Source organism: Alteromonas sp. R7, assembly GCF_055755235.1.
Genome location: NZ_JBVTQX010000010.1, coordinates 115,344 through 200,828, shown reverse-complemented (window position 1 = coordinate 200,828; position 85,485 = coordinate 115,344). Strand labels below are relative to the sequence as shown.

83 protein-coding genes and 3 tRNA genes (1 of these 86 cut by a window edge) are annotated in these 85,485 nt (G+C 45.0%); 35 read left to right on the top strand and 51 right to left on the bottom strand.

Features of this window, described 5'->3' with window-relative positions; all coding sequences use genetic code 11:
* Positions 1-196: 196 nt before the first annotated feature.
* The 10 genes from AC0J2X_RS16395 (at position 197) to AC0J2X_RS16350 (ending at position 4,928) form a co-directional block, all read left to right on the top strand.
* The gene (locus AC0J2X_RS16395) at positions 197-901 is read left to right on the top strand and encodes a hypothetical protein (protein WP_472996214.1); all 705 of its coding nucleotides are present in this window, start codon (positions 197-199) and stop codon (positions 899-901) included.
* A gap of 483 nt (positions 902-1,384) precedes the next feature.
* A complete protein-coding gene (locus tag AC0J2X_RS16390; RefSeq protein ID WP_472996213.1) occupies positions 1,385-1,672 on the top strand; it encodes a hypothetical protein in 288 nt (95 codons plus the stop codon).
* Between the two features lie 152 nt (positions 1,673-1,824).
* Entirely contained in the window at positions 1,825-2,106 is a 282-nt protein-coding gene (locus AC0J2X_RS16385) for a hypothetical protein (protein ID WP_061439334.1), read from the top strand.
* A 66-nt stretch (positions 2,107-2,172) separates the two neighbouring features.
* Positions 2,173-2,451, top strand: a complete 279-nt coding sequence (locus AC0J2X_RS16380; protein WP_014948138.1) for a hypothetical protein — start codon at positions 2,173-2,175, stop codon at positions 2,449-2,451.
* Between the two features lie 128 nt (positions 2,452-2,579).
* Positions 2,580-2,846, top strand: a complete 267-nt coding sequence (locus AC0J2X_RS16375; protein WP_232375988.1) for a hypothetical protein — start codon at positions 2,580-2,582, stop codon at positions 2,844-2,846.
* A 71-nt stretch (positions 2,847-2,917) separates the two neighbouring features.
* Positions 2,918-3,169 carry a hypothetical protein gene (locus AC0J2X_RS16370; RefSeq protein WP_014948136.1) on the top strand — a complete coding sequence of 84 codons (252 nt, stop codon included), beginning with the start codon at positions 2,918-2,920 and terminating at the stop codon, positions 3,167-3,169.
* A gap of 100 nt (positions 3,170-3,269) precedes the next feature.
* On the top strand, positions 3,270-3,602 hold the full coding sequence (locus tag AC0J2X_RS16365) for a YnfA family protein (protein ID WP_252119685.1): 333 nt from the start codon (positions 3,270-3,272) through the stop codon (positions 3,600-3,602).
* A gap of 35 nt (positions 3,603-3,637) precedes the next feature.
* Positions 3,638-4,066: a GNAT family N-acetyltransferase gene (locus AC0J2X_RS16360; protein ID WP_061486917.1), complete on the top strand. Its 429-nt coding sequence runs from the start codon at positions 3,638-3,640 to the stop codon at positions 4,064-4,066.
* Positions 4,067-4,118: 52 nt separating this feature from the next.
* Positions 4,119-4,574, top strand: coding sequence for a GNAT family N-acetyltransferase (locus AC0J2X_RS16355; protein WP_014948133.1), 456 nt, complete (start codon positions 4,119-4,121; stop codon positions 4,572-4,574).
* A 24-nt stretch (positions 4,575-4,598) separates the two neighbouring features.
* Positions 4,599-4,928: a zinc ribbon domain-containing protein YjdM gene (locus tag AC0J2X_RS16350; protein WP_014948132.1), complete on the top strand. Its 330-nt coding sequence runs from the start codon at positions 4,599-4,601 to the stop codon at positions 4,926-4,928.
* Between the two features lie 88 nt (positions 4,929-5,016).
* Here the strand turns inward: AC0J2X_RS16350 and AC0J2X_RS16345 are convergent, their stop codons facing one another.
* Complete coding sequence (locus AC0J2X_RS16345; protein ID WP_014978205.1) at positions 5,017-5,874, bottom strand: LysR family transcriptional regulator; 858 nt, start codon at positions 5,872-5,874, stop codon at positions 5,017-5,019.
* A 171-nt stretch (positions 5,875-6,045) separates the two neighbouring features.
* Between AC0J2X_RS16345 and glyA the strand changes: the two genes are divergently transcribed.
* Complete coding sequence (gene glyA, locus AC0J2X_RS16340; protein ID WP_061439323.1) at positions 6,046-7,302, top strand: serine hydroxymethyltransferase; 1,257 nt, start codon at positions 6,046-6,048, stop codon at positions 7,300-7,302.
* A gap of 9 nt (positions 7,303-7,311) precedes the next feature.
* Here the strand turns inward: glyA and AC0J2X_RS16335 are convergent, their stop codons facing one another.
* From AC0J2X_RS16335 to AC0J2X_RS16315, 5 genes are all read right to left on the bottom strand, one after another.
* Positions 7,312-7,782 (bottom strand): hypothetical protein, encoded by a 471-nt coding sequence (locus tag AC0J2X_RS16335; protein WP_472996212.1) that lies wholly within the window; start codon positions 7,780-7,782, stop codon positions 7,312-7,314.
* Between the two features lie 147 nt (positions 7,783-7,929).
* The gene (locus tag AC0J2X_RS16330) at positions 7,930-9,201 is read right to left on the bottom strand and encodes an NRAMP family divalent metal transporter (protein ID WP_039225017.1); all 1,272 of its coding nucleotides are present in this window, start codon (positions 9,199-9,201) and stop codon (positions 7,930-7,932) included.
* Between the two features lie 142 nt (positions 9,202-9,343).
* Positions 9,344-10,681, bottom strand: a complete 1,338-nt coding sequence (locus AC0J2X_RS16325; protein ID WP_472996211.1) for an alginate export family protein — start codon at positions 10,679-10,681, stop codon at positions 9,344-9,346.
* 146 nt (positions 10,682-10,827) lie between these two features.
* Entirely contained in the window at positions 10,828-11,625 is a 798-nt protein-coding gene (locus AC0J2X_RS16320; protein WP_014975545.1) for a substrate-binding periplasmic protein, read from the bottom strand.
* A 19-nt stretch (positions 11,626-11,644) separates the two neighbouring features.
* The gene (locus AC0J2X_RS16315) at positions 11,645-12,763 is read right to left on the bottom strand and encodes a hypothetical protein (RefSeq protein ID WP_472996210.1); all 1,119 of its coding nucleotides are present in this window, start codon (positions 12,761-12,763) and stop codon (positions 11,645-11,647) included.
* Positions 12,764-13,020: 257 nt separating this feature from the next.
* Here AC0J2X_RS16315 and AC0J2X_RS16310 point away from each other — a divergent pair, with 257 nt between their 5' ends.
* The 4 genes from AC0J2X_RS16310 to AC0J2X_RS16295 all read left to right on the top strand — a co-directional run bounded on the left by AC0J2X_RS16310 (position 13,021) and on the right by AC0J2X_RS16295 (position 15,149).
* The gene (locus AC0J2X_RS16310) at positions 13,021-13,362 is read left to right on the top strand and encodes a Rho-binding antiterminator (RefSeq protein WP_278343511.1); all 342 of its coding nucleotides are present in this window, start codon (positions 13,021-13,023) and stop codon (positions 13,360-13,362) included.
* Between the two features lie 48 nt (positions 13,363-13,410).
* Positions 13,411-13,797: a VOC family protein gene (locus AC0J2X_RS16305; RefSeq protein ID WP_014948123.1), complete on the top strand. Its 387-nt coding sequence runs from the start codon at positions 13,411-13,413 to the stop codon at positions 13,795-13,797.
* Between the two features lie 92 nt (positions 13,798-13,889).
* Entirely contained in the window at positions 13,890-14,201 is a 312-nt protein-coding gene (locus AC0J2X_RS16300; protein WP_014948122.1) for a hypothetical protein, read from the top strand.
* A 222-nt stretch (positions 14,202-14,423) separates the two neighbouring features.
* Entirely contained in the window at positions 14,424-15,149 is a 726-nt protein-coding gene (locus tag AC0J2X_RS16295) for a YitT family protein (RefSeq protein ID WP_061439314.1), read from the top strand.
* A gap of 690 nt (positions 15,150-15,839) precedes the next feature.
* On the opposite strand, the gene alr is transcribed toward AC0J2X_RS16295, so the two are convergent.
* Positions 15,840-16,916, bottom strand: coding sequence for an alanine racemase (gene alr, locus AC0J2X_RS16290; protein WP_239241104.1), 1,077 nt, complete (start codon positions 16,914-16,916; stop codon positions 15,840-15,842).
* Positions 16,917-17,106: 190 nt separating this feature from the next.
* Here alr and murQ point away from each other — a divergent pair, with 190 nt between their 5' ends.
* Positions 17,107-18,120, top strand: a complete 1,014-nt coding sequence (murQ, locus tag AC0J2X_RS16285) for an N-acetylmuramic acid 6-phosphate etherase (protein ID WP_287498767.1) — start codon at positions 17,107-17,109, stop codon at positions 18,118-18,120.
* Positions 18,121-18,138: 18 nt separating this feature from the next.
* Positions 18,139-19,641: an exo-beta-N-acetylmuramidase NamZ family protein gene (locus AC0J2X_RS16280; protein WP_472996209.1), complete on the top strand. Its 1,503-nt coding sequence runs from the start codon at positions 18,139-18,141 to the stop codon at positions 19,639-19,641.
* A gap of 159 nt (positions 19,642-19,800) precedes the next feature.
* Here the strand turns inward: AC0J2X_RS16280 and AC0J2X_RS16275 are convergent, their stop codons facing one another.
* Positions 19,801-20,871, bottom strand: coding sequence for a mechanosensitive ion channel family protein (locus tag AC0J2X_RS16275; protein WP_014975538.1), 1,071 nt, complete (start codon positions 20,869-20,871; stop codon positions 19,801-19,803).
* A gap of 106 nt (positions 20,872-20,977) precedes the next feature.
* Complete coding sequence (locus tag AC0J2X_RS16270) at positions 20,978-22,951, bottom strand: glycoside hydrolase family 3 N-terminal domain-containing protein (protein ID WP_472996208.1); 1,974 nt, start codon at positions 22,949-22,951, stop codon at positions 20,978-20,980.
* Positions 22,952-23,147: 196 nt separating this feature from the next.
* Here AC0J2X_RS16270 and AC0J2X_RS16265 point away from each other — a divergent pair, with 196 nt between their 5' ends.
* The gene (locus AC0J2X_RS16265) at positions 23,148-24,524 is read left to right on the top strand and encodes a Na+/H+ antiporter NhaC family protein (RefSeq protein ID WP_472996207.1); all 1,377 of its coding nucleotides are present in this window, start codon (positions 23,148-23,150) and stop codon (positions 24,522-24,524) included.
* 76 nt (positions 24,525-24,600) lie between these two features.
* On the top strand, positions 24,601-26,319 hold the full coding sequence (ggt, locus tag AC0J2X_RS16260) for a gamma-glutamyltransferase (RefSeq protein WP_472996206.1): 1,719 nt from the start codon (positions 24,601-24,603) through the stop codon (positions 26,317-26,319).
* 156 nt (positions 26,320-26,475) lie between these two features.
* Here the strand turns inward: ggt and AC0J2X_RS16255 are convergent, their stop codons facing one another.
* Positions 26,476-26,946 (bottom strand): LabA-like NYN domain-containing protein, encoded by a 471-nt coding sequence (locus AC0J2X_RS16255; RefSeq protein WP_101566514.1) that lies wholly within the window; start codon positions 26,944-26,946, stop codon positions 26,476-26,478.
* A gap of 77 nt (positions 26,947-27,023) precedes the next feature.
* On the opposite strand from AC0J2X_RS16255, the gene AC0J2X_RS16250 reads away from it, so the two are divergent.
* A complete protein-coding gene (locus AC0J2X_RS16250; RefSeq protein ID WP_281716036.1) occupies positions 27,024-27,743 on the top strand; it encodes a PepSY domain-containing protein in 720 nt (239 codons plus the stop codon).
* A gap of 52 nt (positions 27,744-27,795) precedes the next feature.
* On the opposite strand, the gene AC0J2X_RS16245 is transcribed toward AC0J2X_RS16250, so the two are convergent.
* From AC0J2X_RS16245 to AC0J2X_RS16225, 5 genes are all read right to left on the bottom strand, one after another.
* Positions 27,796-28,212: a VOC family protein gene (locus AC0J2X_RS16245; RefSeq protein ID WP_061439302.1), complete on the bottom strand. Its 417-nt coding sequence runs from the start codon at positions 28,210-28,212 to the stop codon at positions 27,796-27,798.
* An 11-nt stretch (positions 28,213-28,223) separates the two neighbouring features.
* Positions 28,224-29,630 (bottom strand): aldehyde dehydrogenase family protein, encoded by a 1,407-nt coding sequence (locus AC0J2X_RS16240; protein ID WP_472996205.1) that lies wholly within the window; start codon positions 29,628-29,630, stop codon positions 28,224-28,226.
* Positions 29,631-29,945: 315 nt separating this feature from the next.
* Positions 29,946-31,244, bottom strand: coding sequence for an adenylosuccinate synthase (locus tag AC0J2X_RS16235; RefSeq protein WP_014948109.1), 1,299 nt, complete (start codon positions 31,242-31,244; stop codon positions 29,946-29,948).
* A gap of 504 nt (positions 31,245-31,748) precedes the next feature.
* Positions 31,749-31,931, bottom strand: coding sequence for a DUF2065 domain-containing protein (locus tag AC0J2X_RS16230; protein ID WP_014948108.1), 183 nt, complete (start codon positions 31,929-31,931; stop codon positions 31,749-31,751).
* A 56-nt stretch (positions 31,932-31,987) separates the two neighbouring features.
* Positions 31,988-33,166: an aminotransferase class V-fold PLP-dependent enzyme gene (locus AC0J2X_RS16225; protein ID WP_472996204.1), complete on the bottom strand. Its 1,179-nt coding sequence runs from the start codon at positions 33,164-33,166 to the stop codon at positions 31,988-31,990.
* 264 nt (positions 33,167-33,430) lie between these two features.
* Between AC0J2X_RS16225 and AC0J2X_RS16220 the strand changes: the two genes are divergently transcribed.
* Positions 33,431-33,859, top strand: coding sequence for a hypothetical protein (locus AC0J2X_RS16220; RefSeq protein ID WP_014948106.1), 429 nt, complete (start codon positions 33,431-33,433; stop codon positions 33,857-33,859).
* Between the two features lie 154 nt (positions 33,860-34,013).
* Here AC0J2X_RS16220 and trxA (AC0J2X_RS16215) read toward each other — a convergent pair whose 3' ends face one another.
* Positions 34,014-34,883: a thioredoxin gene (gene trxA / locus AC0J2X_RS16215; protein WP_014948105.1), complete on the bottom strand. Its 870-nt coding sequence runs from the start codon at positions 34,881-34,883 to the stop codon at positions 34,014-34,016.
* Between the two features lie 287 nt (positions 34,884-35,170).
* On the opposite strand from trxA (AC0J2X_RS16215), the gene AC0J2X_RS16210 reads away from it, so the two are divergent.
* Complete coding sequence (locus tag AC0J2X_RS16210) at positions 35,171-35,503, top strand: Mpo1-like protein (protein WP_472996203.1); 333 nt, start codon at positions 35,171-35,173, stop codon at positions 35,501-35,503.
* Between the two features lie 283 nt (positions 35,504-35,786).
* A complete protein-coding gene (locus tag AC0J2X_RS16205) occupies positions 35,787-37,895 on the top strand; it encodes a S9 family peptidase (RefSeq protein ID WP_472996202.1) in 2,109 nt (702 codons plus the stop codon).
* Positions 37,896-38,244: 349 nt separating this feature from the next.
* On the opposite strand, the gene AC0J2X_RS16200 is transcribed toward AC0J2X_RS16205, so the two are convergent.
* The 6 genes from AC0J2X_RS16200 to purE form a co-directional block, all read right to left on the bottom strand.
* On the bottom strand, positions 38,245-39,426 hold the full coding sequence (locus tag AC0J2X_RS16200; protein ID WP_472996201.1) for a PQQ-dependent sugar dehydrogenase: 1,182 nt from the start codon (positions 39,424-39,426) through the stop codon (positions 38,245-38,247).
* A 194-nt stretch (positions 39,427-39,620) separates the two neighbouring features.
* A complete protein-coding gene (locus AC0J2X_RS16195) occupies positions 39,621-40,094 on the bottom strand; it encodes a Dps family protein (RefSeq protein WP_334036855.1) in 474 nt (157 codons plus the stop codon).
* A 186-nt stretch (positions 40,095-40,280) separates the two neighbouring features.
* On the bottom strand, positions 40,281-40,826 hold the full coding sequence (locus tag AC0J2X_RS16190) for a copper chaperone PCu(A)C (RefSeq protein ID WP_472996200.1): 546 nt from the start codon (positions 40,824-40,826) through the stop codon (positions 40,281-40,283).
* 66 nt (positions 40,827-40,892) lie between these two features.
* A tRNA-Thr gene (locus AC0J2X_RS16185) sits at positions 40,893-40,968 on the bottom strand.
* A gap of 60 nt (positions 40,969-41,028) precedes the next feature.
* Positions 41,029-42,165 carry a 5-(carboxyamino)imidazole ribonucleotide synthase gene (locus AC0J2X_RS16180; RefSeq protein ID WP_334036858.1) on the bottom strand — a complete coding sequence of 379 codons (1,137 nt, stop codon included), beginning with the start codon at positions 42,163-42,165 and terminating at the stop codon, positions 41,029-41,031.
* On the bottom strand, positions 42,162-42,656 hold the full coding sequence (gene purE / locus AC0J2X_RS16175) for a 5-(carboxyamino)imidazole ribonucleotide mutase (RefSeq protein ID WP_014948098.1): 495 nt from the start codon (positions 42,654-42,656) through the stop codon (positions 42,162-42,164). Before purE ends, AC0J2X_RS16180 begins: the two co-directional genes overlap by 4 nt.
* 278 nt (positions 42,657-42,934) lie before the next feature.
* Here purE and nhaA point away from each other — a divergent pair, with 278 nt between their 5' ends.
* Positions 42,935-44,209: a Na+/H+ antiporter NhaA gene (gene nhaA, locus AC0J2X_RS16170; RefSeq protein ID WP_014948097.1), complete on the top strand. Its 1,275-nt coding sequence runs from the start codon at positions 42,935-42,937 to the stop codon at positions 44,207-44,209.
* Here nhaA and AC0J2X_RS16165 read toward each other — a convergent pair.
* From AC0J2X_RS16165 to trxA (AC0J2X_RS16150), 4 genes are all read right to left on the bottom strand, one after another.
* Positions 44,171-46,987 carry an ATP-binding protein gene (locus AC0J2X_RS16165; protein ID WP_472996199.1) on the bottom strand — a complete coding sequence of 939 codons (2,817 nt, stop codon included), beginning with the start codon at positions 46,985-46,987 and terminating at the stop codon, positions 44,171-44,173. The genes nhaA and AC0J2X_RS16165 overlap by 39 nt on opposite strands.
* Positions 46,988-47,009: 22 nt before the next feature.
* Complete coding sequence (locus tag AC0J2X_RS16160; RefSeq protein ID WP_472996198.1) at positions 47,010-48,308, bottom strand: amidohydrolase; 1,299 nt, start codon at positions 48,306-48,308, stop codon at positions 47,010-47,012.
* A 229-nt stretch (positions 48,309-48,537) separates the two neighbouring features.
* Positions 48,538-49,803, bottom strand: coding sequence for a transcription termination factor Rho (gene rho / locus AC0J2X_RS16155; RefSeq protein ID WP_014948094.1), 1,266 nt, complete (start codon positions 49,801-49,803; stop codon positions 48,538-48,540).
* A gap of 271 nt (positions 49,804-50,074) precedes the next feature.
* Entirely contained in the window at positions 50,075-50,401 is a 327-nt protein-coding gene (gene trxA / locus AC0J2X_RS16150; protein WP_012517074.1) for a thioredoxin TrxA, read from the bottom strand.
* Between the two features lie 100 nt (positions 50,402-50,501).
* Between trxA (AC0J2X_RS16150) and rhlB the strand changes: the two genes are divergently transcribed.
* Both rhlB and AC0J2X_RS16140 read left to right on the top strand, forming a co-directional pair.
* On the top strand, positions 50,502-51,794 hold the full coding sequence (gene rhlB / locus AC0J2X_RS16145) for an ATP-dependent RNA helicase RhlB (RefSeq protein ID WP_334036863.1): 1,293 nt from the start codon (positions 50,502-50,504) through the stop codon (positions 51,792-51,794).
* A 33-nt stretch (positions 51,795-51,827) separates the two neighbouring features.
* The gene (locus tag AC0J2X_RS16140) at positions 51,828-53,339 is read left to right on the top strand and encodes a Ppx/GppA phosphatase family protein (RefSeq protein WP_472996197.1); all 1,512 of its coding nucleotides are present in this window, start codon (positions 51,828-51,830) and stop codon (positions 53,337-53,339) included.
* A 112-nt stretch (positions 53,340-53,451) separates the two neighbouring features.
* Here AC0J2X_RS16140 and hemB read toward each other — a convergent pair whose 3' ends face one another.
* Genes hemB through tatA form a run of 7 tightly spaced genes read right to left on the bottom strand, consistent with a single transcriptional unit; the run spans position 53,452 to position 59,015 of the window.
* Positions 53,452-54,462 (bottom strand): porphobilinogen synthase, encoded by a 1,011-nt coding sequence (gene hemB / locus AC0J2X_RS16135; RefSeq protein WP_039225046.1) that lies wholly within the window; start codon positions 54,460-54,462, stop codon positions 53,452-53,454.
* Positions 54,459-56,357 (bottom strand): sensor domain-containing diguanylate cyclase, encoded by a 1,899-nt coding sequence (locus AC0J2X_RS16130; RefSeq protein ID WP_472996196.1) that lies wholly within the window; start codon positions 56,355-56,357, stop codon positions 54,459-54,461. Before AC0J2X_RS16130 ends, hemB begins: the two co-directional genes overlap by 4 nt.
* A gap of 12 nt (positions 56,358-56,369) precedes the next feature.
* Positions 56,370-57,146, bottom strand: a complete 777-nt coding sequence (locus AC0J2X_RS16125; protein WP_039225048.1) for a TatD family hydrolase — start codon at positions 57,144-57,146, stop codon at positions 56,370-56,372.
* A complete protein-coding gene (locus AC0J2X_RS16120; RefSeq protein WP_069943640.1) occupies positions 57,147-57,689 on the bottom strand; it encodes a hypothetical protein in 543 nt (180 codons plus the stop codon).
* Between the two features lie 25 nt (positions 57,690-57,714).
* Positions 57,715-58,470: a twin-arginine translocase subunit TatC gene (gene tatC / locus AC0J2X_RS16115; protein WP_014948088.1), complete on the bottom strand. Its 756-nt coding sequence runs from the start codon at positions 58,468-58,470 to the stop codon at positions 57,715-57,717.
* Positions 58,471-58,770 (bottom strand): Sec-independent protein translocase protein TatB, encoded by a 300-nt coding sequence (gene tatB / locus AC0J2X_RS16110; protein ID WP_014948087.1) that lies wholly within the window; start codon positions 58,768-58,770, stop codon positions 58,471-58,473.
* Positions 58,770-59,015, bottom strand: coding sequence for a Sec-independent protein translocase subunit TatA (tatA, locus tag AC0J2X_RS16105; RefSeq protein ID WP_230633705.1), 246 nt, complete (start codon positions 59,013-59,015; stop codon positions 58,770-58,772). Before tatA ends, tatB begins: the two co-directional genes overlap by 1 nt.
* Before the next feature lie 177 nt (positions 59,016-59,192).
* Between tatA and AC0J2X_RS16100 the strand changes: the two genes are divergently transcribed.
* Positions 59,193-60,254: a hypothetical protein gene (locus AC0J2X_RS16100; RefSeq protein WP_039225050.1), complete on the top strand. Its 1,062-nt coding sequence runs from the start codon at positions 59,193-59,195 to the stop codon at positions 60,252-60,254.
* A 70-nt stretch (positions 60,255-60,324) separates the two neighbouring features.
* Here the strand turns inward: AC0J2X_RS16100 and ilvN are convergent, their stop codons facing one another.
* From ilvN to orn, 8 genes are all read right to left on the bottom strand, one after another.
* Entirely contained in the window at positions 60,325-60,822 is a 498-nt protein-coding gene (gene ilvN, locus AC0J2X_RS16095; protein WP_014975513.1) for an acetolactate synthase small subunit, read from the bottom strand.
* Positions 60,822-62,540, bottom strand: a complete 1,719-nt coding sequence (locus AC0J2X_RS16090) for an acetolactate synthase 3 large subunit (RefSeq protein WP_014975512.1) — start codon at positions 62,538-62,540, stop codon at positions 60,822-60,824. Before AC0J2X_RS16090 ends, ilvN begins: the two co-directional genes overlap by 1 nt.
* A 273-nt stretch (positions 62,541-62,813) precedes the next feature.
* A complete protein-coding gene (locus AC0J2X_RS16085) occupies positions 62,814-63,191 on the bottom strand; it encodes a MaoP family protein (RefSeq protein WP_069943639.1) in 378 nt (125 codons plus the stop codon).
* A gap of 233 nt (positions 63,192-63,424) precedes the next feature.
* Complete coding sequence (locus AC0J2X_RS16080) at positions 63,425-63,886, bottom strand: hotdog fold domain-containing protein (RefSeq protein ID WP_014975511.1); 462 nt, start codon at positions 63,884-63,886, stop codon at positions 63,425-63,427.
* Between the two features lie 181 nt (positions 63,887-64,067).
* Positions 64,068-67,154 (bottom strand): TonB-dependent receptor domain-containing protein, encoded by a 3,087-nt coding sequence (locus tag AC0J2X_RS16075; RefSeq protein WP_020745270.1) that lies wholly within the window; start codon positions 67,152-67,154, stop codon positions 64,068-64,070.
* A gap of 791 nt (positions 67,155-67,945) precedes the next feature.
* Positions 67,946-68,021 (bottom strand) — tRNA-Gly (locus AC0J2X_RS16070).
* Between the two features lie 51 nt (positions 68,022-68,072).
* Positions 68,073-68,148, bottom strand: a tRNA-Gly gene (locus AC0J2X_RS16065).
* Positions 68,149-68,249: 101 nt separating this feature from the next.
* Positions 68,250-68,795, bottom strand: coding sequence for an oligoribonuclease (gene orn / locus AC0J2X_RS16060; RefSeq protein WP_014948078.1), 546 nt, complete (start codon positions 68,793-68,795; stop codon positions 68,250-68,252).
* Positions 68,796-68,881: 86 nt separating this feature from the next.
* Between orn and rsgA the strand changes: the two genes are divergently transcribed.
* The 4 genes from rsgA (at position 68,882) to AC0J2X_RS16040 (ending at position 72,725) form a co-directional block, all read left to right on the top strand.
* A complete protein-coding gene (rsgA, locus tag AC0J2X_RS16055; RefSeq protein WP_039225052.1) occupies positions 68,882-69,925 on the top strand; it encodes a small ribosomal subunit biogenesis GTPase RsgA in 1,044 nt (347 codons plus the stop codon).
* Between the two features lie 248 nt (positions 69,926-70,173).
* Positions 70,174-71,121, top strand: coding sequence for an archaetidylserine decarboxylase (asd, locus tag AC0J2X_RS16050; RefSeq protein ID WP_039231034.1), 948 nt, complete (start codon positions 70,174-70,176; stop codon positions 71,119-71,121).
* Positions 71,122-71,124: 3 nt separating this feature from the next.
* A complete protein-coding gene (locus tag AC0J2X_RS16045; RefSeq protein ID WP_472996195.1) occupies positions 71,125-72,000 on the top strand; it encodes a DMT family transporter in 876 nt (291 codons plus the stop codon).
* Positions 72,001-72,032: 32 nt separating this feature from the next.
* Positions 72,033-72,725, top strand: a complete 693-nt coding sequence (locus tag AC0J2X_RS16040; RefSeq protein ID WP_462586125.1) for a glycerophosphodiester phosphodiesterase — start codon at positions 72,033-72,035, stop codon at positions 72,723-72,725.
* 123 nt (positions 72,726-72,848) lie between these two features.
* Here the strand turns inward: AC0J2X_RS16040 and AC0J2X_RS16035 are convergent, their stop codons facing one another.
* From AC0J2X_RS16035 to AC0J2X_RS16025, 3 genes are all read right to left on the bottom strand, one after another.
* Complete coding sequence (locus AC0J2X_RS16035) at positions 72,849-73,277, bottom strand: MerC domain-containing protein (RefSeq protein WP_014948073.1); 429 nt, start codon at positions 73,275-73,277, stop codon at positions 72,849-72,851.
* Between the two features lie 156 nt (positions 73,278-73,433).
* Positions 73,434-74,324: a divergent polysaccharide deacetylase family protein gene (locus tag AC0J2X_RS16030; protein WP_472996215.1), complete on the bottom strand. Its 891-nt coding sequence runs from the start codon at positions 74,322-74,324 to the stop codon at positions 73,434-73,436.
* Positions 74,325-74,465: 141 nt separating this feature from the next.
* Positions 74,466-75,629, bottom strand: a complete 1,164-nt coding sequence (locus tag AC0J2X_RS16025) for a murein hydrolase activator EnvC family protein (RefSeq protein WP_239300298.1) — start codon at positions 75,627-75,629, stop codon at positions 74,466-74,468.
* Between the two features lie 253 nt (positions 75,630-75,882).
* Here AC0J2X_RS16025 and AC0J2X_RS16020 point away from each other — a divergent pair, with 253 nt between their 5' ends.
* The 4 genes from AC0J2X_RS16020 (at position 75,883) to gpsA (ending at position 78,195) form a co-directional block, all read left to right on the top strand.
* The gene (locus AC0J2X_RS16020) at positions 75,883-76,308 is read left to right on the top strand and encodes a rhodanese-like domain-containing protein (RefSeq protein WP_014948070.1); all 426 of its coding nucleotides are present in this window, start codon (positions 75,883-75,885) and stop codon (positions 76,306-76,308) included.
* Between the two features lie 12 nt (positions 76,309-76,320).
* On the top strand, positions 76,321-76,581 hold the full coding sequence (gene grxC / locus AC0J2X_RS16015) for a glutaredoxin 3 (protein WP_014948069.1): 261 nt from the start codon (positions 76,321-76,323) through the stop codon (positions 76,579-76,581).
* 62 nt (positions 76,582-76,643) lie between these two features.
* Positions 76,644-77,153 (top strand): protein-export chaperone SecB, encoded by a 510-nt coding sequence (gene secB, locus AC0J2X_RS16010; RefSeq protein ID WP_014948068.1) that lies wholly within the window; start codon positions 76,644-76,646, stop codon positions 77,151-77,153.
* A gap of 10 nt (positions 77,154-77,163) precedes the next feature.
* The gene (gpsA, locus tag AC0J2X_RS16005; protein ID WP_462586079.1) at positions 77,164-78,195 is read left to right on the top strand and encodes an NAD(P)H-dependent glycerol-3-phosphate dehydrogenase; all 1,032 of its coding nucleotides are present in this window, start codon (positions 77,164-77,166) and stop codon (positions 78,193-78,195) included.
* A gap of 90 nt (positions 78,196-78,285) precedes the next feature.
* On the opposite strand, the gene AC0J2X_RS16000 is transcribed toward gpsA, so the two are convergent.
* The 7 genes from AC0J2X_RS16000 to AC0J2X_RS15970 form a co-directional block, all read right to left on the bottom strand.
* Positions 78,286-78,678, bottom strand: coding sequence for a hypothetical protein (locus AC0J2X_RS16000; RefSeq protein ID WP_039231040.1), 393 nt, complete (start codon positions 78,676-78,678; stop codon positions 78,286-78,288).
* A gap of 159 nt (positions 78,679-78,837) precedes the next feature.
* The gene (locus AC0J2X_RS15995) at positions 78,838-80,247 is read right to left on the bottom strand and encodes a TolC family protein (protein ID WP_462586081.1); all 1,410 of its coding nucleotides are present in this window, start codon (positions 80,245-80,247) and stop codon (positions 78,838-78,840) included.
* Positions 80,248-80,251: 4 nt separating this feature from the next.
* Positions 80,252-82,222, bottom strand: coding sequence for a MacB family efflux pump subunit (locus AC0J2X_RS15990; protein ID WP_462586083.1), 1,971 nt, complete (start codon positions 82,220-82,222; stop codon positions 80,252-80,254).
* 1 nt (position 82,223) lies between these two features.
* The gene (locus AC0J2X_RS15985) at positions 82,224-83,402 is read right to left on the bottom strand and encodes an efflux RND transporter periplasmic adaptor subunit (protein WP_207198711.1); all 1,179 of its coding nucleotides are present in this window, start codon (positions 83,400-83,402) and stop codon (positions 82,224-82,226) included.
* A gap of 172 nt (positions 83,403-83,574) precedes the next feature.
* Positions 83,575-84,039 carry a tRNA (uridine(34)/cytosine(34)/5-carboxymethylaminomethyluridine(34)-2'-O)-methyltransferase TrmL gene (trmL, locus tag AC0J2X_RS15980; protein ID WP_069943632.1) on the bottom strand — a complete coding sequence of 155 codons (465 nt, stop codon included), beginning with the start codon at positions 84,037-84,039 and terminating at the stop codon, positions 83,575-83,577.
* A gap of 152 nt (positions 84,040-84,191) precedes the next feature.
* The gene (locus AC0J2X_RS15975; RefSeq protein WP_039231048.1) at positions 84,192-85,169 is read right to left on the bottom strand and encodes an alpha/beta fold hydrolase; all 978 of its coding nucleotides are present in this window, start codon (positions 85,167-85,169) and stop codon (positions 84,192-84,194) included.
* 64 nt (positions 85,170-85,233) lie between these two features.
* Positions 85,234-85,485 carry the 3' end of an ATP-binding protein gene (locus AC0J2X_RS15970; RefSeq protein WP_014948060.1) on the bottom strand. The gene runs 1,110 nt beyond the window's last position, so only the last 252 of its 1,362 coding nucleotides appear in the window; its start codon lies beyond the right edge, outside the window; the stop codon is at positions 85,234-85,236.

Sequence of the window (85,485 nt, the reverse complement as noted above, 5' to 3'; positions counted from 1 at the left end):
GTTTTCTCCCTTGGTTTGGTCGCCTATTAGGATAAACTCTGTTTATGCTGATAGGGAGGAGGCTCAATGATTATCAAACCGCTGTAGACGCAAGCGGGTTGGGACATATACTTGTAGGCTTCCCTCTCTGCGCTCAGTATTATAGCTTACGTCTATTTGCCCCTTAGTGGGGCTTTAAATGCCACAAGGAAGGTACATGTTTAAACTTTTTTGGTCTTTTATTTTAATTATTTCTCTTTCATGCGTGTCAGCACAAGGTAGTGAAACAACCGTCAATTTGAAGGAAAACACAGTAATTTATCACGGTAAATTATCGCCATCAGCAAATCAGAAACTTCTTTCATTTCTGGAAAATAGTGAAAATAAGGTTGAATGGCTGTCTATAACGTCCGAAGGCGGTGAAATCAATCATGGAATGGATCTTGGTGACATTGTTCATGACTATGATTTAAAGCTTGAGGTCAATGAGTATTGTCTCTCATCATGCGCCAACTACGTTTTTTCTGCAGCAAATCATCACAGGATTTCAAATCACGCAATTATTGGTTTCCACGGTGGTACAACCGGAATGGAGAAAGAAATAACATCGTTTATTGATGCTCTTCCAGAGGAAGAGCGGGAATTAACAAAGCAGAACTTAGAAAAATATATGAAGTCAGCTGTAATTCGTGAGCGAAACTTCTTCGAAAAAATTGGTGTGGACCAGCGAATAACAACACTAGGGCAATCTTCCGAATATAAAGAGTTCGCAGAGAAAGAAGACTTTATCGGCTGGTACTATTCACTCGAAGGGCTTGCTACGCTGGGCGTTTCTAACATTGATGTAGTAAACCCTCCTTGGTCATATCAACATTTGAGCGAAAAAACTAAGTTTTTCAAAGTCAGAGTAGGCGGCATTTAACATTGGGTTATGTCAGCCCATATGAATACGAAGCAAAATACGCTTAACATAGACGTCCACTTTTAATGGGGAAGACCAATGCTTTTCAGAAAGTTCATCAATAAGGAATGTTATGAATCTAAATGCAACATTTTGGGGGCAAGCACTCTTCATCCTCGCGTTAGTTGTAATTTTCTTTACCATCAAATTTGCTAAAGGAAAGGCTGACAATATCGGGTTGGTTGTCATTTACGCCGTCTTGCTCAACTTCTTGATCCCGCCTGTTGGGTGGTTTTATTGTTACCGATGGGCAAGTAAATAATTGCCTAGAACAAATATCATCCTCTTTGTAGCTAGTTTTTTACTAAAGTGAGGTGTGAAAGGTTTTAATTTGTACACATATAACAAGCCAATGAGCACGTTCGCTGCGACGTTAGCTACAGAACTTTGTAGATCAGTTAAGGTCGAAGTTTGGGACAGCAAAATACGTTAAAAGGAATTACCATGAACAAAAAAGCTTTTTTTATTGGCTCAGCCACTTTGCTATCTTCACTGTTAGCCTTTCAATCATTTAGTAACCCAGCTCCCTTAAATTCAGTCCAAAAATGCGCATCTCTACTCCCAAGCGGCTACAACTTTTCCATGACCATAAATGCTAAGATAGATACGAAAGCTGACAAACCAGTAGTGTCAGGCATTCTAGATTTAACAGACGGTACCGAAATACTCCCCCCTGAATTAAGTGCGAAAGTAGAGCCTTTCAAACAATGCGTAGTAAAGCTGATGAAATAGACAACACGGCTCAGGTAACCACAAGCCGTGTGCTTTCAAAATAGATGTCGGCCTTACTAATCAGCCAAGTTCGTCTCACGACTGTATCTTCCCTAGGGAAGACACAATGTTAAGTCGTTATTTACCTCTGGAAACTATCTAACGGGATATTTATGAAAAGCAAAGATGTAAAGGTAAAAGCCAGAATAGCCAAGTTATTGCTTTCATTTTGCTTTGTAGCCTGGGGAGTCACTTGGGTTTATGCATTTATTGCAGATGAATGGGGGTTAATCGCAGGATTTTTTAAAGGCTTAGTACTTGGTGGCTGTTTCGCTGTCATTCCTGCAGCACATGCGATTTATTCATTAACACAAACTAAGTTACCAACATTCAAAATAGTACTCGGTATATCACTAACTTGGTTGTTAATTGTATGCAGTTTATATTTGGTTTAACAGGCCGTAATCTACCAAGTTTCTTTCACAGGATTGTGAGTAGCCAAATCAATCTAAGAGGGATTTATGCAGACTGCGCTAATTATTGTAATTCCAGTAGTTGTTGTTTTGCTGATTATTGGAATTCTAAAGCTCAAACCGTTGTTCAGTTATATGGCAATTTTTGGCTTAGGAGTACTGTCTTCATTCGTAGTGGAGTTCTTTTTTTGCTCTGGCCTGCAAACACAGTGTGAAGCAGATGCGTTAAATATGGTGGGCTTTTTCTTCCATTCTTTTTATGTAATAGCAATTTGTTCAGTTTTTTACGCAATTATGCCTCACGCTTCAAAACAAAAATCGCAGTAAATGTCTTAACAAAATGACGATTAAGACTATAGTGTGTAATTCAGAAAACTTGATTCTATAGGCTGTAGTTCAAGTAAATAAAAAATAATTCGTTGAAATCAATGGATATAGAAACGAGTAGAGGTTAGATGTCTACATTCGGTGAGCTTGGTGCAGCCCTTGTAATTAAAAACCAAAAGATAAGGAGTTCTTTTAATATGAGTTTTTGGCAAATCATTATTTTTGTCGTGCTTTTCAGCCTTACACTTCTACCAGCGTTAATTGCCTTAACATCCAAAAAAGCTAAAGGCATACACAAGTTAGCATGGGGGGTCATTTCCCTTTTCTTTTCGTGGTTGGGGTTTTTAATCTATTACTTCTTTGCAATTAGAGGTATGAGCAAGCAAAGTACATAACGAATCGTTGTTACGCTACACTTTATTATGCCCTTTATTAGACGTTATACGGTGAGAGGAATTTAGATAACATGAAGATTAAATTGATAGTAATCTTGTCAATATGCGTAATCTCAACAGGGTGCGCTTCAACATCTGATAGGGCTGCAAGAGACTTTCTTGATGGGGCTAGTGCCAGTGCTGAAAAAAGACAGCGAGAAGAATCTACTAACCGATACAGCAAAAAGCGTGACCACAAAAACGATGCTATAGAAGATACGGTGTCTGGAGCACTTACCGCGCTTTTTAGAGGCTTGTTTAGCTCTGAAAGCGACGATAACTAGTGAAAGATAGTTTCCTAGCATGGCGTGCGAGTAGCGCTTTAATGCCCTTTTCAAAGGGCATTGTTTGCTCACCATCAGTATTTCAAAAGAGGTCTGCCCGTTGGAATTAAAAACCATTGGTTTGTTTGTTATTACTGCACTTGCTGAAATTGTTGGGTGCTATCTGCCCTACTTATGGTTGAAAGAAGATAAGTCCATATGGTTGTTAGTACCAGCGGCTATATCGCTCGCGCTTTTTGCTTGGCTGTTATCACTGCACCCGACTGCTGCCGGGCGCGTATACGCGGCTTACGGTGGTGTTTACATTTTCATGGCTATTATGTGGCTTTGGCTTGTTGATGGAGTGAAGCCAACGTTATGGGACTTGGTGGGCACCTTTGTCGCTATGATTGGTATGGCGATAATTATGTTTGCACCAAGAAGTCACGGATAAGAGTCTTGCTTGCAATAAATAACGAAGAAAACGCGATGAAGATTACCTTTATTCCAAGTACGAACCTACCAAGGGCTGCTGAGTTTACCTTTAATAACATGCGCGATTATTACGCTCAGTTTGCGCCTGATTGGGACGCCGAAAAAGTGCTTGGGGTTACCGCAGAGCTCATTAATTACGACATTCAAGTAGACAGCGAAACGGTGGGGGTTATGCGCCTTCAATACGACGGTAGAACCTGTATATTGCGCGACCTTCAGGTCATACCCAGCGCACAGAACAAAGGCATAGGCAGTGCTGCCATTGAAGAAGCAGAAAGGCTAGCGTTAGGGGCCAATACTAACTCGCTTGACTTACGAGTATTCAAAGTTAGCCCTGCAGTTTCGCTTTATAAAAAAGTGGGATTTGTCATAAAAAGTGAAGACGACCGCTTTTTTAACATGACTAAACCCTTAAGCACATAACAAACAGGCTTGTACCGCCGTCTATTCAGAATATACCTAAAGGCCAAAGCACATGAAGATTATTATTGATGATCTCACCGGAGGAGAAGTGCTAGCGCTTTTAGAAGAGCATTTGTCTGATATGTATGCTACATCGCCACCTGAGAGCGTACATGCATTAGATGTTGAAGCACTAAAAGCTTCGAACATTACTTTTTTTAGTGGCTGGAAGCAGCAACAGCTTGCGGGCTGCGTCGCTATTAAAACCCTTGATACACATAGCGCCGAGCTAAAATCTATGCGCACCGCCAAACCGTTCAGAGGTTGCGGTGTAGCGTCTCAGTTATTACTTTTTGCCCTAGAACATGCGAAAATGAAGGGGTTTAGTTCGGTAAGTTTAGAAACAGGAACGCAAGACTACTTTTTAGCGGCCAGAACCCTATACAAAAAGTTTGGTTTTGTTGATTGCGGTCCATTTGGCAGTTATTCAATCGATCCCAACAGCCACTTTATGACCCGAGCGCTTTAATTTAGTATTTTAAGAGAATTCCACATGTCGTTACCTCCTTGCCCGCATTGCCAATCAGAATATGTATACGAAGATCAGCCTCTACTTATTTGCCCCGAATGTGGACACGAGTGGAACCCGAACGAGGTAGAAGAGGAAGTCTCAGCAAAAGACTTCAACGGTACACCGTTAGTAGCCGGTGACAAGATTACGCTAGCAAAAGATTTGAAGGTAAAAGGCAGTTCGCTGGTACTTAAAATTGGAACGAAAGCCGTTATCCGTCACGTGAAAGATGCCAAAGACCATCAGCTAGATTGCAAAGTAGATGGCGCGGGTGAAATGATGCTAACTGCGCAGTTTGTTAAAAAGGCATAAGCGGCGTTTTATTGAAAAGCCTCATTTCCTTTTAGCGCGCTTACTTTTTTGTCAACTAGGCGCGCTAGCTATTCCAATTCATCCCTTCTTAAAAATTTGCGACTTCGTTGGTAATGGTTTCAGTAAGCAAGCTAATCGCTTTCGATGACACTTTCTGAGGGTTAACTAAACAAACACCCACATGCCCAAGCTCGGGTAAACTTTCTGAATTAGATAAAACGTGTAGACCAGGTGGCACTGAACTCTTTGCAAGAACGGTTATGCCCAGCCCTTCGTTAATCGCCGTTTGTATGCCATTTAAGTCAGCAATGGTATACACCACCTGCCACGGTTTTTTGATGGCCGATAAAAGATTGGTTGCTCGCTTGCGGTAAATACACGGCGACGGTGCAGCAATAATAGGCAGTTTAGCAGGCACGCTATTTACAAAGCGCTGACTCCCCACCCATACCAATTGATCTGAAATGATGTAGCCGTCTTGCTGAGGATCTGGTGTTTCTTGTAGCGAAAGAATTAAATCGAACTGACTTTTAAGCGGCTCACTAAGTAAGTCTTTACTTAGCGCACAATGCACCTCTAGCGATATTTCCGGATAGGTTTGCGTGAACCGTCGAATAATTTTAGGCATAAGCGTTGTACTAAATTCGCTGGGAATGCCTAACCGAATATTTCCCGTAACCTGCGGCTTGCCGAATTCGGCCATTGCCTGATCGTTAAGAGCCACTATCTTTTCACCATACGACAATAAGCGACTACCAGCGCCAGTCAGTGCCAAGCGGTTTTTGTCGCGGGAAAATAGCTTTTCCCCAATCATTTCTTCTAGTTTTTTTATCTGTAAGCTAATGGCAGGCTGTGTGCGCTGAAGCTGCTCCGCACATTGTGTGTAGCTACCCGTCTGTGCAATAAGTACGAACGAACGCAGAAAATCTATCGATAAGTTTTTCATTACTTTGCTTTACACCTCTCTATTAGCTTTGCCTGCTGTTTTGCCTTACTAGTGCCAAACTTGCTCACAAGTCCATTTAATAAAATTATAATGCCATATTTTTTATTAATTTTATTTATTCTTTTTACACTCCTAGTATCAGATACAAAATAATGACATTTAGGAGCCAGCATGAACCCACTTAACCAGCACCTTCACGAACAAGACCCAGATATCGCAGCATTTATTGCGCAAGAAAACGAACGCCAAGAACATCACATTGAACTGATTGCATCGGAGAACTACACCAGCAAAGCTGTTATGCAGGCGCAAGGCAGTCAGCTAACTAATAAGTATGCAGAAGGCTATCCGGGCAAGCGCTATTACGGTGGCTGCGAGGCGGTGGACAAAGTAGAACAGCTTGCTATCGACAGAGCTAAAGCATTGTTTGAAGCGGACTATGTGAATGTGCAGCCTCACTCTGGCTCTCAAGCGAATACTGCAGTTTATATGGCGCTATTAAACCCGGGCGATACCATTCTTGGGTTGAGCCTTGATCACGGTGGGCACCTCACACACGGTGCAAAGCCTAACTTCTCGGGAAAACTATACAACGCGATTCAGTATGGCTTGAACACAGAAACTGGTGAAATTGACTATGACCAAGTAGAAGCCCTGGCTCAAGAGCACAAACCAAAAATGATTGTAGCGGGCTTTTCTGCTTACTCTCGCGTGGTCGACTGGCAGAAGTTTAGAGACATCGCTGATAGCGTAGGCGCGTATTTACTCGTAGATATGGCACATGTTGCAGGCCTTGTTGCGGCCGGTGTTTATCCCTCGCCAATTAACGCGGCTCACGTGGTTACTACTACTACCCATAAAACACTACGTGGTCCTCGTGGCGGGCTTATTATGTGTAAGTCAAACCCCGAGCTTGAAAAGAAATTCAATTCATTAATTTTCCCTGGCATTCAGGGTGGCCCACTTATGCACGTTATTGCCGCAAAAGCGGTAGCGCTTAAAGAAGCCATGACAGCAGAGTTCCGCGCTTATCAAAAGCAGGTAGTCATTAATGCACAAGCTATGGCTGATGTGTTTATGAAGCGTGGCTTTGACGTAGTTTCTAATGGAACCGACAACCACATGTTCCTGCTAAGTCTTGTAAGCAAAGGAATGACGGGGAAAGAAGCCGACGCGATATTAAATAGCGTGAATATAACGGTAAATAAGAACACAGTACCTAACGATCCGCAGTCGCCATTCGTTACAAGTGGTATTCGAATTGGCACTCCTGCGGTCACTTCACGCAATTTTAGTGAAGAAGACTGTGCTCAATTAGCCCATTGGATTTGTGATGTGTTAACAGCGCCAGAAGACAATGCAGTAGTACAGCAAGTGATAGATAAAGTGGCAACGCTAACAGCGGCTCGCCCCGTTTATACTAAGTAAAACCTAGTACTATACCGAGCGAACTCGTGCGTTGCAGGTAGCCACCATTACCCGCCACACGAGTTTAGCTCGTTCATTAAACTGCACTATTCCCACTCCCCAAGCCTCTTCCATGGCGCGTTGCCACACGCTACACGTTTCAATGGTATCGCCGTACAAGGGGGCTAACGATAAGCTAATGCGTAGCGACTCCAACCATTCCCTAAATAGCGGGTCCTGATTACCTGTTTCACGCATTTGAGAAAGCTGTAGCGAAGCTTGTTGCTTAATACCTTGAAGCCTTTTGTAGATTTCGCGAGGGTCTTCTTGCTGCCCCAAAAGATGAAGTTCGCGCTCAATGTCGTAAGCATTGTGCCAGTGGATAGTTTGCTGCGGTTCTTTTGAACAGCCCCACATTGCCGCACTCACAAGCGAAAGCAGCATGATACGCTTACCCCATAATAAAAGGGTGGAAGGAAATAGTTTTTTGCCACGCACCAAGCTGCGAACTCCTCAAACGATGTCATCTACAGTATAGATGAGTATTGCGCTAGGGCTCGCATAAGTGCGCGTAATTAAACTAATTTACTAAGGCGAGACTTGCGAAGCACCTAAAGTGCTCTGCGCTCTCGTTACGGTAGGAAGCGACTAGCTAAACCACTTCCACCATATAAACACCATTAGAAACCCAAATAGATAGATTAGGCCTAAATAGCTAAGCAGCTTCACTACCACGTTTGGTGCCGCGTCTTGATGAAGCTTGGTTTGTGCCACAAGCTTATGGTTAAGCCAAGCAAACATTGGAGTAGTAACAAAGGCCAGCGTCATCGCAAAGCCTAACATTGCCAATAGCGCAGATTTAAAGAACAACACAATGATAAAACTCGCCACTGCCATGAACAGTAACACCGGCGTTACCAGCGTATTTCGTGCGTTTTTGTCTTTGTTAAAAAGAAGCGCTATTGCTTCAGCAACCACCCTCGCATAACCATCGTAAACGGTTAGCGCCGAACCAAATATGCACAAAAATGCAACCAGTGCGATAAGCCAATGCGCCCACTGTCCAATGGTTGATGAGTACATGCTAATTAGCTGATGGGAAAAGCCGATACCGCTGGTACTCAGCTCTGTACCGCTGCCATACAAAATTAATGCACCTAAGCCCAAAAACAATAATGCGAGTAGCACCGTCACTGCATAACCTAAATTAAAATCGAAAAGGGCCGACTTTGGCGTTACGGCTTGCCCTTTGCACTGGCGCTTTAACCAAAGTGAAGTAATGGACGATATTTCAATAGGTGCGGGCATCCACCCCATTGTGACGACTAAAAAGCCTAATGTAGCGAGCGTCCAAGGCGAAGGCGGCGCCACGGCAGGTGCTGGTGAAGCAGAATAATTGCTTAGTGCCACCACGAATACGGCGACAGTCGCCACCACAAGCACGCCCATTATGCCTTTGGCGATATTGTCCAATCCTTCAAAATGGCCAGCGAGTAGAATGATTAAAATAAGTGCCAAAACCACTGAAGCTGACAACGTTATGGCGATATCGAAAGGAATAAAATACGACAATAAGCTTGCAGCAAACAACAACAGCGCTGCAGCATTGACCACCGACGCAATGGTATTCAAACCCAAGGCAATGGCCAAATATCGTCGTCCCATTCCCAAGTACCCTTGCTGAAGGGTTTGTTTTGTACTGATGGTGTAGCTAACACCTGCTCTAAAGAATGGGTATTTGAGTAAGTTAACTACCAATATAAGCAGCGCTAACTGCCAACCAAACTTCGCCCCCGCTTGAGTTGATGCTACTAAGTGACTACCGCCTACCGCCGCTGTTGCCATAAGCACACCCGGGCCGAGTAATTTTAATAGTGCAATACAACGGGCAAAAAACGATGTTTCAGCTGAATACGACAAGGCAACCTCTAAATGGGCATTTCAAAATAGCCGTTAACCATATCAGTAATATAATAAACAGAAAAGAGAGTACACGCTCATCTGCAAGGCTTGTAGTGTAAGCAGCTGTACCCAGTTTACGCGGGCTATGTAGCCGGAGATTTTAAAAGGTATACAAAGCGCCAGTGAATAAAAAGGCGCTGTTGTCGCTGTAATCTCCACGCGCAAAACCTTCTCCTTTTTTGAGGTAGGCTCCACCTAGCACTAATCGCAACTCGGGTCGCACTTGATAACGCCAGCGAGCTTCCACTTGATGGCCAATGAAACTGTCCACGTCTTGAGGTGCTTTTTGGTACCACATGGCTTTGTAACCAAGCATAATATTGTGCGCTTTTGCTGGCTTAGACACGCTTCGAAGCCCCACTGCTTTTAGGTTTCTACGTGGCATAGCCTGATATACATCAGTAGGTCCGAAATCAAAACGTCGCACGCCGTATAAGGTATCAAAGTCAGAGATTGTGTCATCGCTTGTGTCGTTGTCGCCACTGATATAGTCGACTTCAGCTCTAAGAAAGGTGTTGTCTGTAATCTGTTTCCCAACATAACCAAACAGCATATATGCACGAACGTCTTTCTCGTCTGTATCGTTAGCAGTTGCGGTTTGATAAGAAGTTCCCGTTTGCCCCACCACCTCTATATTTGTTATCAGGCCATTATCGAAAGGCTGGGTAAAGTCCACACTCAATGTGTACAAATCACGGTTTTTGGTGGCAAGTGCTTCACTATCGTCTTCTTTTAACCAGTAGCTTTGCAGCTTGACGTTGTTGTCTTTTGACGCAGCGTACACACCAAAGAATTTTCGTTCGCTAAAGCTTTTGTCGAACGCGCGTTCGTTCCCGTCCAGACTTTCACTGTCAGTAGGAAAGCGAGATACCGGCAGCACGTACACCCCGTGTACTTGCCAATCTGCAACTCTTGCTTCCACCACTATTCCATCATAGCTATTGGTGGCATTGCGATAGGCTGTTTTGGCCAATAGCCTGCGACTGCCGTAGTCGAGCTCCATACGCCCTACTTTTATCGCAGACACTTCGTATAAGCCTGATTCTCGTTCAGGTTTGTAGGTGATAAAAAACTGTGTAGGCTCTAGTGTATTAACCTGATTGGCCGTTAGCGTTGGATCGTTTTCATCCAGAAACACTCGCGAGTCACGTATTTCAATCGTTGCCGCGAGGTTTTGATAACTCACCGTAGAATTCACGATAAAGCGTGTTGAAAGACGCTGATTACTTTGTTCTCGAGCAGCTGATGATGTTGGAAATATAGGGTTATTCAACGACTCGTAGCGCACTCTAAACGAGCCAGAGACATCAAAGGCTATTTCATCACTCGACGCGTTGGCTAACGGGCAAATAACAACGAGTATTAGCAGAAGGCATGTGCTCAACAGCGAGCGAAAACGACCACGCCCGTAAAGTCGCACAAATAAAGGGCTGCGCATTAGGAAATAACCATTACATCAGTATCATGTGCACTGAAGTATATAGATTATTTTTATTATCGCACTGCCCTTTTAGTTTAATTTATTATGCCTTTGGCGTTTAGCCAGCGGGGCTTATCTATAGCCCCTTAGGCCTGAAACGCCAGCTAACGTCTGTCAAAATTCACTTTTTTCTGCGGATGCTGATAGTAGCCTTCTTTTAGAAGGCGTTTAAAGCGGGTCAGTTTTCCGTCCAGCGTTAACTCTTCTAACCCTTTATTAAATAGCGACAGAATAAGCTGACTGTCACTTTCGCCTTTAGGCACTAACAGATGCGTGGTTACAGTTGAGATAAACGGCTTAATGGGCATCACATCTCTGCGGTCGCCACTATCGAAATCACGCTGAAGCAAGTACCATCCGGTTAACTCATCAATGGGAAAAACATCAATTTTACCGTCAATCAGCGCCTGTAAATTGTCTTTGTCTGTGGCACTTTCCACAACATTACTGCTGCTTTTAATGTAAGCGGCAAGTTCATCGTTGTATAAATACCCTTCCGTTACGCCCATCTTCAGGTCTTTTAAGTCGCTTAATTCAGCCCAAGTATCAGGGCCCTTTTCAGCATTAACATAAAACACCAAGCTTTCCGCACTAATAGGGTTACTGTGGAAAAACTCACTTTCCCGGGCGCGCACAAAATTGCCGTATGAGATGGCGTCGTATTCGCCTTTTAGCGTTGCTTCAAGCGCTTCTTCCCAGGGTAAAGATACAAACTCAACCACAACGCCCGTCTCTAAAAACGCATCAGCGATTATGTGATTGATATAACCGTCGTGCTGCATATCAGTTGACGTATAAGGGGCATACTCTGTGGTCGCTATTCGCAGTTTCATCCACGCATGGGCAAAACTTTGCATTGGAACTAGCGCTAGTATAAATGTCGCTATTAATAGTAATCGCATGTCAAAGTCCTGTTAGTGATTAGAAGTAAATACCAAGGTTTATGTTCAGGCGGTGGGTAGTTTCTTGTCTACCACCTAAGTCGAGTCCCACGCCCGGACCGCCTGAGAACCACATGCTTTTGCCTTGGATACTATCTACATATACAAACAATTTATCCCAGCCAAAGCTACAGCCGTTTATCCACTGCGACGAGTTTTTCCCTTCACTTCCTTCACCTTTTGCCACGCTGTACTCTGAGTAACAAGTAAGTGATTCTATGTGAGTAAACTTATAAGGCACAGAGTACACAAGGTTTGCTGAATAGGTTTTACCGTCGGCCGCGGCTAAGAACGGGAAGGTGAAAGAGGATAGCGCTATGCGATCGTCTGCTTGCCCTTCTGGTGCAGCCAAATCGTATTCATAATCGATATACTGCAGTTCGACTTTTAGGTCGCCTTGGGTATGGCGCATATGCACGGCATAGGCATTCATATCACCATCGTCCAGGGTATCCAGGTTTAAGATGTTGCCGTATTGGTAAGACACGCCAATATCGGTAGTGCCTCCGCGAATAAAGTTTGCTGTGTAGTTAGCACGTAAATTGTATTGGCCGTCTTCTTTATTTCGATATTCACCGTCATCCGCCACGTCGAACGAATAGCGCCCAAACTCAGCGGCATCGTTGTACTCGTCGTTCATAAAATAGGCGGCTTGAAAATCCCAGTTGCCCCAATCGTGGTTTATTTTCACCCCAGCATCGTAATCATCTTCGAAGCCAAGATAATAATTTACCGAGAACCAAAAGTTGTTACTGGCAAAGGGCTGCAAACCAAACGGGGTTTGGGTTATACCTGCGGTAATCTCGGTTTGCTCATCGAAATGATAAGTCAGGTCGGCGAACCTTACTGTGTCGAAGTCGGTGTTTTCGTACCATCGATATTCGGCTTTATAGCTAAATTGATCTGACTCACCCGACACGCCAAGTTTGAATGATTCAAATTCGAAACCATCTCTAAATTCGGGAATTTGCCAGTCTTGATGCCCGTAGTTAACCCTAACATGACCGCTTAAATTAAAGGGAAGTTCGTCGGCATTAGCGAAGCTTGAGGTGCACGAGGCTATTGAAACTAAAGAAAATGCGGATAGTAGCTTGTTCATTACTGTTCCTGTATTGAATTTTTGGCGGGAACCCTTTGCTAAAAAATGCCTCTAAGAAACATGAGGGGCGTTCAAGCGCTTAGGCGTATCGCGCACCAAAATAAATCCTTCAGTACTAACAATACTGAGCAAACCTTAAAAAAAGATCATTTGTTAAGGTCAGACTTCTGTGACGTGACTCAAGCAAATTAATCGCCCCCCGCGAGGCGGCGGCATTTAAACATTGGTCGTTTACTGTGGAAAGTGAAGTGCTATGTATGCGCGGTAGATGCGGAAAGTTTTGCTGTGAACGTCAGGTCTACTCTACTAATTGGTCGCCACTTGAACAGCAAATAGGGGAATATGTGAACATAGCGTGCCAGCTTTACGACTACATCGAAATTGCCTGCATGTATGGGCTTGAGGTGAGCGTAGTATTAAAAGACGGGAATACGGTAAGGGGTACAGCACTGACCACAGTTATCGATAAACGCAACGACGTGGCCACAGAGTGTATTCAAATGTCCATCGACAAAACCACGCAAAATATTGCGCTTAATGAAATCGCTCAACTTCATGCAATAACTGACAACCCGCATTTCAGCTCAGTCAGCTTTTAGGTAGTATGCGCAGCTAACTTAGCTTAACTTTCAAAGTGATCCTGATTTATGACGCAAAACCTCTCGGCCATTACTTTTTTTGTAGACGACTACGACAGTGCCGTTGAATACTTCACCACGGTTTTAAACTTTACCTTAACCGAAGACAAAGTAACCGGCGAAAACTCGCGTTTTGTTCTGGTAACCCCACCACACAGTGCTACGAGCTTGTTGTTGGCGCAAGCAAAAAATGACACAGAAATGGCACTCATTGGCAGCCAAGCCGCCGATAAAGTATTTTTAATTTTGAATACTGACGACTTCTGGCGCGACTTCAATGCCATGCAAAGCAAAGGGGTGGCATTTTTAGAAACCCCTCGGGAAGAAGTGTATGGTACGGTAGCCATCTTTAGAGATAAGTTTGGCAATAAGTGGGATTTGATCCAAACCACCTAATTGCACTTTATATAAGTGCGCCTTGTCGTTGCGATATTTTTTGCGGCAAGGTTTTAAATGAATAGTGTAAGGAAGTAGAGGAGAAGTAGCACGTGCAGGCCATGAAGCGTTCCATTATTGCTGATGTTGTTGCAATAGCGGCAATAGCACTGTTGATCACTACGACGTTTTATTGGATAGAAGCAAGGCGCGAAGTCATAATTCTCTGCGATAATTTTACGCCTGGCGTATCGAAAAAAAGTGTCGAACGCCAGCTAGATACTGCAAACTTATTGTTGTGGGATACAGAGTTTGTTGCAAATGGCAGCAAAATTGAAGCATATAGCCCTCTACACCTAGGCATTATGAAATGCAGCGTAGAATTTAATAAGCAAGATACCGTTGTATTCTCTATTGTTGAGTAATCAGACTCCCTAGCAGCTTCCTCTACTTTTTGCGTTTTATGTGAACCAGGTTGGTGCAACGTTTACATCGACGCAACACCCTATTCACCGGTGCGCTAAAAGTCGTAAAGGCAAACTTACCTTCCGCCATTTATCGCACCGAGTTAACTTTTCATCTCGCTGTAACCTACTGTGTTGTAAACGTATAATTACGCTGTGTCTTCTTAACGCAAACTTTTTCTTATGCAAAAAACAAAACACAGTGTCATCGAGGATGTTTTCGCCCTGATAAGCGCCGGCTTGTTTGTTGCTTTTGGCGTATATTTATTTCAGTCTCAAGACTTAATGGTAGGTGGCGCGGCAGGCTTAGCGCTATTAGGTACTTATGCCGTAGATATGGACTTCGGCTTGCTATTCTTTCTGATTAACTTACCGTTTTACACCCTAGCTTGGACGCAAATTAGCAAGCGTTTCACCATTAACACCTTCATATCCGTCACCACGGTTTCTGTACTAACCGAGCAAATTCCAGCGTTTGTGGATATTAGCCACGTAAACCCATTTTTTGCGGCGGTATTTGGCGGTATTTTAATTGGTGTAGGTATGCTGATGATGTTTCGTCATAGCTCAAGCCTTGGTGGCGTTGGTATTATGGCGTTCTATTTACAACAGCGTTTCAATATTAGAGCCGGTACATTCCAGCTAACCGTAGATAGCTGTATATTACTTAGTGCTCTGTTTTTCATCGCTTGGCCTTTAGTGCTGATTTCAATTTTAGCGGCATTTTGTTTGAATATGGTTATTTCGCTTAACCATAGACCAGAGCGTTACTTCCCAGTGCAAGGCGAATCTGAGTCAAAAAAGGCAAACGCTGAGTTAAACAATGCCGATACCAATCACTTGGAAAATCGTGCTGAAAACAGCCTAGAACAGTGCTTAGACAGCGAGCTTCGCGCACAAAACGGCTAAATTTACTCAGCCAGTCTTTGCCATTCGGTCATAAATTTTCGCTGTTACTCCCCTCAAAAAGAGACAGCAGCGATGATTAGGGCAACAAATAAAAAGCCCGGTTAGGCACAACCTAACCGGGCTTTCTTGTATCTTTTATTTGTATTCCTAGACGCCTACAACAAACCTATTGCTTCTTCTGAACGGGTCTTGACGGTCGACTTACTACTCCACGGTTCACTCTTGGACGAGAAAACGAAGTACGCATACAAACCTCACTTATGAGTTGTTGCTCAGCACAGTTGGAGGCGAAACATTCACCGCAATCCCGCGACCAAGCCGATACAGTATAGGCTCAAAATGGGGGTAAAAGTCTCATTCTTTTAATGAATAGTGCTTTATTAAATTATACCAATCCGCATAGATCATTGCCCACTCAGAAGGCACTGGCAAGTTTCCTAGCAAAGCGTGGGATTGCAGGAATGGCTGTTCCCTTTCAAATTCCCAGAATGCAGCTAGGAGGCTTGCCAGCGCCTTCCCAAAGGGCGAGTTTAAAATGTCCGTACTCTTTGTTGTGTCACCTTGATGTAGAACCACTATACCTGCGGTAACACGCCGCGATTACGAACATTTTAACTCTCGCTGAGAGGGCAATTATCTATGCGGACTGGTATTAAATAAAGATTGGCCAAATTGGCACTGCTTTGAAAGTTAAAGGTATTTTACAATGCGCGGCACCCGTTGAGAAACGCGGGTCATTAATTCGTAGTCGATAGTGTCAGCATTAGCCGCAACTTCCTGAATTGGTACATTCTGCCCCCAGAGCTCAACTTCATCGCCCACCGCGACGTTGTCGATATGAGTTACATCGATTGTGATCATGTCCATAGAAACGCGGCCAGCTAAATAGGCGCGTTTACCTCTAATCATTACCGGCGTACCGTTTTTGCAGTGTCTTGGATAGCCATCGGCATAACCAATGCCAACGGTTGCAATTTTGCTGGGCTTACTTGCTACCCAGGTTTGACCATAACCAATTCCCTCGCCTGCCGGTATGGTTCGTACCGCTAATACACTGGAGCGAAGTGTCATGGCAGGGTAGATTTCAATGTCGAGATTTTGTGAGGTAGAAACGGCACCGCCATAAACCCCCACACCTAAACGGTTCCAAGCATTTCGACTTGCAGGCCAGTTTACCGTGGCGGGAGAATTAGCCACGCTGGTTGGCAAGTCCAATTTACTCGCTACTTGTTTGAACGCATCGATTTGCGTGTTGGTAAAATTATTATCTACATCGTCAGCGCACGCAAAGTGCGTAGCAATAACCGTTTGCTCGCTAAGTAAATGATTGTACTTAGCAGCAATCCCTTCGATATCGAAAAGGGCAAAACCCAACCGGTGCATGCCGCTATCCACTTTAAGCCAAATATGCGGGCGCTGCTGTTCGGGGCAGCTTTCTAACCACGTAAGCTGTTCTTCGCAGTGCATAACTAATATACAGTTATGCTGAAATGCCATTTGGCACTCTTTTGCCTGATGTGCCCCTTCTAACACCACAATAGGCGCAGAAATTCCCGCGTCGCGAAGCGCAATGGCTTCTTCAATTATTGCTACGGCAAAACGCGAAGAAACATGCTGAAGAATGCGCGCAACATTTACTGCTCCATGACCATAAGCATCGGCCTTTACTACCGCCATAGACTGACTTGAGGGCGCTAAAGCAGCAAGGGCTTTAAAATTATGTAAAAGGGCATCAGCATGAATGATAGCTTGCGTTTGTCGGCTCACAGAAAAACACGTTCCTTAAATGTTTAATGAGAAAGAATATCGAAAGCCAAAGTGTACCACGAGAAACGTATTAGCTGCGCAGGATTAATAATGAAAAACGTATCATCTAACGCAAGGTTTCTTATGGCATAAAATACCGTTATGCTTTGCGCTAGCTCATTATCACAATTTCGTTGCCCCAAGGTTTTCAATGTCTTCGCACAATTCTTCTACTTCAGAATCATCCGCCAACGCCAGTATTAAAAATACAGTCAGTACTGACAATGAAGCGGCAGGTAATAAACCCACCGTTAACGAATTAGCCCAGTCACTGAATAAAATTGTGTCCGAAGGCAGAAACCCAGACACCCTCGATATAGACACACTAAGCACGGAAGGCATTCTTGCCCGCATTAACAACGAAGACGCGAAAGTGGCAAACGCAGTTACCTCGCAAATTCCGCAAATTGGAAAAGCGGTGGATGCTGCAACCACTAGCATTAGAAATGGTGGCAGGCTTGTTTATATAGGCGCGGGGACCAGCGGCAGGCTGGGCATACTTGATGCCGTAGAGTGCCGCCCAACGTTTAGCGTGCCTGATGAACTGGTTGTTGGCGTGATAGCTGGCGGTGAAAAAGCCATTCAGCACGCCGTAGAAGGTGCAGAAGATGACGTCGACGCGGGGCGTGCTGATCTTGTAGCGCTGTCCTTAAACCACAACGATACCGTTATTGGTATTTCGGCAAGCGGTCGTACACCCTATGTAAGTGGCGCACTGGAATATGCCCGTTCGCTTGGCTGCTTTACTGGCGCTATTGCATGTAGCCCTAACGCCGCTATTTTTACCCATGCTGATGTAGCTATATGCCCAGTTGTTGGTCCTGAGGCACTTACTGGCAGTACGCGCATGAAGTCGGGTACGGCGCAAAAGCTAATTCTTAATATGATTAGCACCAGCACAATGATTAAGCTGGGGAAAACCTATCAAAACTTAATGGTAGATGTGAATGCCACTAACGAAAAACTAAAAGCCCGTGCGCTTCGCATAGTTATGCAGGCTACGGACTGCAGTGAAAATGCTGCTTTAGCAGCGCTTAGTGCGTGTAACAACAAAGCTAAAGTTGCTATTTTAATGGTATTAACGGGGCAATCTGCCGAGCAGGCCGCCGCTCAATTAGATGCTAGCGGTGGGTATTTACGTTCCGCCGTGAATAAAAGCGAATAACCACGGTAGCCTAATGCTATGAAAGTTTTAACTTCGGTCACATTGAACAAGGTTTTTAGACGCCTAACGTCGAGCGCATTCATTGCAATACTATCTTCAGCACTAATTAGCTTATCGCTTAACGGCTGTGCACAGCAAAGCTTATCTACACATGTATATACAAGTGATACAGGTGGCAACGCGAAGCATCCTACACTAATAGAAAAGCAGCCTGTATCAAGCACTAAGCCGTTTACTGTAGGCGCTGAACGCTATTCGAAATACCTGCCCTTGCTAGCAGGTAAACGGGTTAGTTTGGTGGTAAACCAAAGCGCGTTGGTTTCGAGCCACAGCGCATTGCCTTCTAGCACGGTTGAGCCTGAAGAGCGCGAATCGAGCAACAGCTTGGCTGCACAAAAAAATAAGATAAAGACAAGCCAGCGCAATCAGCACCTGCTTGATGCCCTTCTTCAACGCAGTGTTAATGTTGTAAGTATTATGTCGCCGGAGCACGGATTTAGAGGAGACAAAGGCGCCGGCGAAAAAGTAGATAGCAATATTGATGCTAAAACCGGTATACCTATTCACTCCCTTTACGGCGCAACCAAAAAGCCTACCCCCGACATGTTGGATGGCATCGACGTGATTGTTTTCGATATTCAGGATGTAGGCGTACGCTTTTATACCTATTTAAGCACCTTGCACTATGTGTTGGAGGCGGCATTTGCGCGTAATATCGACGTTATCGTGTTAGATAGGCCAAATCCTAACGGCCGTTATGTTGACGGCCCAGTACTTCAATCTGAATTTTCGTCGTTCATTGGCATGCATCCTATTCCCGTCTTACACGGTATGACCTTGGGCGAACTTGCTCAAATGATTGTGGGGGAACAGTGGTTAGATATTGACGTGAGCAGTTATGACAACGCTAAGCTTACCGTTGTCCCAGTGCAGGATTATCAACGCACTGCACATTATTCATTGCCCGTAGCCCCTAGCCCTAATCTGCCAAACGATTTATCGATACTCCTTTATCCAACGCTGTGCTTTTTTGAGGGCACCGACGTGAGTATAGGTCGCGGCACTGACTTTCCCTTCCAACTTATTGGCCACCCGTTTGTTGAATTTGGTAAAACCGAGATACCGGTAAATGCAAATAGCGCAGCGCCCCACCCTAAACATGAAAATACTCTGCTAAGTGCACATGTCTTTTCTTATGCTGATCCAACGATCTTTGAAGGCTCTGACTCTAAGCAAACAACTCACAAGCGCTCACCAATTAGTGGCTTAGATATCGCTACATTGACAGATGCCTATTCTCGTTTTTCTGAATATAACAAGATGATCAGCGCCAGTAATGCCTCTGAAGAAACCTTCTTTACTCGCCCAGATTTCTTCGACAAATTAGCGGGCACTGATGCACTACGAATTCAAATTCAGACTGGCAAAACGCCTACAGAAATTCGCCAAAGTTGGCAGAAAGATTTAAATAAATTTAGAGAAATACGAAAGGCCTATTTGCTTTACGACGACACGGATTGATCGACAGATAAGCACCTTTAGCTTTGAGAATTTGAGGTATCATATCAAGGTAAATGTGGAGGAAGTGTTAGCGATACTAAACTTACCACATAATGCGTAAGTAAATACTCACACCCGCATAGCCCCAGATTTAATGGAAGCTAAAAAAGTTAGTAAAAACTAACCTTCTTCATTTTTTGTTTTTACCAAAGCTGCGAGCTGAGCTTCAGCGGTGGCTTTTTGATGTTTAAGCTCATCTCTGTTTTCGCCGTCACTCTCAGCGATTTTTGCATCAATATCGGCGATCGTCTGCATCAGCGTTTCTTTACTTTTTTCTTTTTGCTCGGCCTCTTCAGCTTTGTCAAAAATAACGTCTTCAGGAGATGCTTCTTCTTGTTTAGTGTGTCCAGGCGATTTAGCTATCATTTTCAAGCCGTCAGGTTGGGGGCGTTGATTCATAAAGCTAGGAGAAACAATTTCAATATCGGCATTATGCAAAGCGTCGAGTACGGCTTTGTGAAGTCTTGAACGCGCGCTCAGCAAACTCTTTACTTCGGTTAGTAGACCTGAAATGCGATAACTTACTGAAAAGTCGCCTAACCCAACTACTTGTACAAATGGCTCTAACAGCTGAGCATTTTCAGCTGCAACAAGTAAGTGCTTTTCAATAATGCTGTGATGAATATCGTAACCTAAGCTGATATCCACACTAACAATTGCGCCAGACGCTCTGGTCACAGAAACGGGCGAATTCACCATCAGCGTATTGGCAAAGGCAATAAGCTCTCTGCTCTCAGTCTGAATTTCCACATCGAGCAAGCCCATTTCGGTAACGCGACCGCTGTAGCCTTCTACCTTGATAAAGTCACCCACTTTAAACGGACGATTTACACGAAGTACGATCCCCGCCATCAAATTCCCTACCATGGTGGTAGAAGAAAAGGCAATCACACCTGATATAAGTACGCCGATAAGTGCAATAACCTGATTTCTAGTACTCTCACTTACAGGGAGCGTCATTGCAATTACAACAGCGCCAATGATAGTAAGTACCAACATTCCAACTTGGCGAGGTAACTTCTGCTCACTAGTAAGATGGCTCTGCTTGGCTAGCAGAAGGTAGTGCAGTGCGATGAGCGCACTTATTACCAATACAATAGCGACAAGAAGCGGAACAAAAGGGAACAACGCACTTAATACCGTATCGACTAATGAAGTTTGCGTAGCACCTGATGTATTTGTTGTATTCACGATAACTCCTTTTAAAATGGCTTTTGAAATGGCTTTTGGCTTGGCTCTTTGTTCGCACTTAAATGGGCAATATCTTTGGTCTTGGTCTCTGCTTTCGCGTGGCCACCTATTTCAACGAAACAGGTGAACGTCCCTCAGCGAGCGCGCTACCAAGTATTACATCAACCAAAGCATTAAGACTATAGCTCGTAACGTGCTGATTTTCTTTATCACTTTGCTGTGTAATGTTCACCGCATAACTAAATGTAGCAATAGCAACATCGGCTAGCTCTTTCACGTCATGCGCTTTATATGGCATGCGCAGTGGAGCAAAGACCACGGTTTTATTCTGTGCTTTCGCAGCAACCATTATTTTTTTGCTAAATGCCATCACCTCAGTCTCGCTTGCGCGTCGTTTCACATGCTCAGGTAAATCGACTCCTCCTAATTCATAGTTAGCATGTAGCGGACTAATATTACCAACCACCAGCACGTCAGCTTGTTTTAGTAGATTCATTGCTAATTGGGTTTTAGGTAACGCAGTTAACGGCAAACACGCAAACTCCAGAGTCTTATTGTTGAAGTTGGAACGTGCGCGTGTAAGCGCGGCTTCAAATGCTAAACATCTTGCTGCGTCTGGCATAAGCGCCAACCAGCGATTTGAAGTTATTGGCAACTCATCCTTCCCGAAGAGTACAGAAACTGACGATTCAGAAAGCGCTTTCTCAATTTGAATTCCTCTGTTTTTCAAACTGTTAGGGTTATTCATTGAAGCATTTTCTTTCGCTTCATTGAGCCACCATGACATGGGCTTGGAAATAAAATTTTGCAAAGCAAAGCGCTGTTTTGCCTTAATAATACGATTATGAGACGCTTTCAAGAAAGCGCTTTCCGACATTCGATTTGCTGCATTATCCACAAGTAACGCGAACTTTTTTATGTCGTCTTGGTTTCTTATGGTGAACGGCATAAGCGCAATATCAGCACCTGCGCTGAATGCACTGACTAATGCTTCTTCATGGGAGAAAAACTGAGTAATACCTGCCATGTCTAACGCGTCAGTAACGATAAGGCCTTGATATCCTAATTGGTTGCGAAGCAAATTGCTTAGTATCTTCTTCGACAAAGTAGCAGGAACTATTTGTGACTTACCATGCTTATCAATAATTGTCGTATCGTCTAAAGACGGGTACTGAATGTGTGCACTCATTACCATTGCAGGAGGCGTTGCACTATTAATGATATTCGCAAAAGGAAGGATGTCACCCGCCATAGCTTGCGCTTTGCTATGCGTTACTTGCGGCAATCCACTGTGGCTATCTACATGGGTATCACCATGGCCTGGAAAATGTTTGATAGCACTCATTACACCCGTACTTTGCATAGCACTGACAAATGTCTGCCCGAGTGCGGCTACCTGCTCTGGATTTTCCGAAAAGCTGCGTACGTTAATAACGGGGTTCTTCGGCTCGCTATTTACATCAACCGACGGCGCAAAATTGGTGTTTATTCCCAGCGGTAAAAGCGTTTGGCCAATATGCGATGCCACACTGTGCGCAAATGCGCTGCCTCGCTGATGAAAAGTGGCGCCAATGGCCATATTTCCCGCAAACGGCGAGAGCATGTCTGAAGGCAACCTTGCTACTCTGCCCCCTTCTTGATCGACAGCAATAAACAACGGCTGACGACCTGCCCTTACCATATGCTGCTGCATGGTGTAATTGAGCGAAATTAACTGCTCGGTATTTTGAATGTTCTCTGAAAACAAAATAACACCGCCGATGTTGTGCGTACTAAGCACATTTAAAAGTGACGGTGGAATTACGGTCATGGGCGTACGGCAGCGCGAAGACGGCGTATTGTCTTCACAGAAATAGCGAAAATCCAAAATGATTTTTTGCCCGAGCATGTTTTTTACAGCGCGAATTGTTTCGGTATTAGCGCTGGGCTTAGGATTATTCGAAGCGTTAGCACTTCCAGATTGAGCGGTTGCGCTAGCAGTAAACAGTGAAGCACTTAATAAAATGAGTATGCCTGACAAGATAGCGCTAAGGCCCATCAATGAAGTACGTTTTTTACAAATAACTTGCTGGAATAACAATGTTTATCTAATCCTTGGTAACACGAAGCACAATACGGTACGCTAGCATAAATGAGAGAAGCATGTTCGCCAACTTTGAACTGCAATCACACATTCTCTTACGCAAATAGACATACCTATAGGGCAAGTAGAGCGTAGTAACTTATCAAAGCTCAACAAGTCCTAGGCACACATAAATTTAAGTTTGGAAAGAAGTATGGATTGGATGTCAGTCATCCCCCCTCTTGTGGCTATTGCCGTCGTCTTTTGGAAAAAAGAAGTCATACTCGCATTAGCGCTGGCTGTTTTGTGCGCGGAAGCGTTAATTTTGATAAATGCTGATATCGCTAGCAGCTACATGGCGCCCATTAATGCCATAGAGCGCGTGGTTGATACCGCCGCGAGTCCGGGCAATACACGGGTACTTATTTTCTCTGTACTAGTGGGCGCGTTGCTCGCATTTATACGTTACTCTGGCGGAGTAACGGCAACGGTCAACTTTCTAGTAAACAAAGGGGTAGCGAAGAGTTGCAAACAAGTTGGCGGCTTGACCATGTTCACTGGCATCGCTGTATTCATAGAATCAAACTTAAGTGTGCTCACTGCCGGCATATTCGCCCGAGGTCTGTTTGACCGTTTCGGCATGAGCCGCGCGCGCTTAGCCTACGTCATCGACTCCACCAGCGCGCCCGTTTGTATTTTGATTTTATTGAACGGCTGGGGGGCATTTATACTCAGCCTGCTCGATGCATACGAGCTACCAGCTTCGTCAGCCTCAATTTTATGGGGCAGCGTATTTTTTAACTTTTACGCTATCTTCACCTTACTTATTGTGGCCTACACTATTTCCGCTGACAAAGTGCACGGCCCCATGGCTGAGGAAGAAAAAGCACTCACGTATGTAGAGGTTAACCAAACTACGGAATCTGCCACCAAGGCTCGTTTCATGTTGGTACCGCTAATAATAATGGTATTAAGCATGGTTGGCTTTATGTTCTGGACAGGTAAAGGCGTATTGTCTGAAGGCAGCGGGAGCAAATCTGTACTTTACGCTACGGCTCTTGCCACTGCCATTGCCTATGGTCTGCTCTTAATCCACAAACGTTTTACCCACAAGGAAGCGGTAGAAATTGGTTTTAAAGGGATGGGTGAACTACTTCCTCTAGTAACCATAGTGTTACTGTCGTTAACCTTAGGCAATAGCCTTAAGGTGCTTGGAACAGGCGTGTTTGTCGCGGGCATAGTGGGAGAGTATCTTCCTTTGGTGCTTATTGTTCCCATGCTATTTATTGCCGGAGCGATCATGTCGTTTACCACAGGCACGTCATGGGGCACATTCGCCATCCTAATTCCTATTGGTGTGCCGCTGATTCAAAGTTTAGGGTTACCCCCTTCACTGGTCATTGGCGCTATTTTGGGGGGCGGCATATTTGGTGATCACTGTTCACCTATTTCCGACACTACTGCCGTATCTTCGCTAGCAGCAGGTACTGACGTATTAACGCACGTTAAAACTCAGTTTCCCTACGCACTATTTGCGGGCGCACTTACGCTTATTGCCTATTTTGTAGCAAGCTTGGTCATGCTTGGTTAATGCCGTTGATTAAAGTTTGCTGGAAGTCAGTTGCTAATCGCAAAGGTTTAGCAATGTCTGTAACAAGGAGTTTGTAATGAAAAAGCGGATAGCTAACGTCGGGGTTATCTCGGTAATAGTGGCATTTATTTCAGTTGTGGCAGCGTGTTCCCATGCGCCAAATCCCCCTGTTGATAGTGCTAGCAACAATACAGTAGGGCTTAGCCAACAGGCCGTTGCCATGCCTGACAGCTACAGTGCCGATGCTGCAATGCAGGTACTCCAAGAAGGTGGTAACGCAATTGATGCTGCTATTACGGCACAGTTTGTCTTGGCTGTTACTCTACCTGAGGCGGGCAACGTAGGCGGTGGCGGCTTTATGACAATAAAGTTTGAAGATAACACCGACTTTTTAGATTACCGTGAAATGGCACCTGAAAATGCGCATCGCGATATGTATCTTGACGAGCAAGGTGACGTAAAACCGTACGAGTCTTTGTTTGGGGCTAAAGCGTCTGGCATTCCTGGTACCGTTGCTGGTATGTGGGCCGCGCATAAAAAATACGGAACACTGGATTGGGAGCGTCTACTCGCACCAGCCGTTGATTTGGCCGAGCAAGGTTTTGTGGTTCACGAGAAGCTGGCCAATAACATTGATCACTATATTGAGCGTACCAAAGAAGCAGCTATCAATAACAACTTTAGCGAGTATTTTGCACACGCTAAAGCAGGCACTACCTTCAAACAGCCAGAGCTAGCGAAAACGCTTAAAGCTATTCAGCAACAGGGAAAGGATGGCTTTTATAAAGGCGATGTAGCAAAGCATATTGTTGATTTTATGCAGCAAAACGGCGGCCTTATTACCTATGAAGACTTACTGGCTTACAAAGCAGTGTGGCGCAAACCTCTTCACCTAAACTGGCAAGGTTATGAGCTGGTGACCGCACCTCCTCCAAGCTCTGGTGGTGTTGCCGTTGCCCAGTGGATTGGCATGCTAGAAGCCTATGACGCAACGCACGATTTGCCAGCGCAAAACAGTACTGAATACATTCACGTTATGTCAGAAATTGGTAAGCGCGTGTTTGCCGATCGCGCTGAATACATGGGCGATCCTGATTTTGTTAGTGTTCCGGTAAAAGCGCTCACTGACGCTAACTATATTACTCAACGCGCAGCAGATATTCAGCCTACCAGTATTTCTGATACCCCAAGCGTTAAGCCTGGTTTAAAAGAAAGCGAAGATACAACACACTTCTCTATTATGGACAGATGGGGTAACGCTGTTGCTAATACAACGACCATCAACCTTACTTTTGGTAGTGGTGTTGTTGTGACTGGTGCTGGCTTTTTGTTGAATGATGAAATGGACGATTTTAGTGCTAAGCCTAGCGTGCCTAACTTCTTTGGCGCAGTGGGTGGTGAGGCGAATGCTATTGAACCTTACAAGCGCATGCTGTCTTCTATGACGCCAACACTGGTCACTAAAGACGACCAAGTGGTACTGGTAACAGGCTCTCCTGGCGGCACTACCATTATTTCGTCAGTAACTCAGTCGCTATTGAATGCCCTGCTTTACGATATGAGCGCTGAAGAAGCCGTGAACTCACCACGTTTTCATCACCAGCTATTGCCCAAAGACACCATTCGTATGCACGACGGGTTTACAGAGGCAACGGTAAATGAGCTTAAAGCAATGGGCTATACCATAGATAACCGTCGCTTTGGTGATGTACACTTAATTAAGCGTACTAAAGAGGGTGTAGAAGCCGCATCTGAAAAAAGCGGACGAGGTAAGAGCCTAGTACAACCATATTAGTACAGCCTTATTAACACAGTCGTATTTACACAGCCGTCTTAGTACAACCGTATTAGCACAGGGCTGTTAGCTCAGCCACATTAGCTGAGCTCCATTAGTGTAGCTTTGAGGGCTCAGCGTAATTAGTTCAGCCTTGAACAAAGTACAAGCTGAAAACTACAGCAACAGCGTGGCGTCGATAGGCACGTACTTAGACGCCTCTTTTTGAATACTTTCAGCCGTTAATGCAGGAACACCGTACACCGTTACGGTTTTCCCTTTTGCTTTAAGGGCGTTTACAAGAATATCGAAATCGCCGTCGCCCGACACCAAAATGATCTCATCAACATCGTCGGCGTGTTCAAGTGCATCTACTGTTATACCTACATCCCAATCACCTTTCGCCGAGCCGTCAGCACGTTGAATGAAAGGCTTTAACTTTACTTCAAATCCAATAGCACGAAGAATGTTTTGAAATTCACGCTGCTTGCTGTCCCCCCTGTCTATGGCGTATGCGAAAGCATGGGCTATATCCAAGTTGTAGGTAAGTTCACGCCAAAACTGGTTGTAATTAAAGTTGCGTTTGTACGCCTGACGGCAGGTGTAATACACATTTTGTACGTCTACCAGCACTAATGCTTTATTCAAAACCACTCTCTTCTTCGGTTTACTCGGTTATTGTTTTCTGATGTTATAGCCTTTTGATAATAAAACCAAAAAACCTGATGATGAAATTTATGCGCAAAGCGCACAACTACCTAGGCTTAATACTATTTGTACAAATAGGCCTATGGTTTTTAAGCGGCTTGGTTATGGCCTGGTTACCCATAGATGAAGTAAGAGGTAACCATTTAAGGAACAGGGTAACCACATCATGGCACAGCGCTTCCGTTACTCCTTCTGATATTTTGCGTAACCACAGCAGCACTGCGGTGCTATCACTCACCCATCGCATAAATGAAGTAGGCCTCGCAGAACCGGGCTCGCTCAATGCTATTCCTGTTTATCATGTCGTGGATGACAACATTGCCTATCGCTACAGCGCATTAACAGGTGAAGCTTTGCAAACCATGCAACAAAGCGCTATTCGTAAAGCAGCAAAAGGGCAATACGCAGGTACTGGCGATATTGGTGAGACCCAGCTATTAAGCGTGTTACCTCAAGAAGTGCAAAACCTGTCTGCGCCATTATGGCAGGTAAACTTCGATGACGACCTAAATTCGCGGTTTTATATCGACCCAAACACTGGCAGTGTTCTGCGCGTTCGTACCGACACATGGCGGCTGTTTGATTTTATGTGGATGTTGCACATAATGGATTACAAGGACAGAAGTAACTTTAACACGCCGTGGTTAATTGCTTTTTCGGGCAGCGCCTTTTTGTTCACCCTTACAGGTGTTGCGCTTTTATATAAGCGCTTCAAACCAAAAAAGAAGAAGCGCTAGCCTAGTATCAGGCAGCTCTTTGATGTACGGCAAAGAGCAACTGCCCCCATTATTATGAAGCGAAAAGCTGAGAAATATCGGCGAACGCTTTGAACTCTAAGGCGTTGCCGAAAGGGTCTTTGAAAAACATAGTGGCTTGTTCGCCCGGCTTTCCTTTAAAACGAATATAAGGTGCGATAACAAACTCGGTGTTGGCCGCTTCTAGTTTACTTGCCAGTGCTTGCCAATCGTCCATGGTTAGCACAACGCCAAAGTGCGGCACCGGCACAGCATGATCGTCTACCCCGTTATAGGCAGGCGGCGACGGCATAGCCTCTACACAATGGGTCACTAATTGATGGCCAAAGAAGTTCCAATCTATCCACTGGGTATCACTGCGGCCCTTTTCACAACCCAACAACTCACCGTAAAACGCTTCTGCGTCGGTTAAATTAGTGACCGGAATGGCAAGATGAAAAGGTTGAACCATGGAAACTCCTGTTATAAAAACTTCTTAAGCAACGACAGCTTAAACTTAGAAAACGGCGCATAACGGAAGAACACGTCAAGGGCGAATGAACGTTTCATTACCGTTTTAATATGGCTGAATGTATCAAAACCTGCTTGGCCATGATAGCTACCCATGCCGCTATTTCCTACGCCACCAAACGGTAACTCAGGGTTAGTCATAAACAGCATAGTGTCGTTAGTACACACACTGCCTGAACTGGTTTTGCTGATAATATTATCAAGCACATCATCCTTATCACTAAATGCATAAAGTGCGAGTGGCTTAGGCCTGCTGTTCACGAACTTAATGCCCGCCTCCATGTTGTCAACAGTGATAATAGGTAGAATAGGGCCGAAGATCTCTTCTTTCATTAGCGGGCTATCTAGCGATGGCTCCAGTACAAGGGTAGGCGCCATTGCTGGACGAGATTCATCTAGCTCGCCGCCATACACCACATTGACGTTTTCAAGGTAACTTTCAAGACGCTTTAAGTGACGATGATTAACGATATTGCCGTAATCTCGTGACGATAAAGGTGCTTTACCGTATTGCTTTTTCAGCTCTTTTTTAACCGCATCAATAAGCTTTTGCTCAAAGCCCTTTTCAACAATGACATAGTCAGGCGCAATACAAGTTTGGCCCGCATTCATCCATTTTCCCCACACCAATCGGCGTGCGGTTACAGAAAGATTTGTGTGTTTATCAACAAAGCACGGGCTCTTCCCGCCAAGCTCAAGGGTTACTGGCGTTAAGTGTTTGGCCGCGGCACTCATAACAATTTTCCCCACCACGTCACCACCGGTGTAGAAAATATGATCCCATTTACAGGCAAGTAGCGCCGTCGCTTCGTCTTTACCGCCTTCTACAACAGCCACACATGAGTTATCCATATATTGAGGGATAAGTTTAGCCATCAGTGAGGAGGTTTCTTCTGCCAATTCTGACGGTTTTAATACCGCGCAGTTACCCGCTGCGATGGCGGCAATGTATGGCGCAAGCAGTAATTGAAGCGGATAGTTCCACGCGCCAATGATAAGTACAGTGCCGAGAGGTTCAGGCTGCTGAAAACTCTTTCCTGGCCATGCCACCATGGGCGTTGATACTTTGCGTGGCTTTGCCCATTTATCCAAATGCTTAAGCGTGTGCTTTATATCGGAAAGCAGAAAGCCTTGTTCGGCCACCATGGCCTCTGTCTTACATTTACCCAAGTCATTTTTAAGCGCCTGCAAGATGTCGTGCTGATTGTCTTTCAGTAGTGTTTCTAACGCCTTTAACTGACTTTTACGCCACTCCAAGGACTGGGTTTTCCCTGTATCGAAACTGTCGTTAAGCTTGTGAACAACGTCAACGAAACACACGCCAGTTTCCACTGCGTGAAGAGAAGGTCTATTTGGCATAAGAAGGCTCCGATAGCATAACGCCCACCACAACAAATCTCAGGATCACGACAATATTGTTGTTGGGCAAAGCAGCGCAATAATTAACTGATACTATCTTATATTAATAGGGATGTTCGAAGACAACGCAACTAAATTGTTAATTAATGTTTAATGCGTTTGCGTTTTAGGCCCTAACCGTAGGACTTATAGGAATAAAATGCAGGTGCTAAAAAATGAAGCGTGATCAATGAAAATGAAAAAGAGGTAAAGTTTGTGTGCAACAAAAAAAGCCCAGTGAACACTGGGCTTTTAAACATATTTAATGTGAAACTATTACGCGTCGTATGGGCTGCGTAAAACGATAGTTTCGTTTCTGTCAGGGCCTGTCGAAACGATATCTACCGGCACACCTGTTAGCTCTTCAAGGCGCTTAATGTAGTTTTTCGCAGCTTGTGGAAGCGCTTCAAACTCAGTTACACCAAAGGTGTTATCTGTCCAACCCGGCATTTCTTCATAAACTGGCGTTACTTTCTCGTAACCGTCAGCCGCCATAGGTGGAACGTCTTTCACGTTGCCGTCTGCATCTTTGTAGCCTACACAAATTTGAAGGCTTTCAAGACCGTCTAGCACGTCAAGCTTGGTTAAACAGAAACCTGTAATAGAGTTAATTTGTACTGCGCGTTTCATCGCTACTGCATCGAACCAACCTGTACGGCGCTTACGGCCTGTAGTTGCGCCAAACTCGTGACCTTTAACACCTAAGTGTTGGCCTACTTCACATTCTAGTTCAGTAGGGAAAGGACCTGAGCCTACACGCGTAGTGTATGCTTTAACAATACCCAGTACGTAATCTAGCTTAAGTGGGCCAAAGCCAGCACCTGTTGCTACACCACCAACGGTAGTGTTTGACGACGTAACATAAGGATAAGTACCGTGATCGATGTCTAGAAGTGTACCTTGTGCACCTTCAAACATAATAGGCAAGCCAGCATTGTGTGCTTTGTCTAGTTCGTCAGTTACATCAACAACCATTGCTTTAAGAATGTCAGCAACTTCCATTGCACCTTTTAAGGTTTCGTCAAAGTCTACTGCTTCTTCGCCATAGTACTGAGTAAGCGTGAAGTTATGCACGTCTAGCACTTCTTTCAGCTTTGCTGCGAAGTCTTCTGCATTAAACAAGTCGCCAACGCGTAATCCACGACGGGCTACTTTATCTTCATACGCTGGACCGATACCACGACCAGTTGTACCAATTGCTTTTGCGCCGCGGGCTTTTTCGCGCGCTACGTCTAGTGCAATGTGATAAGGAAGAATAAGCGGACAAGCTTCACTAATCTTTAATCGCTCGCGCACTGGAACGCCACGCTCTTCAAGCATAGTCATTTCTTTCATCAGTGCGTCAGGGCTTAGCACAACACCGTTACCAATAATACAGGTAACATTATCGCGTAGGATGCCTGATGGGATTAAGTGAAGTACGGTTTTTTCACCGTCGATTACTAGAGTGTGACCTGCATTGTGTCCGCCTTGGTAACGAACAACATATTTTGCGCGATCAGTGAGTAGGTCTACGACCTTGCCTTTACCCTCGTCACCCCATTGAGTGCCGAGTACCACAACGTTCTTTGCCATGAATCATATGTGTAAGAAAATTAGGCGGGGATTCTACAAAATTCTAGGGCAAGGATCATCTCTTTTTCGAACAAAAATACGACTATTTTATTTTTATTTTTGAAATCACAAAGATGCCCCACTGCCGCTCGAGCCTTTTTGAAATAAGGCTTGGCTTCTTATTTTTCAGCACAAACATTCTAAGACGCTAATTTTTAAAGCTTTCTAAACATTACCTGGTAAAAAAGCTGAACAGACGGTCTATCGCAGTCTGCGCTACGCCCCATTTACATAACGTTTTGCTATTATTCGCGGGCATTGGATGCTTAAAAGCTAATGAGGTATTCAAAGGGCTGAAAATATACCTCTGAATGTTGAATACAGGTTTAAGAGCACACTTTTCAGTCAACGGTAAAGTCGCGCTCCTTTTCGTACTATGTATTATGGTAAAGCGTGTGGCAGTGTTTGATGAGGTCCGTTTTCACACCGCTTCGCGCCTCTTGATGCCGAGATCTGGGCGCTAACTCAACTGAAATAAAACAGCAATAGTGCGCCTATTATCACAAGGGTTCCGCCAATTTGACGCAGTTGATTACTAGGCTGTTGGCTTATCTGAAGTAAATAATTGCGCCATTTATTAGGAAAAAGAAGCGGCCCTATTCCTTCTATAATAAGTACCAACGCTAAAGCGGGTAGAAGCCACTCCATAAAACTATCCTTAAATAAGTGTGACGTTAATATTTACGTATGTTTAAAGCAACGACTTACGCTTTCTGATTCAGTGCGGTTAAATCAATGTACTCAGGGGTGTGGTACAGACCAAAACCAAACCGTAAGCGGTTTCCTCTAAAATCGGTAAGGATATGGTGCTCTTTAAGCGCTGAAGCAAGGGCTTTTGTTTCATCGGCACTATCTAATTCAAAGGTAAGGAAATGCCCTCGGTTTGCTTCATCACTTACTGCTAGATGTTTTTCGTTTAGCAAGGGATGGTTGCATGTAGCAAGTTTCTCTAGAAATGTGCGCTGCATGCCCATTATATATTCGTTAACTGTAGCGACATCAATGCCATTGTCGTCGAACATGCGAAGCACGGCTCTTAATCTGTAGAGCGCGGTAAAATCCATGGTCGCACCAGCAAAGCGCATTCCATCTAGACTATATTGAACGCTGTCTTTGCCGCCAACCTTGCGAGGCTTATCTAGCTCGCCAAACTCTGCAAACCAACCTGTATATGCGGGTCTTAGCTCACAGCCCACGGGTACGTGCGCAAAACATGCCCCCTCTCCTGCCTGAGCATATTTGTAACTACCGGCAAGATAAAAGGCTCGGTGGGCAATGTTCGCTATATCGGTAGGCTTTGCCATAAACCCGTGATAGCCATCAACCACAATAAGGGTATTGTCGTTAGTTACGCTATTTACGATATCTGTGACATCGTTCACCACGTATCCGGAATTAAAAAACACCTGACTAAAGAAAACCAGCTCGGGATCGTGTTCGGCAATGGCGGCCTTAAAGCGCGACGCAAACGTATCGTAGGGTTTAGTAGGTACGGTAATAAGTTCTATCGCCCCCTGCTCTTGCATCCTACTCGCTTGGCGCTGAAAACTGTGAAACTCGCTGTCTGTCGACACTACTTTATAAGGCGCAGCACTATCGATGCAGCTCATTACGCGATAAAGCAGCTCATGGGTATTGGGCGCAAAAACGATTTGCTGTGGTGCTCCAGTGTTCAGTATGTTGCTAATGCGCTGCTGTAGCTCTGGCACTAAAGTTTGGAAGAAATATCCCCATTTTTCGTCAACATACTTAGCGCTGTCATCCCAGTAGTTGAGCATTGCATCACGCGTGCAGTCGGGCCAAAAGTAGTGGCTGTGACACGCATAATGCTGTTTGCCTTTGTTCGCATTGAGAAAACCCGTATAAAAATGCTGATATGCCATGCTCTATTGCCCAATATAAAAACTGCATAAACCCTATCAAATTTCTACCTTTTTCGCATGAATCTGCGCCTACAACAAAACATTTATTTACAAATTAAGTGTAAATTGTTTTGCCCAAATCGACGTGCTTGGTGATATTTCTTATATAAACACAATCACAGCAAATTTTAAGAACTCTGCTATACCCTATAGAGGCAAGATGTTTTTGTTAGCCGAGTTAGCAAGCTCCGTCTGTTCCACGCAGACAAACATTAAAGGTATTTTATGCGTTTTCCTAAATACGGAAATTATTCATTGGATGTCTCAGGTAACGTACTTGAGGTGTTTGCAACCGGGGCGTGGAACCTGAAAACGACAGAGTTTTTTATAGAAGAAATGCATGAACTTATCGCTAAGTTCGACAATAAGCCTTGGGCTGCCCTAATGGACGGACGCCGCTGGGTGCTTTCTACGCCTGAATGCCAAACCCGTTTAGCAGAAGCAATAAAGGTGAACATTTCGCGAGGGCTCACACGCTCAGCTTACGTGCTGGATACCGGAATGGTTAGGCGGGCCCAATTAGAACGAACCCACCCATCTAAGCACCGTGACGCTGAATCAGCTAACTACGAGCGCGATTATTTTCAAAAGTATTTCGAAGCACTTAATTGGCTGCACAAAGAAGGGTTCTCCCCTATTCTCTCGCCTAAGTAAATACAGCAATCGAAGTAGAAATACACACTGTGACACTCGTCAGCATGTATTCTCGTTCACCTGCAAGTACCAGCACGAACCTCGTACAGTCAAATTTATCAAAGTCAGACTCGACTCATTGTCCCCTACGACAGCCGCTAAAATGCAAACGTTGTTAGTACAATAAGCTGTAAACTTTTCGGCGGTATTCCGACTTCAGCGGGTCGCCGTCGGCAAGCGCATTCACCATATCCATCATTAGCTTTCTGGCGTCGCCAAACCCAAGTTCTTTCTTTAACACACTATAAAGAAGCTCTAGTGCATCTTGTGCTTTGTTCGCTTGCTGCAACTGTACCGCTAAATCAACTTTAAGCTGCAAGTCGTCTGGGTTCGCTTCTACCGCTGCTTGAAGCTGACGAATTTCAGGAGTGTCGGCGGCTTGTTCTGCCAATTCAATTTTTCCCGCTAAGCTCTTATAGCGAGAGTCTTGATCAACCAACTTAATTTCTTCCAATAACGCTTTGGCTGTATCGATAGATCCGGTCTCGATATAGCAATCAATAAGCATATATTTAGCGTTTACGTTATCTGGGTTAAGCGCTAGGGCTTCTTTAGCTGCGGGCAGTGCCTCTGCATAATCACCTTGCTGAATCGCTTTGCCAGCAGTGGCAAGTAGATCGTCTTCAGGATTAGGCAAATATTTAGCGAGCATTTCGCGAATTTGCTGCTCAGGTTGCACACCCGCAAAGCCGTCAACAGGCTGACCATTTTGCACCACCATCACCGTTGGTAGACTTCTAATACCAAACTGTGCAGCGACTTCTTGCTGGGCTTCGCAGTCTACTTTAGCCAGGATCAAGTGCTGGCTATATTCACCCGCCAGCTTTTCCAAAATAGGCATAAGGTCTTTACAGGGCTCGCACCAATCTGCCCAAAAATCGATTAGCACCAGCTTATCTTGCGACGCTTCAATGATGATTTGTTGAAAGTTTTCTACCGTAATATCTACGATGGTTGCTTGGCTATTCGCAACGAGATTTTCCATAACGCAGGCCTTTAATTTCTTGTATTGAGAGGAATATGGGGCAGACGGCCTGAAATTACAAGGTTAAGGTAGGCTATCTTTGGTCACCGCGCCTTGCACTAGGAAGCGCTTCTTAATTCGCCACTTTGTTGATCTGCGCCAGTGAGCACGCATGTTTGCAAAAACTCATTCTCTTTTTGTCGTATTCACGACAATCTATTTCAGAATAGAATGTTAACGTAGTGTAAAATACTGCTACTAAGTCACTCTACTTCTATAAAATACATGCTTATGGCCGAGAGGGTTTTATGTCTACACAAACAAGCGCTGACACGCATTTTGCTTCATTCAAAGAGTTTTACCCGTTTTATTTAAATGAACATAGAGATAGTACATGCCGCACGCTTCACTTTATCGGCTCGTGGCTGGTTCTCGGCGTTATAGCACTAGCAGTATTTATGGCTAGCTGGTCGCTACTGTGGTTTATTCCGGTATTAGGTTACGGTTTCGCTTGGGTAGGTCATTTCTTCTTTGAGAAAAATCGCCCTGCAACATTTAAACACCCGCTTTACAGCCTAATGGGCGACTGGGTCATGTTTAAAGATATTCTTGTAGGCAAAATTAGCCTTAAAGGCGAATAAAGCTCAAATGACTTAAAGGACGGCCAGCCCTCTATTAATAATGACAACCACCATTGCTAGCGCCCTGCGTTGTTAAACGTTCCGCTTAATGTTGGATATGTACTTTTAACGGACAATCCAGCCTCTTCACCGCACACGCTTTACATAAAAGAAACGAAAGCGATATGGTTAGAGACAACGTTCGCAGGTTGCTACATTTGCGTTAGGATTTACGCTAAGCACACGACAGCGAACAATCTACCTATCGCGCTCAGCGCAAAAAACAATAACAAAAGGAACAACTATGTTTGCGTCTCGTTTCGCCTTTCGACCAGTACGAAAAGGCTTATGTGTTACCTCGACTGCATTATCGCTATTGGTTTTAGGTATAAGTCAGGCCAATGCATTGCAGGAATCTGCCTCTGATTCGACTAGCTTAAATGCGCTGACATACGATGACACCTTTAACTTAGAATTTGTGGCCAGCCCACAGTTTCTTAATAAGGATACGGTAATTTATTCTCGTCAGAGCATGGATGTCATGACTGACGGAAGACAAAGCCGACTTTGGCAAGTAAATATTAAATCCGGTGAGCATCGCCCGTTTATTGGTGTAGATGAAAACTTGTCACAGGCTACCTTATCTCCCAACGGTAAAATGGTGGCATATACAAAATCGGTCAACGGCCGTGCACAAATCCATCTCTATTACTTAGATACCATGCAGTCTGTGCGCTTGACCAACACCAGCGAAGCACCTCGTCAGTTAACCTGGTCTCATGACAGCAAAACCTTAGCCTTCACCCAGTTTACCGAAGAAAAGCAAAAGCCATTGTTTACCGGCATGCCGAGCAAGCCTAAAGGAGCAAAGTGGGCTGACCAAGGCACCTATATTGATGCGGTGCAGTATAGAGGTGACGGAAGAGGCTACTTGCGTGAAGGCTTTGACCAGATATTTGTTCTGCCTGTTGAAGGCGGTACGCCGCGTCAATTAACAACTGGAAAATTCCCTAGCGGCGGCACCCTTTCTTTCTCTAAAGAGAATGACTGGATTTATTTCGCCACACCACAACGAGAAGACTACGCGCTGCACCCTTTGTTTAGCGACATCTATAAAGTGAATGTGAACACAGCGGCAGTTGAACAAGTTACCGATATCGAAGGGCCTGAAGGTAGACCAACCTTGAGTCCCGACGGAAAATACCTTGCATTTACTCAGCTCAACGACAGAAAGCTTTCTTATCAGAATGGCGACCTTGTGGTACTTGAGCTTGAAAGTGGTGACATCACCCGTTTAACTACGTCACTAGATAGAAGCTTAGGCAAATTTGAGTGGCGCAAAGACAGCCGAGGATTAATCTTTTCTTACCTTGATCACGGCGAAACTAAACTTGCTACAGTGAACCTGAAAGGCGATGTGAAACCTATCGACGTTAGCATAGGTGGACAAGCTTTTGGACGCCCTTACACGTCGGGCGACTTCGCAGTTAGCGATAAAGGCGACATTGTTTACACCATGGCAAGCCGCACTGTACCTGGCGACCTGGCGCTTTATAGAAAAGGCAAAGACGATACGCAACTCACCGATTTAAACAGCGACGCACTTGGTCATAAAACGCTGGCAGAAGTACAGGATCTTTCAGTCGTATCGAGTGTTGACGAGCTATCTATCGACGCATGGATTGCATTGCCCCCTGGATTTGATAGCAGCAAAAAATACCCGCTTATATTAGAAATACACGGCGGCCCACATGCGGCTTACGGCCCTCACTTTGCCATGGAAATTCAGCTGATGGCGGCGCAAGGTTATGTGGTTGTATGGTCCAACCCAAGGGGCAGTAGCTCTTACGGTGAAGACTTTGGTAACTTGATCCATCATAACTACCCGTCAGAAGATTATAACGACCTAATGGATGTGGTAGACGCTGTCGTTAAGCAAGGCTATGTAGATTCAGAGAATCTGTTTATTACTGGCGGCTCAGGCGGCGGAACCCTTACCGCATGGTCCATTGGTAAAACTGACCGTTTTAGTGCAGCCGTCGTAGCGAAGCCGGTTATTAACTGGATGAGCTTTTCATTGACTGCCGACGCATACCCGTACTTTAGCAACTACTGGATGGCAGATATGCCGTGGACTATTGCGGATAAACTCTGGCAGCGTAGCCCTTTGAGCTTAGTGGGCAACGTAGTAACACCCACTATGCTGCTAACCGGTGAAGCCGATCACCGTACGCCAATTAGCGAGACAGAGCAGTATTATCAAGCGCTGAAGTTACAAGGTGTAGATGCTGCAATGGTGCGAATTCCAGGGGCTTCACACGGCATTGCAAGCCGCCCTTCTCGCTTAATACAGAAAGTAGGAAATATTGTGGCGTGGTTTGAACGCTATAAGAAAGATAACGACAGCGAATAAGTCAATACGAGACCCGATGTCCTTATAAATAAAAAAGGCGCTTACTTCATTTTACAATAACAATGAAGTGGCGCCTTTTTATACCAATCCGCATAGATAATTACCCACTCAGCGAGAGTTAAAATGTGCGTAATCGCGGCGTGTTACCGCAGGTATAGTGGTTCTACATCAAGGTGACACAACAAAGAGTACGGACATTTTAAACTCGCCCTTCGGGAAGGTCTGGCAAGCTTCCTAGCTTCATTCTGGAAATTTGAAAGGGAACAGCCATTCCTGCATTCCTACGCTTCGCTATGAAGCTTGCCAGCGCCTTCTGAGTGAGTACTTATCTATGCGGACTGGTATTATGCTATTTGGTTAGCTTTAATACTTTGCCGTTCGGTGCATCTGTCAGTAAGTAAATGGCACCTTCTGGGCCAACTTCAACGTCGCGAATACGGGCGTGATTGTCTCGAACATATTCAAACTGCTCTCCGGGCTTTCCATCTTCTACTTTTATGCGACGAAGGTGAGTAAACTTCAACGACCCCACCAGTATATCTCCGTTCCATTCTTTGAACATTTCACCTTGGTAGAAAGTTAGGCCGCTTGGCGCAATTGATGGGTCCCAATACACCCAAGGCTGCTTCATGCCATCCATATGGGTTTTATCGCTGATAATGTCGCCACTATAGTCAACACCATAGGTAATCACAGGCCAACCGTAGTTTGCACCGCGTTCAAGGATATTGATTTCATCACCACCTTTCGGGCCATGCTCCATCGCCCATACCGCACCAGTTTCAGGATGAATAGTAACGCCTTGCACGTTGCGGTGACCATAGCTGAATATTTCAGGGGCTTTGCCGTCTGTAAATGGGTTATCTTCTACTGCGCTGCCGTCACGGTTTATGCGTACAATTTTACCGAAGTGGTTATCGGTGTTCTGCGCTTCTTTCATATACTTATAACGGTCGCCCATTGTGACGTACAAATGCTTTTTAGCATCGAACGCTAAACGACAGCCAAAGTGAAAGCCGTTATCGACAATTGAGTCGGCACTAAAGATAACGTCAACATTTTCAAGGCCTGAGTCGGTAAGCTTAGCCTTTGCAACACTGCTACTACTGCCCGGCTTACTCTCAACCTCACTCGCTTTGCTGTAACAGAAGTAGATAGTGTTATTGCTGGCAAAATCCGGGTCGATAGCGATGTCCAACATACCACCTTGGTTTTGCGCAACCACCTTAGGCACGTTACCTAGACGTCCCGATAACTTACCGTCTTTGGATAAACGCTGAATGCCACCTTCACGTTCCGTAACTAGCAGATCGCCATTTGGCAAAAATGCCATTCCCCAAGGATGAACAAGCCCTTCAGCGAGCGTGGTTACGGTAATATCGCTGTCGGTGATTTCATGCGCTTCGCCATGTTTATGATCTCCGTGAGCTAAAGCGGATTGGCTGATCGTAAGCGCCAATACACAAGTAAGTGACTGCGCTAGCGCGCTCACAGATTTGAATGGTACAGCTAAAATAGTTGATGGTTTCATCGCTAGGAGCCTCATTTTAAAAAGCCGTGCACGCGTTTACACAGGCTTCTTCTATTATTCTTAGTGAAAGGCAGTATACAAAAAAGGGCACAGCGCTGCTGTACCCTTTGTGATAATTTTACTTGCTTATGCGATAAAGGTGACTGGCCGATTAAGCCTATGTTAAATCACTGTCACCGCACATATATAGCGATTTACTTCGGTAATGTTGCGCGAAGCATCCACGCAGTTTTTTCGTGAACGCGCATACGATCGCCAATTAACGCTGCAGATGACTCATCGTCTGCGTCTTGCGCTAGCTTTAACGATTCACGGCAGGTTTTCACAACTTGCTCATGACCGTGGGTTAACAATCTCACCATTTCCGTCGCTTCAGGTACACCTTCCACTTCTTCAATTGAACTAAGTTCAGCGAACGACTTATATGTGCCCGGTGCAGCAACACCTAGAGTACGAATACGCTCTGCAATTTCATCTACCGCTTCGGCAAGCTCTGTGTAATGCTCTTCAAACATTAGGTGCAATTCACGGAACTGCGGACCTTCTACGTTCCAATGAAAATTATGCGTTTGAAGGTACAAAGTGTAAGAGTCGGCCAATATCTTCTTAAGGCCTTCTGCTACTGCGTTACGATCGCTCTCAGAAATACCAATATCAATCTTGCTCATGTCACACTCCTTAACGTTAAAACCCTTTTTAGATTTACCTTCAGTCCATTCATCGGCGCTGAAAAATCTTGGTTTAAATAATATAAGTTAATAGTACTACAGAAATTTTGATTTAGATTAACGGTTTAGTTGATTGCATTCATCGCATTAATCGATGACTTTATACATTCTGCCTCGGCCACTCTATTAATGGTGGTGATGGTGGCTTTCGCCCGCTTCTTTTTTAACAGGTAGCAAAACCGGTAGTTCGCTACCATCGCTAAATGTGAGTGTTAGTGCTACTTCGCTGCCCTCTTCTAATCCTTTGGTTAGCCCCATCAACATGATATGACGGCCGCCTGATTCAAAAGAGACCATTTCGCCTGCTTTTATTTTAACGCCGTCAGTTAGCTCACGCATTTTCATCACGTCTTTCTCCATCACCGTTGTGTGGATTTGCGCTTCACTTGCTACATCGCTTGATACTGAAACAGACGTCAGTGTTTTATCGCTGTCACTATGGTTATGCAAAGTAAAGTACACTGCGCCGGTTTTTGCCAAAGCAAAGGTCGCTCTGGCATAACCATTCATTACCATTACATCTGATTGCTTACTGGCGTGCTTGTGCTGCTCTTTTGGCATGTGATGGTTATCATGGTCATTGCCATGCGCGTAAATAGTCGCAGACAAGCTTAAAGAAAATAAGCCAGTTGCAATAACTAACGGTTTAAGTGATTTGGAAAAAAATGACATACAGTCTGCTCCGAATGAATACTCGTAAGCAAGTGTACGTAAGATTGGCATAGGAAAAAAGAAAAATGGTGCCGACTGCCGGAATCGAACTGGCGACCTACTGATTACAAGTCAGTTGCTCTACCAACTGAGCTAAGTCGGCACACTTTAAAAACCGCTGCCTAGACAGCGGAAGCGTATTCTAGCGATAAACGCGTGGGTGTCAACCTTTTAATCGCGTTGCTTCACCAACTAATTTTGGGAAGTACTCAAGTGGTAAATATTTGCTCAATGCCATGAGCTTTTCACCCAAGCTTTCATAACTATTCGTGGTGACATTGATGTGTCCCATCTTGCGCTTTTCACGAACAGATTTTCCGTACCAGTGAAGATGACTGCCATCGATGCTTAGCAAATCGCGCGAGAAGCTGCTACAACCAATAATGTTGACCATAGCGCTTGGGCCAATGGCTGACGTGTCACCAAGAGGCAATCCACAGACTGCACGTAAGTGATTTTCAAACTGGCTGGTTACAGCGCCCGACTGGCTCCAGTGCCCAGAGTTATGTACACGAGGAGCAAGTTCGTTGACAAGTAGCTTGTCGCCTACTTGGAATAATTCCACAGCCAGCACACCGACGTAGTTCATACCCTCAGCAAGTTTCACAAAAATATCGTGAGCCTGGGCCTGAAGTGCATCATCAACGTTAGTCGCTGGTGCAACCGACACATGAAGTTGACCTTGGTGATGCAAATTTTCAGCAAGTGGATAGGTGCGTACGTCGCCATTAGCATTGCGTACTCCGATTAATGACAACTCTCTGTCGAAAGCCACCATTTTTTCAACCACTAAAGGCACGGCCTGCAAATCTAATCCCTGAAGGGCATTTTTTAGTTCAGGTAAATCAGACTCATCACTTAGACGCCATTGACCATATCCGTCATAGCCATCGCGGCTAGCCTTAAGAATAAGTTTGCTACCCAACTGCTTTACGCAATCGTCTAACTGGGCAAGGTCGGTAACTATTTGGTGCTCACAATTTGCCACCTGCATGCTTTCAAGCAGCTTTTTCTCACGTACGCGATCGGCGCCAACAAGAATGCTGTCGATATTCGGCATCAACTTGTTTGTTTTCGCCGCGTCTTCAAGAAGCCTTTCAGGTACATGCTCAAATTCTACGGTAAGAGCATCTGCACCTTCTAATGCTTGAGCAAGTGAGATTTCAAGAGGGGTTTTGCTAACTGGATGTACAACGGTATCGTTGTTTACGTCCACAGCTTGAACGTCAATACCTAACGGGCTTCCCGCCAGGTACATCATTTGAGCAAGTTGGCCTGCGCCGTAAACGACTACTCTCATTCATCTAGCTCCAACGTATTGCTTGAAGCAAGAACTGTATCAGTTTGCGATTTTCTAAAAGCGATAACGGCATTGCGTACGCTTTCGTCTTGCAGCGCAACAACTTGTGCCGCAAGAAGACCCGCATTTGCTGCACCAGCCTCACCTATTGCCAGTGTACCTACCGCAACACCTTTCGGCATTTGAACGATAGAAAGCAGTGAGTCTAATCCGTTGAGCGCTTTTGATTTAACCGGGCAGCCAAACACAGGTAAATGCGTGTGTGCAGCAATCATACCCGGTAAGTGAGCTGCGCCGCCTGCGCCAGCAATGATTGCGCTAAAGCCTTCATCTGCAGCGCTTTCTGCAAACTCTACTAGCAAGTTGGGTGTACGGTGCGCGGACACCACCTTCGCTTCAAATTCAACACCAAACGACTTCAGCATTTTTGCGGCCTGCTGCATAGTAGGCCAGTCTGAAGTTGAACCCATTACAATCGCGACTTTTGCCATCTAGAGATCCTCGGGGTAGGTAAAGTGGACAACCTTGGAAAGGCCGCGATTGTAGCGTAAAACCGTTCAAAATCCCACCGTAAATGGCGTCAATTATAGCGCCACTCGCTTGAGGGTTTTTGAGGCTACTCTCTTACAAGGGTGATCTATCTCTTCGCTGTCAGTCGTATTAACTATAATTAATTTATGTAGAAAAGTTGCCTGACTACACGGATTAACGAACGCTTTTATTTCCACACTTTGCGACGTTGACCATGAACGGGCGTTAGAGGTTATTGATGACAGATAAGCACGAACCCGACGTACTTGATGAGGTGATAGAAGAAGTACAAGACGTGGTCTCTGACTTCTTAAATCGCGAAGCCGCTCCCGGCATATTGTTAATGGGTGCAACGATTCTTGCGCTCATTATTGCTAATTCTCCCCTAGATACGCTTTACGATCATTTAATCAGTATGCCGGTACAAATATCAGCCGGTACGTGGGCTATCGATAAGCCATTATTGCTGTGGATTAACGACGGGTTAATGGCGGTGTTCTTTTTTCACGTGGGTCTGGAACTGAAGCGGGAAATCTGCGAAGGTGAATTGGCCAATCCCAAAGATATTATTTTACCCGCAGCGGGTGCTGTAGGTGGTATGGCACTACCCGCCTTGATATATGTAGGCATCAACTGGGACAACCCCGTAGCCATTGCAGGGTGGGCAATTCCCGCCGCTACTGACATCGCGTTTGCGTTAGGTATTTTGGCGCTACTAGGTAGTCGAGTACCTACGAGCCTGAAAGTTTTCTTAGTCACCCTAGCTATTATTGACGATATCGGTGCTATCGTAATTATTGCCCTGTTTTACACCGAGCACATTACCGCGGGTGCGCTGTATATTGCTGCAGGTTGTTTACTGCTGTTGTGGCAAATGAATAAACGCAATGTGGTAGATATTCCGCCTTATGTTTTTGTGGGAATCATTCTGTGGGTAGCCATGTTGAAGTCAGGCGTTCACGCCACACTGGCAGGTGTCGTACTTGCTGGCTTTATTCCTATGCGGGATGAGAAAGACGAATCTTATTCTCCGGTAACGCGACTAGAGCACGGTTTGAATGGCTCGGTCAGTTTCGCGATCCTACCTTTATTCGCCTTCGCTAACGCCGGCATAAGTTTTGGTAACATCAGTCCGGAGGGTATTTTCCATCCTGTTACCTTTGGGATCTTTCTTGGCTTGGTTGTGGGTAAACAAATTGGCGTATTCGGTTTTTGCTACTTAATGGTGAAGTTAAAGCTGGCTAAATTACCAGAGGATCTTAACTTCAAGCATATCTATGGCTGTGCGCTACTTTGCGGCGTTGGCTTTACAATGAGCTTATTCATTGGGGGACTGGCCTTTGCACAGACAGGTATCAATCAAATTTTTGACGAGCGCGTGGGCATTTTAACCGGCTCTCTTGTCTCGGCGTGCTTAGGGTATATTGTACTGCGATTCGTTAGCGAAGCGCCGAGCGATAACACTGATGTAGCCTCAAACGCGAGCAAGTTCACGGGCAATACAGTCAAATAGAACCTGCTTGCGAATAGGCTTACTTATATGCGCATTCATGCCTGCTTCTAAGCAGGCATTTTTGTCTTCAATAAACGCATTGGCGGTTAAGGCGATGATCCTGACCGTGTCCTTATTCCTGCCTTCACTTCGAATAAGTTTCGATGCTGTATGACCATCCATGATCGGCATTTGGCAATCCATTAAAATTACGTCGAAATCGTGCCTCTTCTCGGCCTTAACAGCATCTTGCCCGTTTTTCGTTCTAATACATTTGATGTTGGACGATTTGAGCATGTCCATGACGATTTCAGCATTAATGTCGTTGTCTTCAGCCAATAAAACCCGTAGTCCATCAGGTAGTGACGGAATCACCTCATTTTCTGCATGCTCTTTTTCTTCACTTACTGTGGCAGGAATGTGGAAGGTAAAGCTTGTTCCTTTACCCAGTTCACTTTCAACATAAAGCTCACCACCAAGAAGCTCAACCAAACCTTTAGAAATGGCCAAACCTAATCCTGTGCCACCAAAATTTCGAGTAGTGGACGCATCGGCTTGCTCAAACTTATCAAAAATAAGGCGTAGTTTGTTGGGAGCAATACCTATTCCCGTATCGGTAACCGAAATTTTAAGTCCTTGGTGGGCATAGCTGACGTTAACCGTCACGACACCATCGCTGGTGAACTTAATCGCGTTACTAAGTAAGTTATTGATGATTTGGCTCACCTTCCCTGCATCAATATTCAGTGCGTTAGGTACGCCCTGATTAATATACAAAGCAATATCGTACCCTTTTACTTGCGCAGCGTGACGGTAGAGGTCACAAGAAGCTTCAAGTAACTCGCGAATGGCACAGCTTTGAATATCGGTAAGCATTTTACCCGATTCAATCTTCGACCAATCTAAGATACTGTCCAGGATGATAAGTAAATTACTAGCAGAGCGTGAAATTGTTCTAGCCCTAGCCGAAACATTTTCCGGCAACTCGTTCTCGAGCATCAATTCACATGAGCCAATAATGCCATTCATTGGCGTTCTGATCTCATGACTCATGTTGGCGAGAAACTGCGTTTTGGCCACATTAGCGGCTTCCGCTTCTTTAAGCGCTAACGCAAGGTGCTTAGTTTTCTCTTCTATGCGCTTTTCCAAAGACTGATTCAATTCTCCTAGCTCGACATTCAAGCTTTGCTCTACTTCTCTTGCTACCTTTAGCTCTTCAAATGCATCGAGCAATCGGGCTTCTAAACTCACGAACTCATCGCTTAGCGACGAGAGCTCTTGAATGTGCAGTGCCCCTTGTGGTGCTTTAACAACTTCTTTTTGTGTAGGGTCGAATTCGGCAATATAGCGAACAAGACGACGAATAGGCGCGCCGACCATTTTTGCAACTACGTATCCGGTGAATGTTCCAAATGCAGATAATGCCAATAGCAGCAGCAAGTCTTTTAGCAAATAATTACTCATTGATGCCATTAACAGTCGTTTGTCGAAGTAATAGCTGACTTTCCAGCTAGCAAAAGGCATATCTTTCGCTAACCTCAACCATGTTTTCCCCTGAGGCCCGTTCTCCACCTCAACAGCACAATCAGGTTCACAAATATAAAAAGGTGCTTTAGTGAGTGGCTTCATCTTCAGGCCTTTAGATGCATAGATAACTTCGCCTTTTTGATCCTCAATGAGCATCAAAAAACCACCTAAGCTTAAGTTATCAATAGCAGAAAAGCTCTTTAACGATAAAGAGCCCTCTACAATACCTTTTGGAGTGCCATCTGCATCTGTAATAGGAGCTGACAAGGCTACAATTGGATCGTTACCAAAACCTCGGCCTTGAAATACATTTGAAAGGAATGGTTTACCTGTCTGCATGACTTCAAAGAAATACGGCCTGTAAGCCACATTTGACAAGCCGCTTTGTCTTGCCTTATCCAACAGGCTAGGCGGGTAAGCGTGGGTAAGATCGCCTTTGTCATCTGCAATGAGGAAGGTCAAAAATTCTGGATTGTGCGATGCCAACACCCGCAAATTTGTCACCGCTGCATTATCGAAATCGCTGTTTGATACCTCGCTAGATAACACTTGCGCTGCACTAATAATGGCACTTTGGTGTTGCTGAATAAAATTCGAAAGTTGGAACTCCAGCACATTCACCCGCTGCGACATGTAACTGTGAATTTGTCTTTCTTGCTGTTGTTGAAACAGACTTACCGACAAATAAATTACTGCCATGGAAGCAACGAAGAAGCAACCGGAAAAGAAGTACCCAAAAAGAAAGTGCAGCGTAACCCGCTCTGACTTACTTGATGTTTGTCGCTTAAGCCCGTGGACTGCCAAATACGAAAAGTGTCCGGTTACAAGACCAAATACACCGCTTACCCAGGTGACCAGCACACCCGAAAACAGCATATTTGCGTTATCGCCATCATAAAGAGAATGCTCTAAAACGAGAATGGGCAGAAAGACAATAGACCAAAAGCCTGCGCCTACTTTTATCACCTGTTTAAGCGACTTGTTATAGCCAAAAAAGCTAAGCACGATAGGCAGTAGAGTAAGGCTTTCTTTTCCAACTATGCTCCCGTCGTTAAGCCATAAGGGAAGGCTGACAACAAGTGCAATAGGAATGGAAATAAAAGGAGAAAACCGAAGTGAGGCGTAGACTGCCGCACCTATACCAAATGTAGCAATCCCTGTGCTATCAAAGGGTGGGTTGAGAGCATTAAGACCCGCACCTAACACACATACAAGTAGTGCTTGAAGGGCCAGAGACCATGAAAAAGAAAATGAAATACTGCCAATTTTCAACGCATGTCTCCGGCGAATAGATTTAGTGTTGAGCCATGTAATCTAGGGTAAAGTTCGTTAGAAGCTTCACGCCTAATTTCATGCCTTCATCATCAACATAAAATTCCGGTGTGTGATGAGCAGGGCTATCTTCTTCAGAGACGTCTAATGGCTTACCGCCTACCCAAACATATAAACCTGGAATTTGTTCTTGGAAAAATGAAAAGTCTTCCGCACCCGTGACCGGTTTAGAAAGCAGTGTGTTTTCAACGCCTGCGGTACGCTGCATAGTAGGCAGCATGGCTTTTGTAAGCTCTGGGTCGTTGTACGTAATGGGGTAATAGTAATCTAGCGGTAGCGTAAGTTCCGCTTCTGCGCCCATACTTTCAGCAATAGCCTTTACTTTGCGCGGAAGCGACTCGTAAATGTGATCGCGAGCGGCTTCATTGAGTGTACGAATTGTGCCAACCATTTCTACTTCATTTGGAATGATGTTTGAACGATTACCGCCGTGAATAGAGCCAATAGACACCACCGCTGCATCGTCAATCAATTTCAACTCACGACTTACTATGGTCTGAATTGACATGATCATTTGCGCAGCGGTAACCACTGGATCAACACTCTTCCAAGGATAAGCGCCGTGGGCTTGCTTACCGTGAATAACAATTTCAAATGGGTCTACCGCGGCCATGGTGCCACCCGCGTTATAACGCACTTTACCCACATCGGTATTAGCATTAATATGCAGGCCAAAAATAGCGTCTACATCAGGGTTCTTAAGTACACCTTCAGCGACCATAACTTCCGCACCGCCTTTTTCTCCAGCGGGTGCGCCCTCTTCTGCAGGCTGAAAGATAAACTTCACTTTACCTTTCAGGTCGCCCTTAATTTCGGTAAGAATTTTTGCCGCGCCCATGAGCATTGCCATGTGAGTATCGTGACCACAGGCGTGCATAACCGGCACTTCTCTTCCGTTGTATTCGCCCATCTGCTTTGAGCGGTAGGACAAATCGTTTTGCTCTTTTACAGGAAGTCCGTCCATGTCTGCACGTAATGCAACCACAGGACCTGGCTTGCCCGAGTCTAAAATAGCTACCACACCCGTTTTTGCCACACCGGTCTGCACTTCTAAACCTAGGCTTTCAAGATAGTCAGCAACATATTCAGCGGTTTTAAACTCGCGATTCGATAATTCAGGAAATTCATGAAAGTGATGACGCCATTTAATTACATCAGGCTCGACTTTATTCGCTAATTCATCAACATTGATCTGAGCGGCATTAGCAGCTGACACAGAGGCCAATCCTGCAAATGCAAGTGACAGCAATTTCTGGTACATAACTATTATTTCCTTTGGTGTTTTTTAGACAGAGTAAATCATCTCAAGGGAGAACACACCACTGAACTAACGATTGCTGTTAAAAATCAATAAGCAGACGAAAATACCCCATTCACAAGACTGAGGGTATTAGACGGAAGTATAAGAAAAGTGCTTTATCGATGCAGGGAATAAAAAAGGCGCCGAGTGGCGCCTTTTCTTTAAATATCAACTTATTACTAAGTTCCTATTAACTCTTTTGTCTACGCATTGCGTCAAAGAACTCATCGTTTGTCTTGGTCATCGACAACTTGCTGATAAGGAAGTCCATTGCGTCAATTTCTGACATTTCGTGAACGATTTTGCGAAGGATCCACATTTTCTGTAGTTCATCTTGCGCTGTAAGCAGTTCTTCACGTCGGGTACCAGAGCGGTTGAAGTCGATAGCCGGGAATACACGTTTTTCCGCGATTTTGCGATTAAGGTGTAATTCCATGTTACCTGTACCTTTAAACTCTTCGTAGATAACTTCGTCCATTTTAGAGCCGGTATCGATAAGCGCTGTTGCGATAATCGTTAAGCTTCCGCCTTCTTCAACATTACGGGCAGCACCAAAGAAGCGCTTAGGCTTGTGAAGAGCATTCGCATCAACACCACCGGTAAGTACTTTACCTGATGATGGGATAACCGTGTTGTAAGCGCGAGCAAGACGAGTAATCGAGTCAAGCAGGATAACCACGTCTTTTTTGTGTTCAACAAGACGCTTGGCTTTCTCGATAACCATTTCAGCAACTTGTACGTGACGACTTGCTGGCTCATCGAAGGTTGAAGCAACGACTTCACCTTGAACAAGACGATGCATCTCGGTTACTTCTTCCGGACGCTCATCAATAAGTAATACCATTAACTCACAATCTGGGTGGTTAGCAGCAATTGACTGAGCAATATTCTGAAGAAGAAGCGTTTTACCGGCCTTAGGTGGCGCTACGATAAGACCACGCTGGCCTTTACCGATTGGCGACGCCAAATCTAGTACACGAGCCGTAATGTCTTCTGTTGAGCCATTACCACGTTCCATGCGCAAGCGATCTGCTGCGTGAAGTGGTGTAAGGTTTTCAAAAAGGATTTTATTACGTGAATTTTCAGGCTTGTCGAAGTTAACTTCGCGGATTTTTAGCAGGGCGAAGTATCGTTCACTGTCTTTCGGTGGACGAATTTTCCCGGCAATCGTATCACCGGTACGCAAGTTAAAGCGTCGAATTTGGCTTGGCGATACATAAATATCGTCTGGTCCTGCAAGATACGAAGAGTCAGCTGAGCGTAAGAAGCCGAAACCGTCCTGTAAAATTTCTAGTACCCCATCACCAAAGATGTCTTCACCGCTTTTTGCGTGTGTCTTTAGGATTGAGAAAATGATGTCTTGTTTTCTGGCGCGCGCCATGTTTTCCAGGCCCATCTCCTCGGCCAGGTTAACCAACTCGCTTATTGGTTTGTTCTTTAATTCAGTTAAATTCATACTGGTGGGTCTTTGTGCTTGAACTTCGCTTACAGGACTTAAAGTCACTCTGTTCTAGTTTAGATTTGATATCACCCTGATGTGGGCGTAAGCAGAACGCTGCTCGGATGAGCGCTGAAGAAAAGTTAGCACTATATTTAATCAACGTCCAGCGTTTTACCGCCGAAATGTTAAATAATTTGTGGCTTGCTCTTCTAGAATGAAACGTTAGTCCCTGTGGCGTAAATAAAAACCGGTGCTTCGTTAGCACCGGTTTTCAATTTGAAATCAATTAAAGGTTTTCGTTGAGAAACTCTGTTAATTGAGCTTTAGATAGCGCGCCTACTTTAGTTGCAGCAACGTTACCGTTTTTGAAAAGTAGCAATGTAGGAATACCACGAATACCATATTTAGGTGGAGTTTCGTTATTTTCATCGACATTCAACTTGCCAACTGTTAACTTGCCATCAAACTCGGTCGCAACTTCTTCCAAGATTGGTGCGATCATTTTACACGGGCCACACCATTCGGCCCAGAAGTCAACCAGTACAGGACCTTCAGCATTGATAACATCTGCTTCGAATTTATCGTCAGATAACTGGATAATTTTGTCGCTCATTCTTTTCTCCATTATTGGTCTGTCGCTGATTTGTCTCAGCCTGACCATAAGTGTTATATAGAAACTGTTTTTTAATGCAAGCACTGATAAGCTATAAGCTATGCCTACTCACTTAACTGATACTCACTTTTCTGACCTGCCGATTAACGGCAAGGTTGTTGACGCCTTGGCGGCAGCTAATTTTTCACATTGTACACCAATTCAAGCACTTGCACTGCCTCCTTTATTGGAAGGTCACGACATTGCAGGTCAGGCTCAAACCGGAACCGGTAAAACCATTGCCTTTTTGGTAGCTACATTTCACTATTTGCTAAGCAAAGCAGAAAATACAGATAACAGCAAATCAAATGGCCCTCGCGCAATTATTATGGCGCCGACCAGAGAGCTCGCCGTTCAAATTTATAACGACGCCAAACTGCTTAGTGAGCATACTGGATTGTCGCTTGGTTTGATTTATGGGGGCGAAGGTTACCAAAGTCAACGTGAAACTTTGGAAGAAGGGGTAGATATTATAATTGGTACGACAGGACGCATACTGGATTACTACAAACAGAATGTGTTCACACTGAAGAATATTCAGGTTGCCGTACTTGATGAAGCCGACCGCATGTTCGATTTAGGCTTTATAAAAGATATCCGCTTTTTATTCCGCCGCATGCCACCGGCAAGCGAACGTTTGAGCATGCTATTTTCAGCTACACTTAGCTACCGCGTGCAAGAGCTTGCATACGAGCACATGAACAACCCTACCCACGTGCAGGTAGCGCCAGAACAAACAACTGCAACTCGCGTTTCTCAAGAGCTATTTTATCCGTCTGATGACGACAAGATGCTGCTTCTTCTTACGCTGCTTGAAGAAGAATGGCCAGAAAAGGCAATTGTTTTTGCCAACACTAAAAATAGCTGTGAGAAAGTTACCGACTGGCTTACCGCAGATGGCCATCGCGTGGGCTTGCTTAGCGGCGATGTACCACAGAAAAAACGCCTTGGGATCTTAGAAGATTTCACCAAAGGCAATCTTGATATTTTAGTCGCAACCGACGTTGCAGCGCGCGGTCTTCACATTGACGCGGTAACGCACGTATTTAACTACGACTTACCTGACGACGCCGAAGACTATGTACACCGTATTGGTCGTACTGGCCGTGCAGGACAAAGTGGTGTTGCGATTAGTTTCGCGTGCGAAAAATACGCACTAAACTTACCTGCTATTGAGCAATACATTCAAAAGGCAATACCGGTTACCGATTACGACCGCAGCGCCCTACTTGATGATGTAACACCTCCAAAACCACGTAGAAGACGTACGCCTAACAACCGCAATTCTTCACGTCGTGGAAACGGAAGAGGCCGTGGAAAGCCTCAAAACCGAAACAACAGAGCGCAACAGTGAGGCGTAAAGGTATTCAATAAGAATCGAGGTTTTATGCAGGCAGAACTCCAGCACGACGCACAAACCTACGGCGAGTATTACGCCGCCGTAGATTTAGGCTCTAACAGCTTTCACATGGTGATTGTTCACGTTGTTAACGGCAGTGTGCAAATAATAGGGAAAATTAAACAGAAAGTGCGCCTAGCAGCAGGTTTAGATGATGAGCTAGCACTTGATGACGTAAGCATGGAACGCGGCTGGCAATGCCTGCAAGTATTCTCGGAACGCCTGCAGGATATCCCCCCTTCTAATATTAAAATTGTAGCGACCGCTACATTGCGACTGGCAACCAATGCGCATGTATTCATTCGCAAGGCAGAAGAGATTCTCAATCACAAACTTGAAGTGATTAGCGGTGAAGAAGAAGCGCGACAAATTTATCTTGGCGTAGCCTACACATCCGCCAACCAAGGCAATAGCTTAGTCATAGATATCGGCGGCGCCAGCACAGAAATCATTATCGGCAATGACATGCAGCCTATCCATCTTAAGAGTTTGGATATGGGCTGTGTAACGTTTATGGAACGCTATTTCACCGGCGGCACTATCACCGAAGACAATTTCGACAATGCCAAACAAGCCGCACACGCGCTTATTGCCGATGTGTCTAGCGCGTTTTTGTGTTTTGATTGGGAGAATTGTTTAGGTGCATCTGGCACGCCGCAAGCCATTACTGAGATTCTTGTAGCACAGGGCATTAGTGATGCTATCCGCTTAGACTATTTGTATCATTTAGAAAAGCAATGCATTGAATGCGGCAGCAATAAAACCCTTGATATCGACGGATTGGAAGATAACAGAAAAGCTATTTTCCCGTCTGGTTTAGCGATCCTCATCAGCTTATTTGAAGCGCTAAATATCAAGCACATGAATATTTCTGGTGGTGCGCTTCGAGAAGGACTTATCTACGGAATGTTAGATAACGTTACCGAGAATGATCGTCGCCAGCAGACCCTTAATCAGGCAAAACATCGTTATCATGTAGATGCCAGTCACGCAAACTCGGTTAGTCACGTGGCGCTTACTTTATGCCATCAACTTTGCGCACAACAGAACATTTGTCATTTAGATACCGAAACCATTTTAGGTGCAGCCGCACAGCTTCATGAAATAGGTCTTCACATTGAATATAAGCGCCATCATGAGCATGGTGAATACATATTAAGTCACATTGATTTGCCCGGCTTCACGCGCCTTCAGCGGGCAGCCATCCGCGATTTAGTTGCTCAGCATAGGTTAAACATAAAGTCAGACGTATTTGAAAAGTACCACGAAGACTACCGTCCAATGCTAAAAGGCTTATTGCGAATTTTACGTATAGCAGTGGTGTTATGTCTGCGTCGTCAAAATAAACATATACCAGAGGTAACTTTGCGGTGCGAAGAAAGTAAGTGGACACTTACTTTTCCTGAAGGCTGGCTGAAATCGCATCCTTTGATCAACGCAGAGTTAGCAAATGAATGCTGGCTTCAGCATAAAGCTGGCTGCGAACTCGTTTGTAAGTAATCACTTACATACAGATAGGATGCGTTAAATGTATTACGATAAATAGAAATGAAACATAACAAAAGCCGTGCATTGCACGGCTTTTTTGTTGTCGAACCTTTGGTTGTTGGTATTACTTGTCGTTTTGCTTCGCTAAAAGCGCAGCAGCTTGCGGAGCGAAATAAGTCAGAATCCCGTCGGCGCCAGCGCGCTTAAACGCTAACAACGATTCTAGGATCACCGCGTCTTCATTTAGCCAACCATTAGCAAAAGCAGCTTGATGCATAGCGTACTCGCCACTTACTTGATAGGCGAATGTCGGTACTTTAAATTCGTCTTTACAACGACGCACAACATCTAAATACGGCATACCTGGCTTCACCATTACCATGTCAGCGCCCTCTTCTATATCAAGCGCAATTTCGTGGAGTGCTTCATCGGTGTTGGCAGGATCCATTTGATAGGTTTTCTTGTTGCCGCCCTTTATATTTGCAGCGGAGCCGACGGCATCACGAAATGGACCGTAGTACGCAGACGCGTATTTAGCAGAATAAGCCATAATACACGTATTGATGTGACCTGCTTCTTCAAGTGCTTTTCGGATACTGCCAATGCGCCCATCCATCATGTCAGAAGGCGCAACAATATCAGCGCCAGCTTCAGCATGCGATAACGCTTGCTTAATGAGCACCTCGACTGTTTCGTCGTTCATCACATAACCAGTTTCGTCTAAGAGGCCATCTTGACCATGAGACGTAAATGGATCTAATGCGATATCAGACATCAGCATTACTTCAGGAAACGCCTTTTTAAGCGCTCTCATAGCTTGCTGAGCAAGCCCTTCAGGATTGAACGCTTCGCTTGCACACTCGGTTTTAAGAGACATAGGTGTCACAGGGAAAAGCGCAATCGTTCTAATGCCCAGCTCTACCCATTTCGCCGTTTCTTGCACTAGCAAATCGATAGAAAGTCTTTCCACACCAGGCATAGAAGGTACGGCTTCTCGTGCGTTCTCACCGGGTAGTACAAAAACAGGGTAAATGAGATCGTCAGTGGTTAAACGGTGCTCTGCCACAAGCCCTCTTAAAGCATCTTTGGCGCGTAGTCTGCGCATTCTTCTTTGAGGGAAAGGTGAAGATGTCATAGTTTTTCCTGTAAATGTTTGTGTATTACTCTATTGCGGCCCGCCGCCTTGGCTTCGTAAAGGCATTCGTCGGCGAACTTGAAAAGATTTTGCGCGTGCTCTTCATCAATAATAATGGTTGTAGAAACGCCCGCGCTTGCAGTTAGCTTAATGGTTTCCCCTTCGTAATCAAGTGGGGTCGACTCAAGGCTATCTCGCATATTTTCGGCAACGTGAAAAGCGCCTTCAAGATCGGTATTAGGCAATATAATGGCAAACTCTTCACCACCTATGCGACACAAGTCATCTGTAGGGCGATGGATGTGCTTCTGAAAGACATTGGTGACGTGAATTAAGCACGCGTCACCACCATCATGTCCGTGTTGATCATTAATTTGCTTAAAATGATCCACGTCAACAATGATGAGAGATAATGGTGTTTGCTCACGTCTACTGCGTCGCCCTTCAGAACGCAGACGCTTATCGAAATGTCGACGGTTGTGCGCTCCCGTGAGCGGATCTATTGCATTTAACCTTTCCAATTCTTGGTTAACTTCAGACAATTCGCGTAACGTAATTTCTAGCTCTAACGTGCGTTCTTGTACTTTATACTCCAGGTCATCTTGATAACGCTTTTGTACTTCAAGTAAATTCTCTTTGGCCGTATTTGCCTGTTTTTCCTGCTCTAGCGCGAACTGCTGCGCCTCAATGAGATCATCGCGACTGTGGCTATAATTAATCGCTAAGATAAGTGCCAAGATGAGCGTTTCTACCGCGCCACCAATGATCAGCAGGTTATTTGACGAAATAGGCAACTGAATAATATTAACGTTATCAAGGCTCGCACTTAGTCCACTAATTAATAGAAAACCCCAAGCGATGGTAAAATAACGTGCTACGACCACCCCTTTGAGCGTTAGCCAAATACCTAAGCCAAGAATAAAAATAACGATGAGGCTGAGCAGTAATAAGAACGCTTTTATCATGAACGAGTAAGGTAAGATAAGGCCGAGGATAATACTCAATCCGCACACCCAGCTGATTGCCTTTGTGATTTTATCTAGCTTTACGCTGTGGGCTTTAATAGGTAGTAGGCTGCGCGTAAACATCGCCGCAAACATAATAGTCGCGTTAGAAAACACAAGAATTGCTTTACCTTGAAACCATGTGCTTCCTGGCCACATATAAGAGAAGCCGTAGCCGTGTAACGTCGCCAATATAAGCGCCAAACTCATTACATAGCCAGAGTAACAAAGGAACGACACGTTACTTGTCGTTACCGTTAAAAATGCGTTACTCACGCCCATTGCTACCAAGATGCCAAAAAATATCCCCAATGCCAGGTTACGGCTTGATGTATAGGCAATAAACTCTGTTTCTTCCCATATACGGATAGGAAGGCGGACGCTGCCAGAGGTTTGTACTCGAATAATCACCCGCTGCGACTGAGCGCTTACTGGTAGGGGGAATAGTGGCTTCACATGAGAAACAGGCCGGTTGTCAAAGTGCAGGCCATCGCCACCTGAATAAGTAGCAATAGGCGTGCTGCCTATTTGGCTATAAATCGCAACGTCTAAACTATCTAAAAGGGGATAGTCGATGTGCAATAGAAATCGACTTTCATTGCTTTGTGTTGGCGCAATGACCATTGAAAACCAATGTACGTTTGTGTTCATACCCAAGTTAATGGGTGAAGATATTGGTGTCCAGTCGGTAAGCGGCGTTTGAGTAATGGTAGTAAAATCGAGCGCATTGCCATTATCTACATTGAGATAAGTAAGCTGCGAGAAACGTGGTGTTGCACTGGTGTTAGGAGACAAACTAAACAACACAGACACAAATGCAACGACGGCCACTAGGGTGATTAGAATAAGACCCGCATCATACTTGCGCATCGCTTTCAGATTTGTCTGCATATAAACCTATGTTTAGCTGAGAGAAAACAACTCACAGCTATTAGCATAACTGCTAATACGTAATTTATCAGTCTCAACTTGCAGATATTCGCCTAATTGTTTAGCGATATGGGGTAGAAAAGCAGGTTCGTTATTACGTTTTCTCGGTCGAAGGGTTTTGGGAAACAGATAAGGCGCATCTGTTTCAAGAATAAGACGGTTTAAAGGTATAGACTTCACGGCTTCGCGTAGTGCTTCGCCTCGCTTCTCATCACATACCCAGCCAGTAATACCAATATAAAGCCCCAGCGCAAGGTAGTGCTGAACCTGCTCTGCATTCCCAGTAAAACAGTGGGCAATACCACCTTTTATACGAGGCATATACTCGGTTAATAACGCGACTTGTTCGTCAAACGCATCCCTTTCATGTAAATACACGGGTAAGTCTAATGCAGCCGCAATGTCTAACTGGGCTTCGAACACTGCCAACTGAACGGGCTGTGGTGAGAAATTGCGATTAAAATCCAGACCACATTCACCAATTGCAACACACCCTTTCTGTTGTGCAAGTTCGCGTAACCGCTTGTAATCACTTGGCGTGACATCTTTTGCATTGTGAGGATGGACACCGATAGTGTAACAGCATTGGGTTGGATACTTATTATATAGCGCTACTGCAGCGTCCCATTCACTGGGGTGCGTGGTGATAATGCAGAGTTTTTCTACCCCTGCATCTTTTGCTCGTTGTATAACTTCATCGGCGTCAAATCGCTTATCCAGCAAGTTGACGCCAGCATCAAACCAAGGCATTTATTTTACGCGTTTCACTTTCATGCGCTTGTTGAGCCCTTCTACACTTAGGAAAAATGCACCCAATAAGCCCCTTTCTACGGCTACCGACTGACCTTCCTTAAGCTTCATATAGGTTCCATCAGTTTGCTGCCATACAGAACCATCGCTGAAAGTTATAACATGCTTATCACGCACATTCTTCTTGATCGAAGCGATAGTGACAGCAATCTCAGAAGCTTCGTCAGACAAATCTCGCTTATGTTCAAGTCCAAAGTCATTCTTAGGTTCAGAGGCTTGAACGTGTCCCTGAGCGACAGGCGCTGGGCGAGGCTTCATCTGATTACCATTGCTGCTCTTGTAGGCCTGTAGTTGCTCAATCTGAGCGTCTGAACCTTCGTACTTGTTGAGTGATTTCGCGACGCTGTCATAGCACATAAGTCGCTTTAAACTATTATCCGTGTTGCGACATTTCTCCAATGCATCAGCAACTGTCTCAGCTTGTACATTAAACGCCCCAAACGCGCACAGAATAGTGGCAAGAGATAGCAGTCGGGTTTTCATTTTTATTCCTTTCTTTTTTTGACATCTATGTGTTGTCTGTTGTTTCAGTAGATGTATCGTCTTTTGGTGTTTTACCCGCGTAAAATCCTCCAACAATAACCCCTACTTCAAATAGCAACCACATTGGAATAGCTAATAATGTTTGAGAGATAACATCTGGCGGTGTTAGCAACATGCCAACCACGAATGCACCAACAACCACGTACGGGCGCTTGGCTCGTAAAGACTTAGCATCCGTTACCCCAGTCCAGCACATTAAGATAATGGCTATCGGTATCTCGAATGAGACCCCAAATGCAAAGAACAGTTTCAAGACGAAGTTCAAATAACTGGATATATCTGTACTTACCGTTACACCTTCAGGTGCTACGCTTGTAAAAAACGCGAACGCTATTGGAAATACCACAAAGTAGGCAAACGCCATTCCTGCGTAAAACAGCAGCGTACTGGAAAGTAGTAAAGGCGCTACCAGGCGCTTTTCATTTCTGTACAAACCCGGAGCCACAAACCCCCATACTTGATAGAGCACGTAGGGAATAGCAATAAAAAACGATAACACCAGTGTAAGTTTAAACGGAGCAAAGAAAGGTGATGCAACGTCGGTTGCAATCATGCTCGCATTTTCAGGTAAGGCTTCAAGCAATGGCATCGCCAATAGCTTATAAAGGTCTTGCGCAAACGCCGCAAGACAAATGAAGACGATAAGTACGCTCAAAAGGGCTTTGAGAATACGGCTACGCAATTCAATTAAATGAGAAATAAGGTTATTAGCGTCAGACATCTATTGCTTTTTATAAGGTTCTTGAACCGACTCTGCAGCTTTTTTTAGCTCATCGACGCTTTGTTCAAGTTCAGGTGAAAGATCTTTAAGCCCTTGCTGCTCTGCTTTTTTCAAATTTTCATGCAATTCGTGCACGCGCAACTGATGCTCAACTTCTTGCTTAAAGCCCGTTGCTACATTACGCACGCTACGAATTGTATTTATAGTTGAGCGCATGGCACCCGGTAATCTTTCTGGCCCTAAAATAAGCAGCGCCAGTACACCGATAACCAATAGCTCCCAAAAGCCGATATCGAACATTAGGATTTTTCTTTAACGTCGCTCTGCGTCTTAGTTGAAACAGGCTCTGCTGCTGACTTTTCTTCAACTTGCTTCTTTTGTTCAAAGTCTGCGTCTTTGTCTTCTTCGGTGACTGCTTTTTTGAAGCCTTTGATTGCGCCGCCTAAATCAGTACCTATACCTTTAAGACGCTTCGTACCAAATAAAAGCACCACAATAACCAGTATGATCAGCAACTGCCAAACACTAATACCACCCATAAAAATAATCTCCCTTACATCGATTGGCACAGTATGCCATTGCCTGCTGATGCTTTCACCTGAATATTTACTTCAATGAATAAAGATTGACGTTTTGGTTGGGACAATCCATGCTCTGTATATCCCCAATGCGAATGGTCGAAACATTCAACTATGCTAATTTTTACAAGGAGTTAGTGAGCAATGCTATGCCTTACCGTGGTCTATTGCCATTTATTGCTCGCTTTACCTGTTGCACCTGACTCAGCTGCTGACACGTTGAACTCCCCCGTAAATGCGACCAGTGTAGGTATAACCTATCGGGATATTGCTCGGCCAGAAAATACGCTTTCTAACCGCGCTAACTCGACAAAAGAAAGTACACACTCCTTGCCTCCTTCAATACCTAATGAGCAATGGTTTGATATTTGGCAGCGTAGCTTCACCGACACCATGGACTTCACCGTAAAACAGCTTGATGGTTTGTTTGAAAGTTCAGATGAAATAGGTGCTTCAGGACAGAAGGAAGCCAGAGCCGAAGGTCGTGTTCAACTTGCCTGGGAGCCAAGAAGTGGCATGCTCTCGGATACGGATTTGCGCTTCAGGGTAAGAGTTCGCCTACCGGCTTTAAAAGAACGCGTTGATTTACTATTAAGTGATAACGAAGACGAGACACAGAACAACACAATACGAGCCGCGAGGGATACCGGCAATAACAACCGCGATCGAACGACCATCGCGCTTCGCTTTCGTCCTGAGCAAGACTCTCACTACTCATTTAGAATTGGTGCTGGTCGCCGCGACCAACTCTATGCGATGACCCGATACAGAGATGCTTTTGCCTTTTCTAAACAATGGGCCATGCTATACGACGCCGAACTTTACTATTACACCCGTGACCGTTTGGGTGCGGAGGTGGGCGTCGCTTTTCAATATGAAATCAATAAAAAGCACCTGGTTCGACAAAATAATCGCTACTACTACCGCGACGATACCAACGACTGGCTATGGCGTCACGAGGTTCACCATTTGTTTTCGGTAGATCAACACAACGCCGTTATTCCTCACTTTATGGTGGAAGGGCTCAGCCAACCCAACTTTCGCGTAGAAGAAGTCTATGGCGGGTTTAGGTGGCGTAACAACATGCTGCGCGATTGGCTATTCTTTGAGGTAGAGCCTTTCGTTTTATGGCTACGTGAAGAGGATTTTAAAACCTCATACGGCGTAGCCCTGCGCGTAGAAGCCTATTATGGGCGCGATACTTAGGGTAATTCCTTAGAATGAAAAAAGGCTGTCTACTGACAGCCTTTCGAAAAAACGCTTTGCGGGAATAAATTTAAGGACGAAGCGCCCTATCACCTCGAGCAAGCCCACACACACCGGTGCGCGATGATTCGATAATTTCAGCACACTGCCCCATAGTCGTGGCAAATGCATCTAGCTTATCTGTGGTGCCCGTAATTTCAATGGTGTAGTTGTTTACGTTCACATCCACAATACGCGCACGGAAGATATCAGAGTTCCGCTTCACTTCAGCACGTACCGACTCTGTGCGAGTCGCGACTTTAATCAGCATAAGTTCGCGTTCAATGTGCGTACCTTCAGTAAGGTCTACCACTTTTAGCACATCAATAAGCTTATTCACTTGCTTAGTAATTTGCTCTATGACTTTGTCGTCGCCGTGCGTGATAATCGTTAGACGCGAAAGGCTCGCGTCGTCGGTTGGTGCCACACACAGTGAGTCGACGTTGTAACCACGTTGTGAGAATACACCAACGATACGAGATAGTGCGCCAGGGGCGTTTTCCATTAATACAGAGATAATACGTTTCATCAGGTTCGCTCCGTCTTGCTTAAGCGCATGTCATCCATTGCGCCAAACTTAATTTGCATTGGATATACGTGTTCGTTTTGGTCTACTGCTATGTCCATAAACACTAAGCGATCTGTGTAACTGAAACATTTCTCCATTGCTGCGTCTAGCTCGTCAAGCTTGTCTACTTTAATGCCCACGTGTCCGTAAGCTTCTGCCAACTTCACAAAGTCAGGCATTGAATCCATGTAAGAGTGTGAGTGACGTCCTTTATAAATCATATCCTGCCACTGACGAACCATACCTAGGGCACGGTTATTCAATGAGATAATCTTGATAGGCAGGTTGTACTGCAAACAAGTAGATAGCTCTTGAATATTCATTTGAATACTGCCGTCACCCGTTACTACCACAGAGGTTGAACCTGGGTGCGCAAACTGCACACCCATTGCAGCCGGTAAACCAAAGCCCATGGTGCCAAGACCACCTGAGTTGATCCACTGACGCGGTTTATCATAAGGATAATAAAGCGCAGCAAACATTTGGTGCTGACCTACGTCAGAACTTACGTAGGCTTTACCGTCTGTGTGTTTGTACAAGGCTTCGATAACGCGCTGAGGCTTAATTACCTCTTCGCCCTGTGCGTAGTTTAAGCACTGACGAGCGCGCCAGGTTTCAATTTGTTGCCACCAATCGGCCAGCTTTTCGCTTTGACCTGATAAGTCTTTCTTATTTACCTGACTTAAGATTTGATCAAGTACTTTATCTACCGAACCTACTACAGGAATATGCGCATTTACGGTTTTAGAAATCGATGCTGGGTCAATATCAACGTGAATAATATCCGCATGTGGGCAGAACTTATCAACGTTATTAGTAACACGGTCATCAAAACGTGCACCTAGTGCAATGATGCAATCGGCATTATGCATGGTCTTGTTCGCTTCAAGCGTACCGTGCATACCTAGCATGCCGATAAATTGCTTGTGTGTACCCGGCATAGCACCAAGACCCATTAGCGTACAAGTTACCGGTGCATTAAGCTTCTCGGCTAACTCAATAACCTTTGCAGACGCATCGCAAGCTACAGCTCCACCACCTACATACAGTACGGGACGTTCTGCTTTAAGTAACGACTCAACTGCCTTTTTGACCTGTTTAGGATGGCCTTTTTCAGTTGGGTTGTAAGAACGCATGGTCACGTCAGTTGGGAACACGTACGGGTGTTCTTCTGCTACGTTCACAATATCTTTTGGCAAATCTACTACCACCGGGCCAGGACGACCTGTGTTGGCAATATAATAAGCTTTAGCAATCGCTTCTGGGATATCAACCGCGCGCTTTACCAAAAAGCTGTGCTTAACGATAGGGCGTGAGCACCCCACCATGTCAGTTTCTTGGAATGCGTCTTCACCAATATGCTTCGACGGCACCTGTCCCGATAAAATAACCATCGGAATAGAGTCCATATATGCAGTAGCAATACCTGTAATAGTATTCGTAGCGCCTGGACCTGATGTGACGAGCACTGTGCCGGTTTTGCCAGTTGAACGTGCATAACCATCCGCCATGTGGGCGGCTGCCTGTTCATGACGTACGAGGACGTGTTTGACATCATCTTGCGCAAATAACGCATCATAAATGTCTAATACGGCACCACCTGGGTAACCGAACACGTGTGTCACTCCTACATCTTTTAGCGCTTCAACCACCATGGCTGCGCCCGACATCATTTTCACAGTGCTTTCTCCTGTAATGGGTTGGGGGGTTTGTCAGCGTACGTTGACGATGCCCCGACTATATCTAAGGTAATAGGAAGATAAAACACCAAATTGCGTAAAAGTGAGATATATATCCCAATATTCGCAATAATTAGGATAAATATTTCGACTTAAGTGTAATTTTGACAGAAAATAGGATATTTATTTACACGATTTTAACAGCGCAAACAATAAACATAGTTGCTTTAAGAGAGGCGCCTTTACACGTTTTAGATGCATAAAGGCATAAGCTTAATCATCGAGGTCGATATCAAGATCACTGTTATCGCTTATATCGTCGTCATCGTCAACATCTTGTTCAGCAGCACGCTTAGAGCCATAAATACTTGCTGTTTTTGGACGGTTTATTCTGGCTTGGTATTTCAACCACGCTTTCTCTTGCGGTGTTGCAGGGTCACGATGACCAAGAGCCGATTCTAAATAGGCTTGTTCTTCATCATTCTCTGGCGTAATTTTCCCGTCCACTAGTGCAGCGAACAAACTACCATGAGCCTGAAGAAGCTTACTTTCATTAATTGAAAAATCTCCTGAACGGGCAAAGCCGTACGGGTAATTTTTCTTATCTATAAAGGGTTTTCTTGCGACTTGCTCTTTTGTGATTACAGACATCTTAACCTCTTCCACCGCTAATACCTGCGTTGTAAACACAGACAAAATTGCAACACCAACTGTTGAATGAAATAGACTACTGATATAGCGCCTTAATCGCTTTCAAGGTTATTCTTAGTTGGATTTTTATTTTCTGTCAAACAGAAAAGTAGCTGTAGTAAAAACTTAATATTGAATGTTTTAAAAGAGCATAAAAAAGGCCGCAAGCGCGGCCTTTTATTATAAGCGTGATATCAGCGTTTTTCGCTTACCCAAACCGTAATGGTTCCGTCGACGACCACGGTGCCTTCAGCGTTATACGCCTTAACAGAAATAGGTAAATCACCTGGCTTCCATGCGTCAGCTGGCACTTCTGCTACACAACGAATATCTGAGTCTGCTTTCGCCGGATACTTTACTTCCATGCCCTTTGGGATCCACCTGAGGTTTTTAGGTATGGATGCTTCACACATAAACCCCATGGCCATTTCCAGACCATTGCAAATAGCAATAACGTGAACCGTTCCAATGTGATTTTCTACCGCTTTACGTTTACTAATAAGCACTTCACAGTAGTTTGGTTTAATGTCTGAGATAAGTGGTGAAACGGTAGAAAAATAAGGTGCCCTGCGCGCTGAGTACCAGCTAAATAGCTTCTTGCCAAAGGGCAGCTTCATAAATTTGTTATATGTATTTAGTACGTAATTCTTTGACATAGTTGTTCACGCTGATAGTTGGGAGCTTTTTATCTTTCGAGTGATTATTAAATCCGCGCCACTGGTTAGACCAGAGGAAGTTACATTAACATAATCCCAACGAAGTAGTGATGCAAATAAATTCCTATTTAGAGATATAAAAAAGCAGCTAAAAAGCTGCTTTTTGATATCTGTGTAGACGTTACATTGTGTAATTTACGCCTAGGTAGAAGAAGCGTCCTCTAGGTCCTGCCGGTCTCGACAATGTGCCAAGGTAAGGATCTTCCTCAAACGCGTTATTGATACCACCATATACTTCTAGGCTATCTTCAAAAGTGTATGAAACAGAAAAATCATGCACCAACGCAGAGCCAGTGTGAGTTTGACTGATAAAATCAGGATCACTCTCGATATCCTGGTTTTCTAGCCCAGGAAGTAGCTGGCTTCCTTCGTAGCGTCCTCTCCACCCAACAACGAGTTCACCAATTATATAGTCTGCACTCATGTTTACGATCCACTCTGGTCGCCCAAATGTTCCAAGAACATCAGTGACTTCGTCAGGTGCACTCACATCCCTTACTTCATCATTTTTGAGGAAGTTTGTTCCGTTGATAGTGAATTCAATTCTTCCGTCTGTGTCGACTAATTTAGCCAACTCAAAGCCATAATCTATGCGGAAATCAATACCAGATGTTTCAACCGCTGCAAGATTGATAAACCCTGAACGAAAATCTGTGATAAATCCATTCGTAGCATCACGGTCAATTGCGTCACAAAATTGGTTGTTGATTGTTGGCGCGTCTACGCAGTTAGATGCAATGTCAAAACCAGTAAGGCTATCAATCAGGCCATCAATTTCAATATTATAGTAGTCTAGCGTCACTACTAAACCTTCCAGCATACCGTCGAGCTCTGTATCTGGTCTCCACACTGTACCAATCGTGATGGTTTCTGCTTCTTCAGGATCAAGGTCTGGGTTACCGCCCGTTGAACCAGAAACAAACGCTGACAGGAAGTTAGTAGAATCATAAGTGCCATCAGCTACCGCGTCGCCAATCAGTGCAATACAGTTCGCCTCCCTGAACTCAGAGCCCGCACTAATTAAGTTTTGGTTACAAGGGTCATCTCCTGCACCAAGTGAAGCCGCAAATGTAGGTGCGAAGGCTTCATTAATGTTGGGAACCCGCACCGCTTCAGAGAAGGTCGTTCGAATACTAAATGTATCAACAGGTGACCATACTGTTCCTATCGTCCAAGCGTCATGCGTACCATATGGGTCGTAGTCTGAGCTTCTGTATGCTGTGCGCAGCTCTAATCGCTCAGCGAAATCGACACCTTCTAGTAAAGGTATAGTTGCTTCTACAAAGTATTCTGAAACATCGTACTCACCGTCAGAAGGATTGGTTGGGCCGTTACGAGAGTCTAATGTTCCAAAGGTTAAGCCTGCTGCGGAGTATGGATCTGGCGTATAGGTACTTGACTCTTTTCTCCATTCGTAACCAAGAGCAAACATAACAGGGCCTGCCGGAAGCTCGAATAAATCAGAAGAGTCGCCCGATACTACTGCTAAGAAATTCTCTTGCGTTATATCGTTCTGCTCAGTGCCAGGTTGGAATATAAAGTTAGCCGCTTCTGCGCTGATTGAATCCTTTCCAAACAGATTCACTGGTACACAAGAACCATCACCAGGCTGGAAAGTTAAGAACCCAAAATTCGCATTCGCAGATGGAAACGGCGACGTAGGAGGAAGCGCAGAACTGTCTAGGTCAGAGCGACAAACAACATTGCCAGTTGCTGGATCTGTTACAGCGTCAATAGCAGCGAAGTATCTATCTTCTATGCGCAAGTTCGAAGTAATGTCGGCATCAGTTCGACCGTAGTTATAGAAAACCTCGTACTCTAGAGCGGTGTTAGGGATATAACCATCGAAGCCTGTAACAATACGATACGTTTTACGTTCTGCTTCTGGGTTTGAATTAGCATTTATATCAAGAACATCGCGGGACATTACCAAGCTTGGTGATTCACCTTCTGCTTGTAATTCATTAATTTGAGACAGTAGAGCTGCAGGAATATACGGATTGTCTAGTGAGATTGGAATATCGTCATTGAAACCATTCACCTGATTAGTTTCTTTAGTCGAGCTAAATACGAATTTGGCATCTACAAAGAAATTTACGAATTCATTTAGTTCGTAATTTGACACTGCCTGTACTAATACTCTTTTAGACTCTGGAAGGATAAGTTCAGCGTCGGGACTACCCGGTACACCATCACCACCACTCGCATCGAAAGGTCCAGCATAAACATCGCCGGGATTGTAGGCACGTAAGGTGCCGTCTTCACCCACTACCTGACACGTTGGAAACATGGACGTTCCGATAGTGCCGCAACCTAACACGCCGCCGGATCCAGCGACATCTCCAAACGCACTGCCAGTTAATGAAATTACACCTCTGTCACTTGAAATTGGAAGTCTGTAATCTGGCACCCAAGTATTCTTGAAGCGTGAATCAATACCAAATGCACTCTGAGTAGCCTCTGTATTGGCTACTTGTGTATATAGACCAGAGCCTGCGAAGTCTCTATCTCTAGCATACACTGGGCTGGTTTCTTGGTATTCAACCGCGAATACTAAATCACCTTTATCTGTAGAAAAGCCGTTGGCCAATGATAAAAAGAATTCATTTGCGTCACCATCGTCAGTCACACCTGTTTGAGTGCGAAGCTCTAGCCCGTCGAACGAGGCTCCGTTTCTCATATTAAAGTTGACAACACCGGTTACCGCATCAGCGCCGTAAACAGCTGAGGCACCACCAGTGAGGACTTCCACGTTTCTAAGTAAAGCAGTAGAGATGGTATTTACATCAACAGAGCCCGTACCCTCAATACCTGAAACATGTCTTCGACCGTTTTCCATAACTAAGGTTCGCTCACTACCTAGATTACGTAAGTCCAGTAAGCTTGCTCCTAGTGGGGTTCCATTAAATGCAGAAAAAGACCCCGGCAGTGACGCCTGTAGTTGAGGCGATTCACGCAACATGGCACCTAAATCTATTTGACCAGATGTTTTGATATCACCAGCATTAATAGCAAGAACAGGGCTCGCTGCTTCCAGGGAGGAGTCTTGAGCAACGCGAGAACCGGTTACAACTACTTTTTCGACATCCTTCTCTTCAACAGCGGCTTCTTCCTGAGCCTGAACCGCAGATGCACTAACAGTAAGTGCAGATGCTACTGCAATTGCTAGTGCAGAAATATTGTTTTGCTTTGATGAACCAAAAGCCATGTGTGTTTCTCCAAGTATTACTTTTTCGTTCCAGAGTGCTCTTTACGGCACTTTCGAGGAGTCTAAAAGCGATGGTTATTTTTATATGTTTTCAATTTGCGTTTTACATAATGCATTTTGCAAATGGTGTGCCTATCAAAAAGCAAGTAAACAGTGAAACTACCGCTAAAAAACGGCGCATTATGCATATTTACCCACTAAAATCTATTTAATATTCAAAAAGACTTAACTAACGGCTTTCGAATGCACATTTAATGTGCAAAAGAGCTCGTAAAATGTAGATTTATTGAGAACTAGGTTGAAATCAAGGCGGCACCGCACTAGGAAGGTGCAAAGAGTCATGAATAAGGATTCACAACGGTGCGTAAAGACAGACAGAATCGGCGCTGAAGCAATAAGCGCAAGCAAATTTATACTTTCGTATAAATTTAAGATTACGCAGTTAATTAGGTCACCTTGTATATTTAAATAAGTAGGTCTTAAACCGTTTTTCAGAGCTGACGACTTGCCGATTCTTGAGCAAGTATGCACGGTGCTTTTCAGTGAAATAAGAGGTTATGGTTTGTAGCAAAAACTAATTTGAATGCTTTGTGAAGCGATGGCCGACACTCGGTCGCGGGCGCATAAAGGGGGCGCATCAATACATCTGCTAATGTTTAGATTTTCGTGATGTTTGAAAATTTGGAGCGGGAAACGAGATTTGCCAACTGGCCGACATTCGGTCGCGGGCCCTTTGAGGGGTCGCATCAATACATCTGCTGATGTTTCGATTTTCGTGATGTTTGAAAATTTGGAGCGGGAAACGAGATTCGAACTCGCGACCCCGACCTTGGCAAGGTCGTGCTCTACCAACTGAGCTATTCCCGCATAGAGTCGATGCTGTGCATCTTATAGGTACTTACCTATGGCAAGTGAATTTGGAGCGGGAAACGAGATTCGAACTCGCGACCCCGACCTTGGCAAGGTCGTGCTCTACCAACTGAGCTATTCCCGCAACAAAAGAGGTACTTCGTTTGAAGTGGTGCGCATTTTACAAAAATTTTGGGGTAACGCAACCTTTAATTCTACTTTTTTTGCACCTCAATGTTTGAATGCCTAAATCGTAAACACTTTCTCACGATAATAGCGCATTTCTTCAATAGACTCGCGAATATCATCAAGCGCTAGGTGTACGCCTTTCTTTTCGAAACCGTCTAAAATTTCAGGCTTCCAGCGGCGCGTTAGTTCTTTTATTGTACTTACATCAATATTTCTATAGTGGAAGTAAGCTTCAAGCTCGGGCATGTACTTAACCATGAAGCGTCTGTCCTGCCCTATGGTGTTTCCACATAGCGGTGACTTGCCTGCATCTACCCATTGCTCTAAAAAGGCAATAGTTTGCGCTGATGCTTCTTCAACGCTTATTTTACTTTCTCGGCAACGTGCAGTTAATCCACTTTCACCGTGAACTCGTGTACACCACTCGTCCATATTATTTAACACGTCATCACTTTGATGTACCGCTATTACAGGCCCTTCAGCCAAAATATTCAGCTGTGCGTCGGTAACAATGGTTGCGATTTCCATTACTACACAGGTTTCAGGATCTAACCCTGTCATTTCCATGTCTATCCAAACAAGGTTACTGTCGTGTTTACTCATTACTTTCCTCTTTGCGCTACAGACATGGCAACCATGCCCTACAAACGGTATTATTGACATAGTATACGTGAAACTAGAAAAGAATCGTGGCGAAAAAACCAAAACTTACACAACGACAGAAACGACAAGTTGCAGCAAATAGAAGCAAGCGCTTGCGTGAAAAGCACGCGTCAAAGGGCGCGGCGAACCTTGATGAAAGCACGCTAGAAAGCGGTACGGTAATTGGTCGCTTTGGTAAACACGCCGACGTTGAAGACGCAAACGGCGCAGTATCTCGCTGCCACATTCGCCGCACGGTAGACTCTGTAGTGTGTGGTGACAAGGTGTTTTTCAGTAAAGGGGATGACGCTGAGTCAGGTGTAAGTGGGGTTATTGAAATTGTAAAAGACAGGCACTCCGTCCTGACTCGCCCAGATTATTACGACGGTATTAAACCCATTGCCGCGAATATCGACCGTATTATAGTGGTTAGCGCTATTTTACCCACCCTTTCACTGAATATTATCGACCGTTATCTCGTTGCCTGTGAAGACATAGGCATCACGCCGCTGATTGTCCTTAATAAAGTAGAATTGCTCAGTGAAGAGGAACGCGCAACCGTCACAGAGCAGCTTAAGACGTACGAAAACTTAGGCTACGAAGTGCTTTTCACCAGTTGCAAAACCGGTGAAGGCATTAGCAAACTCAATGAATACCTTAACGATAACATCAGCGTTTTCGTAGGGCAGTCCGGCGTAGGTAAATCGAGCCTTATAAACCAAGTTCTGCCAGACGCCGATGAATTAACCGGCGATATTTCAGATAACTCGGGACTAGGTCAACATACAACGACGGCGGCCAAATTGCTTCACTTGCCAGCCGGCGGTGATTTGATTGATTCCCCAGGAGTACGTGAATTTGGCTTGTGGCACATTCCTACCGAACGTATTACATGGGGCTTTATTGAGTTCAGAGATTATTTGGGCGGCTGCAAATTCAGAGACTGCAAGCACTTAAATGATCCGGGGTGCTTACTAAGGGAAGCTGTAGAAGAAGGAAAAATTAGCGCAGAACGCTTCGACAGCTACCATAGAATATTAACCACCATGGAAGAGCAGCGCCCTAGTCACAGCCAGCCTCCCGGGGCATAACAACTGCCACTAGTTTTCAACCTCACTGGAGCGCTAAACTCGTTGGAGCGACCGAAGAAGTACGCGCACTGCTTACGTGTAATAGCTGTCTCTTAATCGGCGATTTATTCTTTTGGTGTGAACCACGTGCTTATGCTTTTGTGTAAGCACTCATAACCCTAAAGTTGCTCTTAATACCACGACTTACGATACAATAACGCTATCTATGCAATGCGTTATTGCTTGCATAAAAGAAACGGAGATATTTTGTGTTAGATTGGCTTAAAGTTAATTTACAATACGTTACACCAAAGCACCTGCTTTCACGCCTTGTAGGCAAACTTGCAGAAGCAGAAATGGGTAGTGTTACGACATTTTTCATCAAGGCGTTTATTAAGCAATACAACGTTGATATGTCAGAAGCGCTGCATGAGGAACCAGAGCATTATAGAAGCTTTAATAAGTTCTTCACCCGCCCGCTTAAACCTGAAGCCCGCACCATTGACGAAAACGATGACGTACTTATCCATGCTGTTGACGGTACGGTAAGTCAGTTTGGCGATATCCATAGCGACAGTATTTTTCAGGCGAAAGGCCATGACTTTAGCCTAACTACATTATTAGGTGGCAAGCCTGATGTAGCTGCGCCATTTAAAAATGGTAAGTTTGCTACCATTTACCTTGCCCCTCGTGATTATCACAGAATTCACATGCCTGTTGAGGGCACGCTTACTGATATGCTGTACGTGCCGGGCGAACTTTTTTCGGTAAATCCTCTTACAGCACAAAATATTCCAGGTCTGTTTGCACGTAACGAACGTGTTGTGGCGCTGTTCGACACGCCTGTGGGCAAAATGGCAATGGTGCTTGTAGGCGCTACCATTGTGGCAAGTATTGAGACAGTTTGGGCTGGCACGGTTACGCCACCTGCGGGTAAAAATGTTCAGCACTGGTCATATGAAAAAGACAGTGAAGCAGCAGTTTTCCTTGAAAAAGGTGCGGAGCTAGGCCGCTTCAAGCTAGGTTCGACCATTGTGGTGTGTTTCGAAAAAGACATGATTGATTTTGAAGACCTCGCCCCTGGTATGGTCACACGCCTTGGTGAGCCTATGGCGCTTAAATCAACCGCACAGGCTACCGCTAAAGATACGCACGTTAGCGATGAAACAGCCAGTGACGAAAAGAGCGAGGCTTCGTCAGAGGGCGCTGACAGCTAATTTATGGATGCTGTTAAAAAAAGCCTGATCTCACTTCATTTCACGGTAATTTTACTTGGTGGTACAGCCCTTTTCTCTCGGCTTGTACCACTTAGCGCCAGTGATATCACTCTTGTTCGTTCAGTATTTGCCTGCATAGCGTTGTTTGCCTTTTTGAAATTGGCGAAGAACAAAATAAAGCTGAATTCAAAAAAAGACTACGGCGTTGCCCTCGGTTTAGGCGTGCTGATGGCATTGCACTGGGTCACCTATTTTGCCGCCATGCAATATGCTGGGGTGTCTGTTGGCATGATTGCCCTTTTTACCTTTCCTGTAATCACGGTACTTATCGAGCCTTTCTTTGAGCGGGTAAGGCTGGTCTGGCAGGATATCGTATCTACCGTTACGGTGGTCGTTGGCGTTTATTTAATAGTGCCAGAGACATCACTGGAAAATGACATTACCCTTGGCGTTCTGATCGGTATTGCCTCCGCCATCTTGTATTCGTTTAGAAACCTTATTCATCGTAAGCACTTTAAGCACTACAGCGGTGCGCAAGCCATGGCGTGGCAGACCTTGGTTATCAGCATTCTAATGTTGCCGGTAGGCAGTGCAGCAATAACCTCAGCGTCTACCAGTTCTTGGCTAATGCTATTACTTTTAGGCACTGTATTTACTGCGCTTCCTCATGCACTTATTGCTGCGAGCCTACGTCACCTTAGGGCAAAAACGTTTTCGCTTATAGCCTGCATGCAGCCTCTTTATGGCGTTTTCCTTGCTATTATTTTTCTTAACGAAAAGCCTGGTTTAAGTGCGTTGTTAGGTGGAATTCTTATTACCTCAGCGTCAGTTTATGAAACGCTCAACACGCATAAGTTGCATAATGCAAAAGATGATTAAGCCGTGTTGTGATCTTTAAGGAAGAAATGTCTATGCTCATTTTTGCTCACCGAGGTGCCAGTAAAGCCGCCCCAGAAAACACAGTAAAGGCATTTAAACTGGCTTTCGAACAACGTGCCGATGGCATTGAGTTTGATACCTATCAGCACGAAAGCGGCATTATTGTTTTTCACGATAGAACACTTACGCGCAGAGCACGGGAATCCGGCTATTTACTTGACGTACCGTGGCAATCCCTTACAGAAATGGACATTGGGGATGGAGAGCGCATACCGACCCTGACCGAAACACTGAATTGTGTTCCAAAAGACAAGTGGTGCAATATTGAGATAAAACACTTACGCGACGTAGACAGATGGGTTAAAGACGTTAAAGCGGCGTTACAGCAAAGCGGCATTAATGCTGATAAGCTACTTATCTCTTCATTTAACCATCACTGGCTTCAAGCTATTGCGCTTAGGTGGCCCGAAGTGAAGATCGGCGCCTTATCTGCAAGCTACGAGCTTGACTGTACGGCAAGCGCCCGGGCTCTGAACGCTTATTCCGTAAACATTGCATTAGACGCCGTTGATAAGCAGTTTGTGCAAACGGCGCAGAAAGACGGATTTGACGTATTCGTTTATACCGTAGATGAGCCGAGAGACATGCTTATGCTTAAAGAGTGGGGAGTGACGGGCATATTCACTAACGTGCCCGATGTAGCGCTTAATGTGTTGTCGCATTAAACCCTACTTTTTCAGTGCGAAAAGTCTGTAGAGCGCGTATCTGATACAGACTCACACTATAAAAAAAACGAGCCATTGGCTCGTTTTTTTTGGAATGCTTTTTATGAAATGCAGCTTAGTTGACTACTTAAATTCAGTTGAAAGGTGGTCTGAAAACACCGTATTCTTGCAGCACTTACATTGTCTACACAATCGCATATTCACCCAGTGGCCGGCTACAATTAGCGCTGCACCTATCGCGATGGTAAAGGGTTCGTAGTGATGCCCAAAGATATCTTTGTGCCAATAGATAGCGCCACCCGTAAACAGCAGTGCCAGCGGGTAGTATTTGCCATGATAGCGAATTGCACCGCTAACCAAGGCGACCGCACCTACAATTAACGAAAAAGTTAATATCGTTCTTTCAAACCACACTTGTGCAAAAAAGCTAGAACCGATCAGCGGCAGCAGAGGCACCAAAACAGGTAGCGCGAGGCAATGCAACGCACACAAGCTCGACACCCAAATGCCAAGTTTGTCTAGTTTTGTTGGATTCTCGTCAATTGGAGTCATTACCCTAATTACCACCGTGAAAAAATGAGTTCGCGAACTATTCGCCAGAGACGTTATATTATAACAGACTCACAGAAATGAGAAACGTTCCCACATTAAATTTTGATCTTAACGAGATGAAAATGAACTAACTACGTATAAAATGGGGAAAAAAAGCTATTCGTTTGGCGCTGTACTTAAGCGCTCAGCAACGCCTTTTTCTGCGGAGCTGTGCATTAGCCCACTGCTGTGTAAGGCATTTTCTTCGGTCATGCTTACCTTGCTATCCTTCACATCGGCGTTATTGAGCGAAGCCGTTTGATCGCGCTCTTTACCAAACTGCTTGGCCACTTTCGGCGCATGTGAAAAATAGTCGGTTACTGAGGTAAGGGTTAAACCTTCTTTTTCAAGTGAGGGTATATGAGTTTTCAAGAAATCGACGGTTTCTGGGTGGGGATGACCAATCACCACAACGTGACCATTCTTTTTAGCAATACGTTTCATGTGGTTGAACTGCTTAAGTAAGAATGCAGGCTCAAGCTTATGGTCCAGAAACACCTGTCTGCTTGCGCTAGGCACACCTAACCGCTGCGCAATTTCTTCACCTTTTGTGAGTACCGTGGTTCGGCTATCCACAAAAAATAAGCCTTGGCGCTTCACCTCTTTTAAGAGCGCTTCCATTCCTTTTTGCTGCCCCGTGAACGCACTTCCCATATGATTATTCACACCAACCGCGTTCGGCACGCTCTTCATTGCCTTTCGCAAATTGTAAGTAATGGCACCTGCGAACATGTCAGTGGTTAACCCAAGGGGCCCCATGTTCTTTCCACTTTGCGCCTGCATAGGCATATGCAGCATAACGGCCCTGCCTTCTTGCTCAGCGCGGAGCGCAATTTCAGAAGCCAGCGGCGTTTGCGGAAGTATAGAAAAGGTAATTTCTTTAGGGAGAGAAAAAGCAGCGACATCGGACGGCCTGTATCCCAGGTCATCTAATATTATAATTATGTCTGACTTTGCTTTTACTTGAAGGCTAGTTAGCCCGCATAAAACAAAGATTATACAAGGCATTAGCAGACGCAAAAGCATCTAAGTCACATCCGTTTTTCATCATTATTATTGAGCGCACACTACACAATGCTGTGTTTTTTATAGAATACCAACAACTGATTCAGTTTCAACTTAGTTTCTGAAAATCTAAAATTAACCTGCCTAGTCTAGCCAAGAGCTTGGATTTAGCGCCTTGCCTTTATGACGAATTTCAAAGTAAAGGTTAGGATATTCCTGACCACCACTTCGGCCCACAAGGGCTATGCGTTCACCTTGCCTGACATCATCGCCAGCTTGCTTGAGTAACGCTTGGTTGTGACCGTAAACACTCATATACCCTTCGCCATGATCGACAATAGCGACCAGACCAAATCCGCGCAACCAATCGGCGTACAACACTTTTCCAGGCGCAATGCTGTTTACAGGGTCGCCCTCGGCACCATCTATCACAATGCCTTTCCAAGACACTTGACCTTGGCGGCGACTACCAAATAAGTTTCGTATTCTGCCTTTTACAGGCGCTGCCAGCTTACCTTTTAATTTGGCAAGTCCATCCATACTCACTTCGGCTTCACGGGCAGCCCGTTCTGCGGCAATCCGCGCAGCTTCAATAGCGTCTTTCAGCGCTTTTTCATCAGCTTGTAGTGACGCAATACGCTGGTTTTCAGAGGCTATGGTTTTGTTTATTTTCTTAAGCGTTGCTTTTCTATCGTCCTGGCGGGTTATAAGTACTGCTCGCTGACCTTCTTGCTCATCTTTCAAAGCGGCAAGTGACAAGGCTTTTTCGCTAAGCTCTGCGTTAACTTCTTCAAGCCTAGCAACATTGCCCCTAAAGCTCTCAATCTCTTTTTGGCGCGCTTTTGCCACGTATTGATAATAGGTGATGACACGCTCGAACGTTCGCGCGTCATCTTGGTAAAACAGCATTTTCGCGTAGTCGTAATGCCCCGCCATAAATGCACTTTTAAGCTGGCTCGATAAAAGTGACTGCTGTTTACGGATAGCGGTTTTAAGCCCTTCTTGTTCTTCTTCTAGCTTCGCTTGTTCTTGCTCAATGTTTTTAAGTGACTGTCGGGTGCTGGATAGTGCTTTCGCCACTTTAGCGATTTCGAGTTCAGAGGCCTTCAGCACATTTTCTAATTCCTGTGCACTGGCTCTATTGTTCTCTAATACTTGCTGTCGAGCGCGCAGTTCGGCCTGTAACTCAGCTAATTTTTCTTTTTGACTATTCGCACCGTCTTCTTGTGCAATAGCACTACTTCCAATCGGCATAATTGCAAGGGCAACTATGCACCCAATGATTGAAAGAAATAATCGTACTGACATACGTGCGCCTAGAACCTTAACTTTTTCATTGATGACTTAATGTGTTTCATCGTTGCTGTTAACAACGTTTTCCAGTGTATCTGACGCTCCTCCATATGCCCAGTGCAATTTGTTCGTAATATCAATCATCTAAAGTATTTAGCGCAAACCCGCTATGACTGACATTCATCATACTGAAAGGTAAGCTGGTTTCTCGCCCATTTTTCTATATACTTTGCACTCTTTTCATGGTCTGTAGACAGGGTTAGAGGTAATGGATCAACTAATTGAATTTGCTAGCAACAACTTTATTCTTGCTGGTATTTGGGTTGCGCTGATTGCCATGTTGATATTTAGCTATATCAGTGCATGGACATCTTCAGTAAAAGAATTGAGCACGCACGAAGCAACGGTTTTGATGAATAAAGACGATGCGATAGTGCTAGATACACGCCCTGCGAAAGAGTTTAAAGCTGGCCATATTTTGGGTGCCAGACAAATTAAACCTGAAGAGTTGCGTGAGAAAAACTTCAAGAAACTTGAAAACAGTAAAGACAAACCCATTATCGTAGTATGCGCTATGGGTAATCAGGCTCGTGGTACAGCAAATGCGATGCTTAAAGACGGCTTCGCGAATGTGAGTGTATTAAAAGGCGGAATGAACGCGTGGCAAAGTGCCAGCCTTCCCGTTTCTAAATAACAGGTAACCTTTATGAGCAAAGTAGAACTTTACACCAAGGGCCACTGCCCTTACTGCCACCGTGCAAAAGCATTGCTAACGCAAAAAGGTGTAGAATTTATTGAATACCCAATAGATGTTAAGCCTGAACTGCGCGACGAGATGATTGAACGCGCAAACGGCGGCTGGACTGTTCCGCAAATTTTCATTGACGATCAGCACGTTGGTGGCTGTGACGATATGATGGCTTTGGAAGCACAAAGCAAACTAAATCCAATGTTGGGTTTGGCGTAAAGCGTCAGCGCATACAGCAACGCACTACATTAAATTAAAACGACAATTAAATAGGAAATACCATGGCTGACGAAAATCAGACAAATAACGGCGAAGCAGCGGGCGCACAAGCGCAACAGAGTGCTCAGTTCAATATTCAGCGTATCTACACAAAAGACATTTCTTTTGAGTCTCCAAACGCGCCAGCTATTTTCACTAAAGAGTGGAAGCCTGAAATTAAACTAGACATCGACACTAGCACTAACAAGCTAGAAGAAAATGTATTTGAAGTTGTACTTTCAGTTACCGTTACGGCAACACTTGGTGAAGAAACAGCATTCCTTTGTGAAGTGCAACAAGCAGGTATCTTCGCTATTGGCGAAATGCCAGACCAAAACAAAGCGCACACGCTGGGCTCGTTCTGCCCGAACATGCTTTTCCCATATGCGCGTGAAACCATTTCTAACTTGGTTAACCGTGGAACATTCCCTCCACTTAACCTAGCGCCTGTAAACTTCGACGCTATCTTTGCAGCTTACGTGCAAAAACGTGCACAGCAAGCGCAGGGCGAAGCGCCAAAAATGGACGCCTAATTAGGTGAACATGAAAGGCGTGGACATGAAGTCGCATTCGGTTTCAGAGTCTGTTTCAGTATTAGGGGCGGGGTCTTACGGCACCGCCCTTGCTTTTTGTCTTGCCAGAAATGGCAACCCCACACTGCTTTGGGGCCGTGATGAAAAGCACATTGCCGAAATGAAAGCGAACCGTGAGAATGCTCGTTATCTTCCAGGCGCAACATTTCCAGATGCCCTAGTGGTAAATGCCAACTTAGAAGAAGTGGTAGCCGCCAGCAAAGATATTTTAGTGGTTGTACCTAGCCATGCATTTGCGGCTATGCTTCAAAGCTTAAAACCATTGCTTAAACCGCATCAACGCATTATTTGGGCGACCAAAGGACTTGAGCCAAAAACGGGCCGTCTGCTTCGCGATGTGGCAGAGGAAATACTGGGTACCGACTATCCCCTAGCCGTGTTATCAGGCCCTACTTTTGCTAAAGAAATGGTAGCAGGCTTACCTACTGCAATTTCGCTGTCTTCCACTGACGATACGCTGAGTGACGAATTTGCAGCAAAGCTGCATTGCGCAAAGTCGTTCAGAGTATACAAAAACTCAGACTTTACTGGCGTTCAGCTTGGTGGTGCGGTTAAAAACGTTATCGCTATAGGCGCGGGCTTAGCCGATGGCCTTGGCTTTGGTGCAAACGCGCGAACGGCGCTGATCACCCGAGGTTTAGCAGAGCTTACCCGTTTGGGCGTGAAGTTAGGAGCCAACCCAGAGACCTTCATGGGCATGGCAGGCCTTGGCGATTTAGTTTTGACTTGCACCGACAATCAATCGCGCAATCGTCGCTTTGGGCTGGCTTTGGGTCAAGGCAAGAGTGTCGATGTTGCTATTGACGAAATCGGACAAGTGGTTGAGGGATATCGCAACACTGAAGAAGTGCACATTTTATCAAAGAAAGTAGGCGTAGAAATGCCTATTTGTGAACAAATTTATGCTGTGCTTTATCACGGAAAATCCCCTAAAGAGGCGGCCTTAGCTCTGCTTGGTCGAGACCTCAAAAAAGAAGCCTAGTGAATACTTGATGGTTTTTGCTTAGTAGCAAAAACCATCAGCCTCTTAACGCCCCACTATTCCTATCTTTTCCAGCTTGTTAACCTGAATTTAGCGGCCTTCTCTTACCACGATCACTTTAGTGTTGTCGTGATATCTAGCGTGACTGCGCTTGTGGTGCTTCACTTTTTTCACCTTTTTGTAGGGTGAATCGACAACCACATAGCGATTCCCATGCTTGCGATAGTAATGATTATTAGCAACGTAATAACGATGATTGTCGATAACCTCTACCCTATGCGCACCTGGCAAGACGTTAACGTACAGGCCAATTTCAGGAACGCTTATGGCTACGTCAATAATCGGACGAGCAGGTTGCGTAATAATAGTGACCCTTTCATTCGCCCCTCTATTCGAGTGAGAATGATGACCTGAATGGGCGCTTGCTTGCCCTGCAATCATTAAGCAAACGCCGGTGATAATACTCAGGGTAATACGTTTCATAATGCTTCTCCAAACTCATTCGTACATGTTCACAGGCTATATTAATGAGTGAAGCTGAACGAAACCTGACTCAGACAGGATTTATACCAATCCTTACAAAACGCACAAAAAAGCCCTGTTCACAGGGCTTTCGTATTGCTGCTTGAGAAAATCTAAATGCTATGGCGAAGTGATGTCGGCGCCTGCGCTTTCTCTGTAGGTGGCAATGACAGAAGAGAGTACGGCTTGATAATTACTGATCACAGATTGCCTAGCCGAGAAAAAGCTACGTTGAGCATTAAGCAAATTCAGAAAGTCAGTGTCACCGGCTTTGTAGCGAATATCCGCAAGACGATAAAGCTGCTGATTGTTCTCGAGCGAGGCTAACGCGTAGCGGTAGTTTTGTTGATTGAATACCAAGTTAGTTTGGCTATTTAACAACGCTTCTATCGCGCTAAGCACCGTCTGCTGATACTGTAAAATCGCCAAGTCAACATCCGTTTTTGCAGCCTTCTCTGCAGCTTCTAACCGTCCCCCGTCGAACAGGGTTGCTGCTGAGCTTACTGCTGCGCCTAAGGTCCACCCTTGCGCTAAATCTAAAAGATCACTCACACCAATATCTGCACTTAAGCTCATGCCTGGAAGACCTGCCACTGACGCTTCGTAAAACGCTAAATCAGCCTGCTTAAATTGCGCTATAGCTAACTGAACATCTGGACGCTGCTTCAATACCTCAGCGCTTAATATAGGTGCCACTTCGGGCAGTGAGAAATCGGTTAGCGAAAGGGAAAGCAGCGCTTTTTGTTCAGGCGTATTAAATTGCATAGATTCATTACCTAACAATACCGCTAATGCCCGCTCATTAAGCGTTAAACTATTGCTCAGTCGCAGCACCTCCGACTGAGCACTGATCAAGGTATTGCGCTGTTGGGAAACCTCAATACCTGAGGTATCCCCCTCTTCAAAGCGAATTTGAACTAGGTTTAGCAGCGCTTCGCTAATCTCAACGTTTTGCATCGCAATAGACAGCCGCGACTGCAGTGAAATCTGCTCAAGAAGGGTATTTATAAACAACGCCTGGGTGTCTAACAGCGCATCGGTAAACTGATACTGTGCAGTATCGATACCTAACTTACGACTGCGCTGCTGAGCTTCTCGTGTACCCCATATGTCCGCGTCATAACTCAACCCCAGTCCACCTGAGGTAGAGTGGCTTGAACGGCCACTATCTAGGTCTCTTCCACTGCGTCCAGATGTCCTCGCCGTTATAGTCGGAACGTCACCTGCATTAACTTGTGCTAATAGAAATTGCGCTCGTTTTACCCTCTGCTCGGCTTGATTAAGGGTTAAATTTTGGCTTTCAAGCGTCTTCATAACGGGCGCAAGTTCAGCCACCTCGAACACCTTCCACCATGATGTTGTTATTTGACTAGTCGCGTCCACAGACTTCGCTTTTTGTAGCGCCTGCGTGTCAGTTTCGGGCAACGTTGTAGAAGGTGAATAAGCGCAGCTTGCGGTCAGCACGATACAAGAGAACGCGCACAGTAATGAACGAGCGGCAAGAGGCACAGAAAAACGAAAAGAATGCATGGCGTTACTCCTCTGCCAACGCGTCAATGGGATTAAGCTTTGATGCTTTTTGAGCAGGGGCATAACCAAAAATGAGCCCTACAGCGAGAGATGTGACAAAAGCCAAAACGGGCGGCATTAGCGTGTAGGCGACAGGCACACTGAATGAAGCAACGATAAGGACAACAAAATAGCCCAGAAGAATGCCGAAGATACCACCCAAGATACACACTACCCATGCCTCGATATTGAACTGGCGCAATATATCGCGAGGTTTTGCGCCTGTGGCGATGCGTAGTCCAATCTCCCTCTTACGCTCAGATACGTTGACCAGCATGATATTCATTACACCGATACCGCCAACAAACAAAGATATGGCAGCAACAGACGCCAAGAGCCAAGTTAACGTGTCTTGCGTTTCCGTGACCGCCTCTACCAGTGACTCTGTGGTACGCACCATCACGTCTTCTTGTCCGTGACGTTCTACCAACAGTGCCAACACATCGTCTTTTACCTGAGTGGCTACTTCGGTACTTTCTGCCTTTATGGTAATGCTGCTTAAGTAATCCCGACCAAATACCTTCAAACGGCCAGTTGTAACCGGAATGAGCACTTCGTCATCCATATCGTTTCCACCCGCACTGGCGCCTTTAGAATGAAGTACACCTACGACCTGATAAAAGGCATTTTGCATCAAGATGTACTCGCCTACTGCCCGATATTTATCTTCAAACAGGGTCTCAGCTACCGTATCTCCAATTACCACCACCGGTGCATAATTTGTTACGTCTTCATCGCTGAAAAACACGCCCTGCGCCATTTCCCAGTCTTTAGCATGAAAGTAATCAGGTGTGGTGCCTGTAATACGTCCTGAAAAATCGTTTTCGCTGTAGCGGATGGTTGCCCTTGCACTTCTTTCCGGCGCGACATAAGCCACACCCGGAACACTTTTCAATGCAGAGGCATCGGCTAGTGTCAGCGATGCAATATCTCCGGATGAGCGCATGTTTCGTCCACCCGGCCTAATCGAAATCAGGTTCGTGCCAATGGTTTCAATGCGCTCAAGTACCTGCTGTTTACCTCCCTCACCGATGGCCATCATGGTCACCACTGCCGCTACTCCAATAATAATTCCCAAGAGAGTGAGCAAGGTTCTAAACCAATTCATTCTAAGGGCAGTGAACGCCATAGATAGGGCTGAAAAAAGTGAGATACTTGGAAAAGGTTTGATTGCCGGTACCGGCGTGGGCTCTTGAGAATGTACGTGCTGCACTGAAGCCGTATTCTTTTCAACTGATTCACTTGTGCTAGGCGCAGCGGTTTTGGTATCTGTTACAATTTTCCCATCAAGTAAGTGTATTTGCCTGTCGGCATGTTCAGCAACTGCACTATCGTGGGTGATAAGAATAATAGTCACCCCTTCTGCGTGTAGCTCGCGAAGCAATGCCAGTAACTGCTCTCCGCTGGCCGAGTCAAGCGCCCCCGTGGGCTCGTCGGCTAGTATTACTTCTGCACCATTAATTAAGGCTCGCGCTACCGAGACACGCTGTTGTTGGCCACCTGAAAGCTCTCCGGGTTTGTGCTCTTTTCTGCTTGAAAGGCCAAGTTTATCGAGCAGCTGTTGCGCTTTTTGAGTGCGATCTTCGCTAGACGTACCGCTGTATATTGCTGGCAGTGCCACATTTTCAGTCGCATTTAGCGACGACAGTAGCTGATAGCGTTGGAAAACAAACCCGAACGTTTTCAAGCGAAGGGCAGAAAGTTGATCGGGATTTAGCGAGGATACTGACTGTCCGTGGATACGGTACACCCCTTCTGAAGGGGTGTCTAAACACCCTAGGATATTCATCAAGGTCGACTTACCCGACCCCGACTGCCCCATAATGGCGACAAATTCACCCTTATCGATTGATAACGAAACGTTATCCAATGCGGTGACTTCAAAGCCTTCTGTTTTGTAGCGACGTGATACGCCATTAAGCTGTATTAACGACATATTAGAATCCGTCACGGCGGCGCGGTGGGCCTGATGGCGGCTGCCCACCCGGAACTCTGCGCATGCCCGCGGCCGGCATTGCGGTGCCGTCTGCTAGACCCACAACCACTTCATCACCTTCTGATAGGCCTTCTATAATTTGAATATGGGTTCTATTTTTTATGCCTACTTTTACTGGCGTGCGAACCACCTCATCGCCCTGTTTAAGCATCACGAATTGATTGCGAGCTCGTCCTTTTACTGCCGCTAACGGCACAGAAAGCGCGCCTTTCACCTGCTCTTGCACAAAGAACACTTGGGTAGTCATAGCGTCCATTAAAGTGCGATCAGGATTCTCAACATCGATTAGCACTTGGTATAGCACTACGTCATTAAGTACAGTGGGTGTAGGTAGCACTTGACGAACGGTAGAGTGGTAGAAGGTTTTGTTATCGCCCAAGGTAGAGAAATAGACTGGCATGCCGCGCTTTATTTTCTGCACATCGGCTTCAGACACTTCTGCGCGTAGGGTCATTACTGATAAATCGGAAATTTGAAGCAACACGGGGGCGTTTTGATTAGCATTCAGGGTTTGCCCCTCACGCACCGGTAAGGTGGCTACAGTTCCGGATATTGGCGCGAATATCTTTGCAAACCCGAGCTTAGTAATATCCCCTTCCAGCGAGGCTTCGTCGGCTTTAATCTGTGCGATGCTCGCCGTGATCTTGGTATCGATAACTTTAAGGTTTGTATCGCTGCTTACGACTACATCTTGGCTGACTGCATTTTGCTTAAACAAATTTTGATTGCGTTGCGCTCTCACTTCGGCGAGTTCTCTCTCTGCCCGCAGCTGAGCCAGCTGTGCTTTTTTGCTGTCCAGCGCCGCTTGAGAGTTCTGTACTTGTGTTTCAAATACACGGGCATCGATCTCTACCAGCAAATCGCCTTCTTTAACAATATCCCCCTCTTCTACGTGAATATTGTCTACCTGACCTGAAACCTGCGCGCCTACCTCTACGTAGCGCTTGGGCTCAAGCTGACCTGTAGACACCAAATTTAATTCGATGTCTCGTATCTTTGCACCTTGAAAGAGATATTCGGTATTTGTCTGAGGTGAGTATAGCCATGCATAAACAGCATAAGCGGGCACAAACACAATAATTGCAATGAGCAGTACTTTAATGGGTAGAGGGAGTTTCAAAGCATTCGATCCATAAAAAAAACTGAATGCAATATAGCGAATGTAAAGATTCGCCACGAGAGACAATCTTTACATTTACGCTATCTTTACAGACATTTTTAAAGGCTGAATAAGCTTTTGATTTGAATGATTAAAAGAGTTTTTAGCAAAACAGTAAGCGTTGAAGAAAGTACTAACGAGCACCCTCGTAACCAAACTGACGCCAGCTTTCATACACAAATACCGATACTGCATTAGACAAGTTCATACTACGACTGTCTGGCAACATAGGGATGCGAACACGCTGCTCTGGGGGAAGCGATTGAATATAGTCGTCTGGTAAACCTCGGGTTTCCGGTCCGAAAATTAACGCATCGCCTTTTTGATAAGACACATCGCTGTGAAATGCTTTGCCTTTCGTTGTGCAAGCGAATACCCGTTTTGGCTTAGCATCATTTAGGTAAGCGTCTAAATTGGCGTGGCGCTTTACGTGAGCAAACTCGTGATAATCTAAACCTGCGCGTCGAACGCGTTTATCGTCCCATTCAAAGCCCAAGGGCTCGATTAAGTGCAACATAAAGCCACTGTTTGCGCATAAGCGGATGATGTTTCCCGTATTTGGCGGGATCTCTGGCTGATAGAGTACGATATCGAGCATGCTTTTTTAAATTACCTTCACAGTTAACAACTCGTTTATTTTATACCGAAACGCCATTCTTCATCACCCTTGCACACACTTTTATTACCAGTGAAATAGAAAGCGCTGCTCTTAAGTACGATCACCAAACTAAATGTTAGCTGCGGCTGCACTTATGTAGACGAGTCTTCTGTCAAAAAGTCGAGAATACGCGCCACAGAGCGCTCGCGAATGTCGTCAGACTCGGTGAATAGCTCATGGTAAGCGCGGGGCACTATTTCAAGTTTTGCATTTGGCATAAGCTGCGCCACGCGGCGTTGACGGTTATTATCAATAATCGCGTCATCGTCTGCACTTAATACAAGCGAGGGCGTTGTAATAGCGCGTGCGCTACTTTCAATTTTGTTCATAGCCTGATGTGCCGCTGCCAACCACTCTGTAGTCACGCCACCAAGCTGAATATCCTGCTCTTCGTCATACAGTTCACGAAATAGGGCATAGCGGGTTTTGCTGTGGGTGAGCTTATTAAGTGAAAAAGGAAACGCGATATAAGGGGTTTGACCAAAAAAGTACCCCGCATCTTTCTTTTTCATCCTGTTTACCGCAAGGCCTGTGCGAATTAAGCCATTCGCCAACCAATTGGGCAGAGCGGGTTTAATGCCAAACATGGGTGAAGCTAAAACGGCTTTTGAAAACAAATTCGGAAGACGCAGCAGCGTGAGTGCACCAATGGCGCCCCCCATCGAATGGCATACCAGCTGTAACGGGCCTTGCTGCAGTGGCTTTACAATAGTTTCTACGAACATAACGAAGTCATCAACGTAGTCGTCAAAATCGGCAACATAACCATGCTGAGGGTCACGGGTCATCCTGTCTGACAAGCCTTGGCCTCTGTGATCTAAGATGAATACGGCGAAACCATTTTGATAGAGATCGTAAATGAACTCTTTGTACTTTAAATAAGATTCGATTCGACCAGAGCATATTACAATGGTAGCTCGCGGCGATTCTGGGATACAGTGCGCAAAGCGTACCTTGATATTGTCTTTCCCAGAGAAGTGGCCCTGAGTAACACTGTTTTGCCAGAAGGGATTGATATACGTGGCAAAAGTGCTGGCTAAGTTATTTTCAGACGTGAACGTCCAGTTCATAAATACCCTATTACAGTCAAATTGCGCTCTTTGTTAGGCTACGGAGTGCTATCAACGTTCCCAATCATAACTTCGGAAATGACATAGTAACTCGTAGCCCACCGCGCTCAGCAGGTTCAGCGATTATGCGACCATGATGCAACTCAACTGCCGCTTTTGCAATGGATAACCCCAAGCCTACACCACCAGACTCACGCTCTCTGGCAAGAGTTGCCCTGTAAAACGGTGAAAATATACGCTCACATTCCTCAATGGTTAACCCGTCGCCGTCATCTGTAATGTGAATACACCAATGCTGCGCATCTTCGCTAAACGC

Excerpts from the sequence above, each read along its gene's own strand:
- glyA (WP_061439323.1), top strand. The coding sequence starts at position 6,046 with ATGAACCCACTTAACCAGCACCTTCACGAACAAGACCCAGATATCGCA.
- AC0J2X_RS16180 (WP_334036858.1), bottom strand. The coding sequence starts at position 42,165 with ATGAGAGTAGTCGTTTACGGCGCAGGCCAACTTGCTCAAATGATGTAC.
- AC0J2X_RS16345 (WP_014978205.1), bottom strand. The coding sequence starts at position 5,874 with ATGAAAAACTTATCGATAGATTTTCTGCGTTCGTTCGTACTTATTGCA.
- AC0J2X_RS15975 (WP_039231048.1), bottom strand. The coding sequence starts at position 85,169 with ATGAACTGGACGTTCACGTCTGAAAATAACTTAGCCAGCACTTTTGCC.
- AC0J2X_RS16195 (WP_334036855.1), bottom strand. The coding sequence starts at position 40,094 with ATGAGCAAGATTGATATTGGTATTTCTGAGAGCGATCGTAACGCAGTA.
- AC0J2X_RS16310 (WP_278343511.1), top strand. The coding sequence starts at position 13,021 with ATGCGCGGTAGATGCGGAAAGTTTTGCTGTGAACGTCAGGTCTACTCT.
- AC0J2X_RS16325 (WP_472996211.1), bottom strand. The coding sequence starts at position 10,681 with ATGCGCAGCCCTTTATTTGTGCGACTTTACGGGCGTGGTCGTTTTCGC.
- AC0J2X_RS16295 (WP_061439314.1), top strand. The coding sequence starts at position 14,424 with ATGCAAAAAACAAAACACAGTGTCATCGAGGATGTTTTCGCCCTGATA.
- tatC (WP_014948088.1), bottom strand. The coding sequence starts at position 58,470 with ATGTCTGACGCTAATAACCTTATTTCTCATTTAATTGAATTGCGTAGC.
- AC0J2X_RS16355 (WP_014948133.1), top strand. The coding sequence starts at position 4,119 with ATGAAGATTATTATTGATGATCTCACCGGAGGAGAAGTGCTAGCGCTT.
- AC0J2X_RS16280 (WP_472996209.1), top strand. The coding sequence starts at position 18,139 with ATGAAAGTTTTAACTTCGGTCACATTGAACAAGGTTTTTAGACGCCTA.
- AC0J2X_RS16140 (WP_472996197.1), top strand. The coding sequence starts at position 51,828 with ATGCAGGCAGAACTCCAGCACGACGCACAAACCTACGGCGAGTATTAC.
- AC0J2X_RS16320 (WP_014975545.1), bottom strand. The coding sequence starts at position 11,625 with ATGCGATTACTATTAATAGCGACATTTATACTAGCGCTAGTTCCAATG.
- gpsA (WP_462586079.1), top strand. The coding sequence starts at position 77,164 with ATGAAAGGCGTGGACATGAAGTCGCATTCGGTTTCAGAGTCTGTTTCA.
- AC0J2X_RS16130 (WP_472996196.1), bottom strand. The coding sequence starts at position 56,357 with ATGCAGACAAATCTGAAAGCGATGCGCAAGTATGATGCGGGTCTTATT.
- AC0J2X_RS16395 (WP_472996214.1), top strand. The coding sequence starts at position 197 with ATGTTTAAACTTTTTTGGTCTTTTATTTTAATTATTTCTCTTTCATGC.
- AC0J2X_RS16220 (WP_014948106.1), top strand. The coding sequence starts at position 33,431 with ATGCGTTTTCCTAAATACGGAAATTATTCATTGGATGTCTCAGGTAAC.
- AC0J2X_RS16210 (WP_472996203.1), top strand. The coding sequence starts at position 35,171 with ATGTCTACACAAACAAGCGCTGACACGCATTTTGCTTCATTCAAAGAG.
- AC0J2X_RS16035 (WP_014948073.1), bottom strand. The coding sequence starts at position 73,277 with ATGACTCCAATTGACGAGAATCCAACAAAACTAGACAAACTTGGCATT.
- AC0J2X_RS16315 (WP_472996210.1), bottom strand. The coding sequence starts at position 12,763 with ATGAACAAGCTACTATCCGCATTTTCTTTAGTTTCAATAGCCTCGTGC.
- AC0J2X_RS16305 (WP_014948123.1), top strand. The coding sequence starts at position 13,411 with ATGACGCAAAACCTCTCGGCCATTACTTTTTTTGTAGACGACTACGAC.
- AC0J2X_RS16200 (WP_472996201.1), bottom strand. The coding sequence starts at position 39,426 with ATGAAACCATCAACTATTTTAGCTGTACCATTCAAATCTGTGAGCGCG.
- AC0J2X_RS16025 (WP_239300298.1), bottom strand. The coding sequence starts at position 75,629 with ATGTCAGTACGATTATTTCTTTCAATCATTGGGTGCATAGTTGCCCTT.
- AC0J2X_RS16380 (WP_014948138.1), top strand. The coding sequence starts at position 2,173 with ATGCAGACTGCGCTAATTATTGTAATTCCAGTAGTTGTTGTTTTGCTG.
- AC0J2X_RS16190 (WP_472996200.1), bottom strand. The coding sequence starts at position 40,826 with ATGTCATTTTTTTCCAAATCACTTAAACCGTTAGTTATTGCAACTGGC.
- AC0J2X_RS16240 (WP_472996205.1), bottom strand. The coding sequence starts at position 29,630 with ATGCCAAATAGACCTTCTCTTCACGCAGTGGAAACTGGCGTGTGTTTC.
- AC0J2X_RS16000 (WP_039231040.1), bottom strand. The coding sequence starts at position 78,678 with ATGAAACGTATTACCCTGAGTATTATCACCGGCGTTTGCTTAATGATT.
- tatB (WP_014948087.1), bottom strand. The coding sequence starts at position 58,770 with ATGTTCGATATCGGCTTTTGGGAGCTATTGGTTATCGGTGTACTGGCG.
- AC0J2X_RS16350 (WP_014948132.1), top strand. The coding sequence starts at position 4,599 with ATGTCGTTACCTCCTTGCCCGCATTGCCAATCAGAATATGTATACGAA.
- AC0J2X_RS16085 (WP_069943639.1), bottom strand. The coding sequence starts at position 63,191 with ATGTCTGTAATCACAAAAGAGCAAGTCGCAAGAAAACCCTTTATAGAT.
- AC0J2X_RS16250 (WP_281716036.1), top strand. The coding sequence starts at position 27,024 with ATGATGAAATTTATGCGCAAAGCGCACAACTACCTAGGCTTAATACTA.
- AC0J2X_RS16375 (WP_232375988.1), top strand. The coding sequence starts at position 2,580 with ATGTCTACATTCGGTGAGCTTGGTGCAGCCCTTGTAATTAAAAACCAA.
- AC0J2X_RS16020 (WP_014948070.1), top strand. The coding sequence starts at position 75,883 with ATGGATCAACTAATTGAATTTGCTAGCAACAACTTTATTCTTGCTGGT.
- trxA (WP_014948105.1), bottom strand. The coding sequence starts at position 34,883 with ATGGAAAATCTCGTTGCGAATAGCCAAGCAACCATCGTAGATATTACG.
- AC0J2X_RS15990 (WP_462586083.1), bottom strand. The coding sequence starts at position 82,222 with ATGTCGTTAATACAGCTTAATGGCGTATCACGTCGCTACAAAACAGAA.
- secB (WP_014948068.1), top strand. The coding sequence starts at position 76,644 with ATGGCTGACGAAAATCAGACAAATAACGGCGAAGCAGCGGGCGCACAA.
- AC0J2X_RS16030 (WP_472996215.1), bottom strand. The coding sequence starts at position 74,324 with ATGCCTTGTATAATCTTTGTTTTATGCGGGCTAACTAGCCTTCAAGTA.
- AC0J2X_RS16385 (WP_061439334.1), top strand. The coding sequence starts at position 1,825 with ATGAAAAGCAAAGATGTAAAGGTAAAAGCCAGAATAGCCAAGTTATTG.
- AC0J2X_RS16045 (WP_472996195.1), top strand. The coding sequence starts at position 71,125 with ATGGATGCTGTTAAAAAAAGCCTGATCTCACTTCATTTCACGGTAATT.
- orn (WP_014948078.1), bottom strand. The coding sequence starts at position 68,795 with ATGAGTAAACACGACAGTAACCTTGTTTGGATAGACATGGAAATGACA.
- rhlB (WP_334036863.1), top strand. The coding sequence starts at position 50,502 with ATGCCTACTCACTTAACTGATACTCACTTTTCTGACCTGCCGATTAAC.
- AC0J2X_RS16040 (WP_462586125.1), top strand. The coding sequence starts at position 72,033 with ATGCTCATTTTTGCTCACCGAGGTGCCAGTAAAGCCGCCCCAGAAAAC.
- AC0J2X_RS16245 (WP_061439302.1), bottom strand. The coding sequence starts at position 28,212 with ATGGTTCAACCTTTTCATCTTGCCATTCCGGTCACTAATTTAACCGAC.
- AC0J2X_RS16100 (WP_039225050.1), top strand. The coding sequence starts at position 59,193 with ATGCTATGCCTTACCGTGGTCTATTGCCATTTATTGCTCGCTTTACCT.
- trxA (WP_012517074.1), bottom strand. The coding sequence starts at position 50,401 with ATGAGCGACAAAATTATCCAGTTATCTGACGATAAATTCGAAGCAGAT.
- AC0J2X_RS16360 (WP_061486917.1), top strand. The coding sequence starts at position 3,638 with ATGAAGATTACCTTTATTCCAAGTACGAACCTACCAAGGGCTGCTGAG.
- purE (WP_014948098.1), bottom strand. The coding sequence starts at position 42,656 with ATGGCAAAAGTCGCGATTGTAATGGGTTCAACTTCAGACTGGCCTACT.
- AC0J2X_RS15995 (WP_462586081.1), bottom strand. The coding sequence starts at position 80,247 with ATGCATTCTTTTCGTTTTTCTGTGCCTCTTGCCGCTCGTTCATTACTG.
- AC0J2X_RS16235 (WP_014948109.1), bottom strand. The coding sequence starts at position 31,244 with ATGGCAAAGAACGTTGTGGTACTCGGCACTCAATGGGGTGACGAGGGT.
- murQ (WP_287498767.1), top strand. The coding sequence starts at position 17,107 with ATGTCTTCGCACAATTCTTCTACTTCAGAATCATCCGCCAACGCCAGT.
- AC0J2X_RS16080 (WP_014975511.1), bottom strand. The coding sequence starts at position 63,886 with ATGTCAAAGAATTACGTACTAAATACATATAACAAATTTATGAAGCTG.
- rho (WP_014948094.1), bottom strand. The coding sequence starts at position 49,803 with ATGAATTTAACTGAATTAAAGAACAAACCAATAAGCGAGTTGGTTAAC.
- grxC (WP_014948069.1), top strand. The coding sequence starts at position 76,321 with ATGAGCAAAGTAGAACTTTACACCAAGGGCCACTGCCCTTACTGCCAC.
- ggt (WP_472996206.1), top strand. The coding sequence starts at position 24,601 with ATGAAAAAGCGGATAGCTAACGTCGGGGTTATCTCGGTAATAGTGGCA.
- AC0J2X_RS16225 (WP_472996204.1), bottom strand. The coding sequence starts at position 33,166 with ATGGCATATCAGCATTTTTATACGGGTTTTCTCAATGCGAACAAAGGC.
- AC0J2X_RS16075 (WP_020745270.1), bottom strand. The coding sequence starts at position 67,154 with ATGGCTTTTGGTTCATCAAAGCAAAACAATATTTCTGCACTAGCAATT.
- AC0J2X_RS16205 (WP_472996202.1), top strand. The coding sequence starts at position 35,787 with ATGTTTGCGTCTCGTTTCGCCTTTCGACCAGTACGAAAAGGCTTATGT.
- AC0J2X_RS16120 (WP_069943640.1), bottom strand. The coding sequence starts at position 57,689 with ATGAAAACCCGACTGCTATCTCTTGCCACTATTCTGTGCGCGTTTGGG.
- AC0J2X_RS16125 (WP_039225048.1), bottom strand. The coding sequence starts at position 57,146 with ATGCCTTGGTTTGATGCTGGCGTCAACTTGCTGGATAAGCGATTTGAC.
- ilvN (WP_014975513.1), bottom strand. The coding sequence starts at position 60,822 with ATGAAACGTATTATCTCTGTATTAATGGAAAACGCCCCTGGCGCACTA.
- trmL (WP_069943632.1), bottom strand. The coding sequence starts at position 84,039 with ATGCTCGATATCGTACTCTATCAGCCAGAGATCCCGCCAAATACGGGA.
- AC0J2X_RS16370 (WP_014948136.1), top strand. The coding sequence starts at position 2,918 with ATGAAGATTAAATTGATAGTAATCTTGTCAATATGCGTAATCTCAACA.
- nhaA (WP_014948097.1), top strand. The coding sequence starts at position 42,935 with ATGACAGATAAGCACGAACCCGACGTACTTGATGAGGTGATAGAAGAA.
- AC0J2X_RS16230 (WP_014948108.1), bottom strand. The coding sequence starts at position 31,931 with ATGGAGTGGCTTCTACCCGCTTTAGCGTTGGTACTTATTATAGAAGGA.
- AC0J2X_RS16160 (WP_472996198.1), bottom strand. The coding sequence starts at position 48,308 with ATGTACCAGAAATTGCTGTCACTTGCATTTGCAGGATTGGCCTCTGTG.
- AC0J2X_RS16390 (WP_472996213.1), top strand. The coding sequence starts at position 1,385 with ATGAACAAAAAAGCTTTTTTTATTGGCTCAGCCACTTTGCTATCTTCA.
- hemB (WP_039225046.1), bottom strand. The coding sequence starts at position 54,462 with ATGACATCTTCACCTTTCCCTCAAAGAAGAATGCGCAGACTACGCGCC.
- AC0J2X_RS16265 (WP_472996207.1), top strand. The coding sequence starts at position 23,148 with ATGGATTGGATGTCAGTCATCCCCCCTCTTGTGGCTATTGCCGTCGTC.